104 protein-coding genes and 2 pseudogenes (2 of these 106 only partly in view) are annotated in these 115,343 nt (G+C 41.6%); 96 read left to right on the top strand and 10 right to left on the bottom strand.

Annotation, left to right across the window (positions count from 1 at the left end; all coding sequences use genetic code 11):
• The 69 genes from ACGLYD_RS12415 to hfq form a co-directional block, all read left to right on the top strand.
• Nucleotides 1-298, top strand: partial view of a flagellar biosynthetic protein FliO gene (locus ACGLYD_RS12415; protein ID WP_399628185.1) — the final stretch only. The gene continues 413 nt to the left of window position 1, outside the view; only the last 298 of its 711 coding nucleotides appear in the window; the start codon falls outside the window, past its left edge; the stop codon is at nucleotides 296-298.
• A complete protein-coding gene (gene fliP, locus ACGLYD_RS12410) occupies nucleotides 291-956 on the top strand; it encodes a flagellar type III secretion system pore protein FliP (protein ID WP_067211217.1) in 666 nt (221 codons plus the stop codon). Before ACGLYD_RS12415 ends, fliP begins: the two co-directional genes overlap by 8 nt.
• Before the next feature lie 12 nt (nucleotides 957-968).
• Complete coding sequence (gene fliQ / locus ACGLYD_RS12405) at nucleotides 969-1,238, top strand: flagellar biosynthesis protein FliQ (protein ID WP_338655881.1); 270 nt, start codon at nucleotides 969-971, stop codon at nucleotides 1,236-1,238.
• A gap of 4 nt (nucleotides 1,239-1,242) precedes the next feature.
• Nucleotides 1,243-2,019 carry a flagellar biosynthetic protein FliR gene (gene fliR, locus ACGLYD_RS12400; RefSeq protein WP_067211213.1) on the top strand — a complete coding sequence of 259 codons (777 nt, stop codon included), beginning with the start codon at nucleotides 1,243-1,245 and terminating at the stop codon, nucleotides 2,017-2,019.
• Nucleotide 2,020: 1 nt separating this feature from the next.
• On the top strand, nucleotides 2,021-3,103 hold the full coding sequence (gene flhB / locus ACGLYD_RS12395) for a flagellar biosynthesis protein FlhB (protein ID WP_067211211.1): 1,083 nt from the start codon (nucleotides 2,021-2,023) through the stop codon (nucleotides 3,101-3,103).
• Between the two features lie 118 nt (nucleotides 3,104-3,221).
• Nucleotides 3,222-5,252 (top strand): flagellar biosynthesis protein FlhA, encoded by a 2,031-nt coding sequence (gene flhA / locus ACGLYD_RS12390; RefSeq protein WP_399628179.1) that lies wholly within the window; start codon nucleotides 3,222-3,224, stop codon nucleotides 5,250-5,252.
• On the top strand, nucleotides 5,252-6,364 hold the full coding sequence (gene flhF / locus ACGLYD_RS12385) for a flagellar biosynthesis protein FlhF (protein WP_399628177.1): 1,113 nt from the start codon (nucleotides 5,252-5,254) through the stop codon (nucleotides 6,362-6,364). Before flhA ends, flhF begins: the two co-directional genes overlap by 1 nt.
• Entirely contained in the window at nucleotides 6,354-7,223 is an 870-nt protein-coding gene (locus ACGLYD_RS12380; protein ID WP_231885694.1) for a MinD/ParA family protein, read from the top strand. The genes flhF and ACGLYD_RS12380 overlap by 11 nt, the downstream gene beginning before the upstream one ends.
• A 52-nt stretch (nucleotides 7,224-7,275) precedes the next feature.
• Nucleotides 7,276-8,373, top strand: a complete 1,098-nt coding sequence (locus ACGLYD_RS12375; RefSeq protein WP_399633214.1) for a chemotaxis response regulator protein-glutamate methylesterase — start codon at nucleotides 7,276-7,278, stop codon at nucleotides 8,371-8,373.
• A gap of 13 nt (nucleotides 8,374-8,386) precedes the next feature.
• Entirely contained in the window at nucleotides 8,387-10,408 is a 2,022-nt protein-coding gene (locus tag ACGLYD_RS12370; RefSeq protein ID WP_399628174.1) for a chemotaxis protein CheW, read from the top strand.
• Nucleotides 10,409-10,423: 15 nt separating this feature from the next.
• On the top strand, nucleotides 10,424-10,891 hold the full coding sequence (locus ACGLYD_RS12365) for a chemotaxis protein CheW (protein WP_399628171.1): 468 nt from the start codon (nucleotides 10,424-10,426) through the stop codon (nucleotides 10,889-10,891).
• Nucleotides 10,881-11,513, top strand: a complete 633-nt coding sequence (locus tag ACGLYD_RS12360; RefSeq protein ID WP_399628168.1) for a chemotaxis protein CheC — start codon at nucleotides 10,881-10,883, stop codon at nucleotides 11,511-11,513. Before ACGLYD_RS12365 ends, ACGLYD_RS12360 begins: the two co-directional genes overlap by 11 nt.
• A 1-nt stretch (nucleotide 11,514) precedes the next feature.
• On the top strand, nucleotides 11,515-12,009 hold the full coding sequence (locus tag ACGLYD_RS12355; protein ID WP_338655891.1) for a chemotaxis protein CheD: 495 nt from the start codon (nucleotides 11,515-11,517) through the stop codon (nucleotides 12,007-12,009).
• Nucleotides 12,010-12,265: 256 nt separating this feature from the next.
• Complete coding sequence (locus tag ACGLYD_RS12350; protein ID WP_342538736.1) at nucleotides 12,266-13,048, top strand: FliA/WhiG family RNA polymerase sigma factor; 783 nt, start codon at nucleotides 12,266-12,268, stop codon at nucleotides 13,046-13,048.
• Nucleotides 13,045-13,350 (top strand): RNA polymerase subunit sigma, encoded by a 306-nt coding sequence (locus ACGLYD_RS12345; protein ID WP_187045381.1) that lies wholly within the window; start codon nucleotides 13,045-13,047, stop codon nucleotides 13,348-13,350. Before ACGLYD_RS12350 ends, ACGLYD_RS12345 begins: the two co-directional genes overlap by 4 nt.
• A 5-nt stretch (nucleotides 13,351-13,355) precedes the next feature.
• Nucleotides 13,356-13,856 (top strand): DUF6115 domain-containing protein, encoded by a 501-nt coding sequence (locus tag ACGLYD_RS12340; protein WP_187045380.1) that lies wholly within the window; start codon nucleotides 13,356-13,358, stop codon nucleotides 13,854-13,856.
• 244 nt (nucleotides 13,857-14,100) lie between these two features.
• The gene (rpsB, locus tag ACGLYD_RS12335) at nucleotides 14,101-14,826 is read left to right on the top strand and encodes a 30S ribosomal protein S2 (RefSeq protein ID WP_067211184.1); all 726 of its coding nucleotides are present in this window, start codon (nucleotides 14,101-14,103) and stop codon (nucleotides 14,824-14,826) included.
• Between the two features lie 87 nt (nucleotides 14,827-14,913).
• On the top strand, nucleotides 14,914-15,798 hold the full coding sequence (tsf, locus tag ACGLYD_RS12330) for a translation elongation factor Ts (RefSeq protein ID WP_067211181.1): 885 nt from the start codon (nucleotides 14,914-14,916) through the stop codon (nucleotides 15,796-15,798).
• 261 nt (nucleotides 15,799-16,059) lie between these two features.
• The gene (gene pyrH / locus ACGLYD_RS12325; protein WP_067211178.1) at nucleotides 16,060-16,785 is read left to right on the top strand and encodes a UMP kinase; all 726 of its coding nucleotides are present in this window, start codon (nucleotides 16,060-16,062) and stop codon (nucleotides 16,783-16,785) included.
• Nucleotides 16,785-17,342 (top strand): ribosome recycling factor, encoded by a 558-nt coding sequence (frr, locus tag ACGLYD_RS12320; protein ID WP_067211177.1) that lies wholly within the window; start codon nucleotides 16,785-16,787, stop codon nucleotides 17,340-17,342. Before pyrH ends, frr begins: the two co-directional genes overlap by 1 nt.
• A gap of 249 nt (nucleotides 17,343-17,591) precedes the next feature.
• Nucleotides 17,592-18,386 carry an isoprenyl transferase gene (locus ACGLYD_RS12315; protein ID WP_187045379.1) on the top strand — a complete coding sequence of 265 codons (795 nt, stop codon included), beginning with the start codon at nucleotides 17,592-17,594 and terminating at the stop codon, nucleotides 18,384-18,386.
• Nucleotides 18,383-19,177: a phosphatidate cytidylyltransferase gene (locus ACGLYD_RS12310; RefSeq protein ID WP_187045378.1), complete on the top strand. Its 795-nt coding sequence runs from the start codon at nucleotides 18,383-18,385 to the stop codon at nucleotides 19,175-19,177. The genes ACGLYD_RS12315 and ACGLYD_RS12310 overlap by 4 nt, the downstream gene beginning before the upstream one ends.
• Nucleotides 19,178-19,193: 16 nt before the next feature.
• Nucleotides 19,194-20,342: a 1-deoxy-D-xylulose-5-phosphate reductoisomerase gene (locus ACGLYD_RS12305; RefSeq protein WP_342538732.1), complete on the top strand. Its 1,149-nt coding sequence runs from the start codon at nucleotides 19,194-19,196 to the stop codon at nucleotides 20,340-20,342.
• A 43-nt stretch (nucleotides 20,343-20,385) separates the two neighbouring features.
• Nucleotides 20,386-21,645 (top strand): RIP metalloprotease RseP, encoded by a 1,260-nt coding sequence (gene rseP / locus ACGLYD_RS12300; protein ID WP_338655896.1) that lies wholly within the window; start codon nucleotides 20,386-20,388, stop codon nucleotides 21,643-21,645.
• 445 nt (nucleotides 21,646-22,090) lie between these two features.
• Nucleotides 22,091-23,797 carry a proline--tRNA ligase gene (locus tag ACGLYD_RS12295; RefSeq protein ID WP_067211165.1) on the top strand — a complete coding sequence of 569 codons (1,707 nt, stop codon included), beginning with the start codon at nucleotides 22,091-22,093 and terminating at the stop codon, nucleotides 23,795-23,797.
• 214 nt (nucleotides 23,798-24,011) lie between these two features.
• Complete coding sequence (locus ACGLYD_RS12290) at nucleotides 24,012-28,334, top strand: PolC-type DNA polymerase III (RefSeq protein WP_399628158.1); 4,323 nt, start codon at nucleotides 24,012-24,014, stop codon at nucleotides 28,332-28,334.
• A 368-nt stretch (nucleotides 28,335-28,702) separates the two neighbouring features.
• Entirely contained in the window at nucleotides 28,703-29,179 is a 477-nt protein-coding gene (rimP, locus tag ACGLYD_RS12285) for a ribosome maturation factor RimP (protein ID WP_067211160.1), read from the top strand.
• Nucleotides 29,180-29,201: 22 nt separating this feature from the next.
• Entirely contained in the window at nucleotides 29,202-30,398 is a 1,197-nt protein-coding gene (nusA, locus tag ACGLYD_RS12280) for a transcription termination factor NusA (RefSeq protein ID WP_187045374.1), read from the top strand.
• Between the two features lie 19 nt (nucleotides 30,399-30,417).
• Nucleotides 30,418-30,696, top strand: coding sequence for an RNase P modulator RnpM (rnpM, locus tag ACGLYD_RS12275; protein WP_067211155.1), 279 nt, complete (start codon nucleotides 30,418-30,420; stop codon nucleotides 30,694-30,696).
• A complete protein-coding gene (locus tag ACGLYD_RS12270; protein WP_067211153.1) occupies nucleotides 30,693-31,070 on the top strand; it encodes a YlxQ family RNA-binding protein in 378 nt (125 codons plus the stop codon). Before rnpM ends, ACGLYD_RS12270 begins: the two co-directional genes overlap by 4 nt.
• The gene (infB, locus tag ACGLYD_RS12265; protein WP_399628153.1) at nucleotides 31,018-33,579 is read left to right on the top strand and encodes a translation initiation factor IF-2; all 2,562 of its coding nucleotides are present in this window, start codon (nucleotides 31,018-31,020) and stop codon (nucleotides 33,577-33,579) included. The genes ACGLYD_RS12270 and infB overlap by 53 nt, the downstream gene beginning before the upstream one ends.
• A 44-nt stretch (nucleotides 33,580-33,623) precedes the next feature.
• Nucleotides 33,624-33,854: a DUF503 domain-containing protein gene (locus tag ACGLYD_RS12260; RefSeq protein ID WP_370569893.1), complete on the top strand. Its 231-nt coding sequence runs from the start codon at nucleotides 33,624-33,626 to the stop codon at nucleotides 33,852-33,854.
• 22 nt (nucleotides 33,855-33,876) lie between these two features.
• Complete coding sequence (rbfA, locus tag ACGLYD_RS12255) at nucleotides 33,877-34,239, top strand: 30S ribosome-binding factor RbfA (RefSeq protein WP_067211145.1); 363 nt, start codon at nucleotides 33,877-33,879, stop codon at nucleotides 34,237-34,239.
• 263 nt (nucleotides 34,240-34,502) lie between these two features.
• Nucleotides 34,503-35,414, top strand: coding sequence for a tRNA pseudouridine(55) synthase TruB (truB, locus tag ACGLYD_RS12250; protein WP_340740388.1), 912 nt, complete (start codon nucleotides 34,503-34,505; stop codon nucleotides 35,412-35,414).
• Between the two features lie 12 nt (nucleotides 35,415-35,426).
• Nucleotides 35,427-36,374, top strand: a complete 948-nt coding sequence (locus ACGLYD_RS12245; protein WP_187045371.1) for a bifunctional riboflavin kinase/FAD synthetase — start codon at nucleotides 35,427-35,429, stop codon at nucleotides 36,372-36,374.
• A 129-nt stretch (nucleotides 36,375-36,503) separates the two neighbouring features.
• Nucleotides 36,504-36,773, top strand: coding sequence for a 30S ribosomal protein S15 (gene rpsO / locus ACGLYD_RS12240; RefSeq protein ID WP_067211137.1), 270 nt, complete (start codon nucleotides 36,504-36,506; stop codon nucleotides 36,771-36,773).
• Between the two features lie 558 nt (nucleotides 36,774-37,331).
• On the top strand, nucleotides 37,332-39,449 hold the full coding sequence (gene pnp / locus ACGLYD_RS12235) for a polyribonucleotide nucleotidyltransferase (protein WP_067211135.1): 2,118 nt from the start codon (nucleotides 37,332-37,334) through the stop codon (nucleotides 39,447-39,449).
• Between the two features lie 279 nt (nucleotides 39,450-39,728).
• A complete protein-coding gene (locus tag ACGLYD_RS12230) occupies nucleotides 39,729-40,976 on the top strand; it encodes a pitrilysin family protein (RefSeq protein ID WP_067211132.1) in 1,248 nt (415 codons plus the stop codon).
• A gap of 71 nt (nucleotides 40,977-41,047) precedes the next feature.
• On the top strand, nucleotides 41,048-41,323 hold the full coding sequence (locus ACGLYD_RS12225; RefSeq protein WP_067211130.1) for a YlmC/YmxH family sporulation protein: 276 nt from the start codon (nucleotides 41,048-41,050) through the stop codon (nucleotides 41,321-41,323).
• Nucleotides 41,313-42,086 (top strand): dipicolinate synthase, encoded by a 774-nt coding sequence (locus tag ACGLYD_RS12220; RefSeq protein WP_399628146.1) that lies wholly within the window; start codon nucleotides 41,313-41,315, stop codon nucleotides 42,084-42,086. The genes ACGLYD_RS12225 and ACGLYD_RS12220 overlap by 11 nt, the downstream gene beginning before the upstream one ends.
• A gap of 12 nt (nucleotides 42,087-42,098) precedes the next feature.
• Complete coding sequence (locus tag ACGLYD_RS12215; RefSeq protein ID WP_067211124.1) at nucleotides 42,099-42,689, top strand: dipicolinate synthase subunit B; 591 nt, start codon at nucleotides 42,099-42,101, stop codon at nucleotides 42,687-42,689.
• 177 nt (nucleotides 42,690-42,866) lie between these two features.
• The gene (locus tag ACGLYD_RS12210) at nucleotides 42,867-43,892 is read left to right on the top strand and encodes an aspartate-semialdehyde dehydrogenase (RefSeq protein WP_067211122.1); all 1,026 of its coding nucleotides are present in this window, start codon (nucleotides 42,867-42,869) and stop codon (nucleotides 43,890-43,892) included.
• A gap of 26 nt (nucleotides 43,893-43,918) precedes the next feature.
• Entirely contained in the window at nucleotides 43,919-44,809 is an 891-nt protein-coding gene (gene dapA, locus ACGLYD_RS12205; RefSeq protein ID WP_067211119.1) for a 4-hydroxy-tetrahydrodipicolinate synthase, read from the top strand.
• Nucleotides 44,810-44,917: 108 nt separating this feature from the next.
• Entirely contained in the window at nucleotides 44,918-46,585 is a 1,668-nt protein-coding gene (locus ACGLYD_RS12200; RefSeq protein WP_067211116.1) for a ribonuclease J, read from the top strand.
• Nucleotides 46,586-46,794: 209 nt separating this feature from the next.
• Nucleotides 46,795-49,128, top strand: a complete 2,334-nt coding sequence (locus ACGLYD_RS12195; protein WP_187045365.1) for a DNA translocase FtsK — start codon at nucleotides 46,795-46,797, stop codon at nucleotides 49,126-49,128.
• 164 nt (nucleotides 49,129-49,292) lie between these two features.
• On the top strand, nucleotides 49,293-50,021 hold the full coding sequence (locus tag ACGLYD_RS12190; RefSeq protein WP_067211112.1) for a GntR family transcriptional regulator: 729 nt from the start codon (nucleotides 49,293-49,295) through the stop codon (nucleotides 50,019-50,021).
• A gap of 48 nt (nucleotides 50,022-50,069) precedes the next feature.
• On the top strand, nucleotides 50,070-51,140 hold the full coding sequence (locus ACGLYD_RS12185) for a BMP family protein (RefSeq protein ID WP_067211109.1): 1,071 nt from the start codon (nucleotides 50,070-50,072) through the stop codon (nucleotides 51,138-51,140).
• Between the two features lie 317 nt (nucleotides 51,141-51,457).
• The gene (locus ACGLYD_RS12180; RefSeq protein WP_067211106.1) at nucleotides 51,458-53,014 is read left to right on the top strand and encodes an ABC transporter ATP-binding protein; all 1,557 of its coding nucleotides are present in this window, start codon (nucleotides 51,458-51,460) and stop codon (nucleotides 53,012-53,014) included.
• Nucleotides 53,004-54,050 (top strand): ABC transporter permease, encoded by a 1,047-nt coding sequence (locus tag ACGLYD_RS12175; RefSeq protein WP_067211104.1) that lies wholly within the window; start codon nucleotides 53,004-53,006, stop codon nucleotides 54,048-54,050. Before ACGLYD_RS12180 ends, ACGLYD_RS12175 begins: the two co-directional genes overlap by 11 nt.
• A gap of 1 nt (nucleotide 54,051) precedes the next feature.
• Nucleotides 54,052-55,011 carry an ABC transporter permease gene (locus tag ACGLYD_RS12170; RefSeq protein ID WP_067211102.1) on the top strand — a complete coding sequence of 320 codons (960 nt, stop codon included), beginning with the start codon at nucleotides 54,052-54,054 and terminating at the stop codon, nucleotides 55,009-55,011.
• A 175-nt stretch (nucleotides 55,012-55,186) separates the two neighbouring features.
• Entirely contained in the window at nucleotides 55,187-56,461 is a 1,275-nt protein-coding gene (gene yfmF, locus ACGLYD_RS12165) for an EF-P 5-aminopentanol modification-associated protein YfmF (protein WP_399628136.1), read from the top strand.
• Nucleotides 56,462-56,463: 2 nt separating this feature from the next.
• Nucleotides 56,464-57,762 (top strand): EF-P 5-aminopentanol modification-associated protein YfmH, encoded by a 1,299-nt coding sequence (gene yfmH, locus ACGLYD_RS12160; RefSeq protein WP_067214010.1) that lies wholly within the window; start codon nucleotides 56,464-56,466, stop codon nucleotides 57,760-57,762.
• On the top strand, nucleotides 57,759-58,493 hold the full coding sequence (gene ymfI / locus ACGLYD_RS12155) for an elongation factor P 5-aminopentanone reductase (RefSeq protein ID WP_399628133.1): 735 nt from the start codon (nucleotides 57,759-57,761) through the stop codon (nucleotides 58,491-58,493). Before yfmH ends, ymfI begins: the two co-directional genes overlap by 4 nt.
• A 285-nt stretch (nucleotides 58,494-58,778) precedes the next feature.
• Nucleotides 58,779-59,576 carry a DUF3388 domain-containing protein gene (locus ACGLYD_RS12150; RefSeq protein ID WP_067211096.1) on the top strand — a complete coding sequence of 266 codons (798 nt, stop codon included), beginning with the start codon at nucleotides 58,779-58,781 and terminating at the stop codon, nucleotides 59,574-59,576.
• Between the two features lie 52 nt (nucleotides 59,577-59,628).
• Nucleotides 59,629-60,459 carry a helix-turn-helix domain-containing protein gene (locus ACGLYD_RS12145; RefSeq protein ID WP_067211093.1) on the top strand — a complete coding sequence of 277 codons (831 nt, stop codon included), beginning with the start codon at nucleotides 59,629-59,631 and terminating at the stop codon, nucleotides 60,457-60,459.
• A 50-nt stretch (nucleotides 60,460-60,509) separates the two neighbouring features.
• Nucleotides 60,510-61,088 (top strand): CDP-diacylglycerol--glycerol-3-phosphate 3-phosphatidyltransferase, encoded by a 579-nt coding sequence (gene pgsA / locus ACGLYD_RS12140; RefSeq protein ID WP_067211090.1) that lies wholly within the window; start codon nucleotides 60,510-60,512, stop codon nucleotides 61,086-61,088.
• 14 nt (nucleotides 61,089-61,102) lie between these two features.
• Nucleotides 61,103-62,356, top strand: a complete 1,254-nt coding sequence (locus tag ACGLYD_RS12135) for a competence/damage-inducible protein A (protein WP_399628130.1) — start codon at nucleotides 61,103-61,105, stop codon at nucleotides 62,354-62,356.
• A 176-nt stretch (nucleotides 62,357-62,532) separates the two neighbouring features.
• Nucleotides 62,533-63,591, top strand: a complete 1,059-nt coding sequence (gene recA / locus ACGLYD_RS12130) for a recombinase RecA (RefSeq protein ID WP_067211085.1) — start codon at nucleotides 62,533-62,535, stop codon at nucleotides 63,589-63,591.
• A gap of 246 nt (nucleotides 63,592-63,837) precedes the next feature.
• Nucleotides 63,838-65,397, top strand: coding sequence for a ribonuclease Y (rny, locus tag ACGLYD_RS12125; RefSeq protein ID WP_067211083.1), 1,560 nt, complete (start codon nucleotides 63,838-63,840; stop codon nucleotides 65,395-65,397).
• Nucleotides 65,398-65,461: 64 nt separating this feature from the next.
• The gene (locus ACGLYD_RS12120) at nucleotides 65,462-66,259 is read left to right on the top strand and encodes a TIGR00282 family metallophosphoesterase (protein ID WP_067214009.1); all 798 of its coding nucleotides are present in this window, start codon (nucleotides 65,462-65,464) and stop codon (nucleotides 66,257-66,259) included.
• A gap of 86 nt (nucleotides 66,260-66,345) precedes the next feature.
• Nucleotides 66,346-66,618, top strand: a complete 273-nt coding sequence (locus ACGLYD_RS12115) for a stage V sporulation protein S (RefSeq protein ID WP_067211081.1) — start codon at nucleotides 66,346-66,348, stop codon at nucleotides 66,616-66,618.
• Between the two features lie 417 nt (nucleotides 66,619-67,035).
• Nucleotides 67,036-68,577: a tRNA (N6-isopentenyl adenosine(37)-C2)-methylthiotransferase MiaB gene (gene miaB, locus ACGLYD_RS12110; protein ID WP_399628125.1), complete on the top strand. Its 1,542-nt coding sequence runs from the start codon at nucleotides 67,036-67,038 to the stop codon at nucleotides 68,575-68,577.
• Nucleotides 68,577-69,008, top strand: a complete 432-nt coding sequence (locus tag ACGLYD_RS12105) for a RicAFT regulatory complex protein RicA family protein (RefSeq protein WP_067211076.1) — start codon at nucleotides 68,577-68,579, stop codon at nucleotides 69,006-69,008. The genes miaB and ACGLYD_RS12105 overlap by 1 nt, the downstream gene beginning before the upstream one ends.
• Nucleotides 69,009-69,131: 123 nt before the next feature.
• Nucleotides 69,132-69,698, top strand: a complete 567-nt coding sequence (gene cotE / locus ACGLYD_RS12100) for an outer spore coat protein CotE (RefSeq protein WP_231885693.1) — start codon at nucleotides 69,132-69,134, stop codon at nucleotides 69,696-69,698.
• A 364-nt stretch (nucleotides 69,699-70,062) separates the two neighbouring features.
• Nucleotides 70,063-72,630, top strand: coding sequence for a DNA mismatch repair protein MutS (gene mutS / locus ACGLYD_RS12095; protein WP_399628121.1), 2,568 nt, complete (start codon nucleotides 70,063-70,065; stop codon nucleotides 72,628-72,630).
• Nucleotides 72,631-72,635: 5 nt separating this feature from the next.
• On the top strand, nucleotides 72,636-74,459 hold the full coding sequence (mutL, locus tag ACGLYD_RS12090; protein WP_399633211.1) for a DNA mismatch repair endonuclease MutL: 1,824 nt from the start codon (nucleotides 72,636-72,638) through the stop codon (nucleotides 74,457-74,459).
• 234 nt (nucleotides 74,460-74,693) lie between these two features.
• Complete coding sequence (locus ACGLYD_RS12085) at nucleotides 74,694-75,620, top strand: alpha/beta fold hydrolase (protein WP_399628118.1); 927 nt, start codon at nucleotides 74,694-74,696, stop codon at nucleotides 75,618-75,620.
• Nucleotides 75,604-76,551, top strand: a complete 948-nt coding sequence (miaA, locus tag ACGLYD_RS12080) for a tRNA (adenosine(37)-N6)-dimethylallyltransferase MiaA (RefSeq protein WP_399628116.1) — start codon at nucleotides 75,604-75,606, stop codon at nucleotides 76,549-76,551. Before ACGLYD_RS12085 ends, miaA begins: the two co-directional genes overlap by 17 nt.
• 45 nt (nucleotides 76,552-76,596) lie before the next feature.
• Nucleotides 76,597-76,824, top strand: a complete 228-nt coding sequence (gene hfq / locus ACGLYD_RS12075) for an RNA chaperone Hfq (RefSeq protein ID WP_067211068.1) — start codon at nucleotides 76,597-76,599, stop codon at nucleotides 76,822-76,824.
• A 352-nt stretch (nucleotides 76,825-77,176) separates the two neighbouring features.
• Here the strand turns inward: hfq and ACGLYD_RS12070 are convergent, their stop codons facing one another.
• Nucleotides 77,177-77,776 carry a trimeric intracellular cation channel family protein gene (locus ACGLYD_RS12070; RefSeq protein WP_340767487.1) on the bottom strand — a complete coding sequence of 200 codons (600 nt, stop codon included), beginning with the start codon at nucleotides 77,774-77,776 and terminating at the stop codon, nucleotides 77,177-77,179.
• Nucleotides 77,777-77,921: 145 nt separating this feature from the next.
• Here ACGLYD_RS12070 and ACGLYD_RS12065 point away from each other — a divergent pair, with 145 nt between their 5' ends.
• Nucleotides 77,922-79,184 carry a methionine gamma-lyase family protein gene (locus ACGLYD_RS12065; RefSeq protein WP_340767488.1) on the top strand — a complete coding sequence of 421 codons (1,263 nt, stop codon included), beginning with the start codon at nucleotides 77,922-77,924 and terminating at the stop codon, nucleotides 79,182-79,184.
• Nucleotides 79,185-79,515: 331 nt separating this feature from the next.
• On the opposite strand, the gene lexA is transcribed toward ACGLYD_RS12065, so the two are convergent.
• Nucleotides 79,516-80,136 (bottom strand): transcriptional repressor LexA, encoded by a 621-nt coding sequence (lexA, locus tag ACGLYD_RS12060; protein ID WP_067211062.1) that lies wholly within the window; start codon nucleotides 80,134-80,136, stop codon nucleotides 79,516-79,518.
• Between the two features lie 201 nt (nucleotides 80,137-80,337).
• On the opposite strand from lexA, the gene ACGLYD_RS12055 reads away from it, so the two are divergent.
• The 6 genes from ACGLYD_RS12055 (at nucleotide 80,338) to ACGLYD_RS12030 (ending at nucleotide 84,765) form a co-directional block, all read left to right on the top strand.
• A complete protein-coding gene (locus ACGLYD_RS12055; RefSeq protein WP_399628110.1) occupies nucleotides 80,338-80,649 on the top strand; it encodes a LysM peptidoglycan-binding domain-containing protein in 312 nt (103 codons plus the stop codon).
• Nucleotides 80,646-81,308 carry a recombinase family protein gene (locus ACGLYD_RS12050; protein ID WP_399628107.1) on the top strand — a complete coding sequence of 221 codons (663 nt, stop codon included), beginning with the start codon at nucleotides 80,646-80,648 and terminating at the stop codon, nucleotides 81,306-81,308. The genes ACGLYD_RS12055 and ACGLYD_RS12050 overlap by 4 nt, the downstream gene beginning before the upstream one ends.
• Nucleotides 81,309-81,372: 64 nt before the next feature.
• Nucleotides 81,373-81,606 (top strand): DUF896 domain-containing protein, encoded by a 234-nt coding sequence (locus tag ACGLYD_RS12045; RefSeq protein WP_067211055.1) that lies wholly within the window; start codon nucleotides 81,373-81,375, stop codon nucleotides 81,604-81,606.
• A gap of 74 nt (nucleotides 81,607-81,680) precedes the next feature.
• The gene (tkt, locus tag ACGLYD_RS12040) at nucleotides 81,681-83,687 is read left to right on the top strand and encodes a transketolase (RefSeq protein ID WP_067211052.1); all 2,007 of its coding nucleotides are present in this window, start codon (nucleotides 81,681-81,683) and stop codon (nucleotides 83,685-83,687) included.
• A gap of 180 nt (nucleotides 83,688-83,867) precedes the next feature.
• Nucleotides 83,868-84,317 carry a sporulation inhibitor of replication protein SirA gene (gene sirA, locus ACGLYD_RS12035; protein ID WP_067211050.1) on the top strand — a complete coding sequence of 150 codons (450 nt, stop codon included), beginning with the start codon at nucleotides 83,868-83,870 and terminating at the stop codon, nucleotides 84,315-84,317.
• A gap of 205 nt (nucleotides 84,318-84,522) precedes the next feature.
• Nucleotides 84,523-84,765 (top strand): YneF family protein, encoded by a 243-nt coding sequence (locus ACGLYD_RS12030; protein WP_067211048.1) that lies wholly within the window; start codon nucleotides 84,523-84,525, stop codon nucleotides 84,763-84,765.
• A gap of 994 nt (nucleotides 84,766-85,759) precedes the next feature.
• Here ACGLYD_RS12030 and ACGLYD_RS12025 read toward each other — a convergent pair.
• Both ACGLYD_RS12025 and ACGLYD_RS12020 read right to left on the bottom strand, forming a co-directional pair.
• Entirely contained in the window at nucleotides 85,760-86,686 is a 927-nt protein-coding gene (locus ACGLYD_RS12025) for an alpha/beta hydrolase (protein WP_067211046.1), read from the bottom strand.
• A 15-nt stretch (nucleotides 86,687-86,701) separates the two neighbouring features.
• Complete coding sequence (locus ACGLYD_RS12020; protein ID WP_399628102.1) at nucleotides 86,702-87,604, bottom strand: hydroxymethylglutaryl-CoA lyase; 903 nt, start codon at nucleotides 87,602-87,604, stop codon at nucleotides 86,702-86,704.
• 76 nt (nucleotides 87,605-87,680) lie between these two features.
• On the opposite strand from ACGLYD_RS12020, the gene ACGLYD_RS12015 reads away from it, so the two are divergent.
• Both ACGLYD_RS12015 and ACGLYD_RS12010 read left to right on the top strand, forming a co-directional pair.
• On the top strand, nucleotides 87,681-88,865 hold the full coding sequence (locus ACGLYD_RS12015) for an acetyl-CoA C-acetyltransferase (RefSeq protein WP_399628100.1): 1,185 nt from the start codon (nucleotides 87,681-87,683) through the stop codon (nucleotides 88,863-88,865).
• 19 nt (nucleotides 88,866-88,884) lie between these two features.
• On the top strand, nucleotides 88,885-89,136 hold the full coding sequence (locus ACGLYD_RS12010; protein WP_067211039.1) for a DUF3886 domain-containing protein: 252 nt from the start codon (nucleotides 88,885-88,887) through the stop codon (nucleotides 89,134-89,136).
• Between the two features lie 120 nt (nucleotides 89,137-89,256).
• Here the strand turns inward: ACGLYD_RS12010 and ACGLYD_RS12005 are convergent, their stop codons facing one another.
• Nucleotides 89,257-89,436, bottom strand: coding sequence for a hypothetical protein (locus ACGLYD_RS12005; protein ID WP_399628097.1), 180 nt, complete (start codon nucleotides 89,434-89,436; stop codon nucleotides 89,257-89,259).
• Between the two features lie 37 nt (nucleotides 89,437-89,473).
• Nucleotides 89,474-89,746: an alpha/beta-type small acid-soluble spore protein gene (locus ACGLYD_RS12000; RefSeq protein WP_187045348.1), complete on the bottom strand. Its 273-nt coding sequence runs from the start codon at nucleotides 89,744-89,746 to the stop codon at nucleotides 89,474-89,476.
• 174 nt (nucleotides 89,747-89,920) lie between these two features.
• Here ACGLYD_RS12000 and ACGLYD_RS11995 point away from each other — a divergent pair, with 174 nt between their 5' ends.
• From ACGLYD_RS11995 to ACGLYD_RS11950, 10 genes are all read left to right on the top strand, one after another.
• Nucleotides 89,921-91,183 carry an ATP-binding protein gene (locus ACGLYD_RS11995; RefSeq protein ID WP_399628093.1) on the top strand — a complete coding sequence of 421 codons (1,263 nt, stop codon included), beginning with the start codon at nucleotides 89,921-89,923 and terminating at the stop codon, nucleotides 91,181-91,183.
• 11 nt (nucleotides 91,184-91,194) lie between these two features.
• Nucleotides 91,195-92,085 (top strand): response regulator, encoded by an 891-nt coding sequence (locus ACGLYD_RS11990; RefSeq protein WP_067211031.1) that lies wholly within the window; start codon nucleotides 91,195-91,197, stop codon nucleotides 92,083-92,085.
• A 182-nt stretch (nucleotides 92,086-92,267) separates the two neighbouring features.
• The gene (locus ACGLYD_RS11985; RefSeq protein ID WP_399628089.1) at nucleotides 92,268-93,548 is read left to right on the top strand and encodes a cation:dicarboxylate symporter family transporter; all 1,281 of its coding nucleotides are present in this window, start codon (nucleotides 92,268-92,270) and stop codon (nucleotides 93,546-93,548) included.
• Between the two features lie 748 nt (nucleotides 93,549-94,296).
• Nucleotides 94,297-95,253, top strand: coding sequence for a sugar kinase (locus ACGLYD_RS11980; protein ID WP_187045347.1), 957 nt, complete (start codon nucleotides 94,297-94,299; stop codon nucleotides 95,251-95,253).
• 10 nt (nucleotides 95,254-95,263) lie between these two features.
• On the top strand, nucleotides 95,264-96,283 hold the full coding sequence (locus ACGLYD_RS11975) for a zinc-binding alcohol dehydrogenase family protein (RefSeq protein ID WP_399628087.1): 1,020 nt from the start codon (nucleotides 95,264-95,266) through the stop codon (nucleotides 96,281-96,283).
• A gap of 15 nt (nucleotides 96,284-96,298) precedes the next feature.
• Nucleotides 96,299-96,919, top strand: a complete 621-nt coding sequence (locus ACGLYD_RS11970; protein WP_354312502.1) for a bifunctional 2-keto-4-hydroxyglutarate aldolase/2-keto-3-deoxy-6-phosphogluconate aldolase — start codon at nucleotides 96,299-96,301, stop codon at nucleotides 96,917-96,919.
• Between the two features lie 13 nt (nucleotides 96,920-96,932).
• Nucleotides 96,933-98,009, top strand: coding sequence for a mannonate dehydratase (gene uxuA, locus ACGLYD_RS11965; RefSeq protein ID WP_067211018.1), 1,077 nt, complete (start codon nucleotides 96,933-96,935; stop codon nucleotides 98,007-98,009).
• Nucleotides 98,006-98,842 (top strand): SDR family oxidoreductase, encoded by an 837-nt coding sequence (locus tag ACGLYD_RS11960; RefSeq protein WP_399628084.1) that lies wholly within the window; start codon nucleotides 98,006-98,008, stop codon nucleotides 98,840-98,842. The genes uxuA and ACGLYD_RS11960 overlap by 4 nt, the downstream gene beginning before the upstream one ends.
• Nucleotides 98,843-98,874: 32 nt before the next feature.
• Entirely contained in the window at nucleotides 98,875-99,876 is a 1,002-nt protein-coding gene (locus ACGLYD_RS11955; RefSeq protein WP_399628081.1) for a LacI family DNA-binding transcriptional regulator, read from the top strand.
• Between the two features lie 175 nt (nucleotides 99,877-100,051).
• The gene (locus ACGLYD_RS11950) at nucleotides 100,052-101,404 is read left to right on the top strand and encodes a gluconate:H+ symporter (protein WP_067211010.1); all 1,353 of its coding nucleotides are present in this window, start codon (nucleotides 100,052-100,054) and stop codon (nucleotides 101,402-101,404) included.
• Nucleotides 101,405-102,373: 969 nt separating this feature from the next.
• On the opposite strand, the gene ACGLYD_RS11945 is transcribed toward ACGLYD_RS11950, so the two are convergent.
• Nucleotides 102,374-103,189: an STAS domain-containing protein gene (locus tag ACGLYD_RS11945; protein WP_399628077.1), complete on the bottom strand. Its 816-nt coding sequence runs from the start codon at nucleotides 103,187-103,189 to the stop codon at nucleotides 102,374-102,376.
• Between the two features lie 440 nt (nucleotides 103,190-103,629).
• On the opposite strand from ACGLYD_RS11945, the gene ACGLYD_RS11940 reads away from it, so the two are divergent.
• From ACGLYD_RS11940 to ACGLYD_RS11920, 5 genes are all read left to right on the top strand, one after another.
• Nucleotides 103,630-104,058, top strand: coding sequence for a hypothetical protein (locus ACGLYD_RS11940; RefSeq protein WP_399628074.1), 429 nt, complete (start codon nucleotides 103,630-103,632; stop codon nucleotides 104,056-104,058).
• A gap of 196 nt (nucleotides 104,059-104,254) precedes the next feature.
• Nucleotides 104,255-104,878: a hypothetical protein gene (locus tag ACGLYD_RS11935; RefSeq protein ID WP_399628073.1), complete on the top strand. Its 624-nt coding sequence runs from the start codon at nucleotides 104,255-104,257 to the stop codon at nucleotides 104,876-104,878.
• A 1,050-nt stretch (nucleotides 104,879-105,928) separates the two neighbouring features.
• Nucleotides 105,929-106,369, top strand: a complete 441-nt coding sequence (locus tag ACGLYD_RS11930; protein ID WP_187045339.1) for an ASCH domain-containing protein — start codon at nucleotides 105,929-105,931, stop codon at nucleotides 106,367-106,369.
• A gap of 832 nt (nucleotides 106,370-107,201) precedes the next feature.
• Nucleotides 107,202-108,197, top strand: a complete 996-nt coding sequence (locus ACGLYD_RS11925; RefSeq protein WP_399628069.1) for a DUF2268 domain-containing protein — start codon at nucleotides 107,202-107,204, stop codon at nucleotides 108,195-108,197.
• A gap of 384 nt (nucleotides 108,198-108,581) precedes the next feature.
• Complete coding sequence (locus tag ACGLYD_RS11920; RefSeq protein ID WP_399628066.1) at nucleotides 108,582-109,619, top strand: serine hydrolase domain-containing protein; 1,038 nt, start codon at nucleotides 108,582-108,584, stop codon at nucleotides 109,617-109,619.
• 414 nt (nucleotides 109,620-110,033) lie between these two features.
• Here ACGLYD_RS11920 and ACGLYD_RS11915 read toward each other — a convergent pair.
• Nucleotides 110,034-111,003: pseudogene (locus ACGLYD_RS11915) on the bottom strand (NAD(P)-dependent alcohol dehydrogenase).
• 265 nt (nucleotides 111,004-111,268) lie between these two features.
• On the opposite strand from ACGLYD_RS11915, the gene ACGLYD_RS11910 reads away from it, so the two are divergent.
• Nucleotides 111,269-111,748: a hypothetical protein gene (locus ACGLYD_RS11910; protein WP_187045335.1), complete on the top strand. Its 480-nt coding sequence runs from the start codon at nucleotides 111,269-111,271 to the stop codon at nucleotides 111,746-111,748.
• Nucleotides 111,749-111,907: 159 nt separating this feature from the next.
• Nucleotides 111,908-112,140: pseudogene (locus tag ACGLYD_RS11905) on the top strand (polysaccharide deacetylase family protein); the annotation flags it as partial.
• A 114-nt stretch (nucleotides 112,141-112,254) separates the two neighbouring features.
• Here ACGLYD_RS11905 and ACGLYD_RS11900 read toward each other — a convergent pair.
• Both ACGLYD_RS11900 and ACGLYD_RS11895 read right to left on the bottom strand, forming a co-directional pair.
• Nucleotides 112,255-112,602, bottom strand: a complete 348-nt coding sequence (locus tag ACGLYD_RS11900; protein WP_399628062.1) for a DUF2178 domain-containing protein — start codon at nucleotides 112,600-112,602, stop codon at nucleotides 112,255-112,257.
• A 1-nt stretch (nucleotide 112,603) separates the two neighbouring features.
• On the bottom strand, nucleotides 112,604-112,831 hold the full coding sequence (locus tag ACGLYD_RS11895) for a helix-turn-helix transcriptional regulator (RefSeq protein ID WP_187045333.1): 228 nt from the start codon (nucleotides 112,829-112,831) through the stop codon (nucleotides 112,604-112,606).
• A 490-nt stretch (nucleotides 112,832-113,321) separates the two neighbouring features.
• On the opposite strand from ACGLYD_RS11895, the gene ACGLYD_RS11890 reads away from it, so the two are divergent.
• Nucleotides 113,322-115,343: the 5' portion of a transglycosylase domain-containing protein gene (locus tag ACGLYD_RS11890; RefSeq protein WP_399633208.1), read on the top strand. It continues 120 nt past the right edge of the window; the window shows 2,022 of its 2,142 coding nt (coding positions 1-2,022); the start codon lies at nucleotides 113,322-113,324; its stop codon lies off the right edge, out of view.

Here is a 115,343-nt window from a genome sequence, read left to right as displayed (position 1 = left end):
CTATTACCTTATCGGGGTCGGAGACGATATCCGATTGTTAAAAGAAATTACGGATCCCGATGAAATTGACAAACTAGTTGAATTCTACGCAGGTGATAATAGTACGGAGATAGTATCCGGTATGCTCAATCGGATTCTTGCTAAAGTATCGGGTAAATCGAAGAGTGACTCGAGTGTGAAAACGGAAGAATCACCCGATTTCAGTACTGTTTTCCAATCAAGGCTTGAGGAGATGAAAGAAGAGAGAAAACGGCATATCAGCCGGTTGACAGAAAAGGAGCGCAACCGCGATGAATGATATTGCTCAGTTTTTTTCAGACAGTGATCCGTCAAATGTATCGACATCTATCAAAATGATGCTACTTCTGACTGTCTTGTCCTTAGCGCCAGCTATTCTAATTTTAATGACTTCTTTTGCAAGGATTGTCATTGTTCTGTCATTCGTCAGAACGGCACTTGCAACGCAACAAATGCCTCCAAACCAGGTAATTGTTGGACTAGCACTGTTCCTGACGTTTTTCATCATGGCTCCAACGTTTCAGCAAGTGAATGATCAGGCTCTTACTCCGCTATTTGCGGACGAGATTTCGCTTGAAGAAGCTTATGAAAAGGGAAGTATCCCACTTAAAGAATTTATGAGTAAGCATACTCGGCAGAAGGATTTGGAGTTATTCCTTCGCTACAATAAAGCGGATCGACCTGAATCACTTGAAGACATTTCACTGACAATGTTAGTTCCTGCGTTTGCTTTGAGTGAAATTAAAACTGCATTCCAAATGGGTTTTATGATCTTCATACCATTTTTAGTTATCGATATGATTGTAGCGAGTATCCTTATGTCGATGGGGATGATGATGTTACCACCAGTCATGATCTCGTTACCGTTTAAAATATTGCTATTCGTCCTTGTTGACGGATGGTATCTCATTATCAAATCATTGTTGCAAAGTTTTTAGGAGGGGTTTTGAATGACACAGGAATTAGTCATAGAGATAGCTGAGCGTGCAATCTGGATCATTCTTTTAACTTCAGGCCCACTCCTTATTCTTGCACTAGTGTCGGGACTTGCCGTCAGTATATTTCAGGCAACAACACAGATTCAAGAACAGACACTAGCGTTCGTGCCAAAGATTGTTGCTGTTCTAGTAGGGATTGTCATTTTCGGTCCATGGATGCTAGCAAGGGTTACAACGTTTTCAGCGGATATCTTTGAGAATCTTGGACGGTATATAGGGTGATTAAATGGAAGAACTAGTCCCTTCATTAGCTGCATACTTACTTATCCTGACTCGAGTTACTGCATTTTTTGTTACACTGCCACTATTTTCTTATCGTGCAATACCGTCTACTCAGCGTATCATATTTGGTGCTTTGCTTGCGTGGGCGATGGTCTATACAGTGGACATGCCTGTACTGGAGATTAATGGTGCGTATCTATTGTTAGTAGTGAAAGAGGCAATGACAGGATTATTCATTGGAATCATCGCGTTCATCGTTATGTCTGCCATTCAAATCGCTGGCGGTTTTATCGATTTTCAAATGGGATTTGCAATTGCGAACGTTATTGATCCGCAAACTGGAGCGCAATCTCCACTTCTTGGTCAATTTTTTAACTCGTTGGCCATTCTATTATTACTGGCGTTAAACGGCCATCATATGCTCTTGGATGGTATTTTTTATAGCTACCAATTCATCCCGGCAGATCAACTTTGGCCGGCCTTTGGTCAAGAGGGAATGGTTGATTTTGTCATTCGGACTTTTGCAACCTCGTTTGCAATCGCCTTTCAAATGTCGATTCCAATCGTCGCAACATTATTCCTCGTCGATTTAGCACTTGGAATCACTGCAAGAGCAGTGCCACAATTAAATATTTTCGTTGTAGGTTTCCCAATCAAGATTGGGGTTAGTTTCATCGTTCTGTTCATTATGATGGGTGTAATGGTTCAAATGATGAAGAAATTATTTGAAGTAATGATTATTAGTATGAGGGACTTGATGTTAATTCTTGGAGGTGGCTAGTATGATGTTGCGGCTAGATCTGCAATTCTTCGCAGGGGAAAAGACCGAAAAAGCCACTCCTAAAAAACGTCAAGATTCTCGAAAAAAAGGCCAGGTTTTAAAAAGCCAGGATGTTACAAGTGCAATCCTGCTACTTGCCGTGTTCCTTTTCCTGTTTTTTGCCGCAGGATTTATGAGGGACCGCTTTTTCGTGTTTTTCCATCAGGCATTCACTGAATATATACCTATATCTAATCTAGATGAGGATCAGGCAATGCTCATTTATGGAGATGTCTTAATCCAAATGGCATTTCTTTTATTACCCGTCATGCTCATTGCGGTAGTTGCAGGGGTGGCAGGGAATCTATTTCAGTTCGGTTTGCTTCTTACTGCTGAACCATTGAAAATGGATTTGAAGAAAATAGATCCAATTAAAGGACTTAAGCGAATTTTTTCAATCCGTGCCATTATTGAATTAATGAAGTCCGTACTAAAAATTTCATTTATCGGAACAACTACAACACTTATCCTCATGTCGAATATCGATAAAGTACTAGGACTGGCATTTAAAAGCCCCTGGGACATATTAACGACGGTCGGGCAACTTGCCGCATTGATGGGAATAACGGCAGCATTTGTTTTGTTATTCATATCAATTCTTGACTTTATGTATCAAAAATATGACTATGAAAAAAATCTCCGAATGTCCAAACAGGATATTAAGGATGAATATAAAAACTCTGAAGGCGATCCCCTTATAAAATCTAAGATCAAGCAGCGCCAACGCGAAATGTCGATGCGACGTATGATGCAGGAAGTGCCCAATGCAGATGTCGTCATCACTAATCCGACCCATTATGCAATTGCACTGAAGTATAAGGATGGGGATATGGATGCGCCCATCGTTGTTGCAAAAGGTGTCGATTTCGTCGCTCAAAAGATTAAATTGATTGCCACTGAAAATAACATTGTCATGGTAGAAAACAGGCCACTCGCCAGAGCGCTCTATGACGATGTTGAAATTGGTGGAAGGATTCCTGAAGAGTTCTTCAAAGCAATAGCTGAAATACTCGCGTATGTATACAGAATTCAACGTAAAATTTGATTTGGGCAATAAGGAAGGATGTAGTTCAATTCCTCCCCTCTGTTGACAAAAGCCTCGGACGTACAGGACGCAAATACACTGAGGCGTATTTGATTAAATAATAGAAAGTAGGGATGACATGCAATTCAGAGATATAGGAGTACTCGCCTCGGTAATCATGATCGTTGCGATGCTTGTCATCCCGCTTCCACCATGGCTTTTAAGTTTCTTGATAATTATAAATATTACACTTGGACTTTTAGTTCTTTTAACTGCCATGAACATGCAGGAAGCGTTACAGTTTTCAATTTTTCCTACCTTATTACTTTTGCTTACACTTTTCCGTTTGGGCCTTAACGTTTCAACGACGCGGGCAATCTTGTCAAACGGAGATGCGGGTGGAGTTGTTGAAACGTTCGGTACCTTTGTTACGGGAGGGAATATCGTTGTCGGTCTCGTTATCTTCGTAATTCTTGTCATTATTCAGTTTATCGTCATTACAAAAGGTGCGGAGCGGGTTTCAGAAGTAGCAGCCCGTTTCACGCTCGATGCAATGCCAGGAAAACAGATGAGTATCGATGCTGACTTGAATGCCGGTATGATTTCTGAAACAGAAGCACGTACAAGACGTGAAAAAGTCAGTAATGAAGCCGACTTTTACGGAGCAATGGATGGGGCAACAAAGTTCGTTAAAGGAGACGCAATTGCCGGTATTATTATCGTTATTATCAACTTACTTGTTGGGATGATAATAGGGGTAGCTCAAATGGGTCTGCCATTCGCAGAAGCTGCGATCCTCTTCTCGCAATTGACGGTCGGTGACGGTATCGTTTCACAAATACCAGCCCTCCTTATCTCAACTGCAACAGGTATTGTTGTTACACGTGCCGCGTCAAAAGGGAACTTGGGGTCTGATATAACAAATCAGCTTCTTGGACAGCCCAAACTTCTTTACGTCGCAGCTGTAACAGTGTTGTTACTTGGTCTTGCTACTCCTATTAATGACATATTTACACTTCCGATTGCAATTACACTTGCCGTCGCGGCCTATATAATGTCTAAGAAGGAAGTAGAAGATCCTAAGGAACTGTTGGAGATGGAAGAAGATGTTGAAACGGAAGGTCTTAAAAGTCCAGAGAATGTCGTCAATCTACTTAATGTAGATCCAATCGAATTCGAGTTTGGCTATGGGCTCATCCCGCTAGTTGACGCGACGCAGGGGGGGGATTTACTCGACCGTGTCGTCATGATTCGTAGGCAGCTTGCAATTGAGCTTGGTCTTGTTATTCCGGTTGTTCGTATTAGGGATAACATCCAGTTACAACCAAATGAGTATAGAATTAAGATTAAGGGAAGTGAATTAGCAAGAGGGGAATTACTTCTCGATCACTACCTAGCGATGAGTCCGGGTGGAGATGATTCGGTTGAAGGGATTGATACAATCGAGCCATCCTTCGGACTTCCAGCCAAATGGATAACGGAAGATGTTAAAGAAGATGCAGAGATTCTCGGTTATACGGTTGTTGACCCGCCGAGTGTTGTTTCAACGCATTTGACAGAAGTCATTCGTGCGAATGCTGCGGATTTGATTGGCCGTCAAGAAACAAAACAACTTGTCGATCATGTGCGTGAAACATTCCCGATTCTTGTCGACGAGCTCACGCCTACACCGTTATCGATTGGTGAAATTCAAAAAGTACTTGCGAAGTTGTTGAACGAACATGTTTCGGTACGGAACTTGCCAATCATCTTTGAAACACTTGCGGATTATTCGAAATATACATCAGATGTTGATGTCTTAACAGAGTATGCTAGACAGGCTCTTGCAAGGCAAATTACAAATCAGTATGCATCGGCTGGGCAATCGCTTAAAGTGTTAACCGTCTCTGGCAAAGTTGAAAAAATGATTGCAGATAGTATCCAGCAAACGGAACAAGGTAATTATTTATCACTCGACCCACAACATTCCCAGGAAATCCTCGAGTCGATTGCTGGTGAAGTAGAACGTGTCGCATTGATGGATCAATCGCCGGTCGTTCTCTGTACGCCAGCAATCCGCATGTATTTGAGGCAAATAACGGAACGATACTTCCCTCAAATTCCAGTATTATCTTACAATGAACTTGAAGCTTCAATTGAAGTCCAAAGTGTTGGGGTGGTGGATATCTGATGAAAATGAAAAAATATACAGCGGAAACAATGGTAGAAGCCATGAAAAAAGTTCGTATGGACTTTGGGGATGATGCACTCATCCTTAGTTCAAATGTCGTTAAATCTAAAGGGTTTCTAGGCCTGTTTAAAAAGAAATCTGTGGAAGTTGTTGCGGGTTTTGATGAACCGGTTTTGAAAATAGAAGAAATTGTTCTTCCACCTACTTCATTGCACGCTGAAAAAGGTGACGATACGTCCGCGGCATTAAAAAAAGAAATGAGCGAAATGAAAAAGATGTTGAAGGATATGCAGCAAGCCGCTACTCATTCCCGTTTTCCGGATGAAGTGAAACCGTTACTTACCCATCTAGAAAAACAGGGATTGTCCACAAATATTATCACTGAGTTGGGTGAGGATCTTTACGATAGGATGAAAGCGGAGAAAAAAGATTTCACAAATGAAGAACAACTACTCATCGTAAAACAACTTCTTGAACGGCAAATCGGTGAATTGCCGTTCGGGGGCATTTCTTTCAATAAAAAGTTCATTAATGTTCTTGGACCAACAGGGGTTGGAAAGACCACAACCATTGCTAAAATTGCTGCAAGGGCACTTCTTGAAAAGAAGAAGAAGATCGGTTTTATCACCACTGACACGTACCGAATTGCAGCAATTGAACAGCTACGTACATATGCGAACTTGTTACAAGCTCCTGTAGAGATTGCATATAACAGCAAGGATTTCGAACAAGCAATCGAAAAATTGGCTGACCGTGACCTGATATTTATTGATACGGCAGGTCGAAATTACAAAGAGGCTAAATTCGTAGAAGATTTGACACGATTAATCGATTTTTCGCTTGATATGGAATCGTATCTTGTTCTTTCAATGACGTCTAAAGAGGAAGACATGCGGGCAATTATTGAACAGTTCAAGTCATTTTCGGTTGAAAAGTTCATCTTCACGAAAATGGATGAAACCGGTTCAATTGGTCCGATGTTTAATCTTATGAAGGACTATGGTATTGGAACCGCGTATTACACGGATGGTCAGGAAGTGCCGGAAGATATTACCGAGGCAGATAGTACGAAACTGATTTCATTGTTAGTAAAGGGTGCTCATGATGCGTGATCAGGCGGAAACACTTAGGCTCAAGATGCTGAAGTCCCAAGGTAAACTGTCAAAATCGATTGCCATTGTCAGTGGTAAAGGGGGTGTTGGGAAATCGAATTTCTCAACAAATTTCGCCCATGCGCTTTTAGCTAAAGGTAAAAAAGTAATTATCATTGATATGGACATTGGAATGGGCAACATCCACATTCTTCTTGGTATGGCACCGCGGAATAGTTTGACAGACTATTTACTTAATAAGGTAGAAATTGATGAAGTGGTAAATGAAGCGCCGGGAGGTTTGTCGTTCATTTCTGGGGGTTCTGGGCTGGATATGGTGATGGAATGGTCAGCAGCTATGTTCGATAGGCTAATCCAAGCGTTTGAATATTTACAACAAAAATATGATTTTATCTTGTTTGATATGGGAGCGGGGGCAACGCAACGTTCAATCGAATTGATTGTCGCTGTCGATGAAATTATTGTCATTTCGACAACTGAACCAACATCCATCACGGATGCCTATTCCATGATGAAATTTATTTGTTTGCAAGATCCCGATAAGGTATTCAGCATCGTCAGTAACCGTGTTTCAAAGGGGGATGATGGCAATGATGCTGTAACGAGACTTCAATATGCTATGCGTAAGTTCTTAGGGAAAGAGACTAAGATTCTTGGCTTCCTACCTGAAGATCCTGTAGTTCATAAGGCTGTACTTGCACAGGAGCCATTTTTACTGCTATATCCCAAAGCTCCTATATCCCAAAGAATGATGGCAATTGCAGAGTCGTTTGTTAGTCCAAGTTCTGAAGAGGGGTTCAAACAAGGAGAAGGATTCCTCGGTAAAATGAGAAGTATATTTGCGAAAGGGCGTGGATGATTTGAATACAGGCAATCGTAAGAAAGTGTTGGTTGTGGATGATTCGGCATTTATGCGTAAGCTTATATCTGACTTCCTGTCGGGCCATCCGGAAATTGAAGTAATAGGAACTGCACGCAATGGTAAAGAGGCCGTCGAAAAAGTAGAAACTTTGAAGCCGGACGTTGTGACCATGGATATTGAAATGCCAATTATGGATGGTCTCGAAGCGTTAAAAGAAATTATGTCACGCAATCCATTGCCGATTGTCATGTTGTCGAGCACAACAAAAATGGGTGCGGAGAACACCATGCTCGCTATGGAATACGGTGCAGTTGACTTCGTTGCGAAACCGGGTGGGGCAATATCCTTGAATCTTCACGAAGTGAAGGAAGAAATTCTAGGAAAAGTCATTGCCGCTTCAGAGGTACGGCTGGCTACGCTGACAAGAAAAATTACGGGGCGACGTTTGACACAGGTGATTAGTTCAAACCCAGTTACTAAACCGGTTGGAAAAGTTGCTGAAATACCTACCTTTATCCCTAGTCGGAGTCAGTTAACGAATGCGTCCAAAAATAAGATTCCCAAAACAGGCAAAACATTTGTTATAATAGGCACATCGACAGGGGGGCCTAGGGCACTGCAAGAAGTGCTGACGGGTATACCCGCATTAATCGGTGTTCCAATTCTAGTTGTTCAACATATGCCTCCAGGTTTTACAAAATCCCTTGCAGATAGACTGGACGGTCTTTGTGATATTCATGTAAAAGAAGCAGAAGATGGCGAGTTGCTTGAAAATGGTACAGCCTATATTGCACCGGGTGGCAAACATCTTAAAATGATGAAAAAAGGCATGTTCTATTATGTTCGGCTAGATGCAGTGGATCCTCCACGTGCGGGACATCGCCCATCCGTTGATGTTCTGTTGGAGTCAGCTGCCGAGAATACAGAGTTGAACTTTTTGACCGTTATCATGACAGGCATGGGGTATGACGGGAAAAACGGTATGGAAGTGTTACGAAAAAATGGTAAAACAATTACTATTGCAGAATCGGCAAAGACATCAGTCGTATATGGCATGCCAAAAGCAATAAAAGAAGCTGGTTTTGCCGATGAGGTCGTTGACTTACACGATATTTCAGAATCGATTATTGGCATTATAAAGTCTTGAAGGAGGCGTCACAATGGATACAAATCAATACTTGGAAATGTTTATAGATGAGAGTAAGGAGCATCTACAAGCATGCAACGAACATCTGTTGGAACTCGAGAAAAACCCGCTAGATCTTGCCATTGTAAATGAAGTATTCCGGTCCGCTCATACGTTGAAAGGGATGTCGGCAACAATGGGATATGAAGACATAGCCGATCTTACACATATGATGGAAAATGTATTGGACGCAATCCGTAATTCGAAAATTCGTGTTACAGCTGAAATTTTGGATGTCGTATTTCAAGCTGTCGATTACCTTGAAGAGATGGTGATGGATATCGCCTCAGGTGGAACCGGTAAGAAGGATGTAACCAAACTTGTTGAATCATTGAACAGGATTGAAGTTGGTGGGGCGGTGGTAGCTGAAACTGCAGCAGCTGTTGTACTAGAAGATAAAGTTAGCCATGAAGATTCACTTCGTTATGATGGGTACGAAATGACTGTCCTTAGTCAATCATTTGAGCAAGGATTTAGCGCATTTGAAATTAATGTGAAACTACGAGAAGATTGTTTATTGAAAGCAGCAAGAGTGTATATGGTATTTGAAATACTGGAAAAGTCCGGTGAAATCATTAAATCTGAGCCCAAAGTAGAACGGCTAGAAAATGAAGACTTTAACGAAACGTTTACAGTGGCGCTTATTACAAAAGAAGATGCGGATGTTTTGAAAGCCAAAGTATTAAAAGTGTCCGAAATTGAAAGCGTGACTGTCATACCTGTTACAACTGATTATTTGATGCGTGATACAGATGAAGAGTCCGCTAAAGAGTCAGAATCGATTACGCCTACTACTATAGATGCAGATGCTAAAAAAGGTAAACGCAACTCAGGCGTACAATCCGGTAATAAAACAATTCGTGTGAATATTGATAGACTCGATGTTCTCATGAATCTTTTCGAAGAGCTGATCATTGATCGGGGAAGACTTCAATCAATTGCAAGTGAAATCCATAACCCAGAATTGAATGAAACGGTCGAACGGATTACACGTGTATCTGGTGACTTGCAAAACATCATCTTGAACATGCGCATGATACCGGTTGAGACTGTATTCAATCGTTTCCCTAAAATGGTCAGGCAGTTGGCACGTGATCTTAACAAGAAAGTTGAACTCGAAATCATAGGAGCTGAAACTGAACTTGATCGAACAGTTATTGACGAAATCGGGGATCCGCTTGTTCACTTGATTCGTAATGCACTGGATCATGGTATCGAAAGTCCGGCTGAGCGTGTTGCCAAAGGGAAGCCTGAAGAAGGTACTGTAACTTTACGTGCTTATCATTCAGGTAATCATGTATTTATAGAGCTTGAAGACGATGGAGCCGGTGTCAATCGTGAACGTGTACTTGCGAAAGCAATTAAAAGTGGCATTGTAACAAAAGAGACAGCTGAAACACTGACGGACCGTCAAGTAGCTGAACTCATTCTGGCATCTGGATTCTCGACAGCTGAAAAAATTTCGGATGTATCTGGACGCGGTGTAGGGTTAGATGTCGTGAAAAATACCATTGAATCGCTCGGCGGGTTTATGTCAATTGAATCGAAAGAAGGACAAGGTTCCTTATTCCAAGTTCAACTTCCATTAACCTTATCAATCATTTCCGTTATGCTAGTAGAATTGAAAAAAGAAGTGTTTGCAATTCCTTTGTCATCAATCATTGAGACGGCTATCATTCAGACTTCTGAAATTATGAATGCGCATAACCAACAAGTTATCGATTTCCGTGGCAATATCATACCACTATTAAATTTGACGGAAATTTTCGAAATACCAGAACAAAATGGTGAGTTGGATGGCTATCAGTCTGTAGTTATTGTCCGTAAAGGCGAAAGATTAGCGGGACTGGTTGTCGATTCATTCATTGGGCAACAGGAAATTGTGTTGAAATCGCTTGGTAATTATTTGCAAAGTGTATTCGCGATATCCGGTGCAACGATTCTTGGAAATGGACAAGTTGCACTCATTGTCGATTGCAACGCATTGATTAAATAAGCGGGGGTGAAAAATATGACTGATAAACTCAATCAAAAAGAAATGAAAGTAATTGTTTTTCAATTGTTGGATATGGAATATGCCATCAGTGTCGATATCGTTCAGTCAATCGAAAAAGTGCTTTCGATTACCCGGGTTCCCAAAACGCCAGCTTATGTTAAAGGAGTTATTAACCTTAGAGGGATCGTTACGCCAATTGTCGACTTACGTGAGCGGTTTGGTCTCGCATCAAAAGAGATGGATGATAGTACAAGAATAATAATTGTCACTTTAGATGAATATGATGTAGGGCTGATTGTAGATGCTGCGAATGATGTACTCGACATTCCAGTTAATGCAATCGAACCACAACCAGAAGTCGTCGGTACTATAGAGTCAGACTTCATATCCGGCGTCGCTAAAGTGGAAAAACATCTTCTTGTTATGCTGAATCTAGATAAAGTTCTTGAGCCCGTGAAGCGGGGGGCATCAGATGAATTCTGATAATAAAATTACGGACATGCATCTTGATGTCTTGAAAGAAGTGGGGAATATTGGAGCGGCACACGCGGCAACTTCATTGTCACAACTGCTTAACCGTAAAATTGATATGCATGTTCCGAATGTCAAACTAGTGTCATTTGATGAGATGTTTGACCTTGCCGGTGGTGCTGAAACAATAGTAGCTGGAATCTTCCTCCGGATTGAGGGAGATTTGTCCGGCAGTATGTTTTTTGTACTACCCGTGGAATCAGCAAATCACTTCATTAGAAGATTAATTGAGGACGAGACATTCGATTTTGCCTCTCCTAATCTTCTTGAAATAGGAATTTCCGCCATGCAAGAACTTGGCAATATTCTTTCAGGTTCATATTTGTCCGCACTGTCCGATTTTACGGGCTTGAAAATTTATCCTACAGTACCTTCGTTAAGTGTCGATATGGTTGGTGCAATCGTCAGTTTCGGGCTTATTGAAATCTCTCATTATAGCGATGAAGTCATCGTTATTGACACGCAGATTCGTGAGGAAGGTGAGGAAGGAATTTCAAGTGTAAACGGTCACTTTTTCCTGCTTCCGGACCCCCCATCTTACGTTACTATTTTCCGTTCACTAGGTGTAATGTGAGATGATGATTTTGAACGAGGTAATTCGGGTAGGAATCGCGGATATGAATATCGTCAAGGAACCGATGACAATTAGAACTTCAGGTTTGGGTTCATGTGTCGGAATTGTACTCTACGATGAGCGTAAAAAGATTGCGGGAATGGTACATATCATGCTTCCGGATTCCAGTCTTGGTAAATCGGATCGCATTAATGTCGCTAAGTTTGCGGATACCGGCATTTACGCGTTGATGGAATTGCTCAAGGCGGAAGGTGTCAGACCTATGGCTTTGAAGGCGAAAATTGCGGGTGGTTCACAAATGTTTCAATTCGGTTCAAGCGACACGATTCGCATTGGTCCGCGAAACGTTGAAGCCGTTAAACAAGAATTGAAACGATTGTCTATCCCAATTATTGCTGAAGACACAGGGGGCTCGAGCGGCCGTACAATTGAATTTAATCCTAGAGAATCAATGCTTAACATCCGAACAGTAAATTTAGGAACGAAGGAAATTTGAAGATAGAGCGGATGAATTCTTCCGCTGGATAATTAAGCATGGTGGCTGATTAGTTCAGTCGCCTTTTTTGCACCGAGAAACTATAAATCTCTTGGTCTATGGATAACCAGTGGAAAGTGCTAGTTTACGTCCAGTCCCCAGCGTCTAGAGGGCCGGTTCATAAAACGCCTTTGAACAGGCACTTGCGCATTTTTTCTGTTTCTTTGCTATAATATGAGTAACTATGACGGAATCACCATGGAAAGTGAGGGATTCGATGTCGAAACAGGATTTGATGGAGGAAGCCGTATGTTGGGACCTGTGGATTCGTAATCGTGATCCCGAAGCAGGAGACATACTTGTCCGTAAGTACACGCCGCTTGTCAGCTATCATGTGCAACGGATTAGCTCTGGATTGCCCCGTAACGTTTCTCGTGACGACATAATGAGTCTAGGACTTCACGGTCTATTTGATGCGTTGACGAAATTCGATCCAGGCAGGGATTTAAAATTTGATACGTATGCATCTTTTCGTATCCGTGGCACCATTATCGATGGCTTGCGGAAAGAAGATTGGTTACCGCGTTCTTCTAGGGAAAAATCCAAAAAACAAGAAGAAGAAATTATGAAGCTTGAGCAAAAGCTGCAACGTCATGCTACACCAGAAGAAATTGCTGAGCACATGGGAATAAGTGTAGATCAGGTATATCAGACTGTCCATGAACATTATTTTTCAAACGTCCTTTCTATTGATGAGAAAGTCAATGACGATGACGATGAAGGACAAAAGTCGTTTATCATAAAGGATGAAGGTACAAAGACTCCTGAGCAGAAGACTATGATGACTGAATTGATTGGTGACTTGACCACTAAAATCAATGAACTAAATAAAAATGAACAGCTTGTATTGAGCTTTTTTTATACAGAAGAAATGACTCTTACAGAAATCGGTGAGATTTTAGGTTTATCTACGTCGCGGATTTCTCAAATTCACTCGAAAGCGCTATTCAAACTTCGCAAACTATTAGCAACTGAAATTGTTGATGGAGGGATCTTATGAGTTTGAAGGGGATTGAACTGCAAATTGCGATACCCAAGACCTTCGATGCGGGAAAAATCGCAGAACAAAAGCACCAACAAACCCAATTAAACTTAGATCATGCCAATTCACTTATGGAACGGCAAGCGTTAAAAGGCAAAGAAACTGTCTTGGAATCGGAAGAGGCAGCGAAGGCGGCGGCAGACGGACATCGACAGGAACATAATCAAGGAGAGTTGCAAAACGGAGACCACCAACAAAATGAAGAGGAAAAGAAGACGATACACCCTTATAAAGGTGCGTTTGTTGACTTTACAGGCTAATGACGATGATAACGATTTTTTTAGTGTTTCTATTCATCATACAAATAATAAGTTTTTACTTCCTAGCTTTGCTTTACACTAAAGTTACGAAGTTTGATGATCTCGAAAAAAAACAGCGCAAGCTTATGACTGAAATGGATAATTCGATTGTCGCATACTTGTCGGAGTTGAAAGACGAGAATGAGCGCTTAATTGAACAGCTTACAGTCCATGCTCAACAACCTGACTTCAAAAAAACAACTGTAAGTGCTTCACAAGAACCTGCGGCTTCTGAAGAAGTTCGGCCCGTAATACGTGCCAGCATACCTAAAATGCCAGTTAATCTTGCTCTCAAGTCTTATAAGTCAGCAGGACAGGCCACTGAGGAGTCTAAGGCGCCAGTTGAAGCCGAGGATGCAAGAACACAGGTAATTAGACTGTACGACGCGGGGCAGTCCATAGAAGAAATTGCTAAGCAACTAGGCAAAGGGCGTACAGAGATAGAGTTAATCTTGAAATTCAGATGAAGTATATATGTTAAACAAATGAATACCTATATAAACTAAACGAAGGTGCCTTACAAGGGCAGTCGACGTGAATTTAATAGGATTCTTCAATATAAACTATGAAGGTTGCAATAAAGATAATCATATGGTATATTATCGAATGGTAATACTACACACGTGGACGGACGTCAGGAATGGTGCCGAGAGGTCGTTTTGGCGGATGAGGTGCACGGAGGGAATTAAACCAAAACAGGAGGAATACAAAATGTCAGTTATCTCAATGAAACAACTGCTTGAAGCCGGAGTACACTTCGGTCACCAAACACGCCGCTGGAACCCGAAAATGAAGAAATTCATCTTCGTGGAACGTAACGGAATCTACATCATCGATCTACAAAAAACGGTGAAAAAACTTGAAGAAGCTTACGCATTCATGCGTCAAGTTGGTGCTGATGGCGGTAAAGTTCTATTCGTCGGTACTAAAAAACAAGCACAAGATGCAATTAAAGAAGAAGCTGAACGCGCTGGAATGTATTATATTAACCAACGCTGGCTTGGTGGAACACTTACAAACTTTGGCACAATCCAAAAACGTGTTGCACGTATGAAACAAATCGAGAAAATGGAAGAAGACGGTACATTTGACGTACTTCCTAAAAAAGAAGTTGGACAACTTAAGAAACAACACGAACGTCTTGTGAAATTCCTTGGCGGAATCCGTGATATGAAAGCAATTCCGGATGTTATGTTCGTTGTTGACCCACGCAAAGAACGCATCGCGGTTGCTGAAGCAATCAAATTGAACATTCCACTAGTTGGAATCGTTGACACGAACTGTGATCCAGACGAAATTGACTACATCATTCCTGCGAATGATGATGCAATTCGCGCAGTACGTCTATTGACTAGCAAAATGGCTGATGCTTTGCTTGAATCAAGACAAGGCGAAGACGAAGAAGCGACTCAAGAAGAAACTGTAGCTGCAGAGTAAATCCAGTAAATGAAAAGACGATAAGCGGCTTATACCCTTATCGTCTTTTTTCGGAATTGATGGCATAAATAGGAGGAATGGAAAAAAATGAAAATTACAGCGCAAATGGTTAAGGAATTACGGGAAAAAACAGGTACAGGTATGATGGACTGTAAAAAAGCGTTAACAGAAACAAACGGTGACATGGAAGCGGCAATTGATTTCCTACGTGAAAAAGGTCTTTCTAGTTCTGCTAAGAAAGCGGATCGTATTGCTGCAGACGGTACAACGTATATTCATGTTGACGGTAACGAAGCAATTATTCTTGAAGTGAACGCAGAAACTGATTTCGTAGCTAAAAATGAAGGTTTCCAAACACTTGTAAACGATCTTGCTGTACACCTTCTTGCTACAAAGCCTGCTACAGTCGAAGAGGCAGTTGCATCTACATTGCCAAACGGATTGTCAGTAGCGGATCATATTTCAAACACTGTTGCTAAAATTGGTGAGAAAATTACACTTCGTCGTTATGAAATTCGTACGAAAACAGATAACGATGCTTTCGGACCATATTTGCACATGGGTGGACGAATCAGTGTCCTTACTATTGTTGAAGGTTCAACAGATTCAGATGCAGCAAAAGACGTTGCAATGCACATTGCAGCATTGAATCCGAAATACGTTTCACGTGACCAAGTTTCTGCTGAAGAAGTTGAGCACGAACGTAAAATCCTTACAGAACAAGCGCTTAACGAAGGTAAACCAGAAAACATCGTTGCGAAAATGGTTGAAGGCCGTATCGGTAAATACTTCGAAGATATTTGTGTACTTGATCAGGCATTTGTTAAAAATTCCGATCAAAAAGTTGGCGATTTCGTGAAATCAACTGGCGGTACATTGAAAGAATTTATCCGTTATGCAGTTGGTGAAGGTATTGAAAAACCTGAAGATAACTTCGCAGATGAAGTTATGAGCCAAGTTAAAGGTAACTGAGCCGTTATAGACTAACAAATGGGGAACACATGCGTGTGTTCCCCATTTTTCAAGAGCTAAGAAAGTATAAGTTTTTCAACATGGAACAGTGTCTAGCTCCAGGCGCCTAGGAGATTGGGGCATAAGCCAGTCCGGCTATGTGTGCAAAGAACGCCACGTCACCGGCCCATCTTATGCATGTCGTGGGCCTCTACAGGCTGCGTTCATTTATAATAGGCGCTTGTGCTTTTCTTAAGAAAAAAGAATAGATGGAGGATACAAATGAGCAATCCAAAATATAAACGTATCGTCTTGAAATTAAGCGGAGAAGCACTTGCTGGTGATCAAGGTTTCGGTCTATCGCCAGAAGTTATTAAAAACGTTGCAATACAAGTGAAAGAAGTTGTTGACCTAGATGTCGAAGTTGCCGTTGTTGTCGGAGGCGGAAATATTTGGCGCGGTAAAGTTGGCAGTGAAATGGGAATGGATCGTGCGACAGCAGATTACATGGGCATGCTCGCTACGGTTATGAATTCCCTTGCTCTACAAGATTCACTTGAGAAAATTGGCGTTGAAACTCGTGTCTCTTCATCAATTGAAATGAGACAAGTTGCGGAACCATACATACGCCGCAAAGCAATCCGCCATCTTGAAAAGAAACGTGTCGTCATTTTTGCAGCAGGTACGGGGAATCCGTATTTCTCAACTGATACGACAGCAGCGCTCCGCGCAGCTGAAATTGAAGCGGACGTCATTCTTATGGCGAAAAACAATGTGGACGGCGTTTATTCAGCTGACCCGGCTAAAGATAAGAATGCAGTTAAATACTTAGAACTATCGTTTTTGGATGTCATTAACCAAGGGCTTGAAGTAATGGATTCAACGGCTTCAACTCTATGTATGGACAACGATATCCCACTCGTAGTATTCTCTATTATGGAAAATGGAAATATTAAGAGAGCCGTCCTAGGTGAATCGATCGGGACGGTCGTCAGGAGGAATTTATAATGGCTAACGAAGTAATGGATCAAGCGAAAGATCGTATGGAAAAAGCAATTGGTGGATATACGAGAGAACTAGCTTCTATTCGTGCAGGACGTGCAAGCGCTGCAATGCTGGACAGATTAACTGTTGAGTATTACGGTGCTCCTACTCCAATATCACAGATGGCTGGTATTTCAGTACCTGAGGCACGTCTGCTTGTCATTCAACCCTATGACAAGACAATACTTGCTGATATTGAAAAGGCAATCATGAAATCGGATATCGGAATTACACCTTCTAATGATGGTAGCGTTATCCGCCTTGCTGTTCCAGCATTGACAGAAGATCGCCGAAAAGAACTTGTGAAATCTGTGAAAAAAGAAGCAGAGGAAGCAAAAATAGCGATACGTAATGTTCGTCGTGATGCGAATGAAGATTTCAAGAAACTTGAAAAAAGTAGTTCAATTACTGAGGATGAACTACACCGTTATGGTGAAGAAATCCAAAAGTTGACGGATTCACAAATCGTGAGAATCGATGAAATTGCAAAAGATAAAGAAAACGAAATCATGGAAATCTGATAGAAGAACTTTCTATATTCCGAGACGTCCTTATTTCAGGACGTCTTTTTCTTTGCTTAGGAAATTATAAAGTTCTTGGCTTGTGGATAATTCGTGAAAGGTGCTATTCCACGTCGAGACACCAACGCCCCTGAACAGGCGTTTCCGCATTTGTTCTTTATGAACAGCAATAAAAAATGAAATTAACCGTCTAATTTGTTACGATAGAGTATGTACTTGCTCTGATAGTAGCTGAGTGGAGGAAACGATATGCTGGAAAAAATATTTGGGAAAAAAACTGTGGTGGCAGCTAGTTCAATTTCGGACCGAATGACAACTGTTAAAAGCAAGCATATCCCTGCCCACGTGGCGATTATTATGGATGGCAACGGCAGATGGGCGAAACGGCGTAATTTACCAAGAATTGCAGGTCATCATGAAGGGATGAAAAAGGTTCGTGTAATAACACGTATTGCAAATGACCTTGGTGTAAAAGTACTTACACTTTACGCCTTCTCAACGGAAAATTGGAAACGACCGAAACTAGAAATAGATTTCTTGATGAAACTTCCAGGAGAGTTTCTTAGTACCTACCTCCCCGAACTAATTGAGCAAAACGTGAAGGTTGAAATGATTGGAAACTTTGATATGTTGCCTGAACATACGAAAAAAGCAATTAGTAAAGCAATTGAAGAAACAAAGCACAATGACGGTTTAACATTGAACTTTGCCATGAATTACGGCAGCAGGCTAGAACTTGTCGAATCTGTCAAAGAAATTGTGGCACTGGTAGCGGATGGTTCAATTAATCCTGAAGATATTGATGAGTCACTCATTGGATCCCATTTAATGACCGCTCATTTACCGGAACCAGATTTACTGATCCGCACAAGCGGCGAAGTCAGGTTGTCCAATTTCATGCTATGGCAGCTCGCATATGCCGAGCTTTCTTTTACAGACGTGTTGTGGCCAGATTTTGATGAAATATGCATGCTGAATGCGATTGAAGAATTCCAATTGCGAAATAGACGTTTTGGTAGTGTAGAAGGGAATGGAGACGTTTGAAACAGAGGATACTAACGGCAATCGTTGCGCTTATCTTTTTCGTTCCACTAGTTGTAATAGGTGGGTTGCCCTTCACGATTGCAGTTTATGCAATTGCAACAATTGGGTTATATGAACTTTTACGGATGAGGGACATTCAATTAATTTCAATTGAAGGTATTTTGACATGGGTTGCGCTTGCAATATTACTTATGCCTGCCAATTGGAGCGGCACCGTCTTCGAAATGGTTGGTTATACAAAAATCGAAATGACATTTGCTATTGTCCTTATGCTATTGATTTATACAGTTGTTGTTAAAAATCGATTTACGTTCGATCATGCAGCTTTTTCTGTTTTAGGTGTGTTGTATGTCGGAATTGGGTTTTATTATTTGATTGAAACGAGATTATTCGGAATCGAATATGTCGTATATGCTTTGATGGTAATTTGGGTTACGGATTCCGGTGCCTATTTCACAGGTAGAAAAATAGGTAAGCGTAAATTGTGGCCGGAGATCTCCCCGAACAAGACAGTGGAAGGTTTTGTAGGCGGTGTATTGTCAGCTGTTGTTTTTGCTTGCATCTTCCAAATCTACTTCCCTATTGCTTCTACATATATCATACTTATTGTTGTGACGATTATTGCATCGATTGTCGGGCAATTGGGCGACCTTGTCGAATCGGCACTAAAAAGGCATTATGAAGTGAAGGATTCAGGAAAGCTCCTGCCAGGTCATGGTGGGATTCTAGACAGGTTCGATAGTCTCCTTTTTGTACTGCCATTACTTCATTTTCTACACTTTGTAGGATAAGGGAAAGGGTGTCTACATGACAAAGAAAATAAGTCTACTAGGGGCTACAGGCTCCATCGGTATACAGACACTGGATATCATTGGTTCCAACCCCGATAAATTTAAGCTCGTATCTTTTTCAGCTGGTTTGAATATCGATAGTGTAAGGGAAATTGCTTCAGCGTATCATCCACAAATGATATCTGTAATAAGATGTGAAGATGCCGAAATGCTGAAAACGGAATTTCCCGCTATCGAATTTGTTTACGGAGATGATGGCCTTGTTGAAGTTGCGGCACGTACGGGTGCTGATATATTGCTTAATGCCGTCATCGGCAGTGTTGGGCTTAAACCAACACTTGAAGCAATCCGCGCTGGGATAACTATCGCTATTGCCAATAAGGAAACACTTGTCGCAGCAGGAGAAATCGTTATGAGCGAAGCCCGTAAATACGGTGTACCGATTTTACCTGTGGATAGTGAACATTCAGCACTTTTCCAAGCGTTGAACGGTGAAGATCCGAAACGTATTTCTAGGCTTATTTTGACGGCTTCAGGCGGAAGTTTCAGGGATCTTACCCGGGCAGAACTTGCAAACGTGACGCTTGAACAGGCTCTTGCGCATCCTAATTGGTCAATGGGCAATAAATTAACAATCGACTCGGCGACCATGTTGAACAAGGGGCTTGAAGTGATTGAGGCACATCATCTTTTTGCAATGCCTTATGAAAAAATTGATTGTTTGCTTCATAAGGAAAGTATCATCCATTCGATGATCGAGTTCGAAGACACAAGTGTCATGGCACAACTTGGTTCACCAGATATGCGCGTACCTATCCAATATGCTTTGACCTATCCAGATCGGATTCCGATGCAAAACGCGAAACCGCTTCGTCTCGAAGAAATTGGAATGTTGCATTTCGAGAAAATGGATCTAGTTCGTTTTAAGGCGTTGGGACTTGCATATGCTGCTGGTAAAGAAGGTGGTACAATGCCAGCTGCCATGAATGCTGCAAATGAAGTGGCTGTAGCGTTGTTTATGAATGGTCGTATTCCATTTGTGCAAATTGAAGACATCATTGAACGGGTAATGGAGGCGCATCGAACAATTCTAACTCCGAGTCTTGAAGCAATTTTGGAAACAGATTCGCTTACTCGAAAAATGGTGTATGCTATGGTAGAATGAGTTTTTTAGAAACGGCCAAAGAGGTCAGTGAAGGTGGTTTTTCATGGAAACCGTTATTTCGTTTATAATCGTATTCGGTACTTTGGTCTTTTTTCATGAACTAGGACATTTCTTGTTTGCGAAAAAGGCTGGAATCATGGTGCGTGAATTCGCAATAGGATTCGGCCCTAAAATTATTGGTATTCAAAAAGGTGAAACGTTATATACAGTTAGACTTCTGCCGCTTGGTGGTTATGTCCGGATGGCAGGGGAAGACTTTGATACGGTTGCATTACAGGCTGGTTATCGTGTAGGTCTATTAATTAATGCTGCGAATGAAGTTGAAAAGATTTACTTGAACCGCAATGTTGCGAATCCTGACGTTCTATTCCTTGAAACCGAGTCATCTGATTTGGAAAAGGAACTATTCATCGAAGGCTATGATGAAGAAGGGCAGCTTGTCCGTTACAATGTATCTAGAAAAGCGGTTATCTATGAGAAGGGGCAGAAAACACTTATTGCCCCGTATGATCGCCAATTCGAATCGAAGTCTCTCGGCGGCCGAGCAATGACTATCTTTGCAGGTCCATTGTTTAACTTTATTCTGGCGTTTTTCATATTCCTTACGATCGGACTGTTACAAGGTGTACCGACATATGAACCCGTTATTACAAACGTGGTTAGCGGTGATCCTGCACAGGTTGCTGGTATGAAAGATGGAGACTTCGTTAAAGTGGTCGATGGCAAACCCATCGAAACATGGCAGGAGTTTGCTGAAATCATTCAAAATAGTCCCGGTATACTGCTCCAGCTTGAAGTGGATCGTAACGGTGATTCGGTGATGATGGATGTTGTACCAAAGACACTTGAAGAAAAAGGTAAAGAATACGGCCAGATTGGCGTGAAGTATACAAGCCCAGTAGAGAAAGGTGCATTAAAAGCAGTTCAACATGGGGCGGAAGAAACAATTGTATGGTTTAAAAGAATAGCCGATTTACTCGGGCAGCTTGTAACAGGTCAATTGTCATTCGACGCCTTATCAGGACCTGTAGGTATTTACCAAGCTACTGGGGAAGTAGCGCAGCACGGTATATATAGTCTTATGAACTGGGCGGCAATTTTAAGCATTAACCTGGGGATTATGAACTTGTTGCCATTGCCAGCACTTGACGGCGGAAGGCTATTGTTCTTCCTGTTTGAGGCAATTCGTGGTAAGCCAATCGCCAAACAAAAAGAAGGAATGGTCCATTTCGTAGGGATTGTTCTGCTGATGTTACTTATGCTTATAGTAACCTGGAATGATATACAGCGCTTTTTCTTTTAAAGAAAAGCGCAAGGCGCCATTTAGCCCCGACAAGCGCTGTAGGGCCAGTCGGAAAAGGCGTCCTTTGCCTTTATCGACAGGCTCGAAGCGACTCGAGGGGCTGGCGCCTGAAGTCTAGACAAGAAAAGCGCAAGGCGCCGTTTAGCCTCGACAAGCGCTGTAGTGCCTGTCGGGAAAGGCGTACTTTGCCTTTATCGACAGGACCGAAGCGACTCGAGGGGGTGGCGCCTGAAGTCTAGACAAGAAAAGCGCAAGGCGCCGTTTAGCCCCGACAAGCGCTGTAGGGCCTGTCGGGAAAGGCGTACTTTGCCTTTATCGACAGGACCGATGCAACTTGGCTTAGGTCGGCACGTATCTCTGAGCGCCGTAGCGAATTAAATGGGATTCTTTATATTGACCTATATACCAAGGAATTCCAAAAACAATACTTAAGGTGGGAACATAGATGAAACAATCGCGAACATTCATACCTACGATGCGTGAAGTACCTTCTGATGCCGATGTAAAATCACATCAATTACTTTTACGCGCAGGTTTTATCCGACAAAATACAAGTGGAATTTATTCATTCCTACCTTTGGGAAAGAAAGTACTTCAAAAAGTCGAGACAATTATCCGTGAAGAGATGGAAGCAATCGAAGCTGTAGAAGTATTTATGCCTGCTATGCAACAAGCGGAACTTTGGCAGGAAACTGGCAGATGGTACTCATATGGTCCTGAGCTATTCAGAATGACTGATCGGCATAAAAGGGAATTCGCCCTCGGTGCGACTCATGAAGAAGTAATTACTTCACTTGTTCGCGATGAAGTGAAATCTTATAAGAAGCTACCACTGACAATGTTCCAAATACAGACGAAGTTCAGGGATGAACAGCGTCCACGTTTCGGACTTCTGCGAGGACGCGAATTCATCATGAAAGATGCGTATTCCTTCCATGCGACGGAAGAAAGTCTTGATGAGAAATACCAGGAAATGATGCAAGCCTATACGAATATCTTTACAAGGCTTGGGCTTGATTTCCGTGCAGTTATGGCAGACGGTGGATCAATCGGTGGTACAGATACACATGAATTCATGGCGCTGTCTGACATTGGTGAAGATACAATTGCATATAGTGATTCATCCTCATATGCAGCTAACATTGAAATGGCTGAAGTGAATGTCAACTATGAAAAACTGGATGAAGCATTGCGGGAAGTAGAAAAAGTCGCAACGCCTGATCAAAAAACAATCAGCGAAGTTGCTTCATACCTGAATGTCGATGCAACTCGTCTTATTAAGACACTTATCTTCAAAGCAGATGATGAGCTAATCGCAGTCCTTTGTCGTGGAGATCATGAAATCAATGATATTAAGTTGAAAAATGTACTTGGTGCCTCAGAAGTTGAGTTCGCAGCTGAAGGTGATGTTACTGAGCTTCTTTCTTGTGGGGTTGGTTCAATCGGGCCAGTTAAACTTCCTCTTGATCTTAAAGTGATTGCAGATCACTCAGTCGCATCAATCGTCAACGGTGTATGCGGAGCAAACGAAGACGGTTTCCATTTGACAAATGTCAATCCAGAACGTGATTTTGCTGTGGATCGCTATGAAGATCTTCGTTTCATCCTCGAAGGAGACGCGTCTCCGGATGGCAAGGGTACCATTAAGTTTGCCAAAGGAATTGAACTTGGACATATATTCAAATTAGGTACGACATATAGTGAACCGATGGGCGGAACATTCCTTGATGAAAACGGCAGATCGAAACCGTACATCATGGGCTGTTATGGCATTGGCGTATCACGTATACTTGCAGCTGTCGCGGAACAGTTCAATGATGAGTACGGATTGAAATGGCCGAAGAAGATTGCGCCATTTGATGTCCATCTAATTGCCGTAAATCTTAAAGATGAAAGTCAGAAAGAATTGGCTGACGAATTATATAGTGTTCTAAAATCTTACAGATATGATGTCCTGTATGATGATCGTCCTGAACGTGCAGGCGTTAAATTCGCAGATTCAGATTTGATTGGTCTACCGATTCGCATTACAATCGGGAAAAGAGCTTCAGAAGGAATTGTCGAAATCAAATTCAGACAAACCGGAGAAACTGCTGAATGGCAAAAAGAAGAACTAACTGAAAAGTTACAAGCATTTTTCACAGCTGAATAACTATTGAGAAGGGAAGGCCGCATGTCGGTACTTCCCTTCTTTTTCGAAAGATTAAGAAAGAATGTGTTTTTTGACCTAGAACAGTGTCTAGCTCCAGGCGCCAGCCGCTCGGTCATAAGCAATCCAGCTATGTGGCAAAGAGCGCCACGTCCCGGGATCGACTTATGCCTGTCGCGTCTAGACGGCGCCTTGCGCTTTTCTTACTGATGAAGGATTGGAGAGGCTTATGGACGCTATAAATAAACTATATATCTTGCTGCAACAAATCGAGATGACAGATGATCAATATGTCATTCACTTTGAACATGCGGAACTTAACCGTGTGAACATTCACCGAAAATCAAGAGTGTGGCAATTTAATTTAACGCTCGACAAGCCATTACCAGTAGATGTCTATACAGTGTTTTCACAACGTATCCATAAAACATTTGCGGCCATTGCGACGGTTAAGCTTCAGATTACATCCAGAAACCAGGAAGTAGATGGGCAATTACTAACGGATTATTGGCCATTTATCATCGAAGAGTTGAGTGATATGTCTCCGCCAATCAGAGAACTTCTTATTGGACAAAAGCCGGTCATGACGGGTGGTAAAATGACGCTTTCTTGTACGAATGATTTGGAACTACAAATGATGAAAGGCAAATATGCTGGACTCATCACGGATGTGTATACATCATTCGGATTTCCACGGCCTGTCGTCGATTTCAAATTGACAGATGAAGATAGCGGAGCGGAAGCTGCCCGTGAAGCATTTATGGCGCAACGGCTAGCGGAAGAGGAAGCGTATGGTAAAAAAGCGCTTGAAGATTTAAAACTAAGGGAAACATCCCAGAAAGAAAGTGGCACTGTATCTGGACCATTCCGTCTCGGAACGCCAATTAAACCAGATGAGCCTATGCTCGAAATTCAGCAAATTCAGGACGAAGAACGTCGCGTGACAATAGAAGGCTATGTGTTTGACACGGATGTTCGTGAACTGCGGAGTGGACGCTCACTGTTGACGATTAAAGTAACAGATTACACGGATTCAATTCTTGTTAAAATGTTCTCGCGTGATAACGAAGATGCGGAAATGATGAAGGCGCTGAAAAAAGGGACATGGATTCGAGCCCGCGGCGGTATCCAAAACGATACGTTCGTACGGGATCTTATTATGATGGCTCAAGACGTTATGGAAGTGTCTCCTATTATCAGACAAGACAAGGCGCCGAAGGACCGAAAACGGATTGAGCTGCATGCACACACGACGATGAGTCAGATGGATGCCGTTGTATCTGCATCTGCACTTGTTGAACAAGCGGCGAAATGGGGACACCCCGCAATCGCAATTACAGATCACGCGAACGTTCAATCATTTCCAGAGGCGTATAACGCTGGGAAAAAACATGGTGTGAAAGTCATTTTCGGACTAGAAGCAAATCTAGTTGATGACGGAGTGCCTATCGTTTTTGATGAACAGCATAGAAAGCTTGAAGATGATTCATTTGTTGTATTTGACGTTGAGACGACAGGGCTTTCAGCGGTGTATGACAGAATCATCGAGCTGGCTGCAGTCAGAGTGAAAAATGGTGAGATTATTGAGACGTTCGAAAGATTCTCAAATCCACATCATCCGCTATCATCGACAACGACCAGATTGACGGGAATTACCGACGAAATGGTAAAAAATGCACCGGAAATTGAGGATGTCACGAAAGATTTCGTCGAATTTATTGGCGATTCGATTCTTGTTGCTCATAATGCGAAATTCGATATGGGCTTCTTTTATCAAGCATGTAAAAAGGCGGACTTGGAAGCCGCGGCCTATCCGGTTATCGATACGCTCGAACTGGCCCGCTTCCTGTACCCAGAAATGGGTAATCACAGGCTTGGTACGTTAGCGAAAAAGTTCGGAATCGAACTGACTCAGGCTCACCGAGCAATCTATGATACCGAAGCGACTGCACATCTGTTCCTTCGTTTGTTAAAAGATGCGGAAAGCAAAGGCATCGAATACTTGGATGACTTTAACCGCCATATTGGTGAAGGTGACGTCTACAAACGGTCCCGTCCATCGCATTGTACACTTTTAGCGGTGGATGATGAAGGATTGAAAAACCTGTTCAAACTTGTTTCGTACTCACATATGGATTATTTCTACCGTATTCCGCGTATTCCGCGTTCATTGCTAGTTAAATACCGTAAAGGGCTGCTTGTTGGCTCTGGTTGTGATAAAGGTGAAGTGTTCGAGGGGCTTATGCAGAAACCGATGGAAGAAGTAGAGGAAATTGCGAAGTTTTATGATTACCTTGAAGTCCATCCCAAACCAGTTTATTCGCATTTGCTTGAACTTGAATTGATTCGCGATGAGTGGAATATGGAAGACATCATGCGGAAACTAATCAAGCTTGGGAAAAAGGTTGGTTTACCCGTTTGTGCAACTGGAAATGTCCATTACATTGATGAAACGGATGCAACATTCCGCCAAGTACTTGTCAGATCACAAGGTGGAGCCAATCCAATGAACAGGCATTCGCTACCGGCGGTCCAATTCCGAACGACGGATGAGATGCTGGAAGAGTTTGCGTTTCTAGGTCAAGAAGTCGCGGAAGAAATAGTCATCGACAACCCGCATGCAATTTTAGAAAGAATCGGTAACGTAAAACCAATCAAAGATGATCTTTATACTCCGACAATCGAAGGTGCGGATGAAGAAGTACGTGAACTGACGTATTCGATGGCGCACGGAATCTATGGTGAGCAATTGCCGGAAATCATCGAAGCGCGTATTGAAAAAGAACTAAAATCGATTATTGGTCACGGCTTTGCGGTTATCTACCTTATATCGCATAAACTCGTGAAGAAATCGCTAGATGAAGGGTATCTGGTTGGGTCTCGGGGGTCTGTCGGTTCGTCGCTTGTTGCTACGATGATGGAAATCACCGAAGTAAATCCAATGCCGCCACATTATATTTGTCCGACCTGTAAGGTAGCCGAGTTTTTCGATGATGGATCTGTCAGTTCTGGCTACGATCTTCCAGACAAAATGTGCCCAACATGCGAAACGCCGTTCAAAAAAGATGGTCAGGATATCCCGTTTGAAACTTTCCTTGGATTTAATGGGGATAAAGTTCCCGATATTGACCTCAACTTCAGTGGTGATTATCAAGCACATGCTCATAATTATACGAAGGAACTGTTCGGTGAAGATTTTGTTTATCGTGCAGGGACGATTGGAACAGTCGCTGAGAAGACCGCCTATGGCTATGTACGCGGCTATATGAATGATAATAATTTGAACTTCCGTGGCGCTGAAATTGATCGACTGGTACAAGGTTGTTCAGGCGTTAAAAGGAATACGGGGCAGCATCCCGGCGGAATTATCGTTGTTCCGGATGATATGGATATATTCGATTTTACACCCATTCAGTTTCCGGCGAATGATTTGAATTCGAGTTGGAAGACGACTCATTTTGACTTCCATTCCATTGACAATAACTTGTTGAAACTCGATATTCTTGGTCATGATGATCCGACAATGATTAAAATGTTGCAGGATTTATCCGGCATTGATCCACTTACGATTCCACCGGATGATAAAGGCGTCATGGAATTATTCAGCGGTACAACTTCGCTTGGCGTCACTCCGGAGCAAATCGGTTGTAAGACGGGTACGCTTGGTGTGCCTGAGTTTGGGACAAGATTCGTACGGCAGATGCTTGAAGAAACGAAGCCATCGACGTTTTCGGAACTGATTCAAATTTCCGGATTGTCTCATGGTACGGACGTTTGGCTCGGCAACGCCCAGGAATTGATTCAGAACAAAACTTGCGAATTGAAAGACGTTATTGGTTGTCGTGATGATATTATGGTGTACTTGATCTATCAAGGGCTAGATCCGTCGATGGCCTTTCAGATTATGGAATTTGTCCGTAAAGGCCGCGGGTTGACACCGGAGTTTGAAGCGGAAATGAAAGCTCAAAGCGTACCTAACTGGTACATTGAATCTTGTAAAAAGATTAAATACATGTTCCCGAAAGCACACGCAGCTGCCTATGTATTGATGGCGCTACGCATCGCATACTTCAAAGTGCATCATCCAATTCTGTACTATGCAACATACTTCACAATACGGGCAACGGACTTCGATCTACTGACGATGACGAAGGGGTCTGCGTCGGTTAGAGCGCAAGTTAAAGAGATTAATGCAAAAGGGCTTGATGCAACGCCGAAAGAAAAGAGCTTGCTCACGGTACTTGAAATTGCGCTGGAAATGTGGGAGCGCGGTATTTCATTGGCAAGACCAGATTTGTATAAATCCGACGCAACAACATTCCTTATTGAAGGCGATACACTGATTCCGCCATTTAATTCAGTTCCTTCTCTTGGAACGAACGTTGCGAATTCAATTGTTGAAGCAAGGAAAGACGGAGAATTTCTTTCGAAAGAAGATTTCCAACAGCGCGGCCGTGTTTCGAAGACAATTGTCGAGTATATGGACGCATTAGGTTGTTTGGAAGGTATGCCTGATGCGAATCAGCTGTCCCTCTTCTAGGATTTTTGCTGGGTTTTTCGAAATACAATATGTAGCGTTGTTTAACATCTATTGTATAATCCCCGCAAAGGAAGCTGGAATTATGCAAACAAACCGAACTCTTCTTGTTCGGTTTGTTTGCACCAGCAAATATCGTATGGTATGATGGGAACAACTTTTGTAATAGTCTTGCGCAAAAAGAGTGGGATTTCCCGCTCTTTTCTGTTGTTCTGTACTGTTTTTTAATTTTATTTGGTAGAAGTTCAGGCTTTCATCAAATAAAGTTAGAGCCTCCGGCGGATGCCACAGATTTTGTAGTGAATTAAATCTACCTAATCTTGGCGCAAATACGCCGAGGCGTATTTGATTAATATTTCGGGAGGGCTAAGATGAGTAATATTACGGAAGAAGTCGCAAAAATCGCCGGTCCAATTGTAGAGGAACTAGAATTGGAACTTGTCGATGTAGAGTTCGTTAAAGAAGGAAGAGACTGGTTTTTACGGGTCTATATTGATACACCTAACGGAAGCATCGATATTGATCAGTGCTCTCAAGTTAGTGAAAAGTTGAGTGAAGAGCTTGACCGTACTGATCCAATTCCGCAAAACTACTTTCTTGAAGTGTCTTCACCAGGCGCAGAGCGTCCGTTGAAGAAGGAAGAAGATTTTCAAAAAGCGATTGGACAGTTCGTATTCATTAAAACGTACGAAGCCATTAAAGATATGAAAGAGTTCGAAGGTTATTTATTGGCATATGGTCCTGAAGGCGCTGAAGTTGAAATGCGCATTAAGACTAGAAAAATAAAAGTTGTAATCGAACTGGATAAAATCGCACTTGCCCGTTTGGCAATCGACTTTTCCGCATAATTGAATAGTAGGAGTGATTAACATGAGTAGTGATCTACTCGATGCATTGACAGCCTTAGAAAAGCAAAAAGGTATTTCTAGGGACGTATTAGTGGAAGCAATCGAAGCGGCACTTGTAACCGCATATAAACGCAATTTTAATCAGGCACAAAATGTGCGCGTTGACTTGAACCTTGATAAAGGAACAATGAAAGTTTATTCAAGAAAAGACGTTGTCGAAGAAGTCGAAGATGAGCGTCTACAAATCAGTCTTGAAGATGCACATAAAATCAACCCATCTTATGAACTTGAAGATGTTGTTGAAGAAGAAGTGACGCCACGCGACTTTGGTCGTGTTGCAGCACAAACTGCGAAGCAAGTTGTTACGCAGCGTGTGAGGGAAGCGGAACGTGGCATCATCTATGAAGAGTACGTCGATAGGGAAGATGATATCGTCAACGGTATTGTTGAACGCCTTGACGCACGAAATTTGTATGTTGGTCTTGGGAAAGTCGAAGCTGTTTTACCAGTAGGGGAACAGATCCCGACAGAAAAGTATCAACCCCATGATCGTATCAAAGTCTATATTACAAAAGTTGAACGTACATCACGTGGTCCGCAAGTGTTCGTATCAAGAACACATCCAGGACTTCTTCGCAGACTGTTTGAAGTTGAGGTTCCTGAAATCTTTGAAGGTATCGTTGAAATCAAATCGATTGCACGAGAAGCGGGAGATCGTTCTAAAATTTCAGTTCATACGAATAATGATGCAGTAGATCCGGTTGGTTCATGTGTAGGCGCAAGAGGTGCACGGGTTCAATCGATTTCAAATGAACTAAATGGCGAGAAAATCGATATCGTCGAATGGTCAGAGGATCCAGCTATATTCGTAGCAAATGCACTGAGTCCTTCAAAAGTAATTGACGTTCAGGTAAATGAAGAAGATCGATCGACAACGGTTGTTGTACCTGACTATCAATTGTCACTTGCTATCGGGAAACGTGGTCAAAACGCTAGACTTGCTGCCAAGATGACTGGTTGGAAAATCGACATTAAGAGCGAAACGGATGCACGCGAACTTGGGATTTATCCGTCAGCCACTAGTGCGTTAATCATAGAACAAGTCCAGTTGGATGGGGACGCGAACGAAAGCGACCCGTACTTCGTTGAAGATGAAGTAACAGAAGACGTTGGAACTGAAACAATCGATCTGTATACGGATACGGAAAACGAAGACTGAGAGGAAAGGTTGAGCACACATGACAAACATGAAAAAAATTCCTTTGCGTAAATGTGCGGCGACAGGCAATATGTTTCCCAAAAAGGAAATGATTCGCATCGTCCGCCCGAAAGAAGGGGAAGTTTCAGTCGATCTCACTGGCAAGAAATCAGGCCGCGGGACATATGTGTCAAAATCCGAAGAAGCAGTTGAATCCGCGCGCCGTAACAGATCGATTGAAAGTCAACTTGGAACGGCCGTACCTGAACAGGTATTTGAGGATCTTCTCCACGCGATCCGCCGGGAGGCATTAAAATGACAGATCCGAAAAAGATTTATCAAATGCTTGGCATGGCGGCGCGGGCAAGAATGCTTATTATGGGTGAAGATTTGGTTGTTCGGGAAATTCGTGCCGGCAAAGCACGTCTTGTAATTATTTCAGAAGACGCATCTAAAAATACATTGAAGAAATTAACTGATAAAAGTGCATTTTACAACGTTGAGAAGCATGTTTTCGGGACTCGAGAAGAGCTTGGACATGCAGTTGGAAAAGAGTCGCGAGTGGTGCTTGCGCTAACGGACAGCGGTTTTGCTAAAAAGGTGTCCGGGCTACTCAACGAATATAACCGGGGGTGGACTAATGACGAAAATACGAGTACACGAATACGCGAAACAAGTGAATCGGACGAGTAAAGAAGTTATTGATGAGCTTGGAAAGATAAATGTAAGTGTTACAAATCATATGTCGACATTAGATAATGATTCGATTACAAAGCTGAATAGTAAATTCAGTGGCAATGTCACTAAACCAAGTGCGCCAAAAGTAGAAACGAAGGGTGCTGAACAAAAAATGGCTCCAAAACCATCACAAGGTTCGACAGGCGGCAATCGCCCAGCGCAAGGCTCAACAGGCGGCAATCGCCCATCACAAAGCTCAACAGGCGGCAATCGCCCATCACAAGGCTCAACAGGCGGCAATCGTCCATCACAAAGCTCAACAGGTGGCAACCGTCCATCACAAAGCTCAACAGGTGGCAACCGCCCATCACAAAGCTCAACAGGTGGCAATCGCCCATCACAAAGCTCAACAGGTGGCAACCGTCCAGCACAAAGTTCAACAGGTGGCAACCGTCCATCACAAAGCTCAACAGGTGGCAATCGCCCATCACAAAGCTCAACAGGTGGCAACCGTCCAGCACAAAGTTCAACAGGCGGCAACCGTCCAGCGCAAAGCTCAACGGGTAGCAATCGCCCAGCGCAAGGTTCAACAGGTGGCAATCGTCCAGCACAAGGCGCACCAAGTGGACAAGGCGGACGCCCAGGTGGCGGAGGTCCAAGTCGTCCAGGTGGCGGTCGCGGTGGACGTCCACCGGCACGTGGTATAAACCAAGGGCGTAGAAGATATCGTCCAGCGAACCCGATTCCAAAAGTGGAAAAACCGTTACCGGAAAAAATCACTTTCTACGAATCACTGTCAGTTGCTGAACTAGCGAACAAACTAGGCCGGGAACCGTCTGGAATCATCAAAAAACTCTTCATGCTTGGTATCATGGCTACAATCAACCAAGAATTGGACAAAGATGCGATTGAACTCATCTGCGCAGATTATGAAGTTGAAGTAGAAGAAGAAATTCGTATCGATGTAACTGATCTTGAAACGTACTTTGAGGAGCATGAAGAAACAGCTATTGCTTCAATTGAACGTCCTCCAGTCGTTACAATCATGGGGCATGTTGACCACGGTAAAACGACACTTCTAGACTCGATTCGTAATACGAAAGTTACACAAGGCGAAGCGGGCGGTATCACACAGCATATTGGTGCCTACCAAATCGAAGAAAAGGGCAAGAAAATAACATTCCTTGATACACCAGGTCACGCGGCGTTCACAACGATGCGTGCACGCGGTGCGAAAGTGACTGATATTACGATTCTTGTTGTAGCAGCGGATGATGGTGTTATGCCACAAACAATCGAAGCAATCAACCATGCGAAAGCGGCTGAAGTTCCGATTATCGTTGCAGTGAATAAGATGGATAAGCCTTCTGCAAATCCAGACCGTGTTATGCAAGAATTAACAGACCAAGGACTTGTTGCTGAAGCATGGGGCGGAGATGCAATTTTCGTACCAATCTCAGCATTAAAAGGCGAAGGAATTGACCAGTTGATTGAAATGGTTCTTCTTGTTGCCGAAGTCGCTGAACTAAAAGCTGATCCAAACATCCGCGCACGCGGAAGTGTTATTGAAGCTTCTCTTGATAAAGGTCGCGGTGCTGTTGCAACGCTTCTTGTACAAGACGGAACGCTTCGTGTAGGTGATCCAATCGTAGTTGGTAACACATACGGTCGTGTACGTGCGATGGTAAGTGACATTGGACGCCGCGTGAAAGAAGCTGGCCCATCTACACCGATTGAAATTACAGGGTTAAGCGATGTACCTCAAGCTGGAGATCGTTTTGTTGTCTTTGAAGACGAGAAAACAGCACGCCAAATCGGGGAAACTAGAGCTGGTGAAGCGCTGCAAGATCAACGAGTTGAGAAAACACGTGTAACACTTGATAACTTGTTTGATCATATGAAACAAGGCGAAATCAAAGAATTGAACTTAATCGTAAAAGCAGACGTACAAGGTACGGTTGAAGCGATGGCATCTTCACTTATGAAAATTGAAGTTGAAGGCGTCAACGTTAAAATCATCCACACAGGTGCTGGCGCGATTAATGAATCTGATATTTCACTTGCTGCTGCATCAAATGCTATCGTTATTGGATTCAACGTTCGTCCAGATGTCAACGCGAAACGCGCGGCTGAAGAAGAAGGCGTTGAAATCAGACAACACCGTGTCATCTATAAAGTGATTGAAGAAATCGAATTGGCAATGAAGGGTATGCTTGACCCTGAATACGAAGAAAAAGTTATCGGCCAAGTTGAAGTACGCGAAACAATTAAAGTGTCTAAAATCGGAACGATTGCGGGAAGCTATGTGACGAGCGGTAAGATTACTCGTGATTCAAGCGTTCGTATCGTTCGCGACAACATCGTCATCTTCGAAGGCGAAATAGATACATTGAAACGCTTTAAAGACGATGCAAAAGAAGTAGCAAAAGGCTATGAATGTGGAATTACAATCAAAAACTTTGACGATATACATGTAGACGACGTTATCGAAGCCTTCATCATGGAAGAAATTAAACGAGTATGATTGTCTATGCGGAATGTTCATTCTTCATTCCGGAGGCGGCTTCATTGAAAGAGAAGCGGTCTGTTTTAAAACGGATGACGGACAGAGTCAAAAATGACTATAATGTCTCCATCTCAGAACTAGATCATCAGGATCTGTGGCAACGAACAACAATCGCTCTTGTTGCTGTTGCCTCATCAAAAGATGCAGCTGAGCGTGAGGTTAGGCGGGCAATCCGACTATTGGAGTCAAATCCAGAATGGGAATTGTCCAACTTAACGCTCGACTATTATTAAAACGGGATTGGGGTGACCATCCATGACAATGCGTGCTAATCGTGTTGCAGAGCAGATGAAAAAAGAGCTTGGTGAAATCATCGGTCAAAAAATTAAAGATCCACGAATCGGTTTTGTTACAGTAACTGATGTCGAGGTGACTGGTGATCTTCAACATGCAACGATTTACATTTCTGTTCTTGGAAAAGATTCGGAAAAAAAGGATACACTAAGAGGGCTGAATCAGGCGAAAGGATATATTCGTACTGAAATCGGCCAGCGAATCAGGCTTCGGATAACACCCGAACTTAAGTTCGAATACGATACTTCCGTTGCATACGGAACTCGAATCGAATCACTTCTTAAACAGGTGAAAAACGAAGACAATGAAGTAGAAAAAGAGTAGGGTGCCGCTAAGATGCGACGGGCATAAAGCGGGCCAGCGTCGCGGGGTACTATCCGCAGAGCTGGACTGATTTATGACCCTAGCATCTGGTACCCGGAGTCTAGCCAGTGGAAAAAGAGTAGGGTGTCGCTAAGATGCTTTATGACCTAGCATCTGGCACCCGGAGACTAGCCAGTAACAAAAAGGAGGAAGTCGGTGTCCACAAGGACTTTCCGGCTTCCTCCTTTTTACATATAGTAAGAATTGTGAAGGTGGTGGCGTGTATGAATGGAATACTTCCCCTGTGGAAGGAAAAAGGAATGACTTCGCATGATTGTGTATTCAAGTTGCGGAAGATTCTCGGTACGAAAAAAGTGGGACATACCGGTACACTTGATCCAAGCGTAGAGGGCGTATTGCCGATTTGTCTAGGACAGGCAACAAAGGTCGCTGAATATATAACAGATTCTGGCAAAGAATATATTGCGGTTGTATCCATTGGGACTGCAACTGAAACGGAAGATGCGGATGGAGCAGTCGTAGCTTCGGATTTATCACCGAAACATATCACTCGAACGGAAATTGAAGCAGCGCTCGCCAAATTGACAGGCGAAATCGTCCAAATTCCACCGATGTATTCTGCTGTAAAAGTGAATGGTAAAAAGTTATATGAATATGCTCGAAAAGGCATTGAAGTTGAAAGGCCTGAACGGAAAGTGTTCATTCGTGAAATCGAATTGTTGGATCCTGTACAATGGTATGAAGGTGAAACAGTTTCATTCCGCATCCGAGTTGCTTGCGGCAAAGGAACGTACATCCGCACGCTTGCAGTCCAAATAGGGGAGCTACTGGGTTTCCCGGCGCATATGGCCGCATTAGTCCGTACATCGTCAGGAACGTACGTGCAGGACGATTGCCGTACATTGGATGAAGTGAGGGCTCTTCAAGAAGAAGGGCAAATAGCCTCGATACTTCGTCCGCTTGAAGATGCACTAAGTGATTTTACTGCGATTGAAATCCCTGAGGAGCTTCTGGAGAAAGTAGAAAATGGACAAGTGTTGCCGGAGCATCCACTGCTGGACACGGAAGAGGCACTCGTGTTTATGAATGAAGGCAAGGCACTTGCAGTATACAGGAAGCATCCTACCAAGCTTGGTCTTATGAAGCCTGAAAAGATGTTTCCATTGAACAGGTAAGGGGCGATACTAATGGACATCTACAAATTGCATTATCCAGAAACAATTACGATTGACGATGATGCGAATTACTCCCTTGCGATTGGTTTCTTTGACGGCTTGCATAGAGGTCATCAGACAGTGATCAACGAAGCGAAAAGAAAGGCCGAAGAACTAGGTATCCGCTCGGCTGTTATGACATTCGATCCGCATCCCTCTCATCTATTTGGTGATGGTGAAAATAAGGTAGGTTATATTACGCAGTATAAGGAAAAAGCTAGGCTACTTAGTGCAATGGGGATCGATGCTTTGTTCATCGTAACGTTTGACTGGGCACTTGCTTCGCTTTCGCCTAAGCAATTCGTGGATATTTTCTTGAAGGAACTACATGTTTTGCATGTTACTGCAGGGTTTGATTTTACATTCGGTTCGAAGGGCGCGGGCACCATGGAGCAGATGGCTGCTTTGTCAGACGGGGCATTCGGTACAACTGTTATTGAAAAAGTAACAGATAATGAGCAAAAGATTTCCTCAACACGGATTCGTGAGCTTTTGTCTAAAGGTAATGTTGAAGAGACAGAATTGCTTCTTGGCAGACCTTTCCGGACAGTGGGTATAGTCGTTGACGGCGAGAAAAGAGGAAGGCTGCTCGGATTCCCCACTGCCAACGTTATGCCAGAGAAAAGTACAGTGTTGCCTGCAAATGGCGTCTATGCAGTGCGTTTTACTGTGGATGAACAAACATATGAAGGTGTGTGTAATGTTGGCGTTAAACCGACGTTCCATGATCCAAGTGATAGACAGGCCGTCGTAGAAGTGCATGTACTCGATTTTACCGGAGATCTCTATGGTAAAGAAGCATTTGTAGACTGGGTGGGACATATCCGTCCTGAGCAAAAATTCGGTTCCATTGATCTGCTTGTCGAACAGATCGCCAAAGACAAAAAAAGCGCACAAGAGATTCTAGCAGTACGAGGATGATTGTTGCATTTCCAAAATAGGCGTGGTACTATAAATACGTGCCAATGTGCACAAACCATTCCTTGGCATCGCGAATCACCAACGCTTGCTCGGGAACCGGGGATATCTTACTATATGGAGGTGAAGAAGATGGCTATCACACAAGAACGTAAAAATGAATTGATCAGTGAATACAAAATTCATGATACTGATACTGGATCAGCAGATGTACAAATCGCTGTCCTTACAGAAGAGATCAATAACCTGACAGAACATTTCCGTCTTCATAAGAAAGACAACCACTCACGTCGTGGTCTTTACAAAATGATCGGAACTCGTAAAAGACTTTTGAGATACTTACGAGACAATGAAGTTCAGCGTTACCGTGATCTTATTGCTAAACTCGGCCTTCGCCGTTAATAAGATGACTATCGAAAGTGGGCCTCGTGCCCGCTTTTTTTTGTGCGTATTTTTAATTGCGTTTAACTTGTTATGACTGCCATGGGCCCTATTATGCTCGCCATGGGCGCGGTTATGACCGGCATGAGGCCTGTTATGCTCGCCATGGCTTCGATTATGACCGGCACTAGCCCTATTATGCTCGCCATGAACTTACTCGTAAAAAACCATGTCAATGCCTTTACTTTGAACATAAAGCACTACGACATGCTTATGCATTCACAGTGGCGTTGTATTAGTAGGTGGCAGTCTCCCGCCCTAAGACTGGCGGCGAGGCAGATTGCAGGAATTCTTTATGTCCTTTACTTCCGTGTTTCATTTCCTACAAAAAAGTCCATAACACCACTAATTTCGCCCATTCTATACTAGAAACCACAATAAAGTGGTATACTGTACAAATGTGCCATGATGACGGTTAATGATGATAAAAACTTGTGTTCACTGAGCGCTATCACTTACACTACTACTAAGTACATACACGTATACAGTCGAGGCTGGGATATGGAGAGGGGTTCAATTATGACCGAGAAAAAAGTTTATACACTAGATTGGGCAGGACGACCGTTGACAATTGAAACGGGACAACTTGCTAAACAGGCTAACGGAGCAGTACTTGTACGCTACGGGGAAACAACAGTACTTTCAACTGCAACATCTTCTAAAAATTCACGAGGATTAGATTTCTTCCCTCTTACAGTGAATTATGAAGAACGCATGTATGCTGTTGGGAAAATTCCAGGTGGCTTCATTAAACGTGAAGGACGTCCATCAGAAAAAGCGGTCTTAACGAGCCGACTAATCGACCGTCCAATCCGTCCTTTATTCGCAGACGGGTTCCGCAATGATGTACAAGTTATTTCACTTGTTATGTCAGTTGATCAAGATTGTTCATCTGAAATGGCAGCAATGCTTGGTTCTTCACTTGCATTGTCGATTTCTGACATTCCTTTCGAAGGACCAATCGCTGGTATTCAAATTGGATTAATCGACGGGAAATTCATCGTTAACCCAACACCGGCACAATTGGAGAAGAGTGAACTTGACCTTGTTGTCGCTGGTACGAAAGATGCGATCAACATGGTTGAAGCAGGCGCACAAGAAGTTGCGGAAGATATCATTCTTGAAGCAATTATGTTCGGACACGGTGAAATCATTAAACTGATTGAATTCCAAGAAAAAATCATTGCTGAAGTCGGCAAAGCGAAAACGGAAGTTGCACTATTCACATTGGATGAAACAATTATGTCCGATATTAAAAATAGCTGTGAAACCGATCTTGTTAATGCAATCCAAACTGTTGAGAAGCATGCGCGTGAAGATGCTATCAATGCAGTGAAAAACGAAGTAATCGAACGCTACAAAGAAAACGAAGCGGACGATGCGACGATGAAACAAGTAAAAGGCGTTTTGGATTATATGGTTAAAGAAGAAGTACGTCGCCTTATTACGGATGAAAAAATCCGTCCTGATGGCCGTGGCCTTGACGAAATTCGTCCACTTGCATCTGAAGTAGGCATCTTGCCACGTACGCACGGTTCAGGTCTCTTTACTCGCGGACAAACGCAAGCGCTTAGTGTTTGTACACTTGGAGCCCTTGGTGAAGTACAAATCATCGATGGTCTTGGTCTTGAAGAAACAAAACGTTTCATGCACCATTATAACTTCCCGAACTTCAGTGTTGGTGAAACGGGTCCAATCCGTGGACCAGGACGTCGTGAAATTGGGCACGGTGCACTTGGGGAACGCGCATTATCAGCGGTTATCCCGAATGATACTGATTTCCCGTACACAATTCGTCTAGTAGCTGAAGTACTCGAGTCAAACGGTTCATCTTCACAAGCATCGATCTGTGCGTCAACAATGGCCATGTTAGATGCGGGTGTTCCACTTAAAGCTCCAGTTGCGGGTATCGCAATGGGTCTTGTGAAAAAAGGGGACAACTACTCTGTTCTTTCCGATATTCAAGGGATGGAAGATCATCTTGGCGATATGGACTTCAAAGTAGCAGGAACTGACAAAGGAATCACTGCGCTTCAAATGGATATTAAAATCGATGGTCTTTCACGTGAAATCTTGGAAGAAGCATTGACACAAGCAAAAGTAGGTCGCTTGAAAATTTTAAACCATATGATCACAGCAATTTCAGGACCGCGTGAAGAGCTTTCAGAATATGCTCCGAAAATTATCGTTATCAAAATCAATCCAGACAAGATTCGTGACGTAATTGGGCCAGGCGGAAAAGTCATCAACAAGATCATCGAAGAGACGAATGTTAAAATCGATACTGAACAAGATGGTACGATTTATATCTCTTCTCCAAACAATGAAATGAATACCAAAGCGAAAGCGATGATTGAGAATATCGTTCGCGAAGCAAAAGTTGGCGAATACTATATGGCGAAAGTGAAACGCATTGAGAAATTCGGTGCCTTCCTTGAACTATTCCCAGGTAAAGACGGACTGCTCCACGTTTCTGAAATTGCAGAAGAGCGGACTAAAGTGGTTGAAGATGTCTTGAAAATGGGCGATGAAATGTTCGTAAAAGTAACTGAAGTTGATAACCAAGGACGCGTTAACTTGTCTAGAAAAATTGTCATTCTTGAAGAAAAAGAAGCAGCTGAAAAAGCGAATAGCTGAATCGACATACAGCACTAGAATGGAAAGCCCCTCTTCAAGTGAAGATGAGGGGCTTTTTCTTCATTGTCCAGTCTCTAGCGACCACACGCTCGGGTCATAAGTCAATCGGGAGGGATTGAACTGCATCCCTCCTTGGTGTCGCAGGACGCGGCGACTTTAGACTGCCTTCCTCTTGTGGTGAACTTAAGCTGAGTTCTCTAACTCGGTCCGCTTGCGCTTTTCTTCATCCATCAAATATACTATAAAAATAGAATAGAGTTTAAAAGGGGGATTCCAAGAATGATAGAAACACATGTATGCCGAAATGGCGTCAGAATCGTCCATGAAAAAATGCCGCATGTACGCTCGGTTGCATTAGGGATATGGGTAGGTGCAGGTTCAGGAGATGAGATGGAATCAGAAGCTGGAATCGCTCATTTTATTGAACATATGCTCTTTAAAGGAACGCCATCACGAAGTGCGCGCACGATAGCAGAGGAATTTGATCGGATTGGCGGAGACGTTAACGCCTTCACATCGAAAGAGATGACTTGTTATTACACGACGGTACTCGGACACCAGGCACCTCGCGCGCTATCCATCTTAACGGATATGTTTTTCAATTCGACGTTTGATGAAGCAGAAATTGAGAAAGAAAAGTCGATTGTCCTTGATGAAATTGCAGCAGTCGAAGATGCACCGGATGATGATGTAGACGAACGGTTATGGAGCGTTATGTTTCCAGAACAACCGATTGGTAAACCAGTTCTCGGTGATGAATCGACAATCAATACGTTCAACCGCAAAATGATAGATGACTTCATGGGTCGCACGTATACGCCTGATCAAGTTGTTATTTCAGTAGCTGGCAACTATGACAATCGATTAATACAGCTGATTGAAGTTCAATTCGGTTCATTCAAAAAGGACGAGAAGATTGAACGGGCGACACCAGTAGCGTTACCTGAATTCCACGGCGGTATTACGCTGAAAGAAAAAGATATTGAACAAGCCCATATCTGTCTTGGCTTTACAGGGCTTACTGTAGACGATAAACGAATTCCAGAGTTGATTGTGTTAGATAGCATAATAGGCGGCTCGATGTCCTCGCGACTATTTCAGGAAGTCCGTGAAGAACGTGGTTTGGCCTACTCAATTCATTCCTATTTCTCCGCGTATAAAACGACGGGTGCATTCATGATATACGGTGGAACTTCCCCAGAGAATCTCAGAGAATTGTCCGATACGATTGATGAAGTAATTCAATCGATATTGACGGCAGGCGTTACAGAAAACGAATTGCATAATGCGAAAGAGCAGTTAAAAGGCGGGTTCCTGCTAGGTCTTGAAAGTTCAGAAGCAAGGATGCACCGCAACGGTAAAAATGAACTCATATTAGAGGAGCATAAATCAGTCGATGAAGTCGTAGCAATTATCGATAATATCGAATTAAATCAGGTTTATAGAATGGCAAACGACATCTTTAGTGGGCAACGGGCAACATCCATCATTGCCCCAAAGGATGTTCTAAAAGAATTTAATAGTTGATTGCTAGCGTTAGTCAGTTTTCCCGTGCTCATCTCATATGATGGATGGAGACGAAGGAAAGGGGAATGACGATGCTACTTTCAGAACTTGCTCAGAAGGAGCTTATTCAAGTTGAGGACGGGGTCCGCTATGGTTATTTGGCGGATACCGACCTTATTTTTAACGGGAGAACAGGGGATATTATCGGATTTGAAATAAAGAAGAAGTTCGGTCGGTTTTCATTCAAGAACCGTCAAGAACCTTCGGATGAATTCATACCTTGGCACGAAATTGTCTTGATTGGAGAACATCGTATTCTATTCGGAAAAACGCATAGTATGGATGAGTTGGCTAGCGATGAAAGATAATAACTGGCTCTTCATAGGGACGGACAGCAGATTGGCGGCTTGCAGCGACATCATGTTTGAAAGAGGATTTGCCACTCAACACATTGGAACCGATCATTATTCGGATGAACTTGGTGAAGTGATTGCGAACTATTCGCCAAGGCAAATTGTTTTCCCGATTTTACAAATAAAAAACGAAATTCCTCCTTTATTGCTAGAAGAGGGAACGGAACTTTATACAGGAGTCACCTCGGAACCATGGCTGAAGCCTCTAAGAGAGGCAGGATTGTCACTCCATTGCTATCTAAAAGAAGAGCAATTCATCTGGCAAAATGCGAAGCTGACTGCCGAGGGATTCATCCATGAATACTATGCGCGCACAAAACGGTGCATTTCAGGGACTCCTTTCTCCGTGGCGGGCTTCGGCAAGGTTGGTAAGGCGACAGCACATGCATTGGCATCTTTAGGGGCTGTTGTGACTGTCGTTGCTAGGTCTGAAGCTCAGATTGGTGAAGCTTGTTATCACGGATATAAGACGGAGCAGTTAACGGACGATTGGGCAATGAAAGAGGGAATGCTGATTAACACGATTCCCGCAAAATGGCTTGTGGCTACTGAGAACCCCAGACTGCACATTTATGACCTTGCGTCAGCCCCGGGCTGCCTAAAGGCGCAACTTTCATCTGAATACTATACAGTACTCCTCGGATTACCGGGAAAACACTTTCCTGTAGATGCAGCAATCGCTTTGGCGGATGCGCTCGAGAGAATGTATAGAAGATGAAAGGGGAACACGATGCTAAAGGGAAAGAGGATAGGCCTTGGGATTACGGCGTCACATTGTACGTATGAGGAAATTATACCAGTCATTGATTCGCTAAAAGACGCGGGAGCAACCGTTGTGCCCGTTATCACTCACTCTGTTTTGACAGCCGCAACGCGTTTCGGAACTGGGGAAGAATGGATTGCACGAATTGAAGCCGCAACGGGTGAAAAAGTTATCTCTACAATTGTAGGAGCTGAACCATTCGGACCGAAAACTCCTGTCGATTGTATGGTTATCGCACCGATGACTGGGAATTCCATGAGCAGATTTGCTAACGCGGCAACAGATTCACCTGTCTTAATGGCTGCAAAAGCTACGTTACGGAATGAAAGTCCAGTACTTATAGGTATTTCAACAAACGATGCACTTGGCTTAAACGCAATGAACCTCATGAAGCTACTCAATATGAAAAATGTGTTTTTCATCCCTTTTGGGCAAGATGATCCAGTAAAAAAACCAAATTCACTTATCTCCGATTTCACGCTTATGGTACCTGCTACAGCTGCAGCTCTTGAAAAAAGACAACTTCAACCGTTATTAATTATTCATGACAAAAAATAAAAATACAGAGCAGAATAATCGGATATATGATATAATTCCTCCAATGAACTGCTAACGATGTAAGGGACAGAAGTATTTATGTTAATCATGCTGTTTTTTGTAGCAATTTGGAAAACAGTATAAAAAATGCATGTCCTGATTATTTATGCATCCGTATAAGCTGAAAGGGAGATAGAGATGAAAAAGGTTAATGTTGCAATAGTCGGTGCTACGGGAGCTGTGGGTACAAAAATTCTTGAAAAATTACTTGAACGTAATTTTCCAGTCCAATCAATTAAGCTGCTAGCCTCTAAGCGATCTGCAGGTGCAGAAATTACGGCAGGTGGCCATAAATATATTGTTGAAGAAACGGTTCCAGAATCATTCGAAGGCATTGACATCGCATTTTTCAGTGCGGGCGGATCTATTTCAGAAAAGTTTGCACATGAAGCAGTAAAAAGAGGAGCGGTCGTCATTGATAATACGAGCGCATTCCGGATGATAGAAGACATTCCGTTAGTTGTTCCTGAAGTGAACGCGGGAGCTTTAAGCGGACATACAGGAATCATTGCCAACCCAAACTGTTCGACGATTCAAATGGTGACTGCGCTGCAACCGATTCGTGAGAAGTTTGGATTGGATCGAATTATTGTTTCAACGTATCAGGCAGTATCAGGTGCCGGATCTGAAGCAATTGAAGAGTTGGAAAGTCAAAGTTTGCAGTTTGAAAACCGCTCGAAAATAGAAGCAGCTATTTTACCATCTGCTTCAGCAGAACGGCATTATCCAATCGCATTCAATGCGATTCCTCAAATTGATGCCTTCGATGCTTCAGGATATACACTTGAAGAGCTCAAAATGATGAATGAAACCAAAAAAATATTTGGTGATCAGAAATTGTCCGTGTCAGCGACATGTGTACGTCTACCTGTCGTAACAGGGCATTCTGAGTCGGTTTATATTGAAATTGGTAAAGAGGGAGTTTCTGTAGAAGAACTTCACGCTCTACTTGAAAATGCACCAGGCGTCGTCGTCCAAGACGATCCATCTAAACAATTGTATCCGATGCCATTATTTGCAGAAGGAAAAGACGAAGTGTTTGTGGGCCGTATAAGAAAAGACCCAGAACACCCGGCTGGATTCCATCTGTGGATTGTATCGGACAATCTCCTAAAAGGGGCGGCACTTAATTCGGTGCAAATCGCAGAAACTCTGCTTAACTAATAAAACAAAGTAAAGGGCTGATAACAATGGAGCTTGGACGCGTATCGACTGCAATGGTCACCCCTTTTTCATCAACGGGAGACATTGACTACGACAAAACTGCCAAACTGATTGAACACCTGATTGCGAATGGGAGTGATTCATTGGTCGTATGTGGTACGACTGGTGAATCTCCTACGCTTTCCGTAGAAGAGAAGGAAGCACTTTTTACGTTCACGATAAAAGAAGTAAACAAGCGCATACCAGTCATCGCGGGGACTGGTACGTTTTCTACAAAGGAAACCGTCAAGCTTACACGGATGGCGGAACGGGTTGGGGCTGACGGTATTATGCTCGTTGCACCTTACTACAACAAACCTGATCAAAAAGGAATGTACGCCCACTTCGCGCATGTCGCAGGGGAAACTAGCCTACCAGTGATGTTGTATAATATTCCGGGGCGCTCAGCTGTCAACATGCTTCCTGAAACGCTCATCGCTTTATCGAAAATAACAAATATCCGAGCAGTAAAAGAAGCGAGTGGAAACCTGGAGCAGATGGTGGACATTATTTCAGGGACGGATCAGGGATTTTCAGTTTATAGCGGGGACGACTCATTGGCATTACCGACCTTGGCGATAGGTGGAAAAGGTATCGTGTCGGTCGCTTCTCACGTTGCAGGCAATGAAATGCAGCAGATGATTGCTGCATTCAAAGATGGACGGACAGAACAAGCTGGGGCGATGCATAGAGCGTTGCTACCTTTATTCCGTGCGATTTTTACCGCTCCCAACCCAGTGATGGTGAAATACGCGCTAGAAAAACTGGGGGTTGAAACTGGGGGAGTTAGATTGCCGTTGGTTGCGCTCGAAGGCAATGATGAACCCTTTGATAACGTCTGGAAAAACTATAGAAAAAACCTTCATATTTTCAATTAATCGGAGCCGGTATCAATTACCGGCTTTTTTTGTTTGTACAGATAGCTTCAGTCCCGTATAATGAAATATAGTCGTTATGGACGGGAATTATTAATAGGAGGAAACAAAGTGACAAAAACAAAAAATGAACTAATTAGAATCATTCCACTCGGTGGAGTTGGAGAAATCGGGAAAGCAATGTACGTGGTCGAAGTTGATGACGAACTGTTCATCGTTGACGCGGGGCTTATGTTCCCTGAAGGAGAAATGCTTGGAATTGACATCGTCATTCCAGATATAAGTTATATTGAAGAAAACAAAGACCGCGTAAAAGGGATTTTCCTGACGCACGGTCACGAAGATGCAATCGGCTCGATTTCCTATCTTCTGCAAAAAGTACAAGCACCTGTCTATGGTTCTAAATTGACAATCGCATTGGCGAAAGAACATTTGAAAGAAATGCCGGCACCCTCGAACGTTAAGTTTTTTGAAGTGACGAACAAAAGCCGAATGAATTTTAAAGGTACGTACGTAACATTCTTCCATACGACACACAGCATACCAGATTCACTCGGAATCGTATTCCATACAAGTGAAGGGGCAATTGTCCATACTGGAGAATTCAAATTCGATCAGTCTGCTAAAGGGAAGTACCGTCCCGACATTGCGAAAATGGCGGCACTTGGTGAAGAAGGTGTCTTCATCCTAATGTCGGATTCTTCCGAAGCAGAGCGTCCCGGTTATACGACATCTGAGTCGGTTATTGAAAAAAGTCTATCTAAAACGTTCCACGGAGCAGAAGGTAGAATTCTTGTCGCGCTTTATGCGTCGAATTTTATCCGTATTCAGCAAGTATTCGATACGGCATTGGAAACAGGTAAAAAAGTGGCAGTCGTTGGGAAGAGTCTAGAAAGTTACTTCGAAGTCGGCATGAAACTCGGTTATTTAACGATTGAAGATGACATTGTCATCCCAGTCAAAGAAATCGAGAAGTATGATGATGATAGAGTTGTTATTATCGTGACAGGTAACCAAGGCGAGCCGCTTGATGCGCTTGAGAAAATTGTACGTAAACAGCATAGAGACTTACGTATCAAAGAAACAGATACAGTTCTTATTACGTTTACACCATCTCCTGGAATGGAAGTTTCGATGTTCCAGACAATGAATGATCTTGCAAAAGCTGGTGCAAATGTTCTTACTTCAAGTAAGAATGTCCACGTTTCAGGGCATGGTAGTTCGGAAGATTTGAAATTGATGCTGAACTTAATGCAACCTAGCTATTTCGTTCCAATCCAAGGCGAGTATCGGATGCTTATTGCGCATTCCAAACTTGCACAGGAGACAGGACTTCAGAAATCACAAATATTTATTGCGGATAAAGGCGACATTGTCGAATATAAAAACAATAAAATGCGCATGAGTGGACGAGTTCAAGCAGGTAATATTCTGATTGACGGAATTGGGGTAGGGGACGTTGGAAATATCGTACTCCGTGATCGTAAACTACTTTCACAGGATGGGATCTTTACAGTTGTTGTCACACTAAACCGTAAACAGAAACGCATCGCTGCAGGACCGGAAATCGTCTCTCGTGGATTCGTCTATGTACGTGAATCCGAAGAGCTTCTTGAAGAGTCTGCAAATCTTGTCAGAAAAATTGTTGAGAAGTATGTGAATAAAGAGACGTTCGAATGGACAAACATTAAACAAGAGATACGCGATACACTTAGTTCGTATCTGTATCAGCAAACGAAAAGAAGACCAATGATTATTCCTATAATTATGGAATACTAATACAACAACTATATTTATTGAACATATGAATACTTTCACACCTGTATAAACTGAGCAAAGGTGCCTTACAAGGCATCCCTGAGCGCGGAAACGGGTAGAAGGAAATCTTTATTTCAGAGTATATAGAATCGATAATAATGCTACAAAGGGTTTCCTTGCCGTCTGACCGGCGGGAAACCCTTTTTTTGAAAAGGAGGTACCATAAATACATGGCTAGAAAATCAAGTAAGAAGAAAAAGAAATCAACCGCGCAGAAAAAGAAGTCATCCGATTTGCATCCGTTGATCTATGAAGTGATGGGCTTGGTGATGATTGGTCTTGCCATCATCATTATATTTGAATTCGGAATTGCTGGGAGAGGCCTCTCTTCTTTGTCTAGATTTATTTTCGGTAACTGGCATGTTGCGATCCCACTCTTGCTCATTGTTCAGGCACTTATGTTCATGATAAAACAGAAGGTAGGCGGTTGGAGAAACCGTGTTGTAGGAGGATGTTTATTCATCCTGGCAAGTTTTGTTCTGTTTAGTCATGTCCATTTGTTCAAGGAACTGTATGAAAGCCGTGTTCTTATGTCGAATTCGGCGCTTAAAGAAACATGGAAAGTGCTTATCACAAATGATGGCATCACATCAAGGAGTGGAGCGCTCGGGGGAGGAATGACGGGGGCAATTCTATTTGCCATGTTCTACTCGTTGTTTGACTCGGCTGGGGCAACAGTTGCAGGTATTTTATTGTTTTTAATCGGTATTGTTCTCTTAACGGGCAAAGCGCTTGTTCCATATGCAGCCGAACATTTCCCGAAACTACTTAAATCGATGAAAGATTCAATTCCCAAAAAAGGATCAGCAGTTAAAAAATCTTCGAGCGAATCAAGAACGACTCGCTCGAAGAGAAAAGCTAATACAGCTGATGAACAAGCTGTGCAAAATCTACCTCCGCTCCAACCGGAAATCGAAGAGGTTGTATCACAACCAATCATTTCGGCCTTTAGTGAAAGGAGAGATAAGCCTGTTGAGGACGAGCAGGCGGCAGTTGTAGAAGAAGGGCAACTACAAGAACAACAGGAAGTTGCCGTAGAAGTCAATGCTTACACAGGTGTCACAGGAGAAGAGGAGAATGAATCTTACATCTTGCCTCCACCGTCATTACTGAAACAAACGCCCATTATCGATCAATCGGAAGAGTACAATTCGATTCAGGCGAATGCGCAAAAACTTGAACGAACTTTCCTTAGTTTCGGCGTGAAAGCGAAGGTTACTGAGGTGCATCTTGGACCGGCTGTCACGAAGTATGAAGTGTTACCGGATACGGGCGTCAAAGTAAGCCGTATCGTGAGCCTCGCTGACGACATAGCACTTGCACTAGCAGCAAGTGGAATTCGTATCGAAGCCCCGATTCCAGGGAAGTCTGCAATCGGTATCGAAGTCCCAAACAGTTCGGTTGCTGTTGTCAGTCTGAGGGAAGTCATTGAAGCAAAAGAGAATAATCGTCCTGATTCAAAATTAATGATTTCACTAGGGCGTGACGTAACAGGACAGGCGATGCTGGCAGAATTGAATAAGATGCCGCACGTTCTGATTGCCGGTTCAACAGGTAGTGGTAAAAGTGTATGTATCAACGGCATTATTGTCAGTATCTTAATGCGTGCAAAACCGCATGAAGTGAAAATGATGATGATCGATCCTAAAATGGTTGAGCTCAATGTCTATAACGGTGTTCCACACTTGCTTGCCCCGGTCGTCACGGATCCACGGAAAGCATCTCAAGCACTGAAGAAAGTTGTTTCTGAAATGGAAAGACGTTACGAATTGTTTTCTCACACAGGAACTAGAAATATTGAAGGATACAATGAACATATCGAAGTCTGGAACGAAGAGAATGAGGAAAAGCATCCACGCATGCCGTACATCGTCGTTATTGTGGATGAGCTCGCGGACCTCATGATGGTCGCCTCCAGCGATGTGGAAGATTCAATCACACGGCTTGCACAAATGGCCCGTGCTGCTGGGATTCACTTGATCATTGCGACACAACGACCGAGTGTTGACGTTATAACGGGCATCATAAAAGCGAACATCCCATCTAGGATTGCATTTGCAGTGTCATCGTCAATCGATTCAAGAACAATTTTGGATGGCGGCGGTGCGGAAAAACTACTTGGTAGGGGGGACATGCTGTTCCTTCCGGCGGGTGTCGCAAAACCGGTCCGGATTCAAGGGGCGTTCGTGACGGATGCAGAAGTTGAGGCAGTTGTCGATTTTGTTATTGAGCAGCAGAAAGCTCAATATCAAGAAGAAATGATTCCAACAGAAATAGAAGAAGTAGCACCACATGAAGAAACGGATGACTATTACGATGAAGCAGTTCAACTTGTGACGGACATGCAGACAGCTTCCGTCTCCTTATTGCAGCGTCGTTTCAGGGTCGGCTATTCGAGAGCCGCACGCATTGTAGATCAGATGGAGATGCGGGGGATTGTAGGACCACCTGAAGGCAGTAAACCGCGTCAAGTGCTAATGAGTAAGGACGAAACGGATATTTAATCCTGAAAAGAATGGCAGAATAGGTATATTTGAGCACATCAAAAGAACACATTGATAATATTTTTCGAAGTATTGTTTATTTTATATGACGAAAGTGATATAGTATGGATGATTAGTAGTGACGTTTAACATCAGAGGTCTGACCTCGTTGAGGGGGAGATGTAATGATGGTAAAGGCGGACCAAAGGCATCTATATGTCCAGGTGATTGAACGTCTGAAAAAGGACATTGAATCGGGAATATTCAAAGAGAATGAGCGGTTCCCTTCGGAATTTGAACTCGCTCGTACGTTGGGTGTCAGCCGTGCAACACTCCGTGAAGCACTTCGTGTATTAGAGGAGGATAAAGTCATTGTCCGTAAACATGGTGTTGGAACATTCGTTAAACCAAAACCATTGTTTTCATCTGGCATTGAAAACTTAACCAGTGTTTCTTCTATGATTCGTGATGCGGGGATGGAGCCAGGAACGATTTTTATGGACGTTTTAGAGACGATACCATGTGATGAAAGTATCGCAAAGTTCGGATGTAGTGAAGATGAGCGTCTAGTTACAATTAAAAGAGTAAGGACTGCGGACGGCGACCCGGTCGTCTATTGTATTGATAAGGTTCTTTCAAAAAATCTTTCGTCTGGAACGGACGAGTTATTGAATAATTCCCTATTCGACGCAATCGAAAAGTCAGGTACAATCCGTATTGTTCAAGCTGTGGCGCACATTGAACCTGTTGGATACGATGATGAAGCATCGTCCATCCTGAGGTGTGGGATTGACGTTCCACTCCTTGTCCTCCGGCAACATCATTACAGTGAGGAAGGCGAAATGGTCCTCTACTCGAAAAATTATTTTCGAGCTGATAAATTCAGCTTCCACGTAGTACGCAAAAGGGTATAAGACGTTAATACGTCCTACTAATATGAAGAAAACAAGGGGGTTCCAACAATGGGCAAACGTAAATTTGGTTTAGCTTTATCGATGGTTCTAGCTGCAAGCACACTACTTGGCGCATGCGGAACGGATAAAGCGAAAGACAAAGAAGGTACTACAAACGGTTCGAAAGAAGATACTTTTTCAATCGCAATGGTAACTGATACAGGCGGTGTTGACGACAAATCGTTCAACCAATCTGCTTGGGCAGGAATTAAAGAATACGGCAAAGAGAATAATCTTGAAAAAAAGGATGGTGGATTTGACTATCTACAGTCTAAAGAACCAGCCGATTACGCACCGAACTTAAACAAACTTGTCCAACGTGACTTCGACCTTATTTTCGGGATTGGTTTCCTTATGAAAGATGCAATCGAAGAAATCGCAACACAGCGTACTGACAATCAATTTGCGCTTGTTGACGAAGTTTCTGATCTGCCTAACGTAGCAAGCCTTATGTTCAAAGAGCAAGAAGGTGCATTCCTTGCGGGTGTTGCAGCTGCTCGAATGACAAAATCCGATAAAATCGGCTTTATTGGCGGTATGGAAATTCCCGTTATCGAACGTTTTGAAGCTGGATTCCTTGCAGGTGTTGCTGCAGTGAAACCTGAAATAAAAGTGGATGTACAGTACACAGGCGACTTTGCAAAAGCTGAACTTGGTAAAGCAACAGCAAATCGTATGTACACTTCAGGCGTAGATATTATTTTCCACGCTGCCGGCGGTTCTGGTAATGGTGTATTCTCTGAAGCTAAAGAACGTAAAAAAGCAGATCCAGATGCATATGTATGGGTAATCGGCGTTGACTCTGACCAGTACGATGAAGGTAAAGTAGGCGACGATAACATTACATTGACTTCAATGCTTAAACGTGTTGACATTGCAGTTAAAAACACGGCAGATCTAGCTGCTAAAGGTCAATTCCCTGGCGGTGAAGTAACAACTTTCGGTCTTGCTGACAATGGTATTGCACTTGCTGATTCGCACGGAGCAATTCCACAAGATGTATTAGACGAGGTTGAAAAATTCACTAAGCAAATTGCCGACGGTGAAATCGAAGTTCCAGAATTCAGAGCTAAAAAATAATAAAAGAAATAAGCAATCATGAAGGCCGATTTATTTCGGTCTCCATGATTCTCCTTTAAATTACTAGAAGAAAAGATACCGTTCAAGGTTTCTTTTCTTCTGTTAATTTAACTTCATTCAGCAAGTTTTTTGTACTGAAAGCGAAGTGTTAGCAACAGAAGTCTCCCACTTCTATAAATGGTGAGATGAATGCAAACGAAGCCTCCGACGGATGTCACAGATTTTGCAGAGAGTTAAAAACTCAATTCAAAACTTTGATGCTATCATACCGAGGCGTGATTGATTCTTACATACGCAGACGCGAGGGAGTGAACCTAGTGGAATATGTTATTGAAATGTTAAATATCCGAAAAGAGTTCGGTAATTTTGTTGCGAACGATGATATTACGCTTCAGCTTAAAAAAGGTGAAATCCATGCTTTATTAGGCGAGAACGGGGCAGGGAAATCTACGTTAATGAACGTGCTGTTTGGGCTTTATCAACCTGAAGGTGGAGAGATTCGGGTACGGGGAACAGCGACGGCTATTACAGATCCGAACGTCGCGAACAGATTGGGTATCGGAATGGTTCACCAACATTTCATGCTTGTTGAAAATCTAACTGTCACTGAAAATATTATTCTGGGTAATGAACCGAAAAAAATGGGCATGATCAACGTCAAAGACGCTGCCAAAAAAGTGGCCGAGATTTCGCAATTATATGGACTTGATGTAGATCCTTATGCAAAGATCGAAGATATATCGGTCGGTATGCAACAGCGGGTAGAAATTTTGAAAACGCTTTATCGTGGAGCAGAAATTCTTATTTTCGATGAACCGACTGCATCTTTGACACCGCAAGAAATCACGGAATTAATTTCAATTATGAAGAAACTGATTGAAGAAGGAAAATCGATTATCATCATCACACACAAACTTCAGGAAATAATGGATGTCTCCGATCGGGTGACGGTTATCCGCAAAGGTAAAGGGATTGGAACAGTTATTACTTCAGAAACAAATCCGGAAGAGCTAGCAACATTGATGGTAGGACGTCAAGTAACATTTAAAACGGAAAAAGGGCCGTCCTATCCAGCCGAAGAAGTTCTCCTAGTAGAAAATCTAGTTGTTGAAGATTATCGCGGAATTCCGAAAGTGAAAGGATTAAATCTATCCGTTCGTAAAGGTGAAATCGTAGGAATCGCGGGAATTGACGGCAATGGACAGTCAGAATTGATTGAGGCAATCGCGGGTCTTCGCAAAGTGAAAAGCGGGAAAATTTTCATAGATTCAAAGGATGTTACTGGGAAAAAGCCACGTGAAATAACAGAATCCGGTCTCGGTCATATTCCGCAAGACCGTCATAAGCATGGCCTTGTTCTCGATTTCACTGTTGGCTATAATGTGGCGTTGCAAACGTATTACAAAGAACCTTTATCAAAAAAAGGCATTATGAATTATAAACTCGTATCTAAGAAAGCAAAAGAAATCATCGACATGTTTGACGTGCGGACACAAGGTGAGCAAGAGTTAGTCCGTTCGCTTTCAGGCGGTAATCAGCAAAAACTCATAATTGGACGAGAAGTAGATCGTAACCCGGAATTACTGATTGCAGCACTTCCAACACGTGGTCTTGATGTCGGGGCAATTGAATTCATTCATAAAAAGTTAATTGAACAACGTGATAATGGCAAAGCAGTTCTTCTTATTTCATTTGAACTAGATGAGGTCATGAATGTTTCTGACCGTATTGCAGTTATTTACGACGGAGAAATTGTTGATACAGTTATTCCGACCGAAACAACAGAGCAGCAACTCGGCCTACTCATGGCAGGACACTCCAGGGACAAGGGCGCTGTTACGCTGAAAGAAGGTGATGATAACCATGTCGAATAGGTTTGTAAATATACTGGTACCCATCATCTCGATTATTTTGGGATTGTTAGTGGGAGCAGCCGTAATGTGGTTCAGCGGATACGATCCGGTTGCTGGCTATATCGCGTTATGGAATGGAATCTTTGGGGATATGTATTCAATCGGAGAAACAATCAGGCAAATAAGCCCTTATATACTAGCGGGTCTTGCGGTTGCATTTGCGTTCCGCTCAGGGCTGTTCAATATTGGGGTCGAAGGACAATTGATTGTTGGCTGGTTTGCAGCGGCATATGTCGGCATGGCATTTGAATTACCGATATTCATCCACTTGCCACTTGCCCTTATTGCGGCAGCAGTAGCAGGAGCGCTGTGGGGATTGATTCCAGGTATTTTAAAAGCAACACTTCATGTACACGAAGTTATTGTAACAATAATGATGAACTACATCGCACTTCATACAGTAAATGCGTTAATAAAAGCAGTTTCTGAAGGTGGATATAAGACAGAGAAAATCCACCAGACGGCGTCGCTACGTTCAGATTTCTTATCTAACTTGACTGATTTCTCAACCTTACATTACGGAATCTTTGTCGCACTGGCAATGGTTGCAGTTATGTGGTTCATTTTGGAGAAAACGAAAACCGGTTATGAGCTTAAATCGGTCGGATTTAACGACCATGCATCTCAATATGCGGGAATGAATGTGAAAAAGAACATTATTCTTTCGATGGTTGTTTCTGGCGCTTTCGCAGGGCTTGGAGGAGCGATGGAAGCTCTTGGGACATTTGGGAACATAGTGACACGTAGTGCGTTTACGGGAATTGGGTTTGACGGGATCGCGGTTGCCTTACTAGGTGCTAATACGCCACTAGGTGTTATTTTTGGGGCCTCCCTGTTTGGTTCGTTAAAATATGGAGCCGGGAATATGCCGAATGAGGCAGGGGTACCAGTTGAAATTGTTTCAATTGTAATCGCACTTATCATATTCTTTGTTGCATCGGGCTATATCATCCGAGTTCTTCTTAGCAAGATGAAAAAGAAAAAGGAGGCAAAGTGATATGAGTTTTCTAGAGATAGTATATTTCATCATTCCGTTATCCATTTCATACGCTGCCCCTCTTATTTTCACTGCAATCGGAGGCGTGTTCTCGGAACGTGCAGGTGTAGTTAACATTGGACTTGAAGGACTCATGGTAATGGGTGCTTTTATCGGTATTATATTCAATCTAACTTATGCCGATGCATTTGGCTCTTGGACACCATGGATTGCCTTACTTGTAGCAATGGTTGTTTCCGCAATCTTCTCCATTATGCACGCGGTCGCATCGATTACATTCCGTGCTGACCAAGTAGTATCAGGGGTTGCCATTAACATGCTAGGGATTGCTATTGCTTTGTTCTCTGTAAAAATGATTTTTGACAAAGGACAGACGGATTTCATCCAACAAAGCATTCCGCGTTTCAACGTTCCAATTTTACATGACATTCCGGTTATCGGACCAATGTTTTTCACTGGGATTTATGGTTCATCGATATTGGCAATTGGCCTTGCTTTTTTAGCTTGGTTCATCATTTATAAAACACCATTCGGTCTTCGTCTAAGGTCGGTTGGGGAACACCCGATGGCTGCTGATACAATGGGCATCAACGTAACTAAAATTCGCTATATTGCGGTTATCATTTCAGGTGGTCTTGCTGGTATTGGTGGCGCTATCTATTCTCAAACAATGACGAATGATTTCAGTCATGCGACAATTAACGGACAAGGATTCATGGCACTTGCTGCAATGATCTTTGGTAAATGGCATCCGATTGGTGCAATGGGAGCTGCATTGTTCTTTGGGTTCGCACAAGCACTTGCTATCAGTTCATCAAGCATATCGTACTTGGAAAATGTTCCGGCTGTTTATTTCCACATTTTGCCGTATGCATTAACCATTCTTGCGCTAGCAGGATTCATTGGAAGAGCAAATGCACCAAAAGCGAGTGGACAACCGTATATCAAAGGAAATCGTTAAAAAGTGAAAATGCCCCGATAGTCTGTTACGTTGGACTTAGGGGCATTTTTGGGCCTTCAGCATACGATATTTCATATAAGTTACGATGCATCCGCTAGTTTATTTGCATCTTTTGACTTATGGAATGTATAGTGAAGTGAGGATTCCGCATATTAACTAAAACAGAGGTGTTTATATGTTCAAAAAAGTTGAGCTACAAGAGGGCGTCACATTATATATCCGCAAGTCAGAACAGTTCAAAACTGTCAATTTCTCGGTCAAGTGGAAAACGGCTCTTGATGAAAAGAAATCGGCTCCTCGCGCAGTGTTGGCGAATATTTTAGAAGAATCTAACGGTCGATACCGGTCACAAACTGAGTTCCGCAATGCGTTAGATGAATTATACGGAACAGTATTGTACACAGATGCTGGAAAACGTGGAGAAACGCATATCGTGTCTCTATCAGCTGAATGTGTAAATGACGAATATCTATCTGAAGGTGGCGTGCTTGAAGAAGTACTAAGCTTGATCAAGACAGTCATTTTTGACCCGAATGTCGTGGACGGACAGTTCGATGAAACAGTTGTTAACCGTGAAAAAAGGTCTGTGAAAGAGCGAATTCGTTCGCTTTACGATGACAAGACACGTTATGCTCAAAAGCGTATGCTTGAATTATTACGTCCCGATAGCGCCGCATCTGCACCGTCATATGGAACGGAAGAGGGTGTAGATGCACTTACATCTGCAGACCTATTTGCAGCATACGAAAGTATGCTAAACGAAGATGAAATTGATATCTACGTTGTCGGTGACATTGACGAAGATGAAATGACAGAAAAAATCAGGTCACTATTAACATTCAATAGCCGTAAAGTGCATGAACGTCAAACTGCTACACAACAAACGGCGACTCAAGAAATGGAAGTCCGTCATGTTCGCGAAAAACAAGACATGAAACAAGGAAAACTCCATTTAGGCTTCACCACTCCAGTTACATTCCGTCACCCTGATTATGCGAAAATGCAAATGACAAACGGAGTTTTCGGCGGTTTTGCGCATAGTAAGCTTTTCATTAACGTCCGTGAAAAAGAAAGCATGGCGTATTACGCATCTAGTTCCTATTCTTCGCATTATGGACTTCTCTATGTAATGGCGGGAATTGATGCTGAACTGGAAGAAAAAGCCGTGAAACTTATTAGTGAACAACTTACTGCACTTCAACAAGGTGAAATTACAGACCTTGAAATGGAACAGACAAAAGCCTTACTTGCTAACGGCATTAAAAGTGCGTTTGATTCTGCAAGAGGACAGATTGAAGTATTTGATCAATACAAAGAGCTGGATGAAAATTTCACAGCAGATACAATCATTGCTGGCTGGGAATCCGTTACAAAAGACGATGTTAAAAATATGGCATCTGAAATTAAACTAGAAATCGTCTATCTGTTATCGGGCAAGGAGGCTAATTAATGATGAAGAATATTCACTTCGATAATTTACAGGAAACATTATATAATGAAAAACTCGACAATGGTTTGGACGTCTATATTTTACCGAAACGTGGATTTTCGAAAACATTCGTGACGTTCACGACTAAATATGGTTCAATCGACCGGACATTTATCCCGCGTGGAAAAACAGAGGAAGTGACAGTTCCTGATGGCATTGCCCATTTCCTTGAGCATAAAATGTTCGAAAAAGAAGATGGGGACGTATTCCAAAAGTTTAGTGTGCACGGTGCATCTGCCAATGCGTTTACATCATTCACACGAACTGCTTATTTGTTCTCTGCTACGGATAAATTATATGACAATACTGAAATTCTTCTTGATTTTGTACAGGAGCCGTACTTCACGGAAAAGACTGTTGATAAAGAGAAGGGTATTATTGCCCAGGAAATAACGATGTATGATGATCAGCCGGATTGGCGTCTCTATTTCGGTACGATCGAAAACCTGTTTCATGAACATCCCGTGAAAATTGATATCGCTGGTACGGTCGCATCGATTCAAGATATCACGGCGGACTATTTGTATGAATGCTATGAAACGTTCTATCATCCGTCCAACATGGTGCTTTTCGTTGTAGGTGCTGTTGATCCGGAAGAGATGATGGCATTCATCAAGAAAAATCAAGATGCAAAAACATTCGATGATCCTGCAGAAATTGTACGTAGTTTCCCTACTGAAAAGGATACCGCAGCAATCACTGAGCGGAAGCTTGCAATGGACGTATCGAAGCCGAAATTGAATATTGGTATGAAATGTACTAATACAGATATTGATGGAGAAGAGATGCTCATTCAGGAACTTTCAGCGGGTCTAGTTCTGGATATCCTGTTTGGCAGATCATCCGAATTCTATACAGAAACGTATAATGATGGACTTATTGATGAGTCGTTTTCTTATGATTTTACAATGGAGAATGGCTTCGGTTTCGCAATGATTGGTTCTGATACAGACCAGCCGGAACAACTCGAAAAAGCAATCCGAACAACTGTGAAAAACACCGTTGAAACATGGCCAATCACGGACTTGGAACTTAATCGAATGAGGAAAAAGAAAATTGGTCAATTCATGCGTTCTTTGAATTCTCCGGAGTTTATCGCCAACCAGTTTACTCGCTATACGTTTAACAACATGAATTTGTTCGATGTTGTTCCAACACTTGAGAAATTAACGCTCGAAAACTTGAAAGATGCATTCCAAACGTTTTCGGATGAAAGCGGTTATACGGTCTATTCAATTGTTCCAGCTGATAAGGCAGAATGACGGAACAGAAATACTGCGTTGTACTTGGTGCATCAGGTGGAATAGGCGATGTGATTAGTCGAACATTAGCGGCTGCAGGCTGGTCGCTATTCCTTCATTACAATGAAAATGCTGCACATGCTACTCTTTTGAAGCAGGAACTGAGTATGACCTATCCGCAATTGAGTTTTAAAAAAGTCCAAGCAGATTTCAGTGCACAAGATGGAGCAGAATTACTCGTCCAACAAGTTCGTACTATTAGTGCTGTTGTTGTTGCAAATGGGCAATCGATGATGAAACTGTTGACGGAAACAAGCACTGAAGACATGGATGCACTATGGAAAGTCCATGTACAAAACCCCGCACGATTTATAAGTCTGGTATCTCCACAATTACGCAAGTTTGAGCAATCGTACGTTGTCATGATTGGCTCGATATGGGGTAATACGGGGGCGGCAGGAGAAGTGATGTACTCCGCTGTGAAGGGGGCGCAACACGCATTTGTGAAAGCATACGCGAAAGAAGCCGCCTTTTCAGGAATACGCGTCAACGCTGTGGCACCTGGGTGGATAGAAACGCGAATGAATAGTGACATACCATTAGATGAACGACAGATGGTTATCGATGAAATACCACTTATGAGTTCCGGGACACCAGCACATGTCGCTGAAGCAGTTAATTTCCTGTTAAGCGGCAAGGCGGATTATATGACAGGTGAAATTATGAAAGTGAACGGCGGCTGGTATATTTAACTTAATTCAGTTTAAGCCTCCGGTGATAGCACGAATTTTGAAGTGCGTGGAAAGGCAACAAGGGGGGATGTAGTTCAATCCCTCCCCGTAGCATACCTGCATCATGGAGGCATGCAAGCGCAATTCAAAATTTGTACGCAATGTAATTGATTGGGGAAGGGGATTAAAACAATCCCCTTTTTCCTTTTCATAATGCATTTAATCAGCTATCATAGAACTATATTACTTCTTGTGCGTCATATAGTAGTGCGTGTTCAAAAAAAAGGACAAAGGAGTGTGTGTCTGATGGGTGAATGGTATCTTGAATATGAAATTCAGGTTAACCGGCCTGGCCTTCTGGGTGATATTTCGTCGTTGCTCGGAATGTTGCGCGTGAACATTGTTACAATTAATGGTGTTGATGGCGGACATCGTGGAATGCTGCTACGAACTGACAACGACGACCAGATAGCGCGTTTTGAACAAATCGCCGAGACGATGGAAACAATTCATGTAATAAAAATCCGTGAGCCAAAGTTGCGCGATATTCTAGCGGTCAGGCACGGACGTTATATACAGCGTGATGCAGACGAAAGGAAAACGTTCCGTTTCCTTCGAAATGACCTTGGGATTCTTGTTGATTTCATGGCTGAAATATTCAAACAGGAAGGCCATAAATTGATTGGTGTTCGCGGGATGCCACGAGTAGGGAAGACGGAATCAGTCGTAGCGGCAAGTGTTTGTGCTAATAAAAAGTGGATATTCCTTTCGTCGACGATGATTAAGCAAACGTTGCGGAAAAACTTAGCGGGCGATGAGTTTTCAAAAGATAATATTTTCATCTTGGACGGTATCGTTACGCGTAAGGCGGAGGACGAACGTCACATGCAACTTGTCAGGGAAATGATGCGAATGCCCTCTATAAAAGTTGTGGAGCATCCGGATATGTTTGTTCAGCATTCGGAATACAGTATTGAAGACTTTGATTATATTATTGAATTAAGAACAGAACCAGATCAAGAAATTACATATGAAATGATGGAAAAAAACCATATGATGTCCGACCATGGAATAACGGATGGATCGGGTTTATTCAACTTCTGATAGGCAGGTGTTTTTGGTGACCGGATTAGGTGATCGTCTCAAGCAGGCGAGAATGGCTAAAGGATTTACATTGGATGATTTACAGTCAATAACGAAAATACAGAAACGGTACCTCTCCGGTATCGAAAATGAAGATTACAGCATGATGCCTGGATCTTTTTATGTACGGGCATTCATCAAACAATATGCAGAGGCAGTAGGTCTAGATTCTGATGAAATGCTATCTATGTATAAAAATACGTCTCCTGAAGTGCCATCCGAGGAAGAGGCGGGTCAGCGTGCTTCGTCGACATTGACACGTAAAAGAGGTTTAAGAAATAATGATCAGTTAAATGAAATGATGCCGAAAATCATCGTCGCTTTATTTATTATCGTTATCGTGGTTGTTATTTGGACCCTCTATCAAGGGTCATCTGGCAAGAAAGATGATGTGAATGGCGTCGAAACGAATCAACCGGTAATAATGGAAAATAGTAAACCAACTCCTCCTAAGAAAGACACGGAAAAAGTAGAAGAAAAGCCTGTGGAGGAAGAGGTAGAACCGGAAAAACCGGAACAGACTTTAGCTTTTGAAAGCGCAAGCGGAGAAACATCAGTGTACGGACTAACTGGAGCAGAATCGTTCAAACTTGAAATCCGTTTAACCGGGGGATCTTGGATTGGTGTAAAAGATAATTCCGGAAAAGAATGGATGACACCTGCACGTATTATGGTAGCAGGGGAATCGATTGAATTTGATGTGACGGCTACCGATTCTGTACGAATCCGTGTTGGGCGTCCTAAGTCTACAGAAATATATGTCAACGGTGTGTTACTTGAATACGGTGTGCCACCACAGGATACTGTTCCACAAAATATTATGATTGAATACAAGAAAGAGTAATAGTCATCTACTTTAGATGACTATTTTCTTTGAAAGGAAAGGTGTATTTTATGAATTTGCCAAACAAAATAACCGTATCACGCGTTCTGCTCATTCCAGTTTTTATGGTTTTCATGCTAGTTGATTTTAAATTGGGCACTATAACTATCGCTGGTACAGAAATGATGAAAGAACATTTAATCGGTGGACTTATTTTTATTATTGCATCTATAACAGATTGGCTTGATGGGTATATCGCTCGGAAAAATAATCTTGTTACCAATATGGGGAAATTTTTGGATCCGCTGGCGGACAAATTGCTTGTTTCTGCTGCTTTGATCATACTTGTTGAACTTGGAATAGCACCGTCATGGATTGTCATCATTATTATTAGCCGGGAATTCGCTGTGACGGGTCTTAGGCTTATCCTTGCAGGCGGAGGGGAAGTCGTAGCGGCCAACCAGCTCGGGAAAATTAAAACGGTGGCACAAATCTTAGCCATTACTTCGCTGTTGTTGAATAATATATTTTTCGAGTCGATTGGTGTACCATTCGGTGTCATCATGCTTTACATCGCGCTCTTCTTTACAATTTGGTCAGGTTTCGATTACTTCTATAAAAACAGACGTGTACTGGTTGATTCAATGTAAGGGGATGAGTAGCTATGAAGGCAGAAATTATTGCAATTGGCTCAGAGTTATTACTTGGACAAATTACGAATACGAATGCTAAATTCATTTCGTTAAAACTCGCAGAAATTGGTATCGATGTTCATTATCAGACGGTCGTGGGCGACAACCCGGATCGTTTGGATGAAGTGATTGAAATTGCAATGAAACGTGCAGATATTCTAATCTTTACAGGCGGACTTGGACCGACGAAAGATGACATGACAAAAGAAACCATCGTGAAACATATCGGTACAACATTAGTCAGCGATGACGAGGCACTTCTTTATATTCAGCAATATTTCGAACGTAGCGGTAGGGTTATGACGGAGAATAATAAGAAACAGGCACTAGTGTTTAAAGGCGCGAAAGTCTTAGCAAACCGAAAAGGAATGGCACCCGGAATGGCTGTTGAAAAGGATGAAGTACGCTATATCCTTCTACCAGGTCCACCGCATGAAATGGAGCCAATGTTTACGGATGAGGCGATTCCTTATTTGTTAGGTGTTACTGGCAAACAGGAAGTAATAACTTCGCGAGTTCTGAAGTTTTACGGTATTGGGGAGGCGGAGCTTGAACACCGGATTCAACCCATTTTGGAAAAACAAACGAATCCGACAGTTGCGCCGCTGGCAACAGCTGACGCGGTCACATTGCGCCTCACTGCAAAAGCACAAACGACCGATGCAGCGTTGAAGCTGATTGCACCTATAGAAGAGGAAATACGTCTACTAGTAGGAGACTACATCTACGGAACTGATGATGATACATTGGCATCCAAAGCTGCAGAACTTCTCATTCGAAACGGTTGGACAATAGCTGCTGCGGAAAGTCTGACGTCAGGTCTATTTATGGCAGAACTGGCCGGTGAACCAGGGATTAGTTCGTCACTAGAAGGTGGCATTGTCGTCTACAATGAGAAATCGAAAGTAGAACAACTTGGTATTGAGCAGTCCCTACTTGCGGAGTATGGTGTCGTCAGTGCAGAATGCGCGGCTGCCCTTGCGGTAAACGTGAAACGAACGTTCAAATCGGATATTGGAATTGGTTTAACAGGTGCGGCAGGCCCAGATCCACATGATGGGAAGCCAGTCGGCACTGTGTGGATTGGTATCGCTTCTACGAATGCAGAGACAGAGACATTTAAGTTGTTACTATCGGGTTCAAGAAACGCAAACCGTCTCAGAGCAGCAAGATTTGCGCTCTATTATCTGATTAAACACCTAACTACAAAAGAAGGCCAAAGTTAAGATTTAAGCCGTTTTCTCAATTAAAAATGTTAAACACCCAGGTATTCTCACTTATATATTTAATTCGAGAAAATTAATCGAATAAATGTTCGCTTTTTGATTGAGTATTTCTCATTAAAGGAGTATACTAGAGGTAGTAAGAAAAACAGAAACATTACCTTGAGGGAGGAAATAAATTGAGCGATCGTAAAGCCGCCTTAGAAATGGCGTTAAAACAAATAGAAAAGCAGTTTGGTAAAGGATCTATTATGAAACTGGGTGAAAAAACAAACCTGGAAGTTGAAACTTCTTCTACGGGCTCCCTTGCTCTTGATGCTGCACTCGGCATAGGCGGATATCCACGCGGCCGTGTCATTGAAATATACGGACCTGAAAGTTCTGGTAAAACGACTGTTGCCCTTCATGCCATTGCAGAAGTACAAGCAGCTGGAGGAACTGCTGCATTCATCGATGCTGAACATGCGCTCGATCCGATTTATGCGCGTAAGTTAGGCGTTAACATCGATGAATTATTACTTTCTCAGCCTGACACGGGAGAGCAAGCGCTTGAAATCGCTGAAGCGCTTGTACGAAGCGGTGCAGTTGATATTTTTGTCGTGGACTCCGTTGCTGCGCTTGTACCTAAAGCAGAGATTGAAGGCGAGATGGGAGATTCGCATATCGGGTTACAAGCCCGTCTTATGTCACAAGCATTGCGTAAACTTTCCGGTGCCATTAATAAGTCAAACACAATCGCGATATTTATTAACCAAATCCGTGAAAAAGTCGGCGTTATGTTCGGAAGCCCTGAAGTAACTCCAGGCGGGCGCGCATTGAAGTTCTACTCTTCAGTACGCCTAGATGTAAGACGTGGAGAAGCGATTAAACAAGGCAATGACATAGTGGGAAATAAAACACGAATCCGCGTTGTGAAAAATAAAGTTGCACCTCCGTTTAAAACAGCGGAAGTTGATATTATGTACGGAGAAGGAATTTCTCGAGAAGGAGAAATTATCGACCTTGGTGCCGAAGCCGAAGTTGTCCAGAAGAGTGGATCTTGGTATTCCTATGAAGGAGAACGACTCGGACAGGGACGAGAGAATTCGAAACAATTCTTGAAAGAAAACCCGGATATCCGTTCGGAAATCGCCAACAAAATTCGTGAATCATATGGACTTGCAAGCTCAAACTATGTGATTGGTGCTCATGAAGTAGACGAAGATGAAGAGTTGGAACTACTACTTGGTGAAGAATAAGTTAAACAAAAAGCCGATTCGTCCTCTTAGTAGGGCGTGATCGGTTTTTATATATTCTCCGAAAAAACTATTATTATTCCAAGAATAATGTGTCTCAAAGACCTGTGTATCCTTGACATGTCAAATTTACATAGATACAATTAGAATTGTATAATTTCATTCCATTGAAATGAATTTGGCAGTATGTTGTACGTTGATATATGAGCCGACTGAAAATGAAAAGAATAGCAAGAGGAGGTGACCTGGATGTCATTAGGATTGATTATCTCCGCTTTGCTCGGTCTGCTCGTTGGTGCCGTTGTTACCTATTTCTTTAATAAGAAAGTGAACGATTCAAAAGTGAGTGGTGCCAAATTTACGGCAGAACAAATCGTCGAAGAGGCGAAGCGTGAAGCGGATGCTCTTAAAAAAGAGGCACTACTAGAAGCGAAGGATGAAACTCACAAACTGAGAATTGAAGCGGAATCAGAGATCCGTGAACGAAGGGCGGAACTGCAAAAACAAGAAAGCCGTCTTTTGCAACGGGAAGAAAATCATGACCGTAAAGATGAAGCTCTCAATAAAAGAGACGCAGGTCTGGAGCGCAAAGAAGAAGCGCTTACCGGAAGACAACAGCATATCGAACAGATGGAACAAAAAGCGGAAGAACTTGTTTCGGTTCAGAAAACTGAACTTGAAAAGATATCATCACTGACACGTGATGAGGCGAAAAGGCTCATCCTTAGTGAAGTGGAGAAAGAACTTGCTACAGATATCGCTGTAATGACAAAAGAGTCAGAGCAACGAGCAAAAGAGGAATCGGATAAAAAATCGCGTGAAATCCTTTCCATCGCTTTACAACGTTTTGCAGCAGACCACGTTGCTGAAACGACTGTGTCGGTAGTTAATCTACCGAACGATGAAATGAAGGGCCGTATTATCGGTCGTGAAGGACGTAATATCCGAACACTCGAAACGTTGACAGGAATTGACCTAATAATCGACGATACTCCAGAAGCGGTCATCTTGTCAGGCTTTGATCCGGTACGTCGGGAAACTGCACGACTTGCATTAGAGAAACTTGTACAAGATGGACGAATTCACCCAGCACGCATTGAAGAGATGGTTGATAAATCGAGACGTGAAGTGGATGAACTCATCCGCGAAACTGGAGAACAGACAACTTTCGATATTGGCATTCATAATCTACACCCAGATCTTATTAAAATCATCGGAAGATTGCGTTTCCGCACAAGTTATGGCCAAAACGTCTTGAAGCATTCAACAGAAGTTGCTTATCTAGCAGGTTTATTGGCGGCAGAACTTGGAGAAGATGTTACGCTTGCACGACGTGCTGGACTCCTTCATGATATCGGAAAAGCGATTGACCATGAAGTAGAAGGAAGTCACGTTGAAATTGGTGTTGAACTTGCAACGAAATACAAAGAACATCCTGTTGTTATTAACAGTATCGCATCCCATCATGGGGATACTGAAGCGACATCAGTCATTGCCGTATTGGTTGCAGCAGCAGATGCATTATCCGCTGCAAGACCAGGAGCGCGCAGTGAAACGCTTGAAAATTATATCCGCAGACTGAAAAAACTTGAAGAGATTTCTGAATCGTACGACGGTGTGGAGAAATCATTTGCCATCCAGGCAGGACGCGAAGTTCGAATTATTGTCCGCCCAGACCAAATCGATGATATTACAGCCCATCGTCTAGCACGAGATATCCGGAAACGGATTGAAGAAGAGCTCGATTATCCAGGACATATTAAAGTAACGGTCATCCGTGAGACACGGGCGGTCGAATACGCAAAATAAAGAAAAGGGGGTTTCCGTGCATTTCGGTCCGGGAGCCTCTTTTTCTATTGGGAGAGATTATTTTATGAGAGTATTATTTATAGGTGATATTGTAGGATCGCTAGGACGAGATATGGTATTTGACTATTTACCACGACTCAAAAGGAAGTATAACCCTGATGTTATTATTGCGAACGGGGAAAATGCAGCAGCAGGGAGAGGAATCACAAAAGCGATATTTGATGACCTGCTCCGTGCTGGAGTAGATGTTGTAACAATGGGTAATCATACATGGGACCAAAAAGAGATTTACGATTTTATCGATGATACAGATTACCTTATCCGTCCTGCGAACTTTTCAGATGAAGCACCTGGTAAAGGGATGACGACAATTTCACGTAATGGTGTGACATTATCTATCATCAATTTGCATGGCCGGACATTTTTACCTCCGCACGGCGATCCGTTTGAAAAGGCAGAGGAATTGGTAGCGGAAGCAAGAGAGATTTCTCCGCTTGTCTTCGTTGATTTCCACGCCGAAGCGACAAGTGAAAAAATCGCAATGGGTTGGCATCTTGATGGGAAGGCATCTGTTGTTGTAGGAACGCACACGCATGTCCAAACAGCGGATGACCGCATTCTGCCAGGTGGAACAGCCTATTTAACTGACGCGGGCATGACGGGCCCTTACGATGAAATCCTGGGTATGAAAAAAGAAGACGTCATCTATCGTTTCCGTACGAATTTACCAGTTCGTTTTGAAGTTCCTAAATCAGGACGTACCCAATTGAACGGACTCTTTGCAGTATTAGATGATGAAACAGGAAAAGCTATCAGAGTTGAACGTGTTGCCATCAATGCTGACCGTACATTCAAAGGCTGACACGCGTCTAAACATCACCTCCGAATCATAGGATGGTTTATGGAGATTTCCGATCCATAGACACCGAAAAATAAGGAGGAATCATGTTGAACCCATTGAAAGTATCATCTCGCTCGAATCCGAATTCTGTTGCAGGAGCACTCGTTGCAGTTATCCGGGACCAGGGATACGCAGAAATGCAGGCAGTAGGTGCTGGTGCCTTAAATCAGGCAATAAAGGCAATTGCAATTGCACGTGGATTCGTCGCTCCAAGTGGCGGAGATCTCATCTGTGCACCCGCTTTCACTGATATCGAGATTAACGGTGAAGGACGTACAGCATTGAAATTACTTGTTGAAAAACGACAGCGTAATATGTAAATTAGAAAGAGTCAAGACCACAGGATAAGTTAATTTCCTGTGGTCTTTTAGTTGTATCACGAGAGAAAGTTCTTTTTTGAAGATAAGACTAAGTTTTTAGCTTTGAATGGTGTCTAGGCTTCAGGCTTCAGGCGCCAGACGCTCGGAGGCTAACAGGATGTGAGTCACGCAGCTGTTGCCGCAGGACGCGGCGCACTTAGGCTGGGTTCCTTGAAAGCCAGCCCAGCTATGCGGCAAAGAACGCCGCTTCGCCGTTCCGTCTTATGCCTGTCGCGTCTAAAACGGCGCCTTCCGCTTTTCATAACTGTGACAAACAACCGACAAAGCTTTGACTTCTTGTACAGGTGGTCAACAATTAAGTATAATGAAATCATACGTTAAAATTCCCAAGGCTTTGTATGAAAGGGGACAAGTTAAATGAACGAGGAACAGCGATTGAATGAAGGACTAGTGAAGCCGAAACTAGCAAAAACTGCTGACAAGGACTATAGCCACTATTTTCAGACAGCCTACGCACCGCCTTCTTTGAAAGACGCTAAAAAACGTGGCAAAGAAGAAATCGCTTACTACGATAACTTTGAAATTGACGAGCGTTTCCGTGAAATGGGGGCGAATCGGAAGTTTTATATACGGACATATGGTTGCCAAATGAATGAACATGACACAGAAGTGATTGCTGGTATTTTAATAGGCCTTGGATATGAACCGACAGACACCGTTGAGGATGCGAATGTCGTTTTGCTCAATACATGTGCCATTCGTGAAAATGCCGAAAACAAAGTGTTTGGGGAGCTAGGTCATTTACAATCGTTGAAAAGAAGAAATCCTGACGTCTTAATCGGCGTATGTGGTTGTATGTCGCAAGAAGAATCAGTTGTTAATAAAATTCTTAAAAAGTATGATCAGGTTGATATGATTTTCGGAACACATAACATCCACAGGTTACCCCATATTTTAAATGAGGCCTATTTATCAAAAGAAATGGTCATAGAAGTGTGGTCAAAAGAAGGTGATATTATTGAGAACCTTCCAAAAGTCCGTCACGGAAACATTAAGGCTTGGGTCAACATTATGTATGGCTGCGACAAGTTTTGTACGTATTGCATCGTGCCATACACGAGGGGCAAGGAACGAAGCAGACGTCCGCAAGATATTATCCAGGAAGTACGGCAGTTAGCGGCAGAGGGCTATAAGGAAATTACATTGCTTGGTCAGAACGTTAACGCGTACGGAAAAGATTTTGACGAGACGAGTTATCGTTTTGGCGATTTAATGGATGATTTAAGCAAAATCGACATACCGAGAATCCGTTTCACAACTAGCCATCCCCGTGATTTCGATGACCATCTAATCGAAGTGCTGGCGAAGGGCGGCAATCTAGTCGATCATATTCACCTTCCCGTTCAATCGGGTTCCAGCAGCATTTTGAAAATTATGGCGCGAAAATATTCGCGTGAACATTATCTTGAGCTCGTGGGGAAAATTAAAAAAGCGATACCGAACGTTACATTAACGACGGATATTATCGTTGGATTCCCGAATGAAACGGACGAGCAATTCGAAGAGACAGTATCCTTGTACAGGGAAGTTGGTTTCGATATTGCTTACACGTACATTTATTCGCCACGGGATGGCACGCCGGCTGCAAAAATGGCTGACAATATTCCGATGGACGTGAAAAAAGAGCGTTTACAGCGATTAAATAAAGTCGTCAATGAATTATCCGCAGAAGCGATGAAACCTTACAAAGGTAAAATCGTTGAGGTACTTGTTGAAGGCGAAAGTAAGCGTAATCCGGAAGTTCTCGCTGGATATACGGAGAAGAGCAAACTCGTCAATTTCAAAGCACCCCAATCTGTAATTGGTAAAATAGTTAATGTGAAAATAATAGAGGCCAAAACATGGTCACTCGACGGTGAGTTTATCGGCGTAGTAGAAAAGGAAAAGGTGATGTCATAATGGAAAAGTTATATTCGAAAGATGAAATTATCGCAAAAGCACGCGAGATCGCAGTAATGATTGCGAACACAGAACAAGTGGAGTTTTTCAAGCGGGCAGAAGAGCAAATTAATGAAAATCAAAAAATCCGTGAAAACATTGCAAGTCTAAAATCATTGCAAAAGCAGGCAGTCAATTTCCAACAGTACGGAAAAGAAAGAGCGTTGGGTATCATTGAAGGTAAAATCGAAAAAATCCAAGGTGATATTGACGAAGTTCCTATTGTTCAGGAATTTAAACAATCACAAGGCGAAGTGAATGATTTACTTCAACTTGTATCGAACACAATCGCAAACACTGTCACAGATGAAATCATCAAAGCGACAGATGGCGATGTAAGACGTGGAGAAACGGGTTCTTATATAAAAAATACGACATATGAAAAACTATAAGTAAGTATACCAATCGGTGGGAAAATATTTCCTGCCGATTTTTCTCACTCTCTGGGCTTCTGTTGCATAAGATGGATTGAAGCGAATGGAGGAGGAATCGAACTGAAAAATTTACGTCAGATCGTGACGAAGACGGTTATTGCCAAGGGGAAGAAGCGGACTGAGACGACTGTGACACTGAAGCCGCCAAATAGTCCGACGAGTATACTCGGATGTTGGGTCATCAACCATACACATCAGGCGAAAAAGGTCGGTAAATTCATCGAAGTTACCGGTAAGTTCGACGTCAATGTTTGGTATTCCCATCAAGAACATTCAAAGACATCTGTGTTTACAGAGTCAATTCCTTACAAGGACCGGATTCGTTTGCATTATCGAGACGAACCGACATCTGGGCATGAAGAAGTCATCGTTGATGTTATCCAGCATCCGAACTGTACAGAAGCGGTTATTTCGGAATGTGGTGAGAAGTTCTGTATTACGATCGAACGAGAATTGATGGCAGAAGTTGTTGGCGAAACAAAAGTCTGTATTACGGTCCATCCACAAAGTTTTGAAGAGGAATGGTCATTCCGTGATGAATCATCATCACATGATCATGACCACAGTCCAGGACATGAGCAAGCGCAAGTGCGGGGCAGTGACCAAGGGCATAGTCAGAAACAAGGTAGAGAATCATCGTCATTTTGAGAGCCGGCAAACACTACCGGCTTTTTTTCTTTTTGATGGATTTCGTGGGTGTGCAGGTACGCACCCTTCATAGCCGAAGTTTATGATGATAAATGTGTCGTTGAGATTTGAATTGCAAAGTTGCCATTAGAGCGGTGAAGTTGCGGTTAGAATCGTAAAGTTGCAATTAGAACGGTGGAGTTGCAGTTAGAATCGAAATGTTGCAATTAGAATTACGAAGTTGCAATTACACAAATACCGGACTCTTCGTTGTCCGGTATTTGCTTAGATTTTTGAAGACCGTAAAAATCACGCAGAACTTGGGCTCTTCGTTGCCCAAGTTTGTTATAATAATAAAAAATAGAATTTGTAGCGAGGTTAAAAAATGACAACACACACACCAATGATCCAACAATATTTAAAAGTGAAATCGGAACATAAAGATGCCTTTCTGTTTTTTAGATTAGGCGATTTCTATGAACTGTTTTTCACGGATGCGGAAGAAGCATCTCAAATTCTTGAAATTACATTAACCAGTCGGGATTCTGGGAGTCGAGATCGGATTCCGATGTGCGGTGTACCCTATCATGCGGCTGCAGGTTATATAGAAACGCTCGTACGAAAAGGGCATAAAGTGGCTATTTGTGAGCAGACGGAAGATCCAAAAGAAGCAAAAGGCATCGTCAAAAGGGAAGTCGTTAAAATTATTACTCCTGGTACGATGACCGAAGGAAAAACAATTGATGCGAACACGAATCATTTCATCGGATCGGCTGACATTATTGATGGCAATAAGTATGCACTCGCTTATCTTGACCTAGCAACTGGTGAAGGTAAAGTGGAGTCTGTGGAAGGCGACGAGCGGACGCTGATTGCCGAAATTGAGGCACTGGGTATGAAAGAAGTCGTTGTCGATGAAGGACTGCATCTCGCTCTCAGTGATAGCATGGCGAAACGCAGTATTGTATTGTCCATCGAGTATGGCGAGGAACAGTTCGATATGGAGAATCTTTTTGGTGCAATTCCAAACGAGGTCAAGGAAGCGTGTAGCATGCTCGTATCTTATGTTAGGCGCACACAGAAAACGGCACTCGATCATATACGTCCATTCGAATTTATCCAGAAACAAACGAAACTATCCATTGATGCCAATTCAATGCGTAATCTGGAACTCATCCAATCAATTCGCAATGGTAGCAAGGATGGCACGCTTTACTGGTTGCTTGACGAGACTGTTACAGCGATGGGCGCCCGTAAATTAAAAATGTGGATTCATCAGCCACTAGCTGAGAAAAGAGCAATTGAAAATCGACTGGATGCAGTAACTGAACTTATTGAAGAGTTTTTTCTGCGGGATGAATTGAAGACAAGCCTAAAAGAAGTATACGATTTAGAGAGACTCGCTGGGCGAATTTCGATGGGAAGCGCGAGTGGGAGGGATCTTGCACAACTTCGTAACTCACTCCGTCGTGTCCCAAACATCAAAAAAGCACTTCATGAATCAGAAAGACCGTTACTAAATCAGTTTTCCGAACGAATTGACGGTTGCGAAGAAGTGCTACACATTCTTGAACTAGCAATTGCTGAAAATCCGCCACTATCCGTTAAAGAAGGCGGCATCATCAAGGATGGCTACGATGAAAAACTCGACCAATACCGTGATGCTTCAAAAAATGGTAAGGCGTGGCTTGCAGAACTCGAACGCGAGGAACGCGAGCGGACAGGCATTAAATCTTTAAAAATAGGATACAACAGAATATTCGGCTATTATATAGAGATTACGAAATCCAATATCCACCTTGCCGATTTGGAACGATATGAAAGAAAGCAGACGCTTGCGAATGCTGAACGTTACATAACTCCTGAGCTAAAAGAGAAGGAAGATCTTATCCTCAATGCGGAAGCGGGAGGACTAGAGCTAGAGTATCAGTTATTCAGTAAGGTTCGGGATTCCATGAAAACACATATTAGGCATATTCAGCATCTTGCAAGTGTCTTAAGCGAACTGGATGTCCTTCTTTCATTCGCAGCGGTTTCGGAAAAGCGTAACTACGTAAAACCAGTATTTCACGATGGAAAAGCATTGGAAATCAAGAACGGGCGTCATCCGGTCGTTGAAAAGATGATTGACCATTCTCTTTATGTTCCTAATAACTGCAAATTGACTGATGAAGCGAATATGTTGCTTATCACGGGACCAAATATGTCCGGTAAAAGTACATACATGCGGCAAGTAGCGCTCATTGTCGTGATGGCGCAGATTGGCTGCTACGTACCTTGCGATCAGGCGTCACTTCCTGTTACCGATCAAATATTCACAAGAATTGGTGCAGCGGATGACCTAGCTTCAGGACAAAGTACGTTTATGATGGAAATGATGGAATCTCAATTCGCAATCGCAAATGCAACTGCACAAAGTCTTCTCCTTTTTGATGAAATCGGACGCGGTACTTCAACATATGATGGTATGGCATTAGCGCAGGCGATGATGGAACATATTCACAATGAAATTGGAGCGAATACACTGTTTTCTACCCATTATCATGAGCTGACCAATTTGGATAATGAACTATCTCGACTTGAAAATGTTCATGTCGCTGCAATGGAACAGGATGGAAAAGTCGTCTTTCTCCATAAAGTGATGGCGGGGCCGGCTGATAAAAGTTACGGAATTTACGTTGCGGATCTTGCAGGTCTACCCGAATCGCTTCTCAACCGAGCAAAAACATTACTCACTACATTTGAAAATGTGGAAAAACGAACGGTTCATGAAGATGAACCAACGCAATTGAACTTTTTTGATATTCAACACGATGAGCAGGTTACCTTGTCGGCAGAAGAGCAAGATGTGCTGACTAATCTGAACGATGCTGATCTACTTAATATGACACCGTTCCAGGCACTGCAATACATCCATGAATTGAAAGAAAAGCTCAGACCTAAGAAAGGGTGAGACCGATAGACATCATCAAAGTGATGGACGATACGCTGTCCAATAAAATCGCTGCGGGCGAAGTCGTCGAACGTCCTGCTTCCATCGTGAAAGAGCTCGTTGAAAATGCGATTGATGCAGAAAGTACTGTGATTGAAATTGGACTTGAGGAAGCCGGTCTACTGACAATTCGTGTAACAGATAACGGCAATGGCATGTCTAAAAAAGATGCTGTTCAAGCGTTTGAGCGGCATGCAACAAGTAAGATATCAAATGACCATGATTTATTCCGAATTCGAACGCTTGGGTTCCGGGGAGAAGCACTTGCGAGTATTGCATCCGTGTCCAAGATAATTATGTGGACTTCTGACGGAGAAACAGAAGGCACAGAAGTCCAAATTGACGGAGGTCGACTTGTCAAACATGATAATGCGGCATTCCGCAAAGGAACGGACATTACTGTTTCTCAATTGTTTTTCAATACGCCTGCACGCCTAAAATATATGAAAACAATTCAAACAGAACTGGGCCATACAATCGATCTTGTCAATCGACTTGCACTAAGCCATCCTACAATTGCGTTTAAACTCTCGCATTACAGTCAAGTACTATTGCAGACAGCGGGAAGCGGAGATCAACGCCGTGTACTTTCAGATATCTACGGTATAGCTGTCGCCCGTAAAATGGTGAGCTTCGCGGGTGAGAATGCGGATTACAAAGTTTCGGGTCATGTAACATTGCCCGAAATGACACGTGCGTCAAGAAACTATATGACGTTAATCGTCAATGGCAGATGGGTGAAGAGCAATGCGATCAATCATGCAATTCTAGATGCATTCCATACGTATTTGCCGATTGGACGCTCTCCAATCTCGGTTATCAACGTTGAAGGGGATCCCTATTTGACAGACGTCAATGTGCATCCTTCCAAACAACATATCCGCATGAGTAAAGAGGGCGAGTTACTGGCGCTCATTAAAGAATCTATCCAGAAGGCTATTCGGAAAAACACAATCGTTCCTGACGCTATAAAAAAAGAACCTGCCAAGAAAAATCAATCTGAACAAGTAAATATGTGGAATCAATTCCGAACAGAAAAGCCAACAACAGTGGCAGCACCGTCAGTACCGTCAATGCAACCACTAGAAAAACCAACGTACGATTCTTATGATCTTCCTGAAAATGATCCCGTTGAACAAACGCCTTGGATGGTCAATGAACCGCAGATTGCCCTAGAAGAAGGTGAACAACAAGAAGTAGATAAAAAATTCCCGGCTCTAGCGCCAGTAGGGCAGGTTCATGGTACCTATATTGTTGCGCAAAATGAAGACGGTTTCTTCATGATTGACCAGCATGCAGCCCAAGAACGAATAAAGTATGAGTTTTTTAGGGATAAATTGAGTGAGACGGATAATGAAGAACGTCAAATGTTACTAATTCCTCTTATGTTCCATTACTCAGCAGACGAGAAAACGAAAATTGAGGAAAACATGAGTATGTTGCAGGAAGTCGGTATCTTCCTAGAGGAGTTTGGACCTTCTTCCTATGCGGTAAAAGAATATCCATCTTGGTTTCCAACAGGAGAAGAGACGGTTATCATCGAAGATATTATTGAGCAAGTGTTGACTACACGAAAAATTGATATCGGTAAATTGCGTGAAGAAGCAGCCATTATGATGAGTTGTAAACGCTCCATCAAAGCAAATCACCATTTGACACTAGCAGATATGGAAAGGCTGTTGAATGATCTATCTGCAGTCGACAATCCATTTACTTGTCCACATGGCAGGCCGGTGCTTATCCATTTCACGACGTATGAACTGGAAAAAATGTTCAAAAGAGTGATGTAGGCAGCAGATTGAGGAAGTATATATTCGTACTCCTTGTTTAATCGTGCTGAATGCGTGTACACGTGGATTGTTTGAGTCGCTAGCCAAGGATTCGGAACTTAGCGACAGAGACCTCTTACCGCTCTACAGAGGTGATTCGCCGTATTAAATGTTGCGGAAACGTGACTGGAACGAGATATTCCCTATCAAAATGTTCATATTTATTGAGACAAAAGCGAAGGACGGTGCATTCCAATGAGAGAAGCGACACTTGAAATGTCAGATGGTTTTTTAATTCATGCCATCGTGATGAAACCAGAAGGTAATCCGGTTGGACATATCCATCTTCTTCACGGCATGTCCGAACATATTGGCAGATATGTAGAATTTGCATACTATCTCGTGGAGAAAGGATATATCGTATCTGGTCACGACCACCGGGGACATGGCAAGACGGCTAAAATGAACGGAATGAAAGGGCATTTTGCCGATGAGGACGGCTTTGACCACGTTGTTCAAGATGCTTTCGAAGTCATTTCGAAACTCCGGGAGCAGTATCCATCCCCGCGTTTCGTTCTGTTCGGTCATAGTATGGGATCGTTCGTCGCACGGAGATATGTCCAACTCCACGGCAGTGAAGTTGACCAGGCAATATTTTCAGGGACAGGCGGAGACCCTGGTGCAAGCCGCTTCGCAGGGCAGGCAGTTGCTTATCTGCACGGCAAGAAAAACGGTTTTGATCAGCCAGATAATTTCCTAAACAAACTCGTTTTTGGTGGTTTCAATAAGTCGGTTCATCAACCGAAAACGCCATTTGACTGGCTTTCTACCGATACTGAAGCTGTTGAGAAATATTTGATTGACCCCGCTTGTGGAGTAGTCCCAACCACACGTTTTTTTGCGGATTTATTCAAAGGACTTGGAGAAATCCATGACATAGATGAAATAAATAAAATCCCTAAAAAACTTCCTATTATCCTTTTTTCAGGGAGTGAAGATCCGGTAGGTGACAGTGGAAAAGGGGTTTGGAGTGTAGCAAAGCAATACAATAAGGCGGGCCTAGAAGATGTTACGGTACTTTTGTTTGAAGGTGGCAGGCATGAAATGCTCCATGAAAAGAACCGTCAACACGTATTCAAAACCGTTTATGACTGGATTGAAAAAAATGAGCAAATATCCTGAAGTAATCGCAATCGTCGGACCAACAGCATCTGGAAAGACGTCGTTAAGTATTGAACTTGCCAAAATAATTGGCGGGGAAGTCATTAATGGTGATGCGATGCAAGTATACAAAGGGCTTGATATTGGGACAGCCAAAATCACAGAAGAAGAGATGAATGGCATCCCGCATCATTTATTCGATGTAAAAGAACCGAATGAACCTTTTTCTGTTGCAGAGTACCAAACGGATGTACGAAAGTGGATAAAAGATATACAGGGCCGTGGAAAAACGCCAATCATCGTAGGGGGGACCGGATTATACATTCAATCCGTACTGTTCGATTTCCGTTTTACAGAAGAAGCGGCGGATCTAGAAGTAAGGAAACGCTTGGAGCAGGAACTTGCTGAAAAAGGGGCCGCATATCTGTATGAAAAACTGGTTGAGCTTGACCCGGTGAGTGCTGAAAAAATTCACCCGAATAATCATCGCCGGCTTGTTCGAGCGCTTGAAATCATTGAAGTGACAGGTAAAACAAAGGAAGATCATGAAGACGACGCAGGACACGCATCTCTTTATGACCATCTCATTGTTGGTCTTGAAATGGACCGGGATGTGCTCTATGAACGGATTGGTCTCCGTGTCGACATAATGATGGAGAAAGGTCTTCTAGAGGAAGCGAAACGATTATGGGATGAAGAAATTCGTGGCGTACAATCTGTACAAGCGATTGGCTATAAAGAACTTCATCAATATATTGAAGAGAAGTTGTTACTAGACGGCGCTGTTGAATTAATTAAAAAAAATACGCGTAACTACGCAAAACGGCAAATGACCTATTTCCGCAACAAACTGGACATCAGCTGGTTCGATGCAGAATTGGGAACTACTGAAATTATAAATAGAATTTTGGCAATCTTGAAGGGTTTCGATAATCTGGGTCGAATAAAGTAAGTGGAGCACTAGAAATATAGCTATGACAACTGGAGGATTCGGCGTATGAAACAGGTTAACATGCAAGAAACGTTTTTAAACTCGTTACGAAAGAATAATACATTTGTAACAGTATTCTTACTGAATGGATTTCAATTGAAAGGACTTATTAAATCGTATGACAATTATACCGTCTTGCTTGAGTCGGACGGCAAGCAACAACTAATTTATAAACATGCGATCTCCACATATGTCCCAACGAAACCGGTAATTTTAAAAGACGAAACGGAATAACCAAAAGCGAAAGCGCCTGGTCAGAGGCGGCAGACATAAGACGTGCCGACGAAGCGGCGTTCTTTGCCGCATAGTTGGACCGACTTATGACCGAGCCTCTAGGCGCTGAAGTCTAGACGTAACCAAAAGCGGAAGGGCCTGTAACAAATGAATGTAGCTTAAGTGCGCCACTTCCTGTGGCAACAGCTGCATGACCCACATCCTGTGGGCCCGCGGCAGACATAAGACGTGCCGACGAAGCGGCGTTCTTTGCCGCATAGTTGGACCGACTTATGACCGAGCCTCTAGGCGCTGGAGTCTAGACGTAACCAAAAGCGGAACAGGGAGTAAAATCCCCGTTCCGCTTTTGGTATTAATGAATTTTTCCATTTGGCAATTTCCATTGGAAAACAAGCGAGAAAATACGTAGACCAGCTGTCACCACAAGTAACGCATAAAGTGCCAGATCACTCTTGAATAGACCGAGCCCGACTATAAGGCCGGCAAGTGCAGCCCACACTGCGTAGATGTCCCGTTTGAAGACGAGTGGCTTCCTTCCTGCGAGCAAGTCACGGATGACACCACCACCTGCTCCCGTTAGAACTGCTGCAACCATAACTGCATAAATTGACATGTTCAGTGATATGGCAAGCATGGCGCCTTGAATGGCGAATGCAGCCAATCCGATTGCATCAAAGTAATTACCCCATCTATTCCAATGGGAAAGAAGATACCTAGAGAAAAAGAAAATAATGGTTATCAAAATACTTGCCACAAAAAATAAGAATTGCTGATCCCATAATACAGAGACAGGCACACCTATTAAAACATTACGAACGGCACCACCGCCAAAAGCAGTGACCATACCCAATATATAAACGCCAAAAATATCATATTCCTCTTCCATCGCAACAATTGCGCCCGAGATAGCGAATGCTGCCGTACCGATAAAACTAAAAACATCCCAAGCCACTTCATTTCCTCCATTCAATATACCCTTAAGAATTCTAACAGATAACAATTAATAATCAATGACGAAAACCTTGTAAACGTTGACCTCTACGGACAGACTGATAAGATAATGAAGTGACTATTTAATGAAATGAGGAATACCAATTATGTTTACAGAACAAGACGACCTTTTATTTGAGAATGCGGAAGCGATCGAAGAGAAACTTGCACCATTTTTCAAAGGTATCGAAAAAACTGCCTTTTACAATCAACGGAAAGTACTCGCTGCGTTCCGTAAAAATACGGTGAGCGATTTTCACCTGACTGGTTCAACAGGTTACGGCTATGATGACGCGGGCCGAGATGTATTGGAACAAGTATACGCTGACGTTTTTGGAGCAGAAGATTGCCTAGTACGCAATCAAATTATATCTGGAACACATGCTATTTCAATCAGTCTTTTCGGAATCCTGCGACCAGGTGATGAGCTCCTTTATATTACAGGGAAACCTTATGATACATTGGACTCCATTGTTTCTGGAAAAGGGAAAGACACGGGTTCACTGCATGATTATGGCATCACCTATAAACATATCGATTTGAATGAAGATGGTACAGTCGATTTTGCAGAAGTCGCTAAAAACATTCACAGTAAGACGAAAATGATTGGTATCCAGCGGTCAAAAGGCTATTCAGACCGTCCATCTTTCATGGTGGATGAAATCGGTGAAATGGTACGTAAAGTGAAGGCCATCAATCCTGACCTCGTTGTGTTTGTTGACAACTGTTACGGCGAATTTGTCGAGGAACAAGAGCCGATTCAAGTCGGTGTTGACTTAATGGCAGGTTCACTGATCAAAAATCCAGGTGGAGGACTCGCAAGAACGGGTGGTTATATCGCTGGGCGTGCCGACCTAGTTGAAAAGTGTGCATACCGGATGACTTCACCAGGTCTAGGGGCAGAAGCTGGGGCATCGCTGGATACGCTGCGGGAAATGTACCAAGGATTTTTCCTAGCGCCCCATGTTGTCAGTCAAGCCGTAAAAGGAGCGCTTTTCACCGCAGCACTTCTAGAAAGTTTCGGACTCAACACATCGCCGCATTACACAGAAAAAAGAACTGATCTAATTCAGTCGGTATCCTTTGAAAATGCCGATCAAATGATTGCGTTCTGTCGGTCAATTCAAGAAAACTCGCCCATCAATGCGCACTACGCCCCTGAGCCGTCGTATATGCCCGGCTACACCGACGATGTCATCATGGCGGCAGGGACATTCATCCAAGGCTCCAGCATCGAACTGACGGCAGACGGCCCCATCAGACCGCCCTATACGGCGTATGTCCAAGGTGGCTTGACGTACGAGCATGTAAAAGTAGCTGTGTTGTCCTCAATCGGTAAACTAGTTAAGGAAAACTTAATCGGGAATTAAATGTAACGAACTGTCACGGCAATCAGCGAAACTGTGAGGGCAAAGCGGAAAACTGTAATGGCAACGCCGAACTGTCATGGCAATCAGTGAAACTGTGAGGGCAAAGCGGTAAACTGTAATGGCAATGCCGAACTGTAATGCCAATCAGCGGAACTGTGAGGGCAAAGCGGAAAACTGTAATGGCAACGCCGAACTGTCATGGCAATCGGCGGAACTGTGAGGGCAAGACGGTGAACTGTCACGGCAAAGCCGAAAACTGTCACCTCAACGCTACAAATAAAAAGGGCTGTTTCCTTCAATCGAAGGAAACAGCCCTTTTGCATACTTAGAATTAATGAATCATACGATAAACGCCAACTACCTTACCTAGAATTGATACGTTATCAAGGATGATTGGATCCATTGAAGCATTCTCAGGTTGCAGACGGAAATAATCTTTTTCTTTAAAGAAACGTTTCACTGTAGCTTCATCGTATTCGGTCATTGCCACGACAATCTCGCCGTTATTTGCTGTCTGTTGTTGTTTAACGACAACATAGTCGCCATTCAAAATTCCGGCCTCAATCATACTGTTACCAACTATTTCAAGCATGAACAGATTGTCTTCCGATGTACCAAAAGATTCAGGTAGTGGGAAGTACTCTTCGATATTTTCAATAGCTGTAATTGGAAGACCAGCCGTAACTTTACCGACAAGAGGTACGTGAAGAACGCCGGGTTTCAACGTTTCTAAGCCTTCTGGATCGAGTACTTCAATTGCTCTCGGTTTTGTCGGGTCTCTTCTAATGAAACCTTTGCTTTCCAATCGCGCTAAATGCCCGTGAACAGTCGAACTTGATGCCAAACCGACAGCCTCGCCAATTTCTCTCACGGATGGTGGATAACCTTTTTTCTTCACTTCAGATTTAATGAAAGACAAAATATCTTCCTGCCTTTTTGAAATTTTTTGCATCCTATTCACCTCTCACCTTATATTCTGCTAATTTCCGAAAGTCGTAAAATAAATTCCCGACAATCTAGTCTTTTCGATAGATTCATTATATCAGTCTCTTGTATAAATGGCAAACACAGGTTCGAATAAGTGTTGACAAACTCATTTTCCTTTTCTATAATGAGAACAAGCATTCCGAACAAGTATTCGTAAGGGGGAGTAATGATGACTTTTATTAAAAGAAATAGCTATGTTGTACTTATTATCGTTTTATGTATGGTTTTTGCAATTATAGGTGTAAGTAAATACGAGAAGGAACAAATGGTCACGAAAATAACAATTACTGAAGGGGATACGCTTTGGGGTCTCGCTTATCTTCACTCGGATAATATGTCTACAGATAAATGGATCAAAGAAGTGATGAAATTGAATGACCTATCATCTGCTACAATAAAAAGAGGCGAGGATCTACTTTTGCCTGCTGTACGGACTGTGGGGGAAAACAATACACAACTGGCGGGTGTTAATCGATGACTGGGCACTATAAAAGATGTGTCATCTATTGCCGGGTGAGCACTGAGAAAGAAACGCAGGAAATGTCACTGGTGAGGCAGGAAGAGGAGCTAGTGGACTTGGCAGCTGAACTCGGTCTCGAACATGTCGCGACATTTATGGATAAGCACAGCGGTTTTGACATTGACCGTGAGGGGCTTCTAAGTTTGCTGGATTACATCCGTGACGAGGAAGTCGATGCAATCCTAATCCAAGACGAAACAAGACTTGGACGTGGAAATGCAAGGATGGCAGTTTTACATCTATTGGCAAAAACGGACACGGCGATTTATTCACATAATGATAGCGGACCTATAGCACTCAATGAAATGGATACAATGTTACTTGAGATTTTAGCTATCGTCGAAGAGTACCAGCGCAAACTACATAACGCCAAAATCAAAAGGGGCATGAAACGCGCAGTAAGGGAGGGCTATCGACCCGAGCGTAACTTGAAAAATAGGGGTAACATGGACGGTCGTGAACGGATTGAAGTGCCGATAGCTGAAATCGTTTCATTGAGGGACAAAGGACTAACCTATGAAGAAATTACTGGTGTCTTGAAAGGACTCGGGCATGATATTAGTAAAGCGACCGTGCATCGCAGGTATAAAGAATATGAGGTGGAGCAGGAAGGCTGATTTATTGCACTTTCTGCTCTTTTTGTATACGTTTGTAGTCATAAACTATAATGGAGGAAATAATATGCTATCAGCTGATAAAATGAAACGAATTAATGAACTATCAAAAAAATCGAAGACGGCAGGTCTGTCGGTCGAAGAAGCCAAAGAACAGACACAACTGCGAAAAGAATATCTAGAGACATTTCGTTCATCAATGCGCAATACAATTGAGAATGTCAAAGTTCTTGATACTGAAGGCAATGATGTGACACCCGATAAGGTGAAAGACGCCCGTGGCGGAAAATATCTAAACTGAGCTTTGCATTAACTGCACGAATTGTCTAAACTAAGATATGTAGATAATTACATATGACGGGAAGGATGTACACAATGACTAAACAAATTGATCAGCTAGCCATTAACACAATCCGTACGCTCTCTATTGACGCAATCGAAAAAGCGAATTCTGGACACCCAGGTTTACCAATGGGGGCTGCTCCAATGGCCTATACGCTTTGGACGAAGCATATGCATCACAACCCTTCAAATCCACAGTGGTTTAACCGTGACCGTTTCGTTCTCTCGGCAGGACACGGCTCAATGCTTTTATACAGTCTTCTTCATCTTGGTGGTTATGGACTTCCGATGGATGAAATCAAGAACTTCAGACAATGGAACTCTAAAACACCGGGACATCCCGAATACGGTCATACAGTCGGTGTCGAAGCAACAACTGGCCCACTTGGACAAGGTATTGGTATGGCAGTCGGAATGGCAATGGCAGAACAACACCTTGCTGCAACGTACAATCAACCAAGTTTTGACGTTGTCGACCACTACACATATGCTCTATGCGGTGATGGCGATCTCATGGAAGGCGTTGCTGCTGAAGCAATTTCACTTGCAGGTCACTTGCAGTTAAATAAACTGATTGTCCTATATGATAGCAATGATATTTCACTAGACGGCGAGCTTGACATGTCTTTCTCTGAAAATATTCGTAAGCGCTTTGAATCATATGGTTGGAATTACATCCGTGTTGAAGACGGTAACGACATTGGCCACGTTTCATCAGCTATCGAAGAAGCTAAAGGCAATGTCGGAGGTCCGACAATGATCGAAGTTAAAACGGTCATCGGATACGGATCACCAAACAGATCTGGAAAATCAGATGCGCATGGTATGCCACTTGGTGAAGATGAAATGAAATTGACAAAAGAATATTATAAATGGACGTTCGAAGAAGATTTCCATGTACCTGAAGGCGTCTATGAAACATTCCAAGAATCTGCCGAGAAATTGGGCGTGCAAAAAGAACAGGAATGGAACGAACTTTTTGAAAAATACGAAACGACACATGCGGACCTTGCGAAGCAATTGAAAGATGCAATCGAGCGTAAACTACCTGAAGGCTTCGAAAAATCTTTGCCGACGTATGAAGCGGGTTCATCTCACGCGACACGTTCTGCATCTGGTGACGCTATCAATGCGATTGCTAAACAGCTTCCTTCGTTCTTTGGTGGAAGTGCGGACCTTGCAGGTTCTAACAAGACGACAATTAAGGGAGCAGGAGATTTCCTTGCTACCGATTATTCCGGCCGTAATATTTGGTTCGGTGTTCGTGAGTTTGCAATGGGAACAGCGTTAAACGGAATGACTTTGCACGGCGGATTACATGTATTCGGTGGGACGTTCTTCGTGTTCAGTGACTACGTACGTCCCGCTATCCGACTTTCATCTCTGATGGGTATACCTGTCACATACGTATTCACACACGACAGCGTAGCTGTTGGTGAAGACGGTCCTACACATGAACCAGTTGAACAACTTGCTGCGCTTCGTGCGATGCCTGGATTGTCAGTTATTCGTCCGGCTGACGCTAACGAAACTGCAGCTGCTTGGAATATTGCAGTGTCGTCGAAGAACTCGCCAACTGCACTAGTATTGTCTCGTCAAAACTTGACTGTCCTTCCGAAGTCAGCTGAACTTGCGATGGAAGGCGTCAAAAAAGGAGCTTACATCGTATCCCCTGCAAGCAAAAAACAAGCGGACGCAATTTTAATTGCAACCGGTTCTGAAGTTAGCTTAGCGGTATCTTCACAGGCGAAACTATTAGCTGAAGGAATCGATGTTACTGTTGTTTCAATGCCTTCGTGGGACCTGTTTGAGAAACAAGACGATGCATACAAACAAAGCGTATTGCCGAAAGACGTAAAAAAACGTCTTGGTATCGAAATGGGTGTTTCATTAGGGTGGCATAAATATGTTGGTGACGAAGGCGCGATCATTGCGATTGATACTTTCGGAGCAAGTGCACCTGGAGATACTGTCATCAAAGAATTTGGTTTCACAGAGGACAATGTTCTTGCAACTGTGAAAATGTTAATCAACAACTAAAAATAAATCAAACAGTCCCGATCGCCGAAGAAACTCTGGCAATCGGGACTGTTTTTCAAGACTACTTGACAGAATTTTTAGTTATCCATCTTTTCCGACAATAATAGTGCAGTTCTATTCCGCAATATGACAACCTTTTTATATCAAACCATGTAGGATTATCTCTAGGGGGTGGCGATATTGCGATCATACGGAATTTATAAAGTGAAAGAAATGTACCAGCCATTCGTCATTGGACGTGAACGGCTGTTGTATGACCTATTAAAAGAAGATGAGCAGAATAATGATTGTATGCCTGAAGTCCATTACTTATGTGACAGGCTTGAAGAGAAAATGATTGATGAGGCTATCATTGCAAACCTTGGCGAAGGATTTACGTCGATTGAATCCCGAAATGGGGAATACAAACTGACGCATCCCGTCAAAGGATCCATTCTTATTTCGTTATCATCGTATTCGCTTAATGTCTTTTGCGACGGATCCCGCATGCTTGATTTAGATTTGTTTGTTGCCCTATCTGGGGCGGCAGATCGCTTCTTCGCTGTTATGGATGGGCACGGGGAATGGGGATGGCTGAAACCGGTCAAAACGACTGATTTTCGTTCATATGAAGAAGCCGCATATCTTTGAATTGATATTTATAGGATAGGGACAAAAGGACCCAAATCTCAAAAATAGGGTCTATTTTGTCTGTTCAAATAGTGTAAAGTAAGAAATTCCATTATGCGATGATTAGAATATTTAATTGTGGTCCATTGCTATTCACTAGTGCAATGTTGTATAATCCATCATGGTAGAGTAAAATCGAATAACTGAAGTAGAGGAGGTATAGCGGATGACTACAGTATGGTGGATCGTTTTGATCATCGTCGCGCTATTAGCAGGTGTGGCCCTCGGATTTTTCATTGCACGTCAATATATGATGAAATATTTGAAAGATAACCCACCGATTAATGAAGACATGTTACGTATGATGATGATGCAAATGGGACAAAAACCCTCACAGAAAAAAATCAATCAAATGATGAACCAAATGAACAAAGTAAGTGACAAAAAAGATAAAAAGGTTAAAAAGTAATTACGTAATACCCGTTATTAATGGGGATGTAAAGGATTAGTGAAAAGGAAAGCCTGCAAATTTTTATACATAGGTTAATCTTTCACCTGAAATTTACTCGGATTACTTAAACTTTCTACCGATCACTTAATAAGCCATTTTTTCTGTTGAACGCTTGACAGGAAAGATGGTTTTTTGTTGTCTAGGAATATATTGATTTCCTACTGAGGATAAGTTAACGCTCGGGGATATGATTGGTCGAGTGTAGTTTATGCTCGGTTGGCGTGGGATATGATTGGTCGAGTGTCGTTAATGCTCGGTTGGCGTGGCATATGATTGGTCGTGTGTCGTTAATGCTCGGTTGGTATGGGATATGATCGGTCGTGAGTAGTTTATGTTCGGTTGGCGTGGTATATGATTGGTCGTGAGTAGTTAATGCTTGGTTGGCGTGGTATATGATTGGTCGTGAGTAGTTAATGCTTGGTTGGCGTGGGATATGATTGGTCGTGTGTCGTTAATGCTCGGTCGGCGTGGGATATGATCGGTCGTGTGTTGTTAATGCTCGGTTGGTATGGTATATGATCGGTCGTGAGTAGTTAATGCTCGGTTGGCGTGGTATATGTTGGTCGTGTGTTGTTAATGCTCGGTCGGCGTGGGATATGATTGGTCGTGTGTCGTTAATGCTCGGTTGGTATGGGATATGATCGGTCGTGAGTAGTTTATGCTCGGTTGGCGTGGTATATGTTGGTCGTGTGTCGTTAATGCTCGGTCGGCGTGGGATATGATTGGTCGTGTGCCGTTAATGCTCGGTTGGCATAAGATATGATTGGCTGTGGATAGTTAATGATTGGTTCGCATAGGATATGATTGATAGCGGGGCATTTATGATCGGTAGCAAAGTATTTACGCTTTGTCCCGCAAAAAAAAGTTATACAAAAACCCCGAATTTCGGGTCTTTTTTCAAAGTGTCCGAAATTCGGGGTACAGTTCAATGGTTCATAACTTGTTTATTTCTTCAATCTCTAAATTTAAACCGTCCTAGAAATTCCTGTACTGTTTTTTCGTATTGCACAGGATTATCATTGAACGATTTGGCGTGGGCACCTTTTTTAAAAAGTTTCAACATTTTGTCGCCTTGCTTTGCTTCGTACAATTCCTCTGTCATATAGGGAAGGATGAAATCGTCTTCCAAACTGTGGATGAACAGAACCGGTTTAGTAATGTTTCTGACGACTTCTCGCGGAGAGACAAGGTTCAGGGTGTAGCCATCGCGCATTTTAAGAAAGACGTTGGCAACACGTAGAGCCATTGATGATCGTATAGGCGTATTTGTCCGTAAAATATGAAGAATCTGCTCGGAGAAATCAGAAAACGGACAATCGACGATATGAAAATTTGCTTCATCCTTAAAGGTTCCCGCATATAATATCGTCGTTGCAGCACCCATTGATTCACCGTGGATGCCGAGCAATGCTCGCTTTCCAATTCGTTCCCGTACCGCACGGACAATTACCTGTAAATCAATCTTTTCATAATATCCAAAACTTGTCGTCCTTCCTCCTGAATCACCATGTCGTCGATGATCATAGATGACAGAATTAAATCCAAGACGTTCAAAAAGACGGGCATATTTCATTGAATTGATTTTATTTTCCGTTACGCCGTGACAAATGATTACCGTTCTAGCCGTTTCAAGTGGTTTCAGAAAGACCGCTTTCAATAAATAACCGTTTGGTGACTCAATCCACATATTGTCTTTGCGCACTGTTTCATACCAATGTTCATCGAACCGTTTCGAAATAATTTCACGTTCTAAAATAAAGTTGGAATCCTTCAACTTCAAAAACATCAGTCTATTCGTTGCGAGAAATCCGAAAATGCTCAGTAACGCTGTAACAATGCTAGAGATCACACCGGTTATATAAAGAACGCGCCGTTTCAACCCACTCAACTCCCTTTACAGTTGATCGTTCTCAAACAATCTGTACATTCCTGTGTCAATTGGCCGTGACACATGCGGCGCAATCACTTGGACTGCTTGACAAACTTTTTTTACATCGACACCGGTTTCGATGCCGAGCGTATCGAGCATGTTGACAACATCTTCAGTCGCAACATTGCCTGTTGCACCAGGTGCGAATGGACAGCCACCCAAGCCGCCTGCAGACGTATCAAAACGGTTGATACCTGCTTGTAGCGCAGCAAAAATATTTGCTATCGCCATTTTGCGTGTATCGTGGAAATGAGCTGTCAACAGTACGTCTGGAAATTCCTCTTTCAATGTCTTGAACAACTCATAACTTTCACGGGGATTCGCCTTCCCAATCGTATCGGCGACACTAAGTTCGTTCGCACCCATGGCGACAAATCGTTTACAAAGTGCGACGACATCCTCTATCTCTATCTTCCCTTCATACGGACAATAAAACGCAGTTGAAATACAAGCCCGTATAAAAACGTCATTTATTTTTAATTTCGCAAAGACGGGCTGAAGCGCATCGATGCTTTCAGCGGTTGTTCGGTTAATGTTTTTTTTGTTAAATGAATTGCTCACCCCAACGAACACGGCAATACTGGTCGCACCAGCTTCAATTGCAAGCTCAGCACCTTTGTCATTCGGTGCAAGGACGAATTGCCTGCCGACCTTTTTTGACTTTTCTACAATCGTTTTTGCATCCGCCATTTGCGGCACCCATTTCGGTGATACAAACGAAGTTAGCTCCATTTCTTGAATGCCTGCCCCTTGTAAAGCCTCAATAAATGCTAGCTTATCATTTTCATTGACATGTTTCTTTTCGTTTTGTAGCCCATCGCGTGGACCAACCTCGATTATTGTGACGTTGTTTGGTAAAATGAACATATCATCCCTCCTCTAGTATATTGTAATGAAGGGATGCATATACAGGCAACTTAAATAAGGGAATGGGGGAAAAGAAATGTCGAAAGAAGTCGTAATCATCAGTGCGGTTCGTTCTGCTATCGGATCGTTCCTTGGTTCATTGAAAGATATACCGGCAACAGATCTTGGGGCGACAGTTATTAAAGAGGCATTGAAACGTGCAGGGGTGGCACCAGAGAGCGTTGACGAAGTAATCATGGGGAATGTCCTGCAGGCTGGATTAGGTCAAAATCCGGCGCGACAAGCGGCAATGAAAGCGGGACTACCTGAAACCGTTCCTGCTCTGACAATTAATAAAGTTTGTGGCTCTGGATTGAAAGCTGTGCATCTTGCACGTCAAGCAATTATTGCAGGAGATGCGGATATTATTGTCGCAGGCGGTATGGAAAACATGAGCCAAGCCCCATACATAATGAAAAATGGCCGAGAAGGCTTTAAAATGGGGGACCAAAAAATTATCGACAGTATGATTTCAGATGGACTTTGGTGTGCATTCAATGATTATCATATGGGCATCACAGCAGAAAATCTTTGTGATCGATATTCAATTACCCGTGAAGAGCAAGATACATTTTCGGCAGCATCACAACAAAAAGCGGCGGCAGCAATTGAAGCCGGAACTTTCGCAGAAGAAATCGTTGCGATTGAAATCCCGCAGCGAAAAGGCGATCCTATCCTTTTCGATCAAGACGAATACGTCAAAGCCGGAACAACTGCAGACAAGCTCGGTAAACTGCGACCGGCATTCAAAAAAGATGGCAGTGTAACAGCCGGAAATGCTTCAGGTATTAACGACGGTGCAGCAGCATTCGTTATTATGTCGAAAGAAAAAGCAGACGAGCTTGGCTTGACGCCACTAGCAACAATCGTAGCGAATGGTAATGCGGGCGTCGATCCTTCAGTTATGGGTCTGGGTCCTGTGGAAGCCGTTAAAAAAGCACTCACTAAAGCCAATATGCAACTATCCGAAATTGATTTGATTGAAGCGAACGAAGCATTTGCAGCCCAGTCAATCGCGGTCGGAAAAGAACTTGAATTTGACGCATCAAAACTTAATGTTAATGGCGGCGCAATAGCACTTGGCCATCCAATCGGGGCTAGTGGGGCACGCATCCTAGTTACACTTCTTCACGAGATGAAACGTCGTGATGTGAAATCCGGACTTGCTACGCTATGCATAGGTGGGGGACAGGGAGTCGCAACGATTGTTACACGATCATGAACGAGAGTAGGTGAAAAGAATGGCGAAAAAACGTAAACAAACTGCACCTCAGCCGAAAAAAAGAGACAATGAAGGATCGGTATTTTCCGATGCACTTGATGATGATATTCTTGAAAAATTGAAAGCGGCAAAAAAGGCATTGTCAGCTGCTGAAGAGACGAAAGAAGAGGAACGTCAAGAGCAAATTCGCCTTGAACGCAAAGAACGTGAGAAAAATAAAAGTTTTGGAGAACTGCTCCAAGAGTTCGGAGATACTGGATCGAAGTTTTAATTGGTAGCACCGGCTGCAATTTGGCTGGTGCTTTTTTGGGAGTGTCTTTTTCCCGAACTATCTAACGAGAGCGGTAGAGTGTCCAACCATTATGTCGAAGTGTCCAACCATTACGCCGAACTAGTCCAACAAATCTTGTGGTTTCCAACCATTAAGCTGAAGTGTCCAACCATTACGTCGAACTGTCCAACGAACGTAGTGGTTTCCAACCATTATGCTGAAGTGTCCAACAAACGCAGTAGAGTGTCCAACCATTACATCGAACTCTCCAACAAACGCAGTAAACCGTCCAACAAACAAAAACGCTGCCCCTTGGGTTACGGGACAAGCGTTAGATTCATTTCTTTGCCATTTGCTCTTGCGCCATTCTCACCATTTCTTTCACCATATTGCCACCAATCGAGCCGCCGATTTTCCCCGCCTGTTCCGACGTTAGTTTTCCGTTATAGCCCTTCGATAGTGGAATGCCGAGTTCCTCTGCAATTTCGAATTTCACGTTATTGGGTGCAGATTTATCCACGTCGTAGCCTTGGGCTTGCATGACGTCCGCTTTCAGCTGATCTAACGCTTGTCGTGCACCAGGTACCAAAATTCTATTATTGCTAGCCATTTTATCTCCTCCAGTAAGCTGTAGTGTCCCCAAAATACAGAAAAACACACTGCAAATCGAATTCAGTACGCACTTTCGCAAGTAGACAAATTTTCCTTCTTTCATTTATCAGTAAATTGGTTGATAATAATCGTACACAAACCGTGTGATGGGACATAAAAGGAGAAATTAATGTTGTCTATAACTAAACTTAAAAATAGTATCGGAACTACTGGTGTCACTTACGTTGTAATTGCTTTATTGACCGCGATTGCCAGCGAGATTAAAGTGATTCCTTTCAACGGGGAGAATTTCCGTTTCGGATTAGGAAGTATTACGTTCTTTTTACTCATTCTTATTCGTCCTTCTATTCCATTGATTCGAACGGGTCTTATCACGGGGATCACGGTGGTTTGTTTCCGATTAATTGGCGATTTTACGACTGAGACTATTTCATTTTGGGCAAGTTTACAAAATCACCTGCCTGCATTTTTGTATTATGTGCTATTTGCAATCGGATTTAGCATTATTAAAATTGAACCATACAAAGCGTTTCCATTACTTTTGGGCGCATGGGCTCTCCTTTTTGAATTTATCGGAAATAGCGCGGAGCATCTTATGCGCTATTTATTGTCAATGCATGTGGATTTAGGTTTTCGTGAATGGGCATTAATAGCTGGGACGGCTTTGTTTCGCAGTTTTTTTGTAGTGGGACTTTATAGCATGATCACGGTATCGGAACAAAAGAAACAGATGCAAGAAATGCTTGGCGTGGGTGCAGACTTATATGCGGAAAGTCTTTATCTACAAAAGTCATTGGACCATATTGAGCAAATCACGGCAGCGAGTCATGAGTTGTATCGGAAATTAAAAAAGGAAAATCTTCAAGAGTTAAGCGTGCAAGCATTGCTTATCACGCAAGAAATACACGAAGTGAAAAAAGACACGCAGCGGATTCTTTCTGGGATTTCCAGTATATCTACAGAAAAAAGAAATGATGTCCTCTTACTTTCGGAAGTGCTAAGCTTGGTTGTTACCGCAAATGATAAATATAGTATTTTGCTTAGGAAAAAAATCGCTTTTCAACTATCGCTTTCAGTTGATTTCGAGACGACTCAACAAATCCCGTTGCTCGCACTATTGAATAACCTTACCGCAAACGCAGTTGAATCCATTGAGCAGAAAGGAGAAATTACAGTAACGGTATACGAAGAAGCGGCATACACCTATTTCATACTAAAAGACACGGGAATAGGGATTTTAGAAGAGGATTTGCCAATTATTTTTGAAGCGGGTTATACGACGAAATTTAACAATCATGGCGTTGCCGCAACGGGAATCGGCTTGTCTCATGTGCAACATATAATACAAACGCTTGAAGGTCAAATTCAAGTAGAGTCTATGGATGAAGGGACGATTTTTCAAATCCGAATTCCAACGAAGAACATTAGAAAGTGAGATGAATCAAGTTGCGCTATTTTATTATAGATGACGATACGGCCAGTCGGAAAATGTTGGCGAAAATAATTACGGAAGGTGAATTAGGTGTTGTCATTGGTGAAGCGGAAAGCGGGGTCAAGTCACTCTCACTTGTCCATTCAACAAACCCAGATTTTGTCTTGATCGATTTATTAATGCCTGAACTTGATGGAATCGAAACGATGGAACATTTAAGAACACTGGGATTCCAAGGCCAATTCATTATGATTTCTCAAATTGTAAATAAGGAAATGGTTGGGGAAGCTTATGAAAAAGGTGTTGAGTTCTTTATACATAAACCAATTAATCGTGTTGAAGTGCAGAGCATCCTAAGGAAAATGTCAGAACAGTTCCGGCTGAAAAATTCGTTAATGTCTATTCGAGAATCATTAGCTCATATCGGTTCAACTGGAGTTTTACCGAAGAGGAAGAGCGTAAAAGAAATTGTTTATTCATTGTTAAATGAGTTAGGTATTATCAGCGAACCAGGTAGTGAGGATATGGTTTTGATGATGGAGTTTTTAATGAATCGTAAAGAGTCGAGCACTCAATTTCCTTCATTGAAAGATCTTTATGAGGCTGTAGCTAGTTCAAATACAACAGAGAACAAGGATATAAAGAAAGAAAGTAAGTCGATTGAACAACGAATCCGGAGAACGATTCTAACAGCAGTCACGAATTTGGCTTCATTAGGGTCAATCGATTATATGAATCCGAAGTTTGAATATTATGCGCCTCGCTATTTTGAATTTGAGGAAATACGGCGACGGATGAAAGAAATTGATCAAAACAGTAATGAATCAACGAAAGTGAAAATAAATATAAAGAAATTCCTTCAAGTGATGTACTTTGATACGGTTGAAAAACACAATCAATCTTAACGTACAAAACTAAGTTCATTAGGAAGAATACTGTAGTTATTACATTACGAAGAAGGTTTTAACTAATCTATTAAAACGAAATGTCGGATTTTGTCGGATTTTATAATGCCCACATATAATTGCTTACAAGTTCTAAAAAACGAATTCGTAAGCGTTTTCATATTTTGAAAAGAGGTGGGTACATGAAAAAATTTAAATTTACATTGGCGTATCAAATTTTACTAGGTTTAATATTAGGAATTACAGTCGGAGCAGTTTTCTTTGGCAACCCTGCAATTGAAAAGTATCTGCAACCCATAGGGGACATGTTTATCCGGATGATTAAAATGATTGTTGTTCCCATTATTATTTCAACTTTAATCGTTGGGGTTGCGGGTACAGGGGATTTGAAAAAATTAGGTAAACTCGGTGGTAAAACACTCCTTTACTTTGAAATTGTTACAACAGTTGCGATTATTGTTGGTTTGTTAGCAGCAAATCTATTTAAACCAGGTGTCGGTTTGGATATCTCTACAATGGAAAAAGGGGATATTTCACAATACGTACAAACAACTGAAGAAGTATCGAATAATGGTATTATGGATATTATCGTGAACATTGTTCCGAGCAATATTATCCAGTCGATGGCTGAGGGTGACATGCTCGCAATTATTTTCTTCTCTGTCCTATTTGGTTTAGGTGTTGCGGCAATTGGTAAGAGAGGGGAGCCAATACTGGCCTTCTTCCAGGGAACCGCAGATGCGATGTTCTGGGTAACGAATCTTATTATGAAATTTGCCCCATTTGGAGTGTTTGCGTTAATCGGTGTAACGGTTTCAAAATTTGGACTAGAATCCTTAATTCCGCTCGGGAAATTACTCGTTCTGGTGTACGCAGTTATGGCGTTCTTTGTAATAGTGGTTCTAGGAGCTATTGCTAAAATGTGCGGGACAAGCGTTTTCCACCTTATCAAAGTCTTGAAAGATGAGCTATTGTTGGCTTATTCCACATCAAGTTCGGAAACGGTATTACCAAAAGTGATGGAGAAAATGGAGAAATTCGGATGTCCGAAAGACATTGTTTCCTTTGTCATCCCAACAGGCTATTCCTTTAACTTGGATGGCTCTACACTTTATCAAGCACTTGCAGCGATCTTCATTGCACAAATGTATGGAATTGAATTAAGTATTATGCAACAAATTACGTTGATGGTCGTGTTAATGGTTACTTCTAAAGGGATTGCGGGTGTACCTGGCGTTTCTTTCGTTGTACTACTGGCGACGCTTGGAACTGTGGGAATTCCGCTTGAAGGACTTGCCTTCATTGCTGGGATTGACAGAATTCTAGATATGGCAAGAACAGTTGTCAATGTAATCGGTAACTCATTGGCAGTCGTTGTAATGTCCAAGTGGGAAGGTCGATTTGATGGCGGTATGGAGAAAGAATACATGGCGACAATTGGTAAACCTAGCGTAAGCCAATAAGAAATCGTCAATACCAAACACTATAGTACACAAAAAAGCATGGCCCTCAAACTAAGAGGACCATGCTTTTTTTCCATTCCCCAATAAAGGGGGTGCACTCGGAAAATTTGATAGTTTTTTCAATCATACAAACTGTTCTTTCTGACGAATAATCATGTAACTCTCGTCAGTGCAGTTTGATAGGGCTGACTCAATTAGCCAGTTCGGCGATGCAGTCGCAAGATGGTTGGTACGCGATCTGCTTTTTGAAGTCAGTCTTCAAGTTGCACTTCCACAAAAAACGTAACGCTTACTGCTTAGTAAACACATAGAGATTGGAACCTAATCACTCGGTTCTTGAAAAGTGTACCTATCGCCAGCAAAGCAAATTTTCCGTCAAGGCTGTGCAATTCATCGTCCGATTCGCCTGTAGGTTACTCGTCTACTAAGGTTCATCTTCCGGTAGTTCCGCCTTGTAATCTAACTATACCCAGCTTAAATTAAGATAAACCACTTTACACAGAAAACTTTTTCACAACTATATGTTGAATAAATGAATACCTTATAAAATGAACGAATCTGTAGATAGCATTCTCTAAAAACCACTTGAAAATTAAGCTTAAGAAAGAGAGTTTTTAGATTTCATAAACTAATGCTTGATTATGTAAGCCTTTTCATTGTATAATTTACTAAACCGATTTAGTAAACCGTTTTATTGAATTAATTATAGAACTAATAGCAGCTCGAATTGGCATAAAGGAGGAATTATGTGTCTTCAAATTTTAGTATTCTAACACTTGGTGATGGTCTTATTACGATGAATCCGGCAGATACTGGTCCTTTACGATTTGTAACAAATTTTTCTCGTAAAGTGGGCGGGGCAGAATTGAATTTTGCAATTGGATGCTCTCGTCTTGGTCTTAAGTCAAAATGGGTGAGCCGTTTAGGAAATGACGAGTTTGGACGGGTCATTTACAATTTCGCGCGTGGTGAAGGCATCGATGTGACGAATGTCGAACTCATGGATGGGTATCCTACCTCGCTAAACTTTAAAGAAATTCAAGAAGACGGTTCGGGCAAGACGTTTTATTATCGTCATCAGTCTCCTATGCTTACAATGGAGCCAAAAGATATTACGAAAGACATGTTTGAAGGAGTTGATGTGATTCATCTCACCGGCGTGTTTTTATCGATAAATCCAAAAAATATTGAAATCGTGAAACAAGTTCTTGAAATTGCAAAAGAAGCAGGAATTCCAGTCTCATTTGATCCGAATCTACGGTTGAAAATGTGGACGATTGAAGAAGCAAGAGCGACGTTTATGCAAATATTCCCGTATGTAGATATTCTCTTGACAGGACTCGATGAAATCGAACTAATTCTTGAAGATTCTTCAGATGAAGCACTAATTGACTGTGCAAAGCGTTTCCAAATAAATCAGTTCGTGATAAAAGATGGTGCAAACGGTTCAAGAGTTCTCACGGATGGTACTTGGTATGAAAAAGAAGCATTTAAAGTCAATCCTGTGGACACAGTTGGTGCAGGTGATGGATACGATGCAGGTTATATCTACGCATATTTGAATGGGTTTTCTCCGCAAGAAAGATTGGAATTGGCAAATGGCGTCGGAGCTCTTGTTACAACTGTATCCGGAGACAATGAAGGACTTCCTTACTTAGAAGAAGTATTGCCTTTCATCCGACAAGAAAAAGGTATCGAAAGGTGAGGTGGACAAGATGAAAGCTGTTCAAGTCAGGAAAGCGTATGACCTTGTCATCAATGAAGTCGAACAACCGAAACTAGTTTCTACTACGGATGTACTGGTGAAAACGAAGCGCGTAGGGATTTGTGGATCGGATATGCATATCTACCACGGAACGAATCCGCTTGCGACATTGCCGCGCGTGGTCGGGCATGAAGTAACTGGCGAAGTGGTGGAAACGGGAGTGGATGTCACAACGCTTAAAGTCGGAGACCATGTCGTCGTAGAACCGATTAGTTACTGCGGCGAATGTTACGCATGCCGCAAAGGACGTCCGAATGTCTGTGAACAACTATCGGTGTTTGGCGTGCATGAAGACGGCGGGATGAGAGAGTATTTCGTTCTTCCTGAAAAGCAACTCCACGCAGTCGATTCGACGCTTGATTGGAACGAAGCTGTTATGGCGGAGCCTTACACAATCGGCGCTCAAGCGACATGGAGAGGTCAAGTCGGGAAAGGTGATACTGTTCTTATCCAAGGAGCAGGACCGATCGGAATCTGTATCTTGAAATTCGCCAAACTACAAGGTGCATCTGTTATGATGACCGATTTAAGCGAAGAACGTTTGGCATTCGCAAGGGAAAATGGAGCGGATAGGACAGTTCAAGTTGGGTCGGAAGATGTGAAAGAGCGCGTGAAAGAGTGGACGCAAGGCGAAGGCGCAAACGTCGTCATTGATGCAGTGTGTCTGCCGATGACATTCGAACTGGGGATTGACGTAGTTTCGCCAGCTGGAACGGTTGTTGTCCTTGGTTTCGATGAAAGACCGGCTCAAATTCCACAGTTATTAATAACAAAAAAAGAAATAACCATTGTTGGCTCAAGATTGCAAACGAACCAAATGCCAAGAGTTGTTGAATTGTTAAACACAGGGAAACTTCGCCACGATGGATTAATCACACATACATTTGCACTTGAAGATGTGCAAGAAGCATTTACATTTGTGGAGAATAATCCAGATAAAGTTCGCAAAGCTGTTATTGTATTCGACTAAGGGAGGCTAACAATCATGTCAAAGTTTGAAACTCATGCACAAATAGCGGAATCTAAAGTTGTTGCGGTCATTCGCGGAAGTGATGCAGAGGAAGCCATCCAGTTGTCAAAAGCAGCTGCTGAAGGTGGTATTCGAGCAATCGAATTGACGTATACGACGCCAAACGTTCAAAAAGTGTTCGAAGAGTTGCAATATGAGGACATCCTTTTAGGGGCAGGAACAGTTTTAGACCCCGAAACCGCACGTCATGCCATTTTGGCTGGTGCGAAGTTCGTCGTAAGTCCTCATTTCAATAAAGACGTTGCACGTATTTGCAACCGTTACGGCATTCCGTATTTCCCGGGTTGTATGACGATTCGTGAAATGGTGGAAGCGCTTGAATCAGGTTGTGACGTATTGAAACTGTTCCCAGCAAACGACTTTAAGCCGTCATTCATTAAGTCAGTGAACGGGCCATTACCGCAAGTGAAGATTATGCCAACAGGTGGTATCAATCTGGACAATATAAATGATTGGCTTGCTGCGGGTGCAGTTGCTGTTGGAATCGGTAGTGATTTAAATAAAGCATACAAAACGGGTGGGTACGAAGCAGTAGTGGAACTGAGTAAACAATATATAAACAAAATTTCACAATAAAAGGAGTGGCATAATGAATATTACATTTCGTTGGTATGGAAGAGACAATGACACTGTCACACTCGACCACATAAGGCAGATTCCTGGCACAAAAGGTATCGTATGGGCATTGCACCAAGTGCCTGCCGGAGAAGTTTGGAAAAAAGAAGCCATTAAAGAAGAAGTCGATTACATTAAATCATTCGGTTTCCATGCGGATGTTGTTGAAAGTGTAAACGTTCATGAAGCTATCAAAATTGGCAATGAAGATCGTGCTAAATACATTGAAAATTATAAAGAGACAATCCGTAATCTTTCAGAGTTCGGTGTTAAAGTTATCTGTTACAACTTCATGCCAATATTTGACTGGACACGTACGGAAATGTTCCATCCGCTAGAAGACGGATCTACGGCGTTATTTTATGAAAAGGCAAAAGTGGACGGCCTTGATCCGAAAGAGTTAATCCGTACGGTAAGTGAAGCTTCAGATCTGACGCTTCCAGGTTGGGAACCGGAGAAATTGGATAAGATTACAGATCTTTTCGAAGCATACAAACAAGTGGACGAAGAGCAACTTTGGGCAAATCTTGAGATTTTCTTAAAAGAGATCTTACCTGTTGCAGAAGCTTGCGGCATAAAAATGGCGATTCACCCGGATGATCCACCTTGGTCGATTTTCGGTCTGCCACGCATTATGACAGGTCCAGAAAGTTACGAAAGACTGATTGCTATTTCTGACTCCGAGTCAAATGCATTTACAATGTGTACGGGCTCAATGGGCGCAAATCCGGAGAATGATATGGTTCAAGTCGCGAAGAAATACGCTTCACGTGCTCCATTCTCGCATATCCGTAATGTGAAAATTTATGATAACGGTGATTTCGTAGAAACATCTCATTATACGCAAGATGGCTCAATTGACGTAAAAGGTGTCGTCGAAGAACTAAATAGGCAGAACTACGATGGATACGTCAGACCTGACCATGGTCGCCATATCTGGGGAGAAGTTTGCCGACCAGGTTACGGATTGTATGACCGTGCTTTAGGCATCATGTATTTATTAGGATTATGGGACGCATATGAAACGAAAAAAGCGAATGGTGAATCATGATTCCAATTCATAACAACCTAAATGGACGGGTAGCCGTCATAACAGGTGGCAGTGGTGTTTTATGTTCAGAAATGGCGCGTGAATTAGCGCGCCAAGGTGTTAAAGTGGTAATTCTAAACCGCGACGCTGAAAAAGGTCAGAAAATCGTTGACAGCATTAAAAAAGCTGGAGGTACAGCCATTGCATTAGCGGCGGATGTGCTGGATAGAGCATCATTGGAGCGTGCACGGGTTGAAACCGTTAAACAATTCGGCCAAGTAGATTTGCTCATTAACGGAGCAGGTGGCAATCATGCTGATGCGATAACCGATCCGGAGATCTATGATGAACAAGAAGAGGGTAAAACTTTTTTCGATTTGGATGAAAACGGTTTTTCTGAAGTGTTTTCTACAAACTTTACCGGTACTTTTTTGGCAACACAAGTATTCGGAAAAGAACTATTAAAATCAGAAACACCTTCTATATTGAATCTCTCATCAATGAGTTCATATACGCCATTGACGAAAGTACCAGCGTACAGTGCAGCAAAAGCATCTATCAATAATTTTACGATGTGGCTAGCTGTTCACTTCGCGGAAACAGGGATGAGAGTAAATGCGATTGCTCCTGGTTTTTTCCTAACAACTCAAAATCGTGGTCTGCTGCTCAATGAAGACGGTAGCCATACTGCACGGTCAACTAAAATTATTGCAGCTACACCGATGAAACGATTTGGTAAACCTGAAGATTTACTTGGTGCAATGCTGTTTCTTGTTGATGAATCGTGTTCTGGTTTTGTTACAGGAACAACAATTCAAGTAGATGGAGGCTTCATGGCTTACTCCGGTGTATAATGGTGTAAAGTTAGATAATGGAGTTGGATCATTTGAAGAACATAACAATCGCGGATGTAGCAAAATTAGCAGGGGTATCTAAAAGTACAGTTTCTCAATTTTTAAATAAACGATATGAGTATATGAGTGAGCTTACACGAGAACGAATTGAATTGGCAGTCGAAGAATTGGATTATCGTCCAAACATAGTAGCGCGCAGTTTAACGCAGAAGTCTACTTTTACCGTCGGTGTCATTGTCGCAAATATACTTCATTCGTTCTCTACTCATATTATCCGGGCGATTGAAAACAAGTTTTATGAACATGGTTTTCATATAATTGTCTGTAATGCGGATGATGAACCGGAAAAAGAAAAGGAATATATCGAGATGCTCATGGCGAAACAAGTGGATGGGATTATCATATTTCCAACAAGTGGGAATATCGACTTATACAAAAGAATGAAAAAATCTGGTTTTCCACTTGTTTTTATGGACAGGACAATCGCGGATCTCGGGATTGAAACTGTTCTTCTCGATAACGATAAAGCGGCAGAATTGGCTGTTAACCATTTCACTGAAAGCGGTTACAGCAAAATCGCCATTGTTACTACTTCGATTATTAGAAATATTAGTCCACGAATTGAACGTATTCAAGGATATAAAAGAGCGTTAGAGAGTCATCAGTTGAATGTTAACGCAGACTATGTGAAGACGGCTGACTCGGATGCCATATCATCGGCTCTTGATGAATTGTTCGAGCTTGTTGCTCCACCAGAGGCCATATTGGCGGGGAATGACTTCGTGCTCATGGAAGTGTTGAAGTATATAAAAAATCATAACTTAATAATCCCAGCAGATGTAGCTGTTATCGGTATTGATGACGTGCCATTTGCTAGTTTTTATACACCCTCAATTACGACCATTTCACAGCCGATGATTGAAATGGCTAATCTAGCTGTTAAATTACTCATGAAGCAAATGAATGAAAAAGAACACGGGGAACCTGAGGTATATCGTTTACAACCAACGTTAATTGCAAGAGGATCTTGTTGAGGCAGTCTGCCGAAAGGTTATTACCGTTGCTAGTTATGATAAAACAGGTTAGTACATAAAATCACAATTGGTAGCATCAATTGCTGTATATCAAAGAAATAGAGATGAACTCTAGAATAGTAGCGAACATCTTTTAAAACTATACCAACACTGTAGTTAACAGGGGGAGAAAGTTATGCCATTAGTAATTGTCGCTTTAGGGATTATTGTTTTACTCATATTAATCATGAAATTTAATATAAATACATTTATTTCATTAGTGGTTGTTTCATTCTTAATCGCTTTAGCTTTAGGTATGCCAATAAATGAGATTGTTAAATCAATTGAAACTGGCATGGGGGGAACGTTAGGTAGTATCGCATTAGTCTTTGGGTTAGGAGCGATTCTTGGTAAGCTAATCGCCGATTCTGGTGGTGCTCAACGTATTGCAATGACGTTGATTGAAAAATTCGGATTGAAGTATATCCAATGGGCTGTTGTAGTGGCCTCATTTATACTAGGGATTGCATTGTTCTTTGAAGTAGGTCTAGTATTATTAATTCCAATCGTTTATCAAATTTCTAAGCAAATAAAAGTACCGTTTTTATACTTAGGACTTCCAATGTCGGCCGCGTTATCAGCTACACATGCATTTTTACCGCCACATCCAGGTCCTACAGTTATTGCCAATGAATTCGGCGCAAACGTAGGATTGGTATTGCTTTACGGTTTCCTAATTGCAATTCCAATCGTCATTATCGCGGGTCCTATATTCACAAAATTCGCGAAAAAATTTGTACCAAAAGCTTTTGATAAAGATAGTACAAGCGGTAGTATTGCTTCGATAGGTGAAACAAAACAATTTAAACTAGAAGATACACCAGGATTCGGTATCAGTGCTTTCACTGCATTATTCCCGGTTATATTAATGGCTTTCTCAACAATCGTCAAACTGTCTAGAGATGCAAATGATACAGAAAACGTGTTTTTTGACCTAGTTACAATGATTGGATCTCCAACAACTGTTATGTTGCTGTCTGTATTACTGGCAATCTATACAATGGGTATCGCACGGAAAATTCCAATGAAACAGCTTATGGAATCAGCAGAAAACGCAGTCAGAGCTATTGGTATGATGTTACTAATTCTTGGTGCAGGTGGCGCACTTAAGCAAGTATTGATCAATGGTGGAGTTGGCGATTATGTCGCTGTCCTTTTTGAAGGTAGTGCAATATCACCGTTAATTTTAGCTTGGCTGATTGCTGCTGTTATAAGAGTAGCACAGGGATCGGCAACGGTTGCAGCATTAACGACAGCTGGACTCGTCATTCCAATGATGGCAGGTACAGATGTCAATTTAGAATTAATGGTATTAGCAACAGGTGCAGGTAGTATCATTGCTTCACACGTTAACGATACTGGTTTCTGGATTGTTAAAGAGTCCTTTGGCTTAACGATGAAAGAAACATTCGCAACTTGGACTGTGCTAGAAACTGTTATTTCAGTGAGTGGTCTCGGTTTCGTTTTACTTCTAAGCTTATTTGTTTAAGAGGGGTATGAAATTAGTAAGAATATAAAAAGAGGAACTGTCCGGAAGGCTGGATGTCATTCAGCTTTTGCGGGCAGTTTTTTTTCAGGTAGTGATAGTTCCATAAACAAGAAAAAAGCATGATCCTTATACAAAGGGGATCATGCTTTTTCCATACCCCGATAAAAAGGGGGTGCACTCGGAAAATTTGATAGTTTTTAATCACACAAACTGTTCTTTCTGACGAATAATCATGTAACTCTCGTCAGTGCAGTTTGATAGGGCTGACTCAATTAGCCATTCCGGCTATGCAGTCGCAAGATGGTTGGTACGCGATCTGCCCTTTTGAAATCAGTCATCAAGTTGCACTTTCACAAAAAACGTAACGCTTACTGCTTGGTTAACACATTAGAATTGGAACCTGATAACACGGTTCTTAAAAAAGTGTACCTATCGTCAGCAAAGCAAATTTTCCGCCAAGGCTGTGCAGTTCATCGTCGGAATCACTTGTAGGTTACTCGTCTACTAAGGTTCATCCTTCGGTAGTTTCGCCTTGTAGTCTATGGATACCCGTGTTGCATTAAGTTAAACCATTTTGAGAAAAAACATTTAAACTTGCAAAGTTATAGTAAGTGTACAGATTTTTGAAAAACCATTCGAGTAAAAAGATTCAAGATCTACATTCTAAATGGGGATTGCTATGATTTGGTATTCGGGGATTTTGCAGGGGAGAGGATGGTGACTAAAGAGTGAAAATTAATATGCGTTTATCGTAAAGATAGTGATTGTCAAGCGGTTTGCACTTATGGTTGCTGTGTAGAAACAATCGTGACTATCACGACTATTTGCCAGCACAGCTACCGTTTCTTAGGTATTCATACGGAAAATATTTAGTCAGATTCATGCAGTTAAGATTTTTCTTTTGATTTAAATGAGTAAAAAGAATAACCCAATTTCAATTAACCGGGAGATGTGGATTTTTTCACCTACTTACACTGTTTCTTTTTTATCAAACGTCTCCAAGAACTGTTGAACGTTACCATAGGTTTTCAAGTTCTTTGTATTTATGCCTAGCTCTACAGTGGTCATGGCTAATTGCGGTCTTACACCTGTAATAACAGTCTCAATTCCGAGCAACTTTAAGATATCGATTATTTGAAAAACATGTTGAGCGACATAGGTATCAATCGCATGAATTCCTGAAAAATCAATTACCAACAACTCGATATTTAACTTTGTTACTTTCGGAATTACGGTATTTGTAATGTAAGCCGATCTTTCTTCACTAAAGTCACCAATTAGGGGCAAAATTGCAATACCATCTCTAATTGGAACAATGGGTGCAGCTAGTTGCAAAATTTCTTTTTCAATTGCTTTAATTACTTTTTGATTACTTTCATTAAACTTTTTCGTAGTGTTACGAATTGCATCGTCAAAAACAAATGTAATTTTCTCGTAAAGTTTAGCTACTCCTTCTGTATCATATTGCTCCAGTAGCCCCTTTTTTTGAATTTCTTGCATAAGAGACAGGCGAAAAGTACTTATTATTTCGATAGTATCTTTAAGTAAAGTACCATCTTTGTAATAGTAGTTATCGATGTCATATTCTAAATTCATATCCTCTATTTCTTCATTACTTGAAAGAAGTGTTTTTGAAAACTCGCTTATTAAAACTGTCAATAGCTCTTTGTGTTTTGCAATTTGCTCTTCTGTCAAATGTAAATGCAATTTAGCTATAGCTTGTTTTAAACACTTGTCCGTGAGAGCTAATTTCTCTGTCTCCATGTAAACTCCAACTGATTGCATTATTTGTCCATTCCTCTCTCATTTCGGGTAGCCACTTATAGAAGTTTCCCTGTGTTATGCTAACTTTTTATATTTCAGTAGGGAAGGAAATGACAACTCTATTCCTAGTATTTGGTGTTGTTTAACGAATACCCTTTTCAGGATAAACGTAACTTAGTAACTAGAGGTTTCATAATTATTCCAACCTCTCCATTTTACCACAATAAACACTTGTCAGGATAATTCAGTGTGACAGACACCGAAATAGTAGCTACCAAAATGCTAATCCAAAGTATATAAGGATGAGAAGTTCGATGACTACTGAACAATTGACAGCAAAAGACCGTTTGCTAGAAGTGCTATTATTAAGTTTGGGACAACATAGTTGAAGAATTACATGTAACAGATTTATATATATTTCGTCTGATTGAAAAGTAGGTTATTTAGAGGAGGCAACATGGATGGGAGATTATGCACTTGAACGATTCTTACTGGGAGTTATTTTGTTCGTATTGTTCCTAATTGCTATCTTTTTAAGAAAGCGTGGCAAAATAGTAATTTCCTTATTATTCATTGCCATATTGATTGGTTACTGGGTGTTTTATGGTATTCGAGAACAAGTCTTACAGAACAGATATGAAGAATCTATTGAAATAGTTGACACTTACCTTCAGGATAAATATCCGAATGAAACATGGACAATTGATACAATTGTAGAAGAAGGAAGAAAAATAAGACCTACAAAGGTGAAAGTGATTTTTGATAATGAACAAAGTGTTGACTATATTTATAAAGTTTACGAAAAGAATCGAGTCATTTTATATGAATACGGTTACCCCGAAAACATGGATACTACTAATTTCAAGCATGATGAAACGCATAATAATTAGAGATAACAGGTCGGATGTTATATCAATTTAATTTGCATTCCGCAAACATTAACGTTCAACAATAGAATTAATGTATTCCGGATCTCGCTCTGTTAGATGATTTCACCATCTTCTAAGTGGCAGTTTAATTGAAGATGCGTAAAAAAATTCTATAACCTTTATTGTAGTAGAAAAAGCATTAATTAAGGGGGAGAAGATGAGTAAATTTAGAGGGATAATCTTAGAAGGCTATTCGAATGCTGGAAAGACTTCTGTTTTGAAATCGCTGAAAAAACTTCAGGCATGTGATGATGCCGAACGCAGTGTTGTCATTCTTAGTGAGCATTATTCGCAAATATTACACAAAGTAGATGGTGAATTAAAGTGGTTGGGTCGTGAGGAACACTTACAACTCTTAACAGAAAGAGTTATGATGTTAAAAAAGTTAAATGATTGGTCAAGAGAAATTGGACAATCATCCGAGCGTTCAAAAGGTTTATTCTTTATATTAGAAAGGTTTCATTTAAATCATCGAGTAGCATTCTCGCATACTATTTTAGATGAAATTAAGCAATTAGAAGTCGAGTTGTTTGAAATGGGAGCAAGATGTGCCTTACTAACTGTATCCCCAGAGAACATAGAACAAAGAATAAGTAGTAGGAATCCCAATGAATGGGTAGGGAAACCTGAAGAAGAAATGAAAATGGCTTGTGATTTATTATTAGAACAACAACAAGAGTATAGAAATCAAGCTGTAAACTCAATCATTCCTACAATTGAAATAAATACCGATAAAAAAGATTGGGAGTCCTACGCAAAACAGGTTTACTTCGTGAACTAACTGGGTGCAGGTGACCAGTTTTACACACAGTGGTAGGGATAATGGTTTAGTAAGAGAGGTCAATTCTTTATTCAGAAGGATAGTCACCTACTTTAAAGAATAAGGAATATAAGTATGAATGGCATATGTAAAGTCGTTCTGCGTTCGATTTGGTGGTTTGCAGGTTGATTTCATTTGGCAAATCCGAATTCTAATTGCACTCACGTAACAGAATAGTTCAGTCAGCAGAAATGGATTTTTGTTAATTGTAATTTGGTAATTTACTTAATATTGGAACTTTTATCTGTGTCAAACGTAGTAAAGTTAAGGAACATTTTAGTTCAATTGACAAAGTAAGGTCAACTGGTATTTGGTCAAATCAACTCGTTGTTAGTCAGAGAGGAAATGAACTTTACTCATAGCGTTCTCAACTTCCTAGAATCTCACTACGGAGATCTGCAAGTAGAACTTACTTCAGTGCGATTTACCGTATAGTGTAACTGCGTATAAACAGCTTTTATAATTTGTTCCGATTACGTCTGTGGTACTGTCAATGAATACATAATGAAAAGAACTAAGCCGTGATTAAATTAAGATAGTTGATCAGCTCAATACAAGCTTGTAGAGCGTGCTGTGACACCCTTTGACATGCTTTGCAAGCTTGGATTTCTCAAGGGAACTGATCCAATAATGAAAAATCGTTCCAAAGCCTACACTCGCTATCAGCGAGAGAGAGTCTTTCAAAGAAAATGGGTGATTCCAAAAGATATTCTGCAACGAGAGGGCGAGTCCATGCCTGTGCGTGGGAAATTAAGCAAAGGAAAAGTCTATTGTTCTTGTAAAATATGCCGCTATTAGCAGTATTATGGCATTCCAAAATCCAAATATAAAGCACAATGGGAAGGAATGCAGAAAGAAATCGGATGTTATATCTACTAGAGAAAACAGCCGAAATTAGGAGATTAAAGATGTGAATTTGAAATAAGTTACGACAATGTACAGGATTTTTTATTCAACAGCCGGGCCATTTTTCTGAACAAGAAATAATTTTAGGGTAAAGGGAGATTATTTATGGATAAGGTAAAACAATTTTGGAAAGATTTTTGTGGAGCAAATCATATGGAAGGTACGGAATATAAAGATGCATTTCAATTTGGAGCCTCAGCTGATTGGTTAGCTGATTTAGTTGTAGAGGGAAAGAAGACAGCGACAACTTCAGGATATGAGTTATATGAGTTAGAAAAAGAAGCTATACCCCAAGCAGGCGAATATTATATTGTTCTAAATGGTCAAGATGAACCTACCGCAATCATTCAAATTCAATCCGTCGAAGTTGTACCGATGAATGAGGTAGCAGAAGATTACGCCTTAGCAGAAGGAGGAGGAGATTATCAGTTTTGGTGGGAAGCGCATGAAAAATTCTTTTCCGAATTACTAAAAGAATATGATAAAGAATTCTCGCCAGAAATGTTAGTTGTATGTGAGCGGTTTGAAAAAGTATATCCAAAATAACCAGTAAAACAAACTGCGCGATTTCAGAACAATGTGCAGTCGTCATTTAACTAGGAACAACTGAATAGTTCTTGAAAATTGGATGAAGTAAACGCGAAACCCAACAAACTCCTCATGTGAAGTTTGTCGGGTTTTTAAGTTATATAAGGGAACATTTACATAAATAAGCGCGGAATATCTCTCGAAGTGACAGCTCATAACACGTTCATTTAAGCTGTTCAATTTGTATATAGACCGGAATTTCACGTTCCAATCGCCAAACATTCTCTTTTACCCGGAATGTAGTGTGTATGCAAAGGATGCGTTTTGGAGCGGAAAAGATAGATTGGCAATCTAAAATTTGGAAAAAAGCATCATTAAAAATAAAAAGCACACTTTTACTGATGCTTGATTTTAAGAGATATTTCGAAAGCCAAATCTTATCTAGATCCCCAATAATTAATTCCTTTTAGGTTTTAAACTAATCGAATAATTAATTTGTAAAAATAATAAAATAGCTCCAATTCGGGTAATACTGATTAGTTGCGAGTCACCTGTAAATGCGGAGTAAAACATTTATTAAAATGCCAAGAATCCAAGTACTGCATTTATCAAATAGTATAATTTGGCTATGTTAAAGGAAAAGGTTGATTAAAATTAAAATGGTATGAAGAACCCACTTCACATAAATAAAATCCGTTTAACCCAAATTGGATATTTATGTAAAAACGAATCTGGAGTTTGTGAATAAAACCACTTACACTAACGGGGGCGGTTTAGTAAAAGAAGGGCTGGATGGATATAAATTTAAAAAACCTTTTCTACATCGTAGAAAAGGATATGGAGGGGTAGAATGAGACGTTTGATAATTTTTCTGTTATCTGCTGTTTTTATATCTGGTTGTACAAATGTTAAAGAACAAAACAAAATAATAAAGGAAGAGGAACATGAGATAGTGGAAGATTTTAAAACTCCTATTGAAACTACTTACCATTTTTCATATAAAGGACAGGAGTTTAAAATCATATCATTTTTCGACGAAGTATTGGAATACGCAAGAACAATTAGTGAGAATCCTGAGCTTGATAAAAAAGTTATCTATACAGAGTATGTATTAGAACCGTTTAAAGGGCAATCGTCTATTAATCATATAACATTAGGTGACCCTCTATCACCATCTTGGGAAATAGAACAGTTAGAAAAAAAGACGAATGAGCTACTTGGAAATCAAGGTCAAATTAATAAGTGGATAGAGGAAGCCATATTGAAATCGGCAGAACTGTTACCAGGTAAAGATACAAATATTTATATTTTTCCAGTTAATCCTGAGGAATGGCATCTCATTAATACAGGGGGAGGAATGAGTGGGATGACATTTTCTGAAAGTGATTATTTGCTTATGATTGACCCATCCGTTTCAGAAGAAACGGTAAAGTATACGGTGGCTCACGAATATCATCATACTGTTAATTTTTTGTATGATGGAATACCAATCGATTATAATATTTTAGATTTAATCTTGATAGAAGGAAAAGCAGATTCCTTTGCAAGTATTTTATACCCTGAAACAAAAGTCATTTGGATAGAGCCACTATCTAATGATGAAGAGGTTAAAGTGTTAGAAGCTTTAAGCATAAATGGCGAATCTATGGATTTTATTATTTACGATAAATTGGTTAACGGTAATTCACGTAAAGATATTCCGAGATTCTCGAATTACAAAATAGGTTATCAAATCACTGAAAGCTTCATTGAAAACAACCCTGATAGTTCAATAATAGAATGGACAAAACTGGATGCTAATAAAATAATTAGGGGAAGTAAATACAAAGAAAGAATTTTTCAGTAAAAATCCTAAGTCTTAGATATGACTTTTACCGTTTGGATTAACAATCCTAATTCAACTATAAGGGGCTAAACACCTCCATGATTTTAGTTTGCCACTTGGTGTCCATTGTATGCATTTTTATTAAATCTTACGGTCATTGTTTTGCAAATGATTATCTCTTCGAATGCAGTTACTTAGAATAGCGATAAACAGGTAAAACCTCCAAACCTGATCAAACTAAGCTCAAGATACGGGATTTATTTTTAATTAGAAATAGAAAATGGTCTACCGGTTTTTAAATAAGATTGCATTATAGTTGAAGAGAAATTTATTTTACAAATAGACATAGAAGAACACACATTCGCGTTATGGTTTATTTGATACTACTAACAAAGGAGGATAATAGTGAAATTAAAAAACATTAACATTCAAGAACGGATGAAACATTATAATGTGCAAGGTTTAAGTAACACATTGCTTGAGGGCGATGAAATTAGTGGAACAGAAAATTATGGCTTATTAGAAGTGGAAAGCAATAGAAAAGCAAATGAAGATTCTATTTTTAGTGCGTGTTCAATTAGCAAGTTCTTAACAGGAATACTTGTAATGAAGCTAGTAGAGGACGGACTTCTGAATTTAGATGATGATGTGAATGAAAATCTTAAAACGTGGAAAGCACCGGAAAATGACTTTACTAAAAATAAAAAAGTGACATTGAGGAACTTACTAAGTCATCAATCTGGAATTAAAGACCCAGAAGGTAGTTTTCCTGAACTGAACTCGAAAATAGCTGTTCCTTCGATGGTTGAATTATTAGAGGGGAAAACACTTTATTGTAAAACTCCAATTGACGTCAAGTGTGAACCAGAAAGTGAATTCCATTATTCGGATTCCGGTTTCTGTATTATTCAACAACTTATAGAAGATGTTGCGAAAAAACCGTTTCATCAAGTTATGAAAGAGCAAGTATTTAAACCATTAGGTATGGAAAATAGCCATTTCAATACAACAGTATTGGAAGTGGATAGGGAAACCTTTTCTTGTGGTCACAATAAAAACGGTGAATTAGTAGATGGGAAATATCCTATATATCCTTATCCAGCAGCTTCTGGATTATGGACAACTTCTATGGATTTAGCTGAATTAGTTCTTGAGTTAATGAAGGCTGTAAAAGGTGAAAGCAAGGTTGGCATTTCGGAAAGTTTAGCAATAGAAATGATATCCCCACAAAGAGGTAAAAGTTGGACTGGATTAGGTGTGTTTCTTGAAGGCTCTGAAAAAGAACTAGAAATTACATCACTTGGTTGGGGAATGGGTTTTCAATGTATGATGGTGGCCTTTCCCTATTTAGGGAAAGGGGCGGTCATAATGACGAATACAGAATTGGGTGTTCATCAACTCGAAGGTATTATTGGAGAAATATATAAGTCTCTTTTGTCTTAAAAAGCGTTAAGATAGTAGAAAATATACAGATAGCCTTAGCAAATCCAACTCATATATCTGAAGTTGTGTAGTTCATCAACGGAAATTTAGACCACAATAATAGTCCGATTTATTCTGAAGGTTTTTTGTCCTAATTGAATTAGATAAGCCATAAGAGGAAAGGTTATGATAGTAGAGACAGTAGAAGGTCAAGTAGTACGGATTTGTCGGTTTAGCACGGTTCTGAGAGGGGGAGGAACACGATCTACCGCAAGAGAGGTTAATTCTTTCTTCAGAAAGATAAACACCTTGTTTGAAGAAAAAGGAATAATTGGAACGCACATTTTTAATAGGCTAAAATTATGCGTTCCAATTATTTTATATAAGTAGCCATGATTTAGATTCGTTATTGTCAGTTTTTCATTTTAATAATAATTATATAGTAAGTATAACTTTACCTTGAGCGTGACCTTCCAGGAAGTATCTGAATGCTTCAGATACTTCGCTTAACTTATACCGTTTATCAATTATTGGTTTTACTTTGCCAGTCTCAAGTAATTCTTTTACATACATTAGATCATTTTGGTTTGCTCTCTGTAAAAGGTTACTTATTTTCTTACTTCCAGTCATTGAAATAAAAGGTCCAAAAACTAAAGATCGAAACATTTGGGATTCGGCTCCACCTACGTGAACAAAATTCCCATTTGGTTTTAATACACGTTTATAAGCTGAAATGGAATTAGACCCGTTAACACCAAGAATCAAATCATAACGCTCCTTTGTTTGGGTGAAATCCACTTTTGTATAATCAATGATTTGGTCTGCACCTATTGAACGCACTATTTCTACATTTCTTGTACTGCATACACCTGTTACTTCAGCCCCGAATGATTTGGCTATTTGTACCGCGAAAGTACCGACGCCTCCAGATGCGCCATAAATTAATACCTTCTGTCCTGCCTTAATCATTCCTTTATCACGTAGTCCCTGTAAGGCTGTCACACTTCCCATAGGTGAGGCAGCAGCTTGCTCGAAAGGAGATGTTGGTTGGCTTTAAAGCTATAGCAAATTCCTGGACAGACACATATTCAGCAAAACCACCCCAGCCACTACTAGAGAGGTCACCGAATACCTCATCACCTGGTTGAAACTGCTTAACATTCTTGCCAACAGCTTCAACTACACCCGCTATGTCACCTCCCGGTATAGCGTATTTCGGTCTCAGTAGCCCGAAAGCAAAGCGAGCTAAGAACGGTTTGCCTTTCAAAAGAACCAAGTTACCAAAGTTCAAGGATGCTGCATGAACTTTTACCAGTACTTCATTCTCTAAAGGCAAAGGCTTTTCTATCTCTTTTAATTCAAGTACGTCAGGTGATCCATATTTGTGACAAACGATAGCTTTCATAAAACTCCCCCTAATTTCCTTAGATTTATTTGTATTACAAAGATATAAATGACCCAAAACGAGAGATAGTAAAGTGTTATTATTAATATGGAATTACAAGTTGAAAGATACTGAAATATTTTAGGTTGGAAGTATTTTGAATAATGGATAGTGAAATGTGTGTGGAGATTACACTTTAACTAACGGGCCATTTTGCAGGTTAGTATGATTAAGCATGAAACAAACCGACTAGGATTCCGTCTAATCCTAAAAGGGGGTGGGAACGATGAGAAGATTATTTATCGTTGTTTCTATAATTTTGATTTTCGGACTATTTGGCTGTGTAACAAATAACAACAATGAAGAAAATGTAAGTGGTAAACCGAAAATCGCCAATGAGTCTAAACAGGTGGATGATTTCAAAGTATCAATAAATGTTGAAAAAGACCTTAATGTATATGCCACAATTACTTATATAGGAGAAGCAGCCGAAAAAGATATATATCATGGTGGAAGTATTTTTTTCTTTAATGTTTATCAACAAAATGGTAGTTTTGAATATTTTGGTGCTATGAATCAACCATTATTAACAACAACACTGATTCGAAATGAGCCTCACAGAGTAAAATTTAAAGGGATAGAAAAACTTGAATTAAAGACGGGTACTTATGAATTTGAAGCTATCGCTAATATATCCTTGGATTCTGATGATGTATTAGGAACAAAAATTGAAATTCCTGTTTCTAAAATTGAGGAAGTTAAATAATTCCTTCTTCAACTAACAAGTGCTTTACTTGAAAATCGTTGAGCGACTTAGACGATTCTATTTTCTTGTTGAACTAAAGTAGCATGTTTATTTCAATAAAGTTACATTATGCTAAAATACAAGCGTTATATATTAGGTTTTGAAAGAAAGGAAAAACAGATGAAAAAGAAAATTTTATTTTTTGGAATTGGATTTTTATTTTTATTCGCAGGTGCGTTTGAGGTTACGAAATTAAGAACATTTCAATTACTTGGAGAGTTAACATACCAAGTTGAAACGGAAAAAAGGTCGTTGCTTTAACATTTGATGACGGTCCGACAAAGAACGTGGATCAAATTCTGCCTTTGTTAGATAAATACAAGTCAACAGTGAAAAACGAATTCTTTGCGTTGTAATTCAGAGGGAGATCTTTTAAACCTATTGGATTTCCATTTCGTTTAGATAGCCTATTTATCAGCATTGTCTAATCCACCATCCATGGATGAGTCTCACTCTTCGATCTTTCCTTATGAAAAATCCTTTTTATATTGGACGGCCATGTAAATTCCACTAGCTAAAAATGCCAATGTATATTTGAACAAGAAAAAGATGTTCCACATATATTCTTTTGGGAAAATTATGTCACATAGAACAATTACCAAGAGCATATAGTAACAGCTTTTCAAAAAGATTTTATTTGTCCGTTCGTCGTCTTGCCCAATCTTCTTATAACATACATAGGTAAAAATCGCACTACCCATAAGCAGTAAAAAACCAACTCCAATGAGAATATTCCAATTTCCCGTAGATTGTTCAGCCCAGGACTTTAAAGGGGAAAAAATCGCATTAGAGATATCTGTAGATTTAATTGTCAATTTAATCACTTCCTTTCAGATAAGTAAAAATATCGTTTACATCAACACTAAAAAAATCGGCAATTCGAAAAGCCAACAGCATAGTCGGAAGATAATTTCCTTTTTCCATCACGAAGATGGTTTGTTTGGAAACACCGACTTTCTCAGCTAATTCTTGCTGAGACATTCTGGCAAGTACACGATATTCATAAACCTTGTTAGATATCGAATCCCCAAAATCTTTCTTCATGACCATCACCTCTTGAATTGAATTATAAACTCGATTTTAATAAAAGTAAAGTAAACTTATACAAAATAGTTCAATACCTTTATTTTTGCTTGGATTACTTTGATTTAACAATAGCCAGACTGCAGAAAGAACCTGACGAAATTCATGATTCCGTCAGGTTCACATATCGATCTGGTGTAATTTATGGTTTTTTGGTGGTGCATTTTATGATATTTAGTGGTTCAAAAAACGTTTAGAGTGGTGCAATCATACTATCGAATAAATTAATGCCTATGAAACTTTCACTATATTTTTTTTATAAGTACTCAGAAGTGTAAAATGTTTGTCTTTGAGCTCTTCAACTTGTGGTGATACCTGATATCGAATGCGACAATGACACTATTGATATCGAATTGGAGTTAGTTTAGTGTTGGATGGTAGGTATGCGTTGCCAAAAGTTTGTGTTAAATTATTTGGCAATAAAGTAGAAGGTGGTATTAGATTGAGTAGAATGGAACGTAGGAATAAACAAGCACGATTAAGCAGAAGTAAAGAATGGTTTAAATCGAAAAAACTCATCAGTAGACTAGTAGTTGTCTTCATAGGTATTATCTTTTTTGGTCTATTGGCATTTACGATTTTAATAACGTTTAGCGATGTTAGTAAATTGGACATCGTTGAACCAAGACCTACATACATTTACGATATAAATGGCGAGGTAGCTAGTAAAGTGTCTAACTCGAAAATAGAAGGAGTGAGTTTGGATCAAATTCCAACAGAACTCATCGAAGCTTTCGTCGCTACAGAAGACCAACATTTTTATAAGCATAACGGAATTAATTACTTCGGTATTACTAAAGCATTCATGAAAAATCTAGTTAAAGGTGAAGTGGTTGCTGGTGGTAGTACAATTACTCAACAACTCTCGAAAAATGTATTTCTAACATCAGAAACTACTTATACGCGTAAATTCAAAGAACTTATATTCACAAAGAAGATAGAACGAACATACTCAAAAGATGAAATTATGGAACGCTATCTAAATCTAATCTATTTTGGGGAAGGCGCATGGGGCATTCAGAGAGCAGCACATGTCTATTTTGGTAAAGATGTGAGTGAACTAACATTAAACGAATCAGCTACACTAGCTGGACTAGTCAAAGCTCCGTCTAACTTATCGCCCTATAAAAACATGGAAAAAGCGCTTGACCGAAGAAATATCGTGCTGTCGTTAATGAAGAGCGAAGGCTACATCAGTCAGCAGGATTTGGATAAAAACCTTGATCAACCGATCGTATTAACGGATAAAGAGACGATAGATTATAAAGGGAAATATCCGTATTATGTGGACTATCTTATCGAGGAAGCAGTAAATATGTACGGTTTGACTGAGAATGAAGTGTTGTCTGGGGGACTTCACATTTATACCGAACTTAATCCTGTTATTCAGGACGCTACGGAAGAGGTCTATCAAAATGAAGACAATTTTCCAGATAGTAAGCCCGATCAACTTATTCAAAGTGGGTCCGTATTTCTTAATCCTAAAACGGGTGGGATTAGCGCGTTAGTTGGAGGAAGAGGAGACTATACGTACAAACGTTTTAATAATGCGACAAATTTAGTAAGGCAACCCGGATCAGCGTTAAAACCGCTTGCTGTTTACACTGCTGCATTGGAGCAGGGGTATGACTTTGACGATATGCTAGTTGATGAACCAATCAATATAGATGGCTACCAACCACAAAACATTGATAAACGATACCGTGGACAAGTGACACTCTATGATGCACTAATTAACTCTTATAACATACCTCCAGTTTGGCTATTAAATGAAATCGGAATTGAAAAAGGTTTTAGTACAGTTGAACGGTTTGGTATTCCTTTAGAAAAAGAAGATCATAATCTCGGGCTAGCATTGGGTGGCTTGCACCAAGGAACGTCACCCTTGTTAATGGCCCAGGCTTTTTCCGCATTTCCTAACGATGGAGTAATGATGCAAGCTCATGCTATATCAGAAATAAAGGATGCAGAAGGAAAAATAATTGGTAAGTGGAGTGACAAGTCTTCGCAGGTTACAGAACCGGAAGTTGCTCAAAAGATGACGTATATGCTAAAAGGTGTTGTGGATAACGGAACAGCTAGAAATGCACAGATACCCGGAATAGACGTAGCTGGAAAAACCGGTACTACACAACTACCTTTCCCTGGTGTAGCTGGTTCAAAAGATCACTGGTTTGTTGGATATACGCCAGATCTCGTTGGTGCGACTTGGTTAGGCTATGATAAAACGGATCAAGCCCATTACTTGACGGCAACAAGTGGTGTCACGGTGACAACAATCTTTCAACAAATAGTATCTAAATCCATAAGTGAATTGCCTAACAAGGAATTTAATTTACCATTGGTTGAAAAGAAGAAAAAGAAACAAAGTAAAAGGAAAGAAAACGGGCAGAAGAAAGATAAAGAAAACAAAAAGGATAAAGAGGATAAGAAAGATAAGGGGAAGGACAGAGATAAAGAACATAAAAAGGAT

This window comes from Sporosarcina sp. SG10008, from assembly GCF_044569405.1.
Classification (GTDB): domain Bacteria; phylum Bacillota; class Bacilli; order Bacillales_A; family Planococcaceae; genus Sporosarcina; species Sporosarcina psychrophila.
The sequence above is the reverse complement of the archived record's forward strand: the minus strand, read 5'-3'. Positions and strand labels throughout refer to the sequence as shown.

Excerpts from the sequence above, each read along its gene's own strand:
- ACGLYD_RS11940 (WP_399628074.1), top strand. The coding sequence starts at position 103,630 with ATGGGAGATTATGCACTTGAACGATTCTTACTGGGAGTTATTTTGTTC.
- ACGLYD_RS11970 (WP_354312502.1), top strand. The coding sequence starts at position 96,299 with ATGTCAAAGTTTGAAACTCATGCACAAATAGCGGAATCTAAAGTTGTT.
- ACGLYD_RS11935 (WP_399628073.1), top strand. The coding sequence starts at position 104,255 with ATGAGTAAATTTAGAGGGATAATCTTAGAAGGCTATTCGAATGCTGGA.
- ACGLYD_RS12360 (WP_399628168.1), top strand. The coding sequence starts at position 10,881 with ATGAATTCTGATAATAAAATTACGGACATGCATCTTGATGTCTTGAAA.
- ACGLYD_RS11960 (WP_399628084.1), top strand. The coding sequence starts at position 98,006 with ATGATTCCAATTCATAACAACCTAAATGGACGGGTAGCCGTCATAACA.
- mutS (WP_399628121.1), top strand. The coding sequence starts at position 70,063 with ATGACAACACACACACCAATGATCCAACAATATTTAAAAGTGAAATCG.
- ACGLYD_RS12350 (WP_342538736.1), top strand. The coding sequence starts at position 12,266 with ATGTCGAAACAGGATTTGATGGAGGAAGCCGTATGTTGGGACCTGTGG.
- ACGLYD_RS12105 (WP_067211076.1), top strand. The coding sequence starts at position 68,577 with ATGGAAAAGTTATATTCGAAAGATGAAATTATCGCAAAAGCACGCGAG.
- ACGLYD_RS12145 (WP_067211093.1), top strand. The coding sequence starts at position 59,629 with ATGGCTAAAGGATTTACATTGGATGATTTACAGTCAATAACGAAAATA.
- dapA (WP_067211119.1), top strand. The coding sequence starts at position 43,919 with ATGGAGCTTGGACGCGTATCGACTGCAATGGTCACCCCTTTTTCATCA.
- ACGLYD_RS12190 (WP_067211112.1), top strand. The coding sequence starts at position 49,293 with ATGATGGTAAAGGCGGACCAAAGGCATCTATATGTCCAGGTGATTGAA.
- ACGLYD_RS11985 (WP_399628089.1), top strand. The coding sequence starts at position 92,268 with ATGAAAAAATTTAAATTTACATTGGCGTATCAAATTTTACTAGGTTTA.
- flhA (WP_399628179.1), top strand. The coding sequence starts at position 3,222 with ATGCAATTCAGAGATATAGGAGTACTCGCCTCGGTAATCATGATCGTT.
- flhF (WP_399628177.1), top strand. The coding sequence starts at position 5,252 with ATGAAAATGAAAAAATATACAGCGGAAACAATGGTAGAAGCCATGAAA.
- ACGLYD_RS11910 (WP_187045335.1), top strand. The coding sequence starts at position 111,269 with ATGAGAAGATTATTTATCGTTGTTTCTATAATTTTGATTTTCGGACTA.
- ACGLYD_RS12230 (WP_067211132.1), top strand. The coding sequence starts at position 39,729 with ATGATAGAAACACATGTATGCCGAAATGGCGTCAGAATCGTCCATGAA.
- ACGLYD_RS12195 (WP_187045365.1), top strand. The coding sequence starts at position 46,795 with ATGGCTAGAAAATCAAGTAAGAAGAAAAAGAAATCAACCGCGCAGAAA.
- ACGLYD_RS12170 (WP_067211102.1), top strand. The coding sequence starts at position 54,052 with ATGAGTTTTCTAGAGATAGTATATTTCATCATTCCGTTATCCATTTCA.
- rny (WP_067211083.1), top strand. The coding sequence starts at position 63,838 with ATGTCATTAGGATTGATTATCTCCGCTTTGCTCGGTCTGCTCGTTGGT.
- fliR (WP_067211213.1), top strand. The coding sequence starts at position 1,243 with ATGGAAGAACTAGTCCCTTCATTAGCTGCATACTTACTTATCCTGACT.
- ACGLYD_RS12030 (WP_067211048.1), top strand. The coding sequence starts at position 84,523 with ATGACTACAGTATGGTGGATCGTTTTGATCATCGTCGCGCTATTAGCA.
- ACGLYD_RS12315 (WP_187045379.1), top strand. The coding sequence starts at position 17,592 with ATGCTGGAAAAAATATTTGGGAAAAAAACTGTGGTGGCAGCTAGTTCA.
- ACGLYD_RS12015 (WP_399628100.1), top strand. The coding sequence starts at position 87,681 with ATGTCGAAAGAAGTCGTAATCATCAGTGCGGTTCGTTCTGCTATCGGA.
- nusA (WP_187045374.1), top strand. The coding sequence starts at position 29,202 with ATGAGTAGTGATCTACTCGATGCATTGACAGCCTTAGAAAAGCAAAAA.
- ACGLYD_RS12305 (WP_342538732.1), top strand. The coding sequence starts at position 19,194 with ATGACAAAGAAAATAAGTCTACTAGGGGCTACAGGCTCCATCGGTATA.
- ACGLYD_RS12370 (WP_399628174.1), top strand. The coding sequence starts at position 8,387 with ATGGATACAAATCAATACTTGGAAATGTTTATAGATGAGAGTAAGGAG.
- rbfA (WP_067211145.1), top strand. The coding sequence starts at position 33,877 with ATGACAATGCGTGCTAATCGTGTTGCAGAGCAGATGAAAAAAGAGCTT.
- flhB (WP_067211211.1), top strand. The coding sequence starts at position 2,021 with ATGATGTTGCGGCTAGATCTGCAATTCTTCGCAGGGGAAAAGACCGAA.
- ACGLYD_RS12270 (WP_067211153.1), top strand. The coding sequence starts at position 30,693 with ATGACAGATCCGAAAAAGATTTATCAAATGCTTGGCATGGCGGCGCGG.
- pgsA (WP_067211090.1), top strand. The coding sequence starts at position 60,510 with ATGAATTTGCCAAACAAAATAACCGTATCACGCGTTCTGCTCATTCCA.
- ACGLYD_RS12225 (WP_067211130.1), top strand. The coding sequence starts at position 41,048 with ATGCTACTTTCAGAACTTGCTCAGAAGGAGCTTATTCAAGTTGAGGAC.
- ACGLYD_RS12355 (WP_338655891.1), top strand. The coding sequence starts at position 11,515 with ATGATGATTTTGAACGAGGTAATTCGGGTAGGAATCGCGGATATGAAT.
- ACGLYD_RS12055 (WP_399628110.1), top strand. The coding sequence starts at position 80,338 with ATGATGACTTTTATTAAAAGAAATAGCTATGTTGTACTTATTATCGTT.
- ACGLYD_RS12365 (WP_399628171.1), top strand. The coding sequence starts at position 10,424 with ATGACTGATAAACTCAATCAAAAAGAAATGAAAGTAATTGTTTTTCAA.
- uxuA (WP_067211018.1), top strand. The coding sequence starts at position 96,933 with ATGAATATTACATTTCGTTGGTATGGAAGAGACAATGACACTGTCACA.
- fliP (WP_067211217.1), top strand. The coding sequence starts at position 291 with ATGAATGATATTGCTCAGTTTTTTTCAGACAGTGATCCGTCAAATGTA.
- ACGLYD_RS11945 (WP_399628077.1), bottom strand. The coding sequence starts at position 103,189 with ATGCAATCAGTTGGAGTTTACATGGAGACAGAGAAATTAGCTCTCACG.
- ACGLYD_RS11925 (WP_399628069.1), top strand. The coding sequence starts at position 107,202 with ATGAGACGTTTGATAATTTTTCTGTTATCTGCTGTTTTTATATCTGGT.
- ACGLYD_RS12210 (WP_067211122.1), top strand. The coding sequence starts at position 42,867 with ATGAAAAAGGTTAATGTTGCAATAGTCGGTGCTACGGGAGCTGTGGGT.
- ACGLYD_RS12185 (WP_067211109.1), top strand. The coding sequence starts at position 50,070 with ATGGGCAAACGTAAATTTGGTTTAGCTTTATCGATGGTTCTAGCTGCA.
- ymfI (WP_399628133.1), top strand. The coding sequence starts at position 57,759 with ATGACGGAACAGAAATACTGCGTTGTACTTGGTGCATCAGGTGGAATA.
- miaA (WP_399628116.1), top strand. The coding sequence starts at position 75,604 with ATGAGCAAATATCCTGAAGTAATCGCAATCGTCGGACCAACAGCATCT.
- rimP (WP_067211160.1), top strand. The coding sequence starts at position 28,703 with ATGAGTAATATTACGGAAGAAGTCGCAAAAATCGCCGGTCCAATTGTA.
- tkt (WP_067211052.1), top strand. The coding sequence starts at position 81,681 with ATGACTAAACAAATTGATCAGCTAGCCATTAACACAATCCGTACGCTC.
- ACGLYD_RS12375 (WP_399633214.1), top strand. The coding sequence starts at position 7,276 with ATGCGTAAGCTTATATCTGACTTCCTGTCGGGCCATCCGGAAATTGAA.
- ACGLYD_RS12135 (WP_399628130.1), top strand. The coding sequence starts at position 61,103 with ATGAAGGCAGAAATTATTGCAATTGGCTCAGAGTTATTACTTGGACAA.
- ACGLYD_RS12345 (WP_187045381.1), top strand. The coding sequence starts at position 13,045 with ATGAGTTTGAAGGGGATTGAACTGCAAATTGCGATACCCAAGACCTTC.
- ACGLYD_RS12340 (WP_187045380.1), top strand. The coding sequence starts at position 13,356 with ATGATAACGATTTTTTTAGTGTTTCTATTCATCATACAAATAATAAGT.
- ACGLYD_RS12120 (WP_067214009.1), top strand. The coding sequence starts at position 65,462 with ATGAGAGTATTATTTATAGGTGATATTGTAGGATCGCTAGGACGAGAT.
- ACGLYD_RS12215 (WP_067211124.1), top strand. The coding sequence starts at position 42,099 with ATGCTAAAGGGAAAGAGGATAGGCCTTGGGATTACGGCGTCACATTGT.
- ACGLYD_RS12085 (WP_399628118.1), top strand. The coding sequence starts at position 74,694 with ATGAGAGAAGCGACACTTGAAATGTCAGATGGTTTTTTAATTCATGCC.
- rseP (WP_338655896.1), top strand. The coding sequence starts at position 20,386 with ATGGAAACCGTTATTTCGTTTATAATCGTATTCGGTACTTTGGTCTTT.
- ACGLYD_RS12010 (WP_067211039.1), top strand. The coding sequence starts at position 88,885 with ATGGCGAAAAAACGTAAACAAACTGCACCTCAGCCGAAAAAAAGAGAC.
- rpsO (WP_067211137.1), top strand. The coding sequence starts at position 36,504 with ATGGCTATCACACAAGAACGTAAAAATGAATTGATCAGTGAATACAAA.
- ACGLYD_RS12245 (WP_187045371.1), top strand. The coding sequence starts at position 35,427 with ATGGACATCTACAAATTGCATTATCCAGAAACAATTACGATTGACGAT.
- ACGLYD_RS12065 (WP_340767488.1), top strand. The coding sequence starts at position 77,922 with ATGTTTACAGAACAAGACGACCTTTTATTTGAGAATGCGGAAGCGATC.
- pyrH (WP_067211178.1), top strand. The coding sequence starts at position 16,060 with ATGAGCAATCCAAAATATAAACGTATCGTCTTGAAATTAAGCGGAGAA.
- ACGLYD_RS12220 (WP_399628146.1), top strand. The coding sequence starts at position 41,313 with ATGAAAGATAATAACTGGCTCTTCATAGGGACGGACAGCAGATTGGCG.
- frr (WP_067211177.1), top strand. The coding sequence starts at position 16,785 with ATGGCTAACGAAGTAATGGATCAAGCGAAAGATCGTATGGAAAAAGCA.
- yfmH (WP_067214010.1), top strand. The coding sequence starts at position 56,464 with ATGAAGAATATTCACTTCGATAATTTACAGGAAACATTATATAATGAA.
- ACGLYD_RS12380 (WP_231885694.1), top strand. The coding sequence starts at position 6,354 with ATGATGCGTGATCAGGCGGAAACACTTAGGCTCAAGATGCTGAAGTCC.
- ACGLYD_RS12295 (WP_067211165.1), top strand. The coding sequence starts at position 22,091 with ATGAAACAATCGCGAACATTCATACCTACGATGCGTGAAGTACCTTCT.
- ACGLYD_RS12050 (WP_399628107.1), top strand. The coding sequence starts at position 80,646 with ATGACTGGGCACTATAAAAGATGTGTCATCTATTGCCGGGTGAGCACT.
- lexA (WP_067211062.1), bottom strand. The coding sequence starts at position 80,136 with ATGCAAAAAATTTCAAAAAGGCAGGAAGATATTTTGTCTTTCATTAAA.
- infB (WP_399628153.1), top strand. The coding sequence starts at position 31,018 with ATGACGAAAATACGAGTACACGAATACGCGAAACAAGTGAATCGGACG.
- ACGLYD_RS12000 (WP_187045348.1), bottom strand. The coding sequence starts at position 89,746 with ATGGCTAGCAATAATAGAATTTTGGTACCTGGTGCACGACAAGCGTTA.
- ACGLYD_RS12020 (WP_399628102.1), bottom strand. The coding sequence starts at position 87,604 with ATGTTCATTTTACCAAACAACGTCACAATAATCGAGGTTGGTCCACGC.
- rpsB (WP_067211184.1), top strand. The coding sequence starts at position 14,101 with ATGTCAGTTATCTCAATGAAACAACTGCTTGAAGCCGGAGTACACTTC.
- ACGLYD_RS12175 (WP_067211104.1), top strand. The coding sequence starts at position 53,004 with ATGTCGAATAGGTTTGTAAATATACTGGTACCCATCATCTCGATTATT.
- tsf (WP_067211181.1), top strand. The coding sequence starts at position 14,914 with ATGAAAATTACAGCGCAAATGGTTAAGGAATTACGGGAAAAAACAGGT.
- ACGLYD_RS11895 (WP_187045333.1), bottom strand. The coding sequence starts at position 112,831 with ATGAAGAAAGATTTTGGGGATTCGATATCTAACAAGGTTTATGAATAT.
- pnp (WP_067211135.1), top strand. The coding sequence starts at position 37,332 with ATGACCGAGAAAAAAGTTTATACACTAGATTGGGCAGGACGACCGTTG.
- fliQ (WP_338655881.1), top strand. The coding sequence starts at position 969 with ATGACACAGGAATTAGTCATAGAGATAGCTGAGCGTGCAATCTGGATC.
- truB (WP_340740388.1), top strand. The coding sequence starts at position 34,503 with ATGAATGGAATACTTCCCCTGTGGAAGGAAAAAGGAATGACTTCGCAT.
- ACGLYD_RS11930 (WP_187045339.1), top strand. The coding sequence starts at position 105,929 with ATGGATAAGGTAAAACAATTTTGGAAAGATTTTTGTGGAGCAAATCAT.
- ACGLYD_RS12150 (WP_067211096.1), top strand. The coding sequence starts at position 58,779 with ATGGGTGAATGGTATCTTGAATATGAAATTCAGGTTAACCGGCCTGGC.
- yfmF (WP_399628136.1), top strand. The coding sequence starts at position 55,187 with ATGTTCAAAAAAGTTGAGCTACAAGAGGGCGTCACATTATATATCCGC.
- hfq (WP_067211068.1), top strand. The coding sequence starts at position 76,597 with ATGAAACAGGTTAACATGCAAGAAACGTTTTTAAACTCGTTACGAAAG.
- ACGLYD_RS11975 (WP_399628087.1), top strand. The coding sequence starts at position 95,264 with ATGAAAGCTGTTCAAGTCAGGAAAGCGTATGACCTTGTCATCAATGAA.
- rnpM (WP_067211155.1), top strand. The coding sequence starts at position 30,418 with ATGACAAACATGAAAAAAATTCCTTTGCGTAAATGTGCGGCGACAGGC.
- ACGLYD_RS11950 (WP_067211010.1), top strand. The coding sequence starts at position 100,052 with ATGCCATTAGTAATTGTCGCTTTAGGGATTATTGTTTTACTCATATTA.
- miaB (WP_399628125.1), top strand. The coding sequence starts at position 67,036 with ATGAACGAGGAACAGCGATTGAATGAAGGACTAGTGAAGCCGAAACTA.
- ACGLYD_RS12045 (WP_067211055.1), top strand. The coding sequence starts at position 81,373 with ATGCTATCAGCTGATAAAATGAAACGAATTAATGAACTATCAAAAAAA.